Source organism: Erwinia sp. JH02, assembly GCF_013074405.1.
GTDB lineage: Bacteria > Pseudomonadota > Gammaproteobacteria > Enterobacterales > Enterobacteriaceae > Erwinia > Erwinia rhapontici.
This window is the reverse complement of record NZ_JABANZ010000001.1, coordinates 461,374-576,716: the sequence shown is the minus strand read 5'-3', so window position 1 is coordinate 576,716 and position 115,343 is coordinate 461,374. Positions and strand designations below refer to the sequence as shown.

At 54.2% G+C, this 115,343-nt stretch carries 103 protein-coding genes and 5 pseudogenes (2 of these 108 only partly in view); 68 read left to right on the top strand and 40 right to left on the bottom strand.

Annotated elements, in window-relative coordinates; genetic code table 11:
* The 9 genes from HHI26_RS02625 to HHI26_RS02585 form a co-directional block, all read left to right on the top strand.
* Positions 1 to 535: the 3' portion of an NAD(P)-dependent oxidoreductase gene (locus HHI26_RS02625; RefSeq protein WP_171148549.1), read on the top strand. The gene continues 341 nt to the left of window position 1, outside the view; only the last 535 of its 876 coding nucleotides appear in the window; the start codon falls outside the window, past its left edge; the stop codon is at positions 533 to 535.
* A 206-nt stretch (positions 536 to 741) separates the two neighbouring features.
* Positions 742 to 1,197, top strand: a complete 456-nt coding sequence (locus tag HHI26_RS02620; protein WP_133845000.1) for an Rrf2 family transcriptional regulator — start codon at positions 742 to 744, stop codon at positions 1,195 to 1,197.
* 240 nt (positions 1,198 to 1,437) lie between these two features.
* A complete protein-coding gene (locus HHI26_RS02615) occupies positions 1,438 to 1,782 on the top strand; it encodes a helix-turn-helix domain-containing protein (protein ID WP_133844997.1) in 345 nt (114 codons plus the stop codon).
* 339 nt (positions 1,783 to 2,121) lie between these two features.
* The gene (locus HHI26_RS02610; RefSeq protein ID WP_171148548.1) at positions 2,122 to 3,153 is read left to right on the top strand and encodes an isopenicillin N synthase family oxygenase; all 1,032 of its coding nucleotides are present in this window, start codon (positions 2,122 to 2,124) and stop codon (positions 3,151 to 3,153) included.
* Positions 3,154 to 3,167: 14 nt separating this feature from the next.
* The gene (locus tag HHI26_RS02605) at positions 3,168 to 3,974 is read left to right on the top strand and encodes a MetQ/NlpA family ABC transporter substrate-binding protein (protein WP_133844993.1); all 807 of its coding nucleotides are present in this window, start codon (positions 3,168 to 3,170) and stop codon (positions 3,972 to 3,974) included.
* Between the two features lies 1 nt (position 3,975).
* Positions 3,976 to 4,767, top strand: coding sequence for a methionine ABC transporter ATP-binding protein (locus tag HHI26_RS02600; RefSeq protein WP_133844991.1), 792 nt, complete (start codon positions 3,976 to 3,978; stop codon positions 4,765 to 4,767).
* A gap of 23 nt (positions 4,768 to 4,790) precedes the next feature.
* Positions 4,791 to 5,423, top strand: coding sequence for a methionine ABC transporter permease (locus HHI26_RS02595; protein WP_159337299.1), 633 nt, complete (start codon positions 4,791 to 4,793; stop codon positions 5,421 to 5,423).
* 74 nt (positions 5,424 to 5,497) lie between these two features.
* Entirely contained in the window at positions 5,498 to 6,517 is a 1,020-nt protein-coding gene (locus HHI26_RS02590) for an AI-2E family transporter (RefSeq protein ID WP_171148547.1), read from the top strand.
* A gap of 57 nt (positions 6,518 to 6,574) precedes the next feature.
* Positions 6,575 to 7,531, top strand: a complete 957-nt coding sequence (locus tag HHI26_RS02585) for an AEC family transporter (protein ID WP_171148546.1) — start codon at positions 6,575 to 6,577, stop codon at positions 7,529 to 7,531.
* A gap of 50 nt (positions 7,532 to 7,581) precedes the next feature.
* Here HHI26_RS02585 and HHI26_RS25665 read toward each other — a convergent pair whose 3' ends face one another.
* Complete coding sequence (locus HHI26_RS25665; protein ID WP_346775673.1) at positions 7,582 to 7,911, bottom strand: hypothetical protein; 330 nt, start codon at positions 7,909 to 7,911, stop codon at positions 7,582 to 7,584.
* Positions 7,912 to 7,984: 73 nt separating this feature from the next.
* Between HHI26_RS25665 and HHI26_RS25430 the strand changes: the two are divergent.
* Both HHI26_RS25430 and HHI26_RS25425 read left to right on the top strand, forming a co-directional pair.
* Positions 7,985 to 8,092: pseudogene (locus HHI26_RS25430) on the top strand (replication protein P); the annotation flags it as partial.
* Between the two features lie 57 nt (positions 8,093 to 8,149).
* Positions 8,150 to 8,410 (top strand): annotated as a pseudogene (locus HHI26_RS25425) (antiterminator); the annotation flags it as partial.
* Positions 8,411 to 8,631: 221 nt separating this feature from the next.
* Here the strand turns inward: HHI26_RS25425 and HHI26_RS02575 are convergent.
* Entirely contained in the window at positions 8,632 to 9,186 is a 555-nt protein-coding gene (locus HHI26_RS02575) for a DUF6037 family protein (RefSeq protein WP_133844960.1), read from the bottom strand.
* Between the two features lie 291 nt (positions 9,187 to 9,477).
* Here HHI26_RS02575 and HHI26_RS02570 point away from each other — a divergent pair, with 291 nt between their 5' ends.
* The 5 genes from HHI26_RS02570 to HHI26_RS02550 all read left to right on the top strand — a co-directional run bounded on the left by HHI26_RS02570 (position 9,478) and on the right by HHI26_RS02550 (position 11,955).
* Positions 9,478 to 9,819: a hypothetical protein gene (locus tag HHI26_RS02570; protein ID WP_133844958.1), complete on the top strand. Its 342-nt coding sequence runs from the start codon at positions 9,478 to 9,480 to the stop codon at positions 9,817 to 9,819.
* Between the two features lie 3 nt (positions 9,820 to 9,822).
* Positions 9,823 to 10,362, top strand: coding sequence for a lysozyme (locus HHI26_RS02565; protein ID WP_133844956.1), 540 nt, complete (start codon positions 9,823 to 9,825; stop codon positions 10,360 to 10,362).
* 163 nt (positions 10,363 to 10,525) lie between these two features.
* Positions 10,526 to 10,984 (top strand): lysis protein, encoded by a 459-nt coding sequence (locus tag HHI26_RS02560; RefSeq protein ID WP_133844954.1) that lies wholly within the window; start codon positions 10,526 to 10,528, stop codon positions 10,982 to 10,984.
* A gap of 75 nt (positions 10,985 to 11,059) precedes the next feature.
* Positions 11,060 to 11,284: a hypothetical protein gene (locus tag HHI26_RS02555; RefSeq protein ID WP_133844952.1), complete on the top strand. Its 225-nt coding sequence runs from the start codon at positions 11,060 to 11,062 to the stop codon at positions 11,282 to 11,284.
* Between the two features lie 248 nt (positions 11,285 to 11,532).
* Entirely contained in the window at positions 11,533 to 11,955 is a 423-nt protein-coding gene (locus tag HHI26_RS02550) for a hypothetical protein (RefSeq protein ID WP_133844950.1), read from the top strand.
* Positions 11,956 to 12,178: 223 nt separating this feature from the next.
* On the opposite strand, the gene HHI26_RS02545 is transcribed toward HHI26_RS02550, so the two are convergent.
* Entirely contained in the window at positions 12,179 to 12,835 is a 657-nt protein-coding gene (locus tag HHI26_RS02545; RefSeq protein ID WP_133846493.1) for a hypothetical protein, read from the bottom strand.
* Positions 12,836 to 12,845: 10 nt separating this feature from the next.
* Between HHI26_RS02545 and HHI26_RS02540 the strand changes: the two are divergent.
* From HHI26_RS02540 to HHI26_RS02525, 5 genes and pseudogenes are all read left to right on the top strand, one after another.
* Positions 12,846 to 13,010: pseudogene (locus HHI26_RS02540) on the top strand (terminase small subunit); the annotation flags it as partial.
* Positions 13,011 to 13,135: 125 nt separating this feature from the next.
* Positions 13,136 to 14,125, top strand: coding sequence for a terminase small subunit (locus tag HHI26_RS02535; RefSeq protein WP_171148545.1), 990 nt, complete (start codon positions 13,136 to 13,138; stop codon positions 14,123 to 14,125).
* A 145-nt stretch (positions 14,126 to 14,270) separates the two neighbouring features.
* Positions 14,271 to 14,342 (top strand): annotated as a pseudogene (locus tag HHI26_RS25420) (lysis protein); the annotation flags it as partial.
* A pseudogene (locus tag HHI26_RS25600) lies at positions 14,328 to 14,469 on the top strand (hypothetical protein); the annotation flags it as partial. The pseudogenes HHI26_RS25420 and HHI26_RS25600, both read left to right, overlap by 15 nt.
* A gap of 494 nt (positions 14,470 to 14,963) precedes the next feature.
* Complete coding sequence (locus HHI26_RS02525) at positions 14,964 to 15,503, top strand: hypothetical protein (RefSeq protein ID WP_171148544.1); 540 nt, start codon at positions 14,964 to 14,966, stop codon at positions 15,501 to 15,503.
* A gap of 388 nt (positions 15,504 to 15,891) precedes the next feature.
* Here the strand turns inward: HHI26_RS02525 and HHI26_RS02520 are convergent, their stop codons facing one another.
* The gene (locus HHI26_RS02520; RefSeq protein ID WP_133846495.1) at positions 15,892 to 16,194 is read right to left on the bottom strand and encodes a hypothetical protein; all 303 of its coding nucleotides are present in this window, start codon (positions 16,192 to 16,194) and stop codon (positions 15,892 to 15,894) included.
* A 669-nt stretch (positions 16,195 to 16,863) separates the two neighbouring features.
* Between HHI26_RS02520 and HHI26_RS02515 the strand changes: the two genes are divergently transcribed.
* On the top strand, positions 16,864 to 17,325 hold the full coding sequence (locus tag HHI26_RS02515; protein ID WP_171148543.1) for a fimbrial protein: 462 nt from the start codon (positions 16,864 to 16,866) through the stop codon (positions 17,323 to 17,325).
* Positions 17,326 to 18,198: 873 nt separating this feature from the next.
* Here the strand turns inward: HHI26_RS02515 and HHI26_RS02510 are convergent.
* Complete coding sequence (locus tag HHI26_RS02510; RefSeq protein WP_171148542.1) at positions 18,199 to 18,357, bottom strand: hypothetical protein; 159 nt, start codon at positions 18,355 to 18,357, stop codon at positions 18,199 to 18,201.
* Positions 18,358 to 18,565: 208 nt separating this feature from the next.
* On the opposite strand from HHI26_RS02510, the gene HHI26_RS02505 reads away from it, so the two are divergent.
* From HHI26_RS02505 to HHI26_RS02495, 3 genes are all read left to right on the top strand, one after another.
* The gene (locus HHI26_RS02505) at positions 18,566 to 19,483 is read left to right on the top strand and encodes a sugar ABC transporter substrate-binding protein (protein ID WP_133846497.1); all 918 of its coding nucleotides are present in this window, start codon (positions 18,566 to 18,568) and stop codon (positions 19,481 to 19,483) included.
* 83 nt (positions 19,484 to 19,566) lie between these two features.
* Complete coding sequence (locus HHI26_RS02500; protein WP_171148541.1) at positions 19,567 to 20,037, top strand: ribonuclease domain-containing protein; 471 nt, start codon at positions 19,567 to 19,569, stop codon at positions 20,035 to 20,037.
* Between the two features lies 1 nt (position 20,038).
* A complete protein-coding gene (locus HHI26_RS02495; protein ID WP_133846499.1) occupies positions 20,039 to 20,323 on the top strand; it encodes a barstar family protein in 285 nt (94 codons plus the stop codon).
* On the opposite strand, the gene HHI26_RS02490 is transcribed toward HHI26_RS02495, so the two are convergent.
* From HHI26_RS02490 to HHI26_RS02480, 3 genes are read right to left on the bottom strand one after another with little or no spacing between them, the layout of a single operon-like run.
* Complete coding sequence (locus HHI26_RS02490; RefSeq protein WP_133846500.1) at positions 20,320 to 22,710, bottom strand: virulence factor SrfC family protein; 2,391 nt, start codon at positions 22,708 to 22,710, stop codon at positions 20,320 to 20,322. The genes HHI26_RS02495 and HHI26_RS02490 overlap by 4 nt on opposite strands.
* Positions 22,707 to 25,691: a virulence factor SrfB gene (locus HHI26_RS02485; protein ID WP_159338175.1), complete on the bottom strand. Its 2,985-nt coding sequence runs from the start codon at positions 25,689 to 25,691 to the stop codon at positions 22,707 to 22,709. Before HHI26_RS02485 ends, HHI26_RS02490 begins: the two co-directional genes overlap by 4 nt.
* The gene (locus HHI26_RS02480) at positions 25,691 to 27,142 is read right to left on the bottom strand and encodes an SrfA family protein (RefSeq protein ID WP_171148540.1); all 1,452 of its coding nucleotides are present in this window, start codon (positions 27,140 to 27,142) and stop codon (positions 25,691 to 25,693) included. The genes HHI26_RS02485 and HHI26_RS02480 overlap by 1 nt, the downstream gene beginning before the upstream one ends.
* Positions 27,143 to 27,623: 481 nt before the next feature.
* Here HHI26_RS02480 and HHI26_RS02475 point away from each other — a divergent pair, with 481 nt between their 5' ends.
* Positions 27,624 to 28,022, top strand: a complete 399-nt coding sequence (locus HHI26_RS02475; protein WP_159338173.1) for a hypothetical protein — start codon at positions 27,624 to 27,626, stop codon at positions 28,020 to 28,022.
* Between the two features lie 31 nt (positions 28,023 to 28,053).
* On the opposite strand, the gene HHI26_RS02470 is transcribed toward HHI26_RS02475, so the two are convergent.
* The gene (locus HHI26_RS02470; protein ID WP_171148539.1) at positions 28,054 to 28,680 is read right to left on the bottom strand and encodes a Vat family streptogramin A O-acetyltransferase; all 627 of its coding nucleotides are present in this window, start codon (positions 28,678 to 28,680) and stop codon (positions 28,054 to 28,056) included.
* A 183-nt stretch (positions 28,681 to 28,863) separates the two neighbouring features.
* On the opposite strand from HHI26_RS02470, the gene HHI26_RS02465 reads away from it, so the two are divergent.
* Both HHI26_RS02465 and HHI26_RS02460 read left to right on the top strand, forming a co-directional pair.
* Positions 28,864 to 29,298, top strand: a complete 435-nt coding sequence (locus tag HHI26_RS02465) for a hypothetical protein (RefSeq protein ID WP_133846506.1) — start codon at positions 28,864 to 28,866, stop codon at positions 29,296 to 29,298.
* Between the two features lie 135 nt (positions 29,299 to 29,433).
* Entirely contained in the window at positions 29,434 to 29,823 is a 390-nt protein-coding gene (locus HHI26_RS02460; protein WP_133846507.1) for a hypothetical protein, read from the top strand.
* 148 nt (positions 29,824 to 29,971) lie between these two features.
* Here the strand turns inward: HHI26_RS02460 and mqo are convergent, their stop codons facing one another.
* Both mqo and HHI26_RS02450 read right to left on the bottom strand, forming a co-directional pair.
* A complete protein-coding gene (mqo, locus tag HHI26_RS02455; protein ID WP_133846508.1) occupies positions 29,972 to 31,627 on the bottom strand; it encodes a malate dehydrogenase (quinone) in 1,656 nt (551 codons plus the stop codon).
* A gap of 347 nt (positions 31,628 to 31,974) precedes the next feature.
* On the bottom strand, positions 31,975 to 32,835 hold the full coding sequence (locus tag HHI26_RS02450) for an aldo/keto reductase family oxidoreductase (RefSeq protein WP_159338171.1): 861 nt from the start codon (positions 32,833 to 32,835) through the stop codon (positions 31,975 to 31,977).
* A gap of 85 nt (positions 32,836 to 32,920) precedes the next feature.
* On the opposite strand from HHI26_RS02450, the gene HHI26_RS02445 reads away from it, so the two are divergent.
* From HHI26_RS02445 to HHI26_RS02405, 9 genes are all read left to right on the top strand, one after another.
* Positions 32,921 to 33,556 carry a TetR/AcrR family transcriptional regulator gene (locus HHI26_RS02445; RefSeq protein ID WP_171148538.1) on the top strand — a complete coding sequence of 212 codons (636 nt, stop codon included), beginning with the start codon at positions 32,921 to 32,923 and terminating at the stop codon, positions 33,554 to 33,556.
* 33 nt (positions 33,557 to 33,589) lie between these two features.
* The gene (locus tag HHI26_RS25660) at positions 33,590 to 33,706 is read left to right on the top strand and encodes a hypothetical protein (RefSeq protein WP_244290504.1); all 117 of its coding nucleotides are present in this window, start codon (positions 33,590 to 33,592) and stop codon (positions 33,704 to 33,706) included.
* A 501-nt stretch (positions 33,707 to 34,207) separates the two neighbouring features.
* A complete protein-coding gene (locus HHI26_RS02435) occupies positions 34,208 to 34,840 on the top strand; it encodes an RraA family protein (protein ID WP_133846513.1) in 633 nt (210 codons plus the stop codon).
* A gap of 60 nt (positions 34,841 to 34,900) precedes the next feature.
* On the top strand, positions 34,901 to 36,241 hold the full coding sequence (locus tag HHI26_RS02430; RefSeq protein ID WP_133846514.1) for an MFS transporter: 1,341 nt from the start codon (positions 34,901 to 34,903) through the stop codon (positions 36,239 to 36,241).
* A 38-nt stretch (positions 36,242 to 36,279) separates the two neighbouring features.
* On the top strand, positions 36,280 to 38,370 hold the full coding sequence (locus HHI26_RS02425; protein WP_133846515.1) for a hydantoinase/oxoprolinase family protein: 2,091 nt from the start codon (positions 36,280 to 36,282) through the stop codon (positions 38,368 to 38,370).
* Entirely contained in the window at positions 38,370 to 40,052 is a 1,683-nt protein-coding gene (locus HHI26_RS02420) for a hydantoinase B/oxoprolinase family protein (RefSeq protein ID WP_171148537.1), read from the top strand. The genes HHI26_RS02425 and HHI26_RS02420 overlap by 1 nt, the downstream gene beginning before the upstream one ends.
* A 2-nt stretch (positions 40,053 to 40,054) precedes the next feature.
* Positions 40,055 to 40,864, top strand: coding sequence for an SDR family oxidoreductase (locus HHI26_RS02415; RefSeq protein ID WP_133846517.1), 810 nt, complete (start codon positions 40,055 to 40,057; stop codon positions 40,862 to 40,864).
* A 17-nt stretch (positions 40,865 to 40,881) separates the two neighbouring features.
* Complete coding sequence (locus tag HHI26_RS02410) at positions 40,882 to 42,036, top strand: aminotransferase class I/II-fold pyridoxal phosphate-dependent enzyme (protein WP_238337107.1); 1,155 nt, start codon at positions 40,882 to 40,884, stop codon at positions 42,034 to 42,036.
* A 42-nt stretch (positions 42,037 to 42,078) separates the two neighbouring features.
* Positions 42,079 to 42,687 carry a TetR/AcrR family transcriptional regulator gene (locus tag HHI26_RS02405; RefSeq protein ID WP_238337106.1) on the top strand — a complete coding sequence of 203 codons (609 nt, stop codon included), beginning with the start codon at positions 42,079 to 42,081 and terminating at the stop codon, positions 42,685 to 42,687.
* A gap of 72 nt (positions 42,688 to 42,759) precedes the next feature.
* Here HHI26_RS02405 and HHI26_RS02400 read toward each other — a convergent pair whose 3' ends face one another.
* On the bottom strand, positions 42,760 to 43,317 hold the full coding sequence (locus tag HHI26_RS02400) for a hypothetical protein (RefSeq protein ID WP_171148536.1): 558 nt from the start codon (positions 43,315 to 43,317) through the stop codon (positions 42,760 to 42,762).
* 372 nt (positions 43,318 to 43,689) lie between these two features.
* Between HHI26_RS02400 and HHI26_RS02395 the strand changes: the two genes are divergently transcribed.
* From HHI26_RS02395 to HHI26_RS02375, 5 genes are all read left to right on the top strand, one after another.
* Entirely contained in the window at positions 43,690 to 44,274 is a 585-nt protein-coding gene (locus tag HHI26_RS02395) for a cytochrome b (RefSeq protein WP_171148535.1), read from the top strand.
* 10 nt (positions 44,275 to 44,284) lie between these two features.
* Positions 44,285 to 44,809 carry a tetratricopeptide repeat protein gene (locus HHI26_RS02390; RefSeq protein ID WP_133846521.1) on the top strand — a complete coding sequence of 175 codons (525 nt, stop codon included), beginning with the start codon at positions 44,285 to 44,287 and terminating at the stop codon, positions 44,807 to 44,809.
* A 12-nt stretch (positions 44,810 to 44,821) separates the two neighbouring features.
* A complete protein-coding gene (locus HHI26_RS02385; protein ID WP_171148534.1) occupies positions 44,822 to 45,349 on the top strand; it encodes a sigma-70 family RNA polymerase sigma factor in 528 nt (175 codons plus the stop codon).
* Positions 45,346 to 46,152: a hypothetical protein gene (locus HHI26_RS02380; RefSeq protein WP_133846523.1), complete on the top strand. Its 807-nt coding sequence runs from the start codon at positions 45,346 to 45,348 to the stop codon at positions 46,150 to 46,152. The genes HHI26_RS02385 and HHI26_RS02380 overlap by 4 nt, the downstream gene beginning before the upstream one ends.
* A 101-nt stretch (positions 46,153 to 46,253) precedes the next feature.
* Complete coding sequence (locus tag HHI26_RS02375) at positions 46,254 to 46,649, top strand: SgcJ/EcaC family oxidoreductase (protein ID WP_167863941.1); 396 nt, start codon at positions 46,254 to 46,256, stop codon at positions 46,647 to 46,649.
* A 10-nt stretch (positions 46,650 to 46,659) separates the two neighbouring features.
* Here HHI26_RS02375 and HHI26_RS02370 read toward each other — a convergent pair whose 3' ends face one another.
* Positions 46,660 to 48,435, bottom strand: coding sequence for a sigma-54-dependent Fis family transcriptional regulator (locus HHI26_RS02370; RefSeq protein ID WP_171148533.1), 1,776 nt, complete (start codon positions 48,433 to 48,435; stop codon positions 46,660 to 46,662).
* Positions 48,436 to 48,721: 286 nt separating this feature from the next.
* On the opposite strand from HHI26_RS02370, the gene HHI26_RS02365 reads away from it, so the two are divergent.
* The 4 genes from HHI26_RS02365 (at position 48,722) to HHI26_RS02350 (ending at position 53,103) form a co-directional block, all read left to right on the top strand.
* On the top strand, positions 48,722 to 50,242 hold the full coding sequence (locus HHI26_RS02365) for an aldehyde dehydrogenase family protein (RefSeq protein WP_133846526.1): 1,521 nt from the start codon (positions 48,722 to 48,724) through the stop codon (positions 50,240 to 50,242).
* 26 nt (positions 50,243 to 50,268) lie between these two features.
* The gene (adhP, locus tag HHI26_RS02360) at positions 50,269 to 51,294 is read left to right on the top strand and encodes an alcohol dehydrogenase AdhP (RefSeq protein WP_133846527.1); all 1,026 of its coding nucleotides are present in this window, start codon (positions 50,269 to 50,271) and stop codon (positions 51,292 to 51,294) included.
* A 134-nt stretch (positions 51,295 to 51,428) separates the two neighbouring features.
* On the top strand, positions 51,429 to 52,190 hold the full coding sequence (locus HHI26_RS02355; RefSeq protein WP_171148532.1) for a YdcF family protein: 762 nt from the start codon (positions 51,429 to 51,431) through the stop codon (positions 52,188 to 52,190).
* 1 nt (position 52,191) lies between these two features.
* A complete protein-coding gene (locus HHI26_RS02350; protein WP_171148531.1) occupies positions 52,192 to 53,103 on the top strand; it encodes a LysR family transcriptional regulator in 912 nt (303 codons plus the stop codon).
* Here HHI26_RS02350 and HHI26_RS02345 read toward each other — a convergent pair.
* Positions 53,085 to 61,589: a glucoamylase family protein gene (locus HHI26_RS02345; protein ID WP_241008218.1), complete on the bottom strand. Its 8,505-nt coding sequence runs from the start codon at positions 61,587 to 61,589 to the stop codon at positions 53,085 to 53,087. The two genes, HHI26_RS02350 and HHI26_RS02345, sit on opposite strands and share 19 nt — an antisense overlap.
* A 430-nt stretch (positions 61,590 to 62,019) precedes the next feature.
* Positions 62,020 to 62,268 carry a hypothetical protein gene (locus HHI26_RS02340; RefSeq protein WP_133846531.1) on the bottom strand — a complete coding sequence of 83 codons (249 nt, stop codon included), beginning with the start codon at positions 62,266 to 62,268 and terminating at the stop codon, positions 62,020 to 62,022.
* Positions 62,269 to 62,860: 592 nt separating this feature from the next.
* On the opposite strand from HHI26_RS02340, the gene HHI26_RS02335 reads away from it, so the two are divergent.
* From HHI26_RS02335 to HHI26_RS02325, 3 genes are all read left to right on the top strand, one after another.
* The gene (locus HHI26_RS02335) at positions 62,861 to 63,340 is read left to right on the top strand and encodes a ferritin-like domain-containing protein (RefSeq protein WP_159338158.1); all 480 of its coding nucleotides are present in this window, start codon (positions 62,861 to 62,863) and stop codon (positions 63,338 to 63,340) included.
* Positions 63,341 to 63,522: 182 nt separating this feature from the next.
* Positions 63,523 to 63,972, top strand: a complete 450-nt coding sequence (locus tag HHI26_RS02330) for a DUF4385 domain-containing protein (protein WP_133846533.1) — start codon at positions 63,523 to 63,525, stop codon at positions 63,970 to 63,972.
* A 168-nt stretch (positions 63,973 to 64,140) separates the two neighbouring features.
* Positions 64,141 to 64,551 carry a hypothetical protein gene (locus HHI26_RS02325; protein WP_171148529.1) on the top strand — a complete coding sequence of 137 codons (411 nt, stop codon included), beginning with the start codon at positions 64,141 to 64,143 and terminating at the stop codon, positions 64,549 to 64,551.
* 55 nt (positions 64,552 to 64,606) lie between these two features.
* Here HHI26_RS02325 and HHI26_RS02320 read toward each other — a convergent pair whose 3' ends face one another.
* Positions 64,607 to 66,133, bottom strand: coding sequence for an FAD-dependent oxidoreductase (locus HHI26_RS02320; protein ID WP_167863945.1), 1,527 nt, complete (start codon positions 66,131 to 66,133; stop codon positions 64,607 to 64,609).
* 48 nt (positions 66,134 to 66,181) lie between these two features.
* Here HHI26_RS02320 and HHI26_RS02315 point away from each other — a divergent pair, with 48 nt between their 5' ends.
* Positions 66,182 to 66,697, top strand: coding sequence for a MarR family winged helix-turn-helix transcriptional regulator (locus HHI26_RS02315; protein ID WP_197931276.1), 516 nt, complete (start codon positions 66,182 to 66,184; stop codon positions 66,695 to 66,697).
* Positions 66,698 to 66,745: 48 nt separating this feature from the next.
* Here HHI26_RS02315 and HHI26_RS02310 read toward each other — a convergent pair whose 3' ends face one another.
* Positions 66,746 to 67,165, bottom strand: a complete 420-nt coding sequence (locus HHI26_RS02310) for a GNAT family N-acetyltransferase (protein ID WP_167863947.1) — start codon at positions 67,163 to 67,165, stop codon at positions 66,746 to 66,748.
* Between the two features lie 132 nt (positions 67,166 to 67,297).
* On the opposite strand from HHI26_RS02310, the gene HHI26_RS02305 reads away from it, so the two are divergent.
* Positions 67,298 to 69,130, top strand: coding sequence for a methyl-accepting chemotaxis protein (locus HHI26_RS02305; RefSeq protein ID WP_171148528.1), 1,833 nt, complete (start codon positions 67,298 to 67,300; stop codon positions 69,128 to 69,130).
* Positions 69,131 to 69,191: 61 nt separating this feature from the next.
* On the opposite strand, the gene HHI26_RS02300 is transcribed toward HHI26_RS02305, so the two are convergent.
* Both HHI26_RS02300 and HHI26_RS02295 read right to left on the bottom strand, forming a co-directional pair.
* Entirely contained in the window at positions 69,192 to 70,400 is a 1,209-nt protein-coding gene (locus HHI26_RS02300; RefSeq protein ID WP_133846539.1) for a diguanylate phosphodiesterase, read from the bottom strand.
* A 217-nt stretch (positions 70,401 to 70,617) separates the two neighbouring features.
* On the bottom strand, positions 70,618 to 71,763 hold the full coding sequence (locus HHI26_RS02295) for a Gfo/Idh/MocA family oxidoreductase (RefSeq protein WP_171148527.1): 1,146 nt from the start codon (positions 71,761 to 71,763) through the stop codon (positions 70,618 to 70,620).
* 289 nt (positions 71,764 to 72,052) lie between these two features.
* On the opposite strand from HHI26_RS02295, the gene HHI26_RS02290 reads away from it, so the two are divergent.
* Both HHI26_RS02290 and HHI26_RS02285 read left to right on the top strand, forming a co-directional pair.
* Positions 72,053 to 72,931 (top strand): BadF/BadG/BcrA/BcrD ATPase family protein, encoded by an 879-nt coding sequence (locus HHI26_RS02290; protein WP_171148526.1) that lies wholly within the window; start codon positions 72,053 to 72,055, stop codon positions 72,929 to 72,931.
* Between the two features lie 7 nt (positions 72,932 to 72,938).
* Positions 72,939 to 74,066 (top strand): ROK family transcriptional regulator, encoded by a 1,128-nt coding sequence (locus HHI26_RS02285; RefSeq protein ID WP_171148525.1) that lies wholly within the window; start codon positions 72,939 to 72,941, stop codon positions 74,064 to 74,066.
* 693 nt (positions 74,067 to 74,759) lie between these two features.
* Here HHI26_RS02285 and ugpC read toward each other — a convergent pair.
* Together ugpC and HHI26_RS02275 are read right to left on the bottom strand one after the other, a co-directional pair.
* Positions 74,760 to 75,851, bottom strand: a complete 1,092-nt coding sequence (gene ugpC / locus HHI26_RS02280; protein WP_171148524.1) for a sn-glycerol-3-phosphate ABC transporter ATP-binding protein UgpC — start codon at positions 75,849 to 75,851, stop codon at positions 74,760 to 74,762.
* A 12-nt stretch (positions 75,852 to 75,863) separates the two neighbouring features.
* Positions 75,864 to 76,463 (bottom strand): GNAT family N-acetyltransferase, encoded by a 600-nt coding sequence (locus HHI26_RS02275; RefSeq protein WP_171148686.1) that lies wholly within the window; start codon positions 76,461 to 76,463, stop codon positions 75,864 to 75,866.
* A 530-nt stretch (positions 76,464 to 76,993) separates the two neighbouring features.
* Here HHI26_RS02275 and HHI26_RS02270 point away from each other — a divergent pair.
* Genes HHI26_RS02270 through HHI26_RS02260 form a run of 3 tightly spaced genes read left to right on the top strand, consistent with a single transcriptional unit; the run spans position 76,994 to position 80,080 of the window.
* Entirely contained in the window at positions 76,994 to 78,334 is a 1,341-nt protein-coding gene (locus HHI26_RS02270; RefSeq protein ID WP_171148523.1) for an extracellular solute-binding protein, read from the top strand.
* A gap of 58 nt (positions 78,335 to 78,392) precedes the next feature.
* Positions 78,393 to 79,262: a sugar ABC transporter permease gene (locus HHI26_RS02265; protein ID WP_171148522.1), complete on the top strand. Its 870-nt coding sequence runs from the start codon at positions 78,393 to 78,395 to the stop codon at positions 79,260 to 79,262.
* A gap of 2 nt (positions 79,263 to 79,264) precedes the next feature.
* Positions 79,265 to 80,080: a carbohydrate ABC transporter permease gene (locus HHI26_RS02260; RefSeq protein WP_171148521.1), complete on the top strand. Its 816-nt coding sequence runs from the start codon at positions 79,265 to 79,267 to the stop codon at positions 80,078 to 80,080.
* A 22-nt stretch (positions 80,081 to 80,102) separates the two neighbouring features.
* Here the strand turns inward: HHI26_RS02260 and HHI26_RS02255 are convergent, their stop codons facing one another.
* A complete protein-coding gene (locus tag HHI26_RS02255; RefSeq protein WP_159338149.1) occupies positions 80,103 to 80,252 on the bottom strand; it encodes a hypothetical protein in 150 nt (49 codons plus the stop codon).
* Positions 80,253 to 80,497: 245 nt separating this feature from the next.
* Between HHI26_RS02255 and HHI26_RS02250 the strand changes: the two genes are divergently transcribed.
* Positions 80,498 to 81,037, top strand: coding sequence for a cytochrome b/b6 domain-containing protein (locus HHI26_RS02250; protein ID WP_133846547.1), 540 nt, complete (start codon positions 80,498 to 80,500; stop codon positions 81,035 to 81,037).
* A 31-nt stretch (positions 81,038 to 81,068) separates the two neighbouring features.
* On the opposite strand, the gene HHI26_RS02245 is transcribed toward HHI26_RS02250, so the two are convergent.
* The 6 genes from HHI26_RS02245 to HHI26_RS02220 are packed head-to-tail and all read right to left on the bottom strand — an operon-like array spanning position 81,069 to position 87,026.
* Positions 81,069 to 81,740, bottom strand: coding sequence for a flavin reductase family protein (locus HHI26_RS02245; RefSeq protein WP_197931277.1), 672 nt, complete (start codon positions 81,738 to 81,740; stop codon positions 81,069 to 81,071).
* Between the two features lies 1 nt (position 81,741).
* On the bottom strand, positions 81,742 to 83,166 hold the full coding sequence (locus tag HHI26_RS02240) for a Xaa-Pro peptidase family protein (protein ID WP_159338148.1): 1,425 nt from the start codon (positions 83,164 to 83,166) through the stop codon (positions 81,742 to 81,744).
* A 23-nt stretch (positions 83,167 to 83,189) separates the two neighbouring features.
* Entirely contained in the window at positions 83,190 to 84,014 is an 825-nt protein-coding gene (locus HHI26_RS02235) for an ABC transporter permease (protein ID WP_133846549.1), read from the bottom strand.
* On the bottom strand, positions 84,007 to 84,834 hold the full coding sequence (locus HHI26_RS02230) for an ABC transporter permease (RefSeq protein ID WP_159338147.1): 828 nt from the start codon (positions 84,832 to 84,834) through the stop codon (positions 84,007 to 84,009). Before HHI26_RS02230 ends, HHI26_RS02235 begins: the two co-directional genes overlap by 8 nt.
* Positions 84,835 to 84,843: 9 nt before the next feature.
* Positions 84,844 to 85,896, bottom strand: a complete 1,053-nt coding sequence (locus HHI26_RS02225; RefSeq protein WP_171148520.1) for an extracellular solute-binding protein — start codon at positions 85,894 to 85,896, stop codon at positions 84,844 to 84,846.
* Positions 85,897 to 85,910: 14 nt separating this feature from the next.
* Positions 85,911 to 87,026 (bottom strand): ABC transporter ATP-binding protein, encoded by a 1,116-nt coding sequence (locus tag HHI26_RS02220; protein WP_197931278.1) that lies wholly within the window; start codon positions 87,024 to 87,026, stop codon positions 85,911 to 85,913.
* 543 nt (positions 87,027 to 87,569) lie between these two features.
* Between HHI26_RS02220 and HHI26_RS02215 the strand changes: the two genes are divergently transcribed.
* The 3 genes from HHI26_RS02215 to HHI26_RS02205 all read left to right on the top strand — a co-directional run bounded on the left by HHI26_RS02215 (position 87,570) and on the right by HHI26_RS02205 (position 89,990).
* A complete protein-coding gene (locus HHI26_RS02215; RefSeq protein ID WP_133846553.1) occupies positions 87,570 to 88,670 on the top strand; it encodes a sugar phosphate isomerase/epimerase family protein in 1,101 nt (366 codons plus the stop codon).
* 108 nt (positions 88,671 to 88,778) lie between these two features.
* On the top strand, positions 88,779 to 89,501 hold the full coding sequence (locus tag HHI26_RS02210; protein WP_171148519.1) for a GntR family transcriptional regulator: 723 nt from the start codon (positions 88,779 to 88,781) through the stop codon (positions 89,499 to 89,501).
* A 75-nt stretch (positions 89,502 to 89,576) separates the two neighbouring features.
* Complete coding sequence (locus HHI26_RS02205; RefSeq protein WP_171148518.1) at positions 89,577 to 89,990, top strand: GFA family protein; 414 nt, start codon at positions 89,577 to 89,579, stop codon at positions 89,988 to 89,990.
* A 52-nt stretch (positions 89,991 to 90,042) separates the two neighbouring features.
* Here HHI26_RS02205 and katG read toward each other — a convergent pair whose 3' ends face one another.
* The 4 genes from katG to HHI26_RS02185 form a co-directional block, all read right to left on the bottom strand.
* On the bottom strand, positions 90,043 to 92,220 hold the full coding sequence (gene katG / locus HHI26_RS02200) for a catalase/peroxidase HPI (RefSeq protein WP_171148517.1): 2,178 nt from the start codon (positions 92,218 to 92,220) through the stop codon (positions 90,043 to 90,045).
* A gap of 150 nt (positions 92,221 to 92,370) precedes the next feature.
* Positions 92,371 to 92,937, bottom strand: coding sequence for an acetate uptake transporter (gene satP, locus HHI26_RS02195; RefSeq protein ID WP_159338143.1), 567 nt, complete (start codon positions 92,935 to 92,937; stop codon positions 92,371 to 92,373).
* A 194-nt stretch (positions 92,938 to 93,131) separates the two neighbouring features.
* Complete coding sequence (locus tag HHI26_RS02190; protein ID WP_167863957.1) at positions 93,132 to 94,337, bottom strand: MFS transporter; 1,206 nt, start codon at positions 94,335 to 94,337, stop codon at positions 93,132 to 93,134.
* Positions 94,338 to 94,545: 208 nt separating this feature from the next.
* On the bottom strand, positions 94,546 to 95,661 hold the full coding sequence (locus HHI26_RS02185) for a metallophosphoesterase (RefSeq protein WP_133846559.1): 1,116 nt from the start codon (positions 95,659 to 95,661) through the stop codon (positions 94,546 to 94,548).
* A gap of 148 nt (positions 95,662 to 95,809) precedes the next feature.
* Here HHI26_RS02185 and HHI26_RS02180 point away from each other — a divergent pair, with 148 nt between their 5' ends.
* Both HHI26_RS02180 and HHI26_RS02175 read left to right on the top strand, forming a co-directional pair.
* Positions 95,810 to 96,343: a GrpB family protein gene (locus tag HHI26_RS02180; protein WP_159338140.1), complete on the top strand. Its 534-nt coding sequence runs from the start codon at positions 95,810 to 95,812 to the stop codon at positions 96,341 to 96,343.
* A gap of 615 nt (positions 96,344 to 96,958) precedes the next feature.
* Entirely contained in the window at positions 96,959 to 98,245 is a 1,287-nt protein-coding gene (locus HHI26_RS02175) for a PAS domain-containing methyl-accepting chemotaxis protein (RefSeq protein WP_171148516.1), read from the top strand.
* Positions 98,246 to 98,413: 168 nt separating this feature from the next.
* Here HHI26_RS02175 and HHI26_RS02170 read toward each other — a convergent pair whose 3' ends face one another.
* The 3 genes from HHI26_RS02170 to HHI26_RS02160 form a co-directional block, all read right to left on the bottom strand.
* Complete coding sequence (locus tag HHI26_RS02170) at positions 98,414 to 98,842, bottom strand: hypothetical protein (RefSeq protein ID WP_171148515.1); 429 nt, start codon at positions 98,840 to 98,842, stop codon at positions 98,414 to 98,416.
* Positions 98,843 to 98,907: 65 nt separating this feature from the next.
* Positions 98,908 to 100,302, bottom strand: a complete 1,395-nt coding sequence (locus tag HHI26_RS02165) for an aminopeptidase P family protein (RefSeq protein ID WP_171148514.1) — start codon at positions 100,300 to 100,302, stop codon at positions 98,908 to 98,910.
* Between the two features lie 23 nt (positions 100,303 to 100,325).
* Positions 100,326 to 101,261 carry a nucleoside recognition domain-containing protein gene (locus tag HHI26_RS02160; RefSeq protein ID WP_171148513.1) on the bottom strand — a complete coding sequence of 312 codons (936 nt, stop codon included), beginning with the start codon at positions 101,259 to 101,261 and terminating at the stop codon, positions 100,326 to 100,328.
* Between the two features lie 259 nt (positions 101,262 to 101,520).
* Between HHI26_RS02160 and HHI26_RS02155 the strand changes: the two genes are divergently transcribed.
* Positions 101,521 to 102,855, top strand: a complete 1,335-nt coding sequence (locus HHI26_RS02155; RefSeq protein WP_346775675.1) for a glycoside hydrolase family 10 protein — start codon at positions 101,521 to 101,523, stop codon at positions 102,853 to 102,855.
* Positions 102,856 to 103,093: 238 nt separating this feature from the next.
* A complete protein-coding gene (locus HHI26_RS02150; protein WP_133846566.1) occupies positions 103,094 to 103,453 on the top strand; it encodes a cupin domain-containing protein in 360 nt (119 codons plus the stop codon).
* Between the two features lie 70 nt (positions 103,454 to 103,523).
* Here the strand turns inward: HHI26_RS02150 and HHI26_RS02145 are convergent, their stop codons facing one another.
* Positions 103,524 to 103,988, bottom strand: a complete 465-nt coding sequence (locus HHI26_RS02145) for a GNAT family N-acetyltransferase (protein WP_133846567.1) — start codon at positions 103,986 to 103,988, stop codon at positions 103,524 to 103,526.
* 173 nt (positions 103,989 to 104,161) lie between these two features.
* Between HHI26_RS02145 and treZ the strand changes: the two genes are divergently transcribed.
* The 3 genes from treZ to glgX all read left to right on the top strand — a co-directional run bounded on the left by treZ (position 104,162) and on the right by glgX (position 110,619).
* Entirely contained in the window at positions 104,162 to 105,949 is a 1,788-nt protein-coding gene (gene treZ, locus HHI26_RS02140) for a malto-oligosyltrehalose trehalohydrolase (RefSeq protein WP_171148512.1), read from the top strand.
* Positions 105,946 to 108,480, top strand: coding sequence for a malto-oligosyltrehalose synthase (gene treY / locus HHI26_RS02135; protein ID WP_171148511.1), 2,535 nt, complete (start codon positions 105,946 to 105,948; stop codon positions 108,478 to 108,480). Before treZ ends, treY begins: the two co-directional genes overlap by 4 nt.
* Positions 108,481 to 108,543: 63 nt before the next feature.
* Positions 108,544 to 110,619, top strand: a complete 2,076-nt coding sequence (gene glgX / locus HHI26_RS02130; RefSeq protein ID WP_171148510.1) for a glycogen debranching protein GlgX — start codon at positions 108,544 to 108,546, stop codon at positions 110,617 to 110,619.
* Between the two features lie 35 nt (positions 110,620 to 110,654).
* Here the strand turns inward: glgX and HHI26_RS02125 are convergent, their stop codons facing one another.
* Entirely contained in the window at positions 110,655 to 110,864 is a 210-nt protein-coding gene (locus tag HHI26_RS02125; RefSeq protein ID WP_133846571.1) for a glycine zipper 2TM domain-containing protein, read from the bottom strand.
* Between the two features lie 426 nt (positions 110,865 to 111,290).
* Here HHI26_RS02125 and HHI26_RS02120 point away from each other — a divergent pair, with 426 nt between their 5' ends.
* Complete coding sequence (locus tag HHI26_RS02120; protein ID WP_171148509.1) at positions 111,291 to 113,186, top strand: beta-glucoside-specific PTS transporter subunit IIABC; 1,896 nt, start codon at positions 111,291 to 111,293, stop codon at positions 113,184 to 113,186.
* A gap of 353 nt (positions 113,187 to 113,539) precedes the next feature.
* Here the strand turns inward: HHI26_RS02120 and HHI26_RS02115 are convergent, their stop codons facing one another.
* The 3 genes from HHI26_RS02115 to HHI26_RS02105 all read right to left on the bottom strand — a co-directional run.
* Positions 113,540 to 113,938, bottom strand: a complete 399-nt coding sequence (locus HHI26_RS02115; protein WP_133846573.1) for a hypothetical protein — start codon at positions 113,936 to 113,938, stop codon at positions 113,540 to 113,542.
* Positions 113,929 to 114,543: a peptidoglycan recognition family protein gene (locus tag HHI26_RS02110; protein ID WP_133846574.1), complete on the bottom strand. Its 615-nt coding sequence runs from the start codon at positions 114,541 to 114,543 to the stop codon at positions 113,929 to 113,931. The genes HHI26_RS02115 and HHI26_RS02110 overlap by 10 nt, the downstream gene beginning before the upstream one ends.
* A 656-nt stretch (positions 114,544 to 115,199) precedes the next feature.
* Positions 115,200 to 115,343, bottom strand: the 3' portion of a protein-coding gene (locus tag HHI26_RS02105) for a hypothetical protein (protein ID WP_133846576.1). 252 nt of this gene lie beyond the right edge of the window; the window shows 144 of its 396 coding nt (coding positions 253–396); its start codon lies off the right edge, out of view; its stop codon occupies positions 115,200 to 115,202.

Here is a 115,343-nt window from a genome sequence, read left to right as displayed (position 1 = left end):
GGATGTGGTGCTGCTGGATGCCCCGGTATCCGGGACCAAAGCCCCCGCAGAGCAGGCACAGATACTGGTGCTGGCCAGCGGCGATCGTCAGCGTGCTGCCGCCATTGAACCGGTGTTTGCAGCGATTTCCAAAGGCGCAAAATGGCTGGGTGAAGCGGGTGCGGGATCAAAAATGAAACTGGTGGCGAACGCCTGGCTGGTTTCCGTGATGCAGGGCGTGGCGGAGAGTACTCAGCTGGCGCAGCAATTTGGCTTCACCCCGGATGATTTCTGGCAGGTACTGGAGGGCGGCCCGCTGGCGGCACCCTATGTGAAAGGCAAGCTGGCGATGATCGCCGCAGGGGAATACCCGGCACAGATGCAGCTCACCTGGGCGCTGAAGGACGCAAGGCTGGCGCTGGATGCGGCGGGCGACCGACCGATGCCTGGGCTGCAAACCATTGCCACCCAGTGGCAGGGTGCCGTCGATGCGGGTTATGGCGATAAAGATCTGTCTGTGGTCTATCGTTACCTGCATGAGCAGCATAAAAAGTAATCTGACAGGCGGGCAGGGCGCCGTGTATAAATCCCTGCAAATCATCATGATATGGTCAATAGCCCATAGTGCTTAGCCGGGTGCTTCATAAATGTGTCAAAGTTTGTTATATTATTAAACTCATATGTTTTATATTTGACTGATTTTTAATGCTTTTATTGCAGTGATTCGTTTCCAGATGAACAGAAAAAAGCAAGGATCACATAATGCTTGATATTCGCTTTCCCACCGCATTACAAATGGTGTTATGTATCGCCAAGGCGGATGGCGAGGGGCAACGTTGCACCAGTAAAATTCTCGCCGATGGTTTAGATGCCAACCCGAGTTTTGTGCGCAAAATGATGGTGCCACTGACGCGTGACGGCATTATTATCTCGACGCTTGGCCGCTGCGGGACGATCCGTCTTGGACGCCCGGCCGATCGCATCACGCTGTGCGAAATTTATACGTCAGTAATTGAAGATAAACCGTTGATGGCAGGGCGCCCGGACGTTCCGGCGCTGTGCGTGGTCAGCGCAAATGCCTGCTGGTATTTCAAAGAACTGGCAAGAGAAGCCGAGCAGGCGTCTCTCGATGTCCTGGCTAAACGCACGGTCGCTGATGCGCTGCGTGACATCATGCAGCGCGACTGCATCAATCCGGATCAGCGCTGCGCCTCCTGAGCATCGTCTCAAGCCCCTGTACTCACCGCGTACGGGGGACTTGTCTTTCTTAACTTATTTCTGAAAATCCACAATTGACGATCCCCGATCGCGTTAACGATCGCACTTAATGCAACAATAAAACTTGCATTAAAGGGATGGCTGCCTTACCGTAATTAAATGCATTCGTGATAGTTGCTCTTTAGCATTCACCACCAACATTCATTTATAAATAGTGACCAATAAATCAGGGGATTTCCGATGAGCCATGATGATTTTATTAACGATCTCGTCAAGTGGATCGATACACACATTGAAGGGAAAATGGATTTAGACACCGTTTCTGCCCGTGCCGGTTACTCAAAATGGCACCTGCAACGTATGTTTAAACAGCACACCGGCCATGCGCTGGGTGAATATATTCGTGAACGCCGCCTGAAAAAATCCGCTGAACGTCTCGCAAGGGGCGGTGAGCCGATTCTGGACGTGGCCATCAGTTTTGGTTTTGATTCTCAGCAGTCATTTAACCGCAGCTTCAAACGTCAGTTCGGTCAGTCACCGGGCGCATGGCGTCGTCAGGTTCAGATTGCAGCCCACGCAGCCTGATAGCAGCATCCCCCTGACAGGTGAGCGGACAACAGTTTGTCCGCTCACATGAGTCACTTTCGCGTAAGCTGCCCAGCCTTGTGCCCACTGCAAATACCGCCCAGTCCCGATTTCCCCCCCCCCCTCATTTCTGCCGCCACCTTCAGATGATCGTCGCTGACGAAAATAACAATCACGCATTCAGCATTGCAGATTGATGTTATCCATCTATGTATAAACCATTGCCAATATTGATATTTTACCGCCAGCTCAAAACACGGAATATTGTTCTTATAAGACAGCAATAAGGAGAAGGGCAGCGCCCTTCGCCGCGCGTCCTGAACCCGTTACGGAGCAACCATGACCCAGATCACCTCACTACCGATCCTCGACTTCTCGCAGCTGGATGGCAATGCCGAACAGCAGCAGGCGTTTTTACAAAAACTCAGCCGCTCCGCGCGCGATGTCGGTTTTTTCTACCTGATCAATCACGGCGTTGATGCAGCACTGTCGGCGAAGGTACAGCAGTTGTCTCGTCAGTTTTTCGCCCTGTCGGACGACGACAAGCAGCAGGTATCGATGATCCACTCCCCGCATTTTCGCGGCTATAACCGCGCGGGATCGGAACTGACGCGCAGCCAGCCAGACTGGCGTGAACAGTTTGATATCGGTGCTGAACGCCCGGCGCTGGCGCTGCAATCGGGTGAAGCAGGCTGGAAGCGCCTGCAGGGACCGAACCTGTGGCCGGAAGCCTTGCCGGAACTGAAGCCCACGCTGCTGCACTGGCAGCAGGAGATGACCGCCATGTCTCAGCGACTGCTGCGCGCTTTCGCTCAGGCACTTGAGCTGGCCCCGGATGCCTTCGACCCGCTATACGGCGAAAAACCTAACGAACATATCAAGTTGATCCGCTACCCCGGCCAGACGGCAGAAACCACCAGTCAGGGCGTGGGCGCACACAAAGATTCTGGCTTCCTCAGCTTCCTGTTGCAGGACCAGCAGCGCGGTTTACAGGTGGAAGTGGAGCCGGACCGTTGGGTGGATGCTCTGCCTTTGCAGGGGGCTTTTGTGGTCAATATCGGCGAACTGCTTGAGCTGGCCAGCAACGGCTATCTGCGCGCTACCGTCCACCGCGTGGAATCCCCGCCCAATGGGCAGGACCGTCTGTCGATTGCCTTTTTCCTTGGCGCACAGCTGGATGCCGTGGTGCCTGTTTTCACGCTGCCGGAAGAGATTGCCCGCCTGGCACAAGGCCCGGCGAGCGATCCGCTCAACCCGCTGCTGCGTGACGTCGGCTGGAACTATCTGAAAGGCCGGTTGCGCTCCCATCCGGATGTCGCAGCCCGCTGGTATCAGGAATTACAACAACAACAACCTCAACACACCGCTTAATGAAAGGAACTGCAATGATCAAACATGCTCCATTTTCTCTGGCAGGGATCGCGTTATCCATGACACTGGCTTTTTCAGCTCAGGCGGCGGAGGCGCTACGCATCGCGGCTGATGCCGTGCCGCACGCTGAAATTCTTAACTATGTGAAGAAAATTGACCCGTCACTCGATCTCAAAATTATTGAACTGACCAGCGGCGTCAACGCCAACGAACTGCTGGCGCATGGCGATGTCGATGCCAACTATTTCCAGCACGTGCCGTATCTGCGCGATCAGGAAAAAGCGCTGGGGCAGACCTTTACCGTGGCCGCCACGGTGCACATTGAGCCGCTCGGCATCTATTCACATAAAGTGAAAAACCTGAAAGACGTGCCGAACAAAGGGACAGTGGCGGTTCCGAACAACGTCACCAACCTGAGCCGTGCACTTTACCTGCTGCAAAGCGAGGGGCTGATCACCCTGAAACCGGGCTTCAACGATCCGGCAAAAAACCAGGCAACGCCGAAAGATATCGCGACTAACCCGAAAAACCTGAAAATTCTTGAAGTGGAGTCGCCACAGATCCCACGTTCGCTGGATGATGTCGATCTGGCGATCATCAACGGCAACTATGCGCTGGAAGCAGGGCTGAACCCGGCAAAAGACGCACTGGGCCTGGAAAGCGCCAAAAATAACCCATATGCCAATATCCTGGTCACCACACCCAAACTGGCTAATGATCCGCGCATCAAACAGCTGGCGAAAGATCTGGAGTCGAAGCAGGTCGCTGAGTTTATTCAGCAGACTTATAAAGGCTCTGTGATCCCGGTCGCAGGGAAATAATATGATTGATATCGAGAATGTCACCCGGCGCTACAGCCCAGACCAGCGCCCGGCGCTGGATAATGTCTCGCTGACCATCCCCGATGGTTCGATATTTGGCATTCTCGGCCGCAGCGGGGCGGGGAAAAGTACCCTGATCCGCTGTCTTAATCTGCTTGAACGCCCCGACGCCGGTCGGGTACTGGTCGATGGACAGGACATTACCCGCCTGAGCCAGGCCGCCTTGCGCCAGCAGCGGCAGCGCAGTGGGATGATTTTTCAGCATTTCAATCTGCTGCACTCGCGCAGCGTGGCGGGTAATGTGGCTGTACCGCTGGAAATTGCCGGGGTGAAAGCCTCACAGCGGCGGGTACGCGTGGCAGAGCTGCTGGATTTAGTCGGGTTGAGTGATAAAGCGAACGCCTTTCCTACTCAGCTTTCCGGTGGTCAGCAGCAGCGGGTCGGTATTGCGCGTGCGCTGGCTGCACAGCCGGGATATCTGCTCTGCGATGAAGCGACAAGCGCCCTCGACGTGGAGACCACGGCATCGGTGCTGGCGCTGTTACAGCAGATTAATCAGCAGTTTGGTCTGACCATCGTGATGATCACCCATCAGCTGGAGGTAGTGAAAGCGATTTGCGATCGTGCTGCGCTGCTGGAGGGCGGTAAGATCGTTGAGAGCGGGGCGCTGAGCACGCTCCTGCGTCAGCCGGACTCAGTACTGCGTAAAGCATTGCTGCACGATCCGCAGGCAGAACACCGTTTCCTGCAACGTCATGGCATCCACGGAGGTGACCTGTGCGCGGTAGCCTAGACCTGAATGAGCTGTGGGAACTGATGTCGGCGGCCACGCTGGAAACCCTGTATATGGTGGCGCTGGCCGGGCTGTTTACGTTTCTGATCGGCCTGCCGCTGGGTGTGCTGCTGAAGGTCGGGCGTCACGACGGTATTCTGCCGCTGCCGCGCCTGAATGCGCTGCTGGGTGCGGTGGTTAACGTCGGTCGTTCTCTGCCGTTTGTGGTGCTGCTGATTGCGCTGATCCCGCTGACGCGCATCATTGTCGGGACCACGCTGGGCAGCAGTGCGGCTGTCGTGCCGATCACCATTGGTGCCATCCCGTTTTTTGCCCGCATCGTCGAAAACGCGCTGGATGAGGTCAATAAAGGACGGATTGAAGCCATCGTGTCAATGGGCGGTAGCGGCTGGCATGTGGTCGGCAAAGTCCTGTTGCCGGAAGCGTTACCCGCACTGCTTGCAGGCATGACGCTGACGCTGGTGATGCTGATTGGTTTCTCTTCGATGGCAGGCGTGATTGGCGGCGGCGGGTTAGGGGACCTGGCTATCCGCTACGGTTACCAGCGTTTTAATCAGCCAGTGATGATTGGCACCGTGGTCGTTTTGATCCTGCTGGTGCAGGCCGTACAGATGGTGGGCGATCGCCTGGTGCGACAGCTGGCTCATCGCCGTTAATTCAGCAAAATCTGGCGCCCGCATAGTATACTGTCTGAATTCGCTTCATTTTTTTCCTTCAGACAGGATTGGTCATGGAAATACGGAACGTTAATCGGGCGCAATTATGCCAGGTCACCAGCTACGGCCTGATTTTTATTGCGCTGTTCGCCATCTTCCCGCTGCGTTTGTTGCCCTGTTTTCTTGCCGGCTTTATCGTTTATGAAACCATTCTGGCCCTGACGCCCTTAGTGGAACGTCTGGTGAAAGGGCCGATTGCCCGCTGGATCAGCATTATGTTTCTTAGCGTGGTGATTATTCTTTCGCTGGTCACCGGCATTACCAAGCTGATCGGCTTCCTCTTGCATGACTTCCAGAACCCTGCCGCTTTCCACGCCACAGCCACTAAGCTGCTGGAGGATGCCCAGCACACGCTGTCGCCCGTGATTACGCGCTATCTGCCTTCGGACATCGATGAACTGCAGAACCAGGTAGTGACATGGCTGCGTGAACATCTGGTGGTGGTGCAGACCTTTGGCCGCAGTGCGGCACATACCTTTGCCACCATGCTGATTGGCATGCTGCTGGGCGCGATCATCTCGCTGCGCACCAGCAGCGGCATCCGCCCTGAGGCGCCGCTGAAGCAGGCAATGCTGGACCGCTTAACCACCCTGGCGGCGGCGTTTCACAATGTGGTGTTTGCACAGATTAAAGTGTCGCTGGTCAATACCGTCCTGACCTGCGGTTTCCTGTTCGGCGTGTTGCCGATGTTTGGCCTGCATTTCCCATTTGCTAAAACCGTCGTGGTGCTGACCTTTATCGCCGGGCTGCTGCCGATTATCGGTAATCTGATTTCCAATACGGTGATTGTGCTGATCGGTCTTTCTATCTCGCTGGAAGCCGCGCTGATTGCCCTGATTTACCTCGTGCTGATCCACAAGCTGGAATACTTTATCAACGCGCGGATTTTTGGCAGCCGCATCAGCGCCAAAACCTGGGAGATCCTGTTAGCGATGCTGGTGTTTGAATCGGCCTTTGGCCTGGCTGGCGTGGTGGCCGCCCCGGTCTATTACGCCTACCTGAAAGCGGAGCTGCGTGCCAGCAGACTGATTTAGGGCTATTTTACTTGCGCTATGCTGGCCGGGAAACTTCCCGGCCCTGACGGATAATCCATGTCGTTATTGACCACGCTGCTTCATCAGATCTTTATTTCCATGCCGCTGTTTGTGCTGATCGCTCTGGGATGGCTGCTGGTGCGCTGGCGTCAGTGGCCGGAGAGTATCACCACCGCCATTAACCGGCTGGTGTTCCGCGTGGCGCTGCCTGCCATGCTGTTTCGCCTGATGTGCGACTTCAGTGATGGGCCGCCGGTGGATGCCCGCCTGCTGATTGCCTTTTTCGGCGGCTGCCTGCTGGTGTTTATCATTGGCCGGGTGGTGGCATCTAAGGTGTTTAAGCTGGATGGCGTAGCCGGATCGGTGTTTGCCCTCGGCGGGATTTTCTCCAATAACGTGCTGCTGGGCCTGCCCATCGCCCGCGTGATGCTGGGTGACGAGGCGATCCCCTCCGTTGCGCTGGTGCTGGTGTTTAACGGCTTAATTCTCTGGACGCTGGCCACCGTTTCGGTGGAGTGGTTCAGGCACGGGGCGCTCAACCTGAAGGGCTTCGGCAATACCGCGCTCAGCGTACTAAAAAATCCCCTGATTATCGGCATCCTTTCCGGCACCTTATTCAGCCTGACCGGGCTGCCGCTGCCTGTCTTGGTTGATCAGCCCGTGACCATGCTCGGTCAGATTGCCGTGCCGCTGGCGCTGGTGGCACTCGGCATGAGCCTGGCGGGTTACCGAATTAAAGAGGGGCTGGCCATCAGCTATGCGCTGAGCGCTATTAAGTTGATCGTGCAACCCCTGGTCGTGTGGGGCCTGGCCTGGATGATTGGGCTGCCGCCGATGGAAAGTAAAGTTGTGGTACTGCTGGCCTCCATGGCCGTGGGCGTGAACGTGTATTTAATGTCGCAGCAGTTTAACGCGCTGACGGGGCCTGCGGCGACGAGCATGCTGTTGACCACGCTTTTTTCGGCAATTACCACGCCAATTCTGATGCTTACGATGGATTGGGCGTATGGGTGAGTGAGGGGAAATGTGGGGGTTATAAAGCTCTTCTGCAAAACCCGGCAGTTTTATACTGCCACGACCGTCCATTCCTTACCCCGATCATCATTATATTTATCAGTCATTGACCTGCTTTTATGGCCCAAAAGAGTCTGTGTATCGATACCCTGATCCCGGTATAAGCGTTCTGATAATGAGCGCTGTTCATTGAAACTTGGCGGCGTTCCAGATGACCAGGAAAGCTCAGATTTATCACGAGCGCGTGAGAAGGTAATCGTTATCGAGTGCTTCTTGAGCTTTTCACCAGGTTTGCAATTTCCCTGAGAATGCCGTTGATGTAATATCCACGGGCTAAGGATTGAATCCCTGCAAATCGCGATCACCTCTCTCAAAGACATCCCGATAGCGTCGCAACGAAGCGAAAGCGGTACGCCACCACCGGCCGATCGTGGCGTGTATGCAGACGTTGCACGCCTGGTAGACACCCTGTTTTCGAACCTAAAGCAACTTTTCCCAGCATCCGTCAGCACTGATCTGCGCGATCCCAGGGATGAGGTCGCCGCTAAAAGACAGTGGATCACCGGCCTTTCGTGTTATGGAAAAAGAGTGAGCTTCAGTCAGGATTTGGCGTAATCGACAACTATGCGCATTGACCAGAGGGCATTTGGTATTTTACTCAGCTACTACTCTCACCCACGCAAGTTCGTGTGCGGGCGTAAGGGGGAGGGCTGGCGCAGGCCTTCAATGAGCACTTGCCGCAATGAAATTAACGATATTCTCAATGCAAGCCTGTTTCTGCTCTATCAGCCACTGCAAGATGCTTTTAAAAGTCGTAAACGTGTTAACAAAATAACGCATGTTGCATGGAACAGTGATGACAATGCCTTATCCATTTAGCCATAATAATGACATATGCTGCTACTTTAACGTTCAGCAATAAAAAAGCCCCGGGATTAACGCCTGGGGCTTTTTTGTTTGTCATTTTCGGGGCTGCTACTATTCTTAATCTTGTAGCAACTCAATGCGCCGCCCTTTCGATGGATTGATTCATAATCAGAGACGATAAACAGGCGCACCATATTCAAGGCTCCGCATATGCGGGGCCCAGGGCTTCGATACTAACTTTCTGCTCTACTAACTGCCGTCCAGCAGCTGCTTATATTCCTTTCTTGGCATGTATTAGCTATCTCTGCGCCGAAGGCAGTGCGTGTTTTTTCAATATTATCATTGGTCACATGACCTCCTTTTTCGCCGTTATTTCTCCAGTGACTAAAAAACAGCTTCTCGTTTCCATTATCAATAGCAGCTCGGATAGCTGTCTGTCTGGCCGGCTGTTTTGATGGGATAGTTTCTGGGATGCTGTTTGAAAAGCTAGTGAAGAAATCTGACGTTTTGAATCGGTTGGCAGGGTCAGGCGTGACTCCCAGGGCATCCAAAAGATCCTTGTAAGCTGATTCTGGACGGATGGCCGTGCCAATTTCAAATCCAGGTTGAACATTCACAATGAAAGCGCACTTGTGCCCAATTGCGCCGAACAAAAGTTGGAATGGCTTCCTATCTATCAGAAAAAGGATATCAAACACGGTCTTGTTATGTTGATATTGAAATCGAGAGCTAGTTATCTTTTTGGACATCATGTCCTTGTACAGCTCTTTAAGCTTAGATAAATACATTAGGGATCCTTATTTTTTAGGTTCATTAATGACCATAACTCTAAATTACTACGATTTAAAGTGCTGATACATAAGATGTAAATTAGCAATGATTCAAAACCATCTTTGATCTGTATCACGCGACCATAATCGATACGATCCCCAAGACACCTTTAACGATTGGCAAGCTTCTGGGAGTTGCTGTTCTTTAGGCATCAGAAGATTCAAAGGCTCACTTCGGTGGGCCTTTTTTAATTCCTTTCCCACCCACACACGGCACCACGGCAATGCCGGAGGTGGAGCATGTATCGAATGAATCAACGTGCAGACTTTGCAATGAATGGGGGCAGCATCGTGACGTTTATATCCAGCGTCCTGGGCCTGTCCACACTTGAGCTCGTATATGTTGTGACGGCGATAGCAGGCGCTCTCATTGCATTGCTCGGCTACCTGGATAAACGGGTTACAGAAAAACTAAAGCGGAAAGCAATTGAGGAAGAACGCAGTAACGAGAAAGAACGCCTGCGCCTCGACCGCATCCGCGCCCAGGCTGTGATTGATTACCTCAAAGGGAGTGGTGACACTCCATCAGTTAACCGATCGCCCGAAGTTATCAAAGGCATCAACCGTGTGCTCGACGAAGCGAAGGATTGACCAATGGCAAATCTGAAAACAAAGCTGAGTGCTGCTGTTTTGGTGCTGGTGGTCGGTGGTGCGTCAGCTCCGGTGATTTTGGATCAGCTTCTTGACGAGAAAGAGGGCAATCGCCTGGAGGCTTATAAAGACGGCTCCGGTATCTGGACAATCTGCCGCGGCGTGGTCCGAATTGATGGCAAGCCAGTTACTCCTGGCATGAAGCTGACTGCCGAAAAGTGCAGCGCAGTTAACGCCAATGAGAACCGCAAGGCACTCGCCTGGGTTGCTGCTAATGTGCGTGTTCCGCTGACTGAGCCGCAGAAGGCCGGGATTGCCTCGTTCTGCCCGTACAACATCGGCCCCGGCAAATGCTTCACATCGACGTTTTACAAAAAGCTCAATGCTGGTGACCGACCGGGTGCCTGCGCTGAGATTAAGCGCTGGGTGCATGACCGGGGGCGAGACTGCCGGCTGACGAAAGGCCAGGCGAACGGCTGCTACGGCCAAGTCGAGCGACGGGATCAGGAAGCTGAATTAACCTGCTGGGGGTTGGATAAATGAATTTCACCGACCCATTATTCTGGATTAACGCTCTCATGTGGTCTTGGTTCTTCATCTGGTTACCAATGAGCTGGCGCTCACACATCAGAGAAATGAAGCGTCTGTTGGTGGTGCGAAGGGGGTTCCGCTTCCAGAACCGCTATGAAGCAATCAGGAGCATGAAATGACCTTCGACTGGCGCACCATGGTTTGGGGTCTGCTTCTTGTCATTGCGATAGCTTCGGCGAAACTGGCGAGCTATTACCACGGACAGGCAATCGCCGCCGATGGTCGCACCACCACCGCAGAGACCCTAGCCAAACAGCGGCAGGAAACCATCACTGATATGCAGACACGCCAGCGCGATGTTGCCGCTCTCGATGCCAAATACACGAAGGAGTTAACCGATGCGAAAGCTGAAAATGATGCTTTGCAGCGCAAGCTTGATCGCGGTGGTAGGGTGCTCGTCGCTGGTAACTGTCCGAAGCAAACAACCGGCACCGCCAGCGTGGATAATGGAACCACCGTCGAACTCTCTGACATTGCTGGACGAAACGTTCTCGGTATCAGAGCCGGAATCAAAAACGACCAGTCAAAAATAGCAGCTCTACAGCAGTACATCACTGAGCAGTGCATCAAATAACACAGCGCCTTAATGTTTAAGCAAGACTGCCAGTGATGCATAATCCTAGCTCGATGCATATCAGGTGAGCGATCTATGGAAATAGACATTGGAAGTTTTACGCGCGTTGAGGAAAATACTGTCTATGCAGAAGTAACGATTTACACCGATCCGAATTCCGGTGGTGAAAACGTATCTCTGTATCTGAAGTTGCCTTATCAGGTGGATACAACGCTAGCTGAGCTGGAAAAGTTAGCCAGAAGCGAGGCCATCAAACAAATGCGAGCTGCTGCCGATTGGTTAGCCGAAAACTCTGCTTAGATGTCGAGGATTTCATCACAAGGCCCATTTGCGAGTGGGTCTGATGATGAATTCTCCGTCAAGGGATAACGGTTAGCCACGCTGTGAAGCGTTGCATATGCAACTTGCACCAATTCGATTAGATTAGTAGGATAAAGAAAACGCATCTTAAGAAAGGAAAAAACTGTATACCTGAGCACAGTTAGGGTGTTCACCTTAGGCTAATTTGCCGTTGCGAACGTTGTTCGCTTTTGAAGAAAGGTATAGAAATGCGTACAGAAGATGATCTGAAAGAAATCAAGGAAAGCTTACATAGGATCGCTTATGGCGGGCCGTCTACAGGAAACCTTTGGGCTATCATTGCACAAGTCGTGGTTTTTAACTTCGGGCTTGTTTTTATGATTTATGAACATTCAAAGGGATCTATTGGGTTATTGTTTGCGCTAGTTTATGGTATATCCGCTGCTTTAATAATTTTAAGTAGATGGAACTTAATACCTCTATTTATATGCTATGTATATGTGAGTTTATGCTGGTCCATTATTCCTTTCGGCTGTTTCATGGATGCAAAACATCCAATTCTTGCATGGGGTGGTGGTGCAGTAGTCTTTGCCTTTTCTATGTGGTTGCACATGTGTTATGTGACAGATGATATTTTTAAAGGAAAGATAAAACGCAGGAAAAAAAAGTAAAAGGCTCCTCAATTTTGCTCATTAAGGGCTCGCTTCGGCGGGCCTTTTTTATTGGGGTCTATATGACCGATACCTACCGCATCACAGTAACCACAAAGTCTGGTGAAACCCACGAAGGCCTGATGAACCGATCATAGCCTGAGATGGTTAATGGCTTCATCGGTTTAGCCAAAGAAGACGCCTCATGGGTATAGTGCTCAAGATGGGGTTCGTGCCGGAGTAGTTAATTACTCTTTAATGATAGGGTCGTGGAGTAAGTAATTTTAGGGTGAAGGTGATTTTTAGTTGGGGTAAAGGTCGCTGCCGTTGCGGCACTTGCCATCAACTTACCTTTTGACTCAAGGGTTCTCCTTACGAGACACCCAAAGAGCATAAGCAACTTAACTCTTGGTGGGGTCTGCATGTCACCGTACCTGTAGATTGCAATAGGTTGACCATTTTCATCCCATGTTTGCAAGTGATGGTCATCAAGACTGATATCCGTATGCGAAGTTATTCGTAAACATGATGCCTCAATAGCATCAAGCAAAGATGCGCTTATTTTGTCTTTGCCAATTTCGTGGGCCATGTCATTCCTTCCATCGTTTAGTGCCTTGAGTGCATCAAAGGTGGGGCCTGGCAATCCATGGTGCTTTGCACAATTAAGTTTTGAAAAATAAGACATTTTACATTTATCTTTATCTCTACTTTCACCACTAAAAAGATCTCCTTCATTTATTGCTGCGCTTATGTATCCCTGCAAAAATCGCTCTGAAATGAGATGAGTTCGCAATAATACGCCAACGTCATCATCACTTACCGAGGCAGCAATCATTGAGTCTGGCACCACTCCATTGTTAAATATCGAGTCGAAAAGCTCAAAGTTCATCATTTTATCCATAGGTAAATCCATGGCACTCACCGACAAACAAGAAATGTTCTGTCGCGAGTACCTCATTGATTTGAATGCCACGCAAGCGGCTATCAGAGCGGGGTACAGCGATAAGGCCGCAAACAGAACCGCATCTAAAAACCTGTCTAAACCTGACATTCAGAACAGAATCGCTGAACTAAAGTGAGTGATCAACATATAATTTACCCTAATGTTTTATATTGTTTTTTCTTCCAATTAATTAGCTTATTGCCATTAGGATGCATGGCGTGCCGGGCATCGTAATGGCTCTAAACAAAGAGATATCACATGGCAAAACCGGACTGGGGGGCCATTCAGAAAGAGTTCCTCGCCGATCACGCCTTATCAGGAATATCACCGAAGGAGTGGTGCGAGGCGCGGGGTTACAACTACTCCACGGCCCGCCGCTACATCAAGCACCCTTCTGCGCAAAGCACTGCGCAGGAGAAAGTGCGCAGTGCGCAGTCAAAGCGCAGCGCAAAACAACTAGTTGCTAATGACAACCTGAACGACCAGCAGCGTCGGTTCGTTGCCGAGTACCTCAAAGATAACAACGCAACACAGGCCGCTATCCGCGCCGGGTACAGCGTTGCGTCTGCCGGGCAACTTGGATATCAGTTGCTTCAAAAACCTTCAATAATCGACGCCATCACTGAGCAGCAGACTGCGCAGATGTCCCGCGTGCTGATTTCGGCGGATACCGTTCTTTCGCAGATGTGGCAACTGGCCACGTTCGACGCTAACGACCTGTCGCAATATCGAAGGGGCTGCTGTCGATACTGCTGGGGCTTCGGCCATAACTACCAGTGGCGCGATATGGTCGAGTTTGACGAGAAGCACCTTGAGGCGATTGAGCGAAAGCAACGTGAACCAGTTGAAGCAGGTGGCTACGGCTACGATGCAACGAAGCCCGCTAATCCCGAATGCCCTCGCTGCAATGGCGAGGGGCTGGGCCGTACGTATATTCAGGACACACGCGAACTGCCGCCGATTGCCCGCCTCGCTTACTCCGGTACGAAGGTAGGCAAAAACGGCATTGAGCTGGCCAGCATAAGCCGGGAACGGATGTTCGAAGCGGTGGCGAAGCGGCTCGGCCTGGCGAATACCGAATTCACGCAGAAATTGCAGCAGATCGAAATTGAAAAGCGTCAGCTTGAGATCGAGAAACTGCGCAAAGAGTTGGCAGAGGATGGCGATGACAGGCAGCCAACGCCAGTGCAGATAAATATAAACGTAGTAGACGCGAGGGCAGACGATGGGGATCAGCCCGACGCTTAATATCCCGCAGGCGCGATTTCTCGCGATGCCGCATAAGTTCAAGGCTTACGTGGCCGGTTTCGGCAGCGGCAAGACGTGGGTAGGAGCAGATGCACAAGCCAGCATTGATCAGCCTCAGTCTGATGTAGCTGCTGGTCGTAAGCTGTTGCAGCTCAACGCCACCTGCCCAGCGGTTAACGCCACCGGAGCCAACTGCTTGGGCGATGCTACCGCCCCCCGACTTAATGACGCAGCTGAACGGGATTATTTCACTCTCAGACAAAGGATCAGCACAGTATCGGGCAAGTGAATTATCTGCAGGAATACATCAGGTGACAATGCCTCAGATAAACATGCCACTTTAACAAAGACTCTCGAAATTGTACTCTGAAGCCATTTCTAATGGTTTTTGGAACAATTGCGCATGTCAGAGTTTATCAGTGACTACAAAGGGGCCTTTGATCGAAAGAGCACAATGAGTATCAAGCGGTGGATTTACTTCTTCCTAAAGAGTTCATTGCTGTTTCTGCTGTTGTTACTGGCATTAAGCTCAGTTCAGTATGCGTTCATAATATACACTCCATTGCTTGAATACGTGACTGTGTCTGGGATAAAGCAATCCAACGTGTATGGCATCATTCTGATGCTTACTGTCAGCTTTTTCCCTTCAGTTCTCAACCTAGTCAAAATTATCAGGCAGTAAGCATCACAAGGCCTATTTGCGGGTGGGCCTGATGATGAACCTTCAGGCAAGGGATAACGGTTAGACCATCAGTGAAATCCCGTTAAAATATGTAATCATTATCTTCAAAATTTAATTATGAAAAGGTATAATTTTTCCATCTGCTAAGGGGGGTTCATGATAAGCATTTGGTCAACATTATTGGTGGCATTACTTTCCTCAGGTTCTGCTTTGATAGGCGGACTTATGACCAATAGAGCCACGGAGAAAAGGCTTGAAATACAATCAAAGTTGGAATCTAAGAGAGAAGGCTATCGGAATAAATTAATTAAGGCCGAAGAGGTTTATGCATCCATTCTGAAGTTCAAACTTATGGTTTTTAAAATACATATGGACTGGGTTGCTGTTTCTAAAGGAAATTTAAGTCTGAATGAAATGAATAAAAGAGCGCTTGAGCATTCAGAAGAACATGATGCCATTATGCTCAATTCTATGCTGGGAATTTACTTCCCTGAGTTACAAAAAGAATTTAATGAAAGCAGAGAACTTCTAAAACCTGCTAACCAGTGCTTTTTCAAACTCAAGGATGTTACGTCTTTATCCAATGAAGAAAAATCAAACTTTGTGAATATAATCCTTGACGCAGGAAGTAAATTTGATAAATCGATTGATAATATTCTTTTAGAGTTGAGCAGAGATGTCAGTACTGATTTTTAGCTAAACCGCCTACGGGTGGTTTTTTATTGCCATTACAATGTCTGGCGTGCCGGGCATCTTAATGGCTATAAGCAAAGAGATATCACATGGTAAAACTGGACTGGGGGCCATTCAGAAAGAGTTCCTCACCGATCATGCCATATCAGGAATATCACCAAAGGAGCGGTGCGAGGCGCGACATACGATGGCTATCTACGGCCCCTATAACTTTTATCGAAGAGTCTACTACATGAGGTTAAGTCTCCCCATACGCATCAACATCATCACCGAATAACACAGAGAAGTATGTTATGATATTCTTGTAATTATTAAAACTGACACCCTGGATATACTATGAAAATATGTTGATGAGAAAAAATGTTAGTGCCTGCCAGGCAGCGGCATGCTGTTACTCGATCTCTTTTTCCTTTAAGTAAATGGCAAGCCAGGAAACGAATTCAAAAGGAGAAGGGCGTAAAAAAGAGACATCACCGATATCTCCCTGGGTGAGATTATTAAGATACAACCTGGCTGTTTCATTATCTGAGAACTCACGGATGAATTCAGAGGCTTCGTTCTGAAGATCTGATTTCAATCCGGTAACCAATTCAGTTGCAGCGTCAACGATCTCAGGATAGTTTTCTCCGTAGGCATCCGCATCGTTGCCTAAGAAGGTTGTCAGAAACACTTTTATCGTTTCATATTTTTCCATGATCATCACTTTATGGGGTAGGCAGTAAATATGTAATAGGGTTTTTTATTATAGATTTCTTTCAATAAAACAACCCAGAGCTTGTTAGCATCGACCAGCCATTCTCTTGGTTTTCTAGTTCTCAATGGAAACTTCCCAAAATGGAGAGGCTATTAAGCATTAAATTCTACTTGATAGACCTGCGGAGATGAAGAAGACAAATGACGGACACCTAAGTGGAAGGTGGGGAAGAATTTGTCGTAAATTATTGACGGCACTGACGCTGGTGATATAGTAACCGCATTCTGAACAGTTACAAGTATCGTGTTCTTTATACCATCGAGAATCACACTGCTCATGTGCATATTTTCTGTAGCACCAGGGAAGATTTTAACCGGCTGCTCTATCTGGTAATGATGTCCTGACCCTGGCCTTTCCTTTTACAGGTAATGCACATCTTCTTGCAGCTAGTCGCTTAAATCGTTCCTATGGTTCAGCATATCCCGAGCTCTGCCAGGCAGTATATCGGAGAATCTCTACCTTCACCAAGAAAGTGCCATTCATGGCACAACAACCCGTTATCTCACAATTACTCACCACGTGGTGATATAGTGGCAAGGCGTCATCAGCGCTAAGTGATAACCAGGTAAATACAATTATTTTTATTAACAGTGTATTAAAGGAGTTCTTATGTCTAACGGAATGGTTAATTTCAAAGCAAAAGTTATCAGTGGGTCAATGACCCTTCCACTCTTGCGTCGAGCTATTGAGTCGGCCGAACCGGGGCGACCAGATATTAATGTGGATATGGGGCAGGTGAGTGAAAGCCTTTTCACTATGGTGGATGAAACGGCCTCAGGCGTGATATTTGAAATACGGTTTAATAACCCGGATGCGCAAAAAGTGAGTATTACTTTCAACGGCGTTGCCTCCGACGTCATCGATGGGGTTATCGGTACAACCAATCCCACGGTGGGGGTTCAGTTGCAAGACGATGACGGCAATATTGTGCCAATAAACGAAGCACGCGACTATCCAGTCTACCCAGGCCCAAATGTGATCAGGTTCACATCCAGCCTGATTGCCACACACGTCCCTGTGATGGCAGGCCCTCTTGTCGCCAATGCCGTCTTCACCCTGGCGTACATGTGATAGTGAGTGAGCTAAAGGTCAGCCCCGGCATCGTCCGGGGCTGAGTTGTTACTGTGGAGGCGCAAACCCTTCTCTGATGTATTCCTGCAGTTCTGCCCCGAAGTACCAGGCAACCAAACCCATTCCAATCACGACGATCGTGATAATTTTCTTGTTCATGGCGACGACATCCTGTGTTGAGAGGGGCCTACCTGAGGTATCCCATAAAATATGACAGGCATAAACCTGTACAGGCTAAGTTCTTTCGGTTTGCCAGTGGCACACACCATCAACACGGAGCGATCGGAAAAAACGATCGACCTCTACGATAAATCGCATTGTCGTGGCGGTTTTAAAATCCACAGCGAACAACTGCTCTGCGGGGATGGGGCCAGTTTGAGGTAAGCCGGACGTCACGCGACAGGACGTCGCGTGCCGAGGCCCGCATGGATGCGGCCGTTGCCGTTCCGGCGTGCTCAAACTGGCCTCAGACCTGAAAGCAGACTGTCAGCCACAAATAACCGGGGATCCTTAAGGCCTTATCCTGCCATGTGTGGTGCAGATGCTGAAGTGTTAAACAGGCTTTCATGCTGTAATTTTATTTTATGCTGCTATACGTACAAATAACCTGCAATTAGAAGCATAAACATGCTGAATATTCAGTGCCGTGTCTCGCGTTCTCCGAGGGGAGTAATTTCGGATCTGGCATAATATGCTGTTCGGCCTGGTGTGAATCGGTCATGCAGAGTAACCCTCCCCGATCGTCAGGCATAAAAAACCCGGCTTTCGCCGGGCGGTATAATCTGCACCATTAACGGAACCAGCAATGATCCCGGGCTAAGAATAGCCTCAGGTCAAAAAAGCGCCAGTAAGAATGAGAAATATAATTTTTTCTTAACCCACCACTATGCCAACCACGAGATTGACCAGTCCTGCCAGCAGCATCGTAGCGCCAGGGATCAGATAGTTTTTATCTTGTTTACGCAAGAAAAGGGCGATAAAGAACAGGCCGATAGCCAGTAGTGGCAGGGCGGTGAGGATAAATGTCGACATGCTGACTCCTTAGCAAAACATCTTTCAGTCCAGTGAGAATAGAAAGCACTATAACCCAAACGCTGACACTGAACGCTAAAGCGTGACCGATGTTATGGTTTCGTTAAATTTTGATTGCTGACAAACCATTTATTTCATTATCCTATAAATACGGTTATTGCATTTCATTTAACCCGTGCGAACATCTTGCTGCCTCTGGAGAATAATAATGAAACATATGAAAAAACTGCTGCTGGTTGCGGCGTTAAGCTGCTCCACTTCTGCACTGGCTGAAACCATTGGTGTTTCAATGGCCTACTTCGACCAGAACTTCCTGACTATTATTCGCCAGGCCATCGATAAAGAAGCGAAGGCACGCGGGATCACCGTACAGTTTGAAGATGCGCGCGGCGACGTAGGGCGTCAGACCGATCAGGTTCAGAGTTTTATCAGTGCCGGTGTGGATGCGATTATCGTTGACCCGGTCAACTCGGCGGGCACCCCGGCGATGACCAAACTGGTCAGCCAGGCCAAAGTGCCGCTGGTGTATGTTAACCGCACGCCAGGTGATAAAACGCTGCCGCCGGGCGTGGTGTTTGTTGGTTCTGATGAGAAACAGTCAGGCACCTTGCAGATGGAAGAGCTGGCGCGTCTGGCTAACTATCAGGGTAAAGTGGGCGTGATGATCGGTAACCTCAGCGATGCAGGTGCGCTGCAACGTACCAAAGACGTTGAACAGGTGGTGGCCAAATACCCGAAAATGAAAGTGGTGCAGAAGCAGAGCGCCAACTACTCGCGCAGCGAAGGGATGGACCTGATGCTGAGCTGGATCACCAACGGTGAAGAGATCGATATTGTGGCCGCCAACAATGATGAAATGGCGATTGGTGCCATTATGGCACTGCAACAGTCCGGTAAAAAAGACAGCAAAGTGCTGGTGGGCGGGATTGATGCCACGCCGGACGGCCTGAAAGCGATGTCCTCCGGTAAAATGCAGGTCACCGTATTCCAGGACGCAGTAGGCCAGGGCAAAGCCTCAGTGGATGTGGCCCAGCGCATGATCAAAGGCGAAAAACTCGACTCCTATCACTGGATCCCGTTTGAGCTGGTCACCCCGGAAAACATGAAAAAGTACGAAGAGAAGTAATCTTTTTTGCCAGCGGCCCTGAGAACAAGGCCGCTGTGCATTTTTCCCCTCGCTCCGCATCGTCGTTTTGCTAAACTGCTCAAATGAATAAAAAACTCATTATTGCCGCTATCTTGGCGATCGTCGCCAGCTACGCCGGTCTGCGTCAACAGGGCGAGTCGCGTGCGCCTGCCACCCGTCATGAGCAACCCGTATCCCGCCAGCAGAACGGCAGCAACGACATCAGCGCGCTGACGCAGCAACAGCGCGTGGCGGACTATCTGCATCAGCACCAGCGGCTGCCGGACTATTACATCCGCAAAGGGGATGCGCGGCGTCAGGGCTGGGATCCGTCCAAAGGCAATCTGTGTGACGTGCTGCCTGGCCGGGCAATCGGGGGCGATCGCTTCAGTAATCGTGAAGGGGGCTTGCCGGAGAAAAACGGACGGCGCTGGTTCGAGGCTGACGTTAACTATCAGTGCGGGCGGCGCGGAACGGATCGCATGCTCTATTCCAGCGATGGCCTGATCTATGTGACCCGCGACCATTACCGTCACTTTGAGCAGGTGAACTGAGATGCAGATGGCGACGTTCGATTTACAGCAGGTGCGCGACAGCGACGATTTCTACCGTCAGTTTGCGCTGAAATTTGACCTGAGCTACTTCGGGAACAATCTCGATGCGCTGTGGGATATGTTAACGGCGGGGATTGAACTGCCGGTGCGCATCACCCTGCGACATCTCGATCGGCATCCGCAGCGGGCGGCGCTGGAGCGCATTCTGGCGGTGATGCAGGAGGCAGAGCAGGAAACCGGCGGGGCATTCAGTGTGCGTGTCAGCCGAATGCCCGCCGGAGATTAGCGGCGGATAACCTTCAAAATTTGCGCCAGTTTCTCGCGCTGTTCCAGACTGATTTCGCGCGAAGCGGCATAACCGGCATTCTGCACAATCATCTCATTTAACCCCACCAGCCAGTCGTAAATATAAAACGCTGCATGGTTGTTGGGCTTCAGTGCCAGGCGCGTCAGGCGCTGACCAGGCCCGAGGTTGACGGTCTGCGCTTCCGGTTTGGCAAAAATCTTCTGCCCCCGGTTGATGCGGCTTTCCGGGCGCTGCGCTTCCGGCAACTGCTGGAACCCGAGCCAGGCGACAAAATCACCCAGCACGCTGAGCGCCCTGGAGACCTGGCGGTCGGCAATCTGCTCTGGAGGCAGCCCTTGCGCATCGCTGTCGGCCAGCACGCGCATCAGGGAACCTTCTAATTCCTGGCGCACGCTGGCGGTGATCAGCTCTTCGGTCAGCATCTCCAGCGTGGGCTTACTCACGCCTAACAACTCGAGCAGTGGGCCGTTGTCCGGCAGCAGGCGCAGCTGATTCACCCAGTGGCGATACACGCTCTGCGCAAACTCCGCTTCCTGATCGACGGCGGGCACGCTGTGATAGCTGGTCTGTACCGCAGTGAGCGGTTCGTCGCTGAGCAGGTCGATGGTCATTCCGATGCCAAAAGGATCGTCTTCGTTGATACTGTACTCATCGGCAGCGGTGCGTTCGGTACGCAACTGACGTTGCAGGAAAAGATGGCGCAGCGTATCGCGTACCGGCACCAGGCGCTCCAGCAGTTCACCGTGCACCCCGGTACGGGTTTGCAGGGCTTTCAGCAGGGATTCCGCAATACGCAAACGCTCCGCCGGATCTTCCCCTTCGGCTGCCTGATACCAGCGACCAAGAAGATTTTCACTCAGTTCGCGCTGGATCTCGGCACGCTGTGTGGCAATACGCGCCAGTTTGCTGTCGGTGCGCACTTCATTGACCAGATAGCCCGCCATACGCTGCACGCCTTTCTCATCCATCGCCAGCATGGCGCCCCAGGCATCACCCGGGTTGCCAACAAAGCGCTGCACGGCGGCATCATGATTGTGGCCGTGAGTAATGCGCTGATCGAACGGGGTCATCGCCCAGATCAACCCCGGCTTACGACCGGTTCGCTGCGCGGTGGTCTCGCCCTGGGTCTGTTTTACCCAGAAGTCGAGCAGGCGGCCAATATGGCGGGTTTCATTACGGTGAGCCGAGGCGCTGCACACCAGCAGATGGGTCACATCCTGCTCAATGGCTGCACGCTGTAACAGGAACGGGCGACGAGCCTGTAAAAACTCCAGCGCCAGTTCGTGATGCTCGTCGTCAGGTAACACGGTTAATTCGATAAAGCCCGGAAAATCGAGCAGGTCGACTTCGGTAAACAGCTCTTCACGCGGCGCGCTATAGAGCGGCAGCAGCACTTCACGGCTGAGCAGCGTCAGTTCGGCCAGCGCCACGCTGACCGGGGCGAGTGCGCGACCGTTATGGCGCGGCACCACCTGCAACGTCAGGTCGGCTGTGGCATTAAACTGGCTGACACCGGAGCTGTTTAACAGACTGTAAGAGGGTTCATCCAGCACGCTTAACGGTGCCAGCACCTGCGGCACGCAGGAGAGGTGATGCAGCACGTGGGCCAGCTGGCGATACAGCGCCGTCAGCTGACGATCTTCGCCCCACAACAGGGAGAACAGTCTGGCGCGGTCGTCAACACCCAGCTGCGGTGCGAGTTCAACGGCCTGCGGCCAGAAATGGCTGTCCAGCGCGCTGCTGCGCGCCAGGCTGATGGTCAGTGCATCCCACAACGCCACCATCTGATGGCGGTTAATGCCTGCAACCGGTTCCGGCTGGCGATACATCGCCACGTTTTGCACGCGTTCGCCCAGCTGGGATTCATCCAGTGGCGTGACAGTGTCACTGCCACGTTGCGCGTATTGCAGTGCCAGCACCGCCACCAAATCACATTCGGTCAACAGGGAGAGCTGTACCGGCCAGTTGCTGTCGCTGCTCTGCTGCTGGCCGCTGAAGCGCTGCACCAGATTCGCGGTATGCTGCTGTGGATTGAGCTGGCTGGCGTAATCCACCACGCTGTTACCCAGTGCACATTCCAGGCGGCCTTTCTCGCTGGATGCCAGTGCACCAATCAAATAGGACTTGCCCGCCTGGGCCAGGCCAAACAGCCCGATGGCACAGTTCAGCGGAGTATTCCGCGCCAGTACGCTGGCATGGTTATGCTGACGCAGCAGTTTGATCGCCAGACGATCCGCTTCCATATTCAGGCGAGGCGCCTGCGAACGGTTCACATCCAGCCAGGCCAGCGCCTGCTCAATGCCCTGGGTCAGGGCATCACGTTTTTTATTCGCCTGGGCGGTCAGGATTTTATTCAGAGATTTCATTTCTTGTAGACGCTCCCGCTGTCAATCCAGTAATGCGCCATACCTGAAGCGCTGCTGGCCAGCGTATTCAGACGCAGGCGCAGATGCTCCAGCGGCACCTGGCTGCCATCATCCAGAGTGGCATCGGCAATATCAAACCGTTCCGGGCCAAATTCACCAAACGGACGGCTGACCGCCAGCTTGATACGTAACACTTTATCGCCCGCAACGCTGCGCGCCAGCTGAGAATCCACAATGGTCAATGTATAGAGCGGCGAAGCAGGCCAGCGGTCGTTATCCAACTGACGGAAGCCAAGCGTGATGGCCCCGCGCACCTGGAAGCGGCTGCGGACATCCAGCGTGAAGTTGTGCTGATCCAGATCGATATCACTGTACCAGACGTTTTCGGCCGTCAGTGCGCCGGTGCCGTCGAGCATGCCAAGATAGCGGATTGTTGAGTACGGCTGGAAATCACCGGCTTTAAACCAGAAGTTAGCCAGTCGCAGGTCAAGTGACAGCAGGCATAGCATCGCACCCACCGCCGCCGTTGATTTCGGGTTCTCGATTTTTCCCTGCTTGTTGAACGGATACCAGTCATTGGTGTGGTAACCATCCAGCGACAGAATGCGGCTGACCGGCAGCGGTTGCAGATGGCGGAACAGCGCCTGAACACCGGGGAAGCGCGAAGGGCGCCCGGTCAGCAACAGCACGTCACAATCATAAACCGCCACCACTTCGGACATAGAACGCAGGCTGTGCGTGATATTCATACGTGGGGAGAGGAACTCCGCATGCAGTTTGCTGAGGCGCACAATCAGCGGCACCGAGAGAATATCAAAGCCTTTGGCTTCGCCCGGCAGCTCGCGCTGGATCTCGCGGTTAATATAGTCGAGTAATTTTTCCGTCGGTGCCTGTGCCAGCAGTTCACCAAAGCGGGCATCAATTTCAGCCGTCAGATCGAGCGGGTCGAAAGTCTCATAGGCTTCGAGGATCGCCTGGCCCAGCGGAATAAACAGTTGTAATGTCACCTGCTGACGCAGCGTGGAGTGCCCGTCAAGACGGCCTTCATGCCCGAACAGACGCGTCATCACTGCTTCCGGATTGACCATGCCTGCCTGCTTAAATGCCCCCTGCAAAGCGGGCAGCACGTACAGTTGGATCACATCCAGCAGAATATCGTCACCCGCCAGCTTAAAGCCTTCACGGAACAGCAGGCGCGGCATGATTTTTACGTTATTGCCCACGCCGTCGTCCAGGCGGTACTGGGTAATCGCCAGGTCGGTGGTGCCGCCGCCAATATCAATCGAGGCGATGCGCAGGGTTTTGCCCGCCGGTTCATCGGCGGCGCGCGCGCGGTCCGGGCGCGCCATGCTGGCGAAGAAGGCTTCGGCACGGCCGCCAAAGTTCACCTGGGTTTCGTTATACAGGTACACCATCTGCCCACAGGTGGCTTCATCCCATTCCATCTGCACATCCGGCACCGGCACGCTGCTTTTGGCTTTGTCGGCGGCGCTGGTGAAATCATCATCCATCGGGTGCCAGCCCATCGCTTTCCACACCAGTGCAATGGCTTCCAGCATCCGGCGGCGGAAGATCTCACGTTCCGGCTTTGGCATCGCCGAAGGCAGGGTGAGGATAATATTGCGCAGCTGGCGCGGGGCGCTGCTGTGCAGCATCTTCTGGCGTTGCAGCGGGCTGTTCATCTGCAACAGCGCCTGCGCCAGCAGTTCAGAAAGCATCAGGCTCATCACCGAACTGCGGCTGTAGTGCGGCGCGAACACCGGCAGGCGTTCCTCCAGCGGAATGCTGTAGAGCGGCTGGCCCTCGTCATTGATCAGATAGGTCAGCGGCAGTGCCGTCGCCAGCGGTTCCTGCAACACATTGCCCGGCGTGCGGCTGAAGCGCCAGCCCGGCGTATAGCTCTCTTCATCCCACAGATAACGACGCGGGCTGGAGAGACCGGTGGCGCCTTCAGTGCCAAGGCGCTGTAACGCCAGCTGCCCGGCTTCACGGCCGACGCGGGTAATGGAAGGCCAGATAAAGGCATCATCACGGCCACTTTCCAATGAGAAGTTCTGCTTACCAAAACTGGCCTGGGCGAACTCCACCCGGCTTTCAAACAGCTCGTTATACAGCTGATGCGGCTCGCTGAGGTTACGCATCTGCAATTCGTAGGTGTGCTTCAGCCCCTGATGATCGTCAACATGATCTTCCACCATGATGCCGCAGGTGTGTGAGTTGCCGACGTCGAGGATCAAATCAACGGCAATGGCGGGTTCCTGAAGGGTGGCCGCGCTGATTTTCAGCTCCGGCACGGAGAGTTGCTGACCGAGCAGATGCAGAATATTCAGATAGTGTGCCTGGTACTCGAACTCACGCAGTGATGCTTTGATGTTCACCTGCGGGCGCTGTTCCAGCGTGGCGGCTGCCTGAGTAAAGGCCTCGCGCAGCCAGCCGTCAATCCAGGTGTGATCGAGAAACTCACCCAGTTCATCGCTGCGATGGGCCAGCGCAAAACTGACGCCGTTCTTCACATCGTTAACGTTCAGCGCCAGCGATTCATCCTCTCCATCGGCCCAGACTTTGGTATCGAACGCCAGCACCACGCGGTGAGTATTACCATTGGCGTCCGGCGTATCCAGTGCCACGATGCGCACGCGTGCCCAGTTATCCGGCCCACCAATAAAGGTGCGAGGAGGATTAAAACGGAAGAACGGCAACGGCAACCACTGGCCGTTAAGCAGCGTCAGCGACTGTGCCAGCGGGAAACTGAATTCGGGTTTCACCACTTCCGGTGGCGTGCCCGCTGCCTGTGGCAGCAGGTATTTCCCGGCCTGCGCGTGATAATTCAGGCGCAGCAGCGGGCCATTCGCGGTCTGACGGACAAATTTTCCCGGCCAGTCAGCGTTCAGATCCGGGTTTAACGCAAAGTCGAGGAACTGAATGCCGCTGTTCTGAACCAGCGTCATATTCGGTTTGAAGTCAGCAATTGTCGCCAGCATTATGATTTACTCTCACGCTTCATGGTCATTGGCAGCACGGTGTCGTCGTTATAGCGGCCACTGCATTCGGCAGCACCAGTCAGACCCTGTTTACACACCAGTTCCGGCATCTGATAGCGGGAACCGTCGGTGCAGCGTGCTTTGGTGCGGCTGTTAATCACCAGGTTACCGGAAGACATCAGCCCGGCAAACACATCCACCTTACAGGTGACGCCGCTTCCCTGGGTAATACGGGCGGACCCTTTGCCGTTTTTCAACTGATATTTCAGCATCGGTGGGGTGCCGGTCGGCAGGTTTTTCTGCACCAGCACGCGCCAGTTGCCGTTGAGGAATTTCGTTGAACCAATCTTAACCGCATCCTGCGGCATCACCAGGTCATCTTTGCCTGCCGGACGCGCATCCGCGACCGCTTCAGGGGCCGGAGCAGGCTCTGTCGCTGCTACCGCCGGGGTAGCTGGAACAGGTGCAATCACTGCTGCGGCCAGCGGCAGTGTGGTGGTTTTCACCGGAACCACTGCCGCGGCGGTCGCGACAGGCTGAGGTTCAGGCTGTGGTGCGGGTTCAGCGGCCGTTTGTTTGGCGATGGGCGCATCATGCGGTTCTTCTGCCGGTTTGTCGCTGCGGTTTTTCAGCTGCACGCCAAAGGTGATCAGCAGAGCAACGGCGGGCAATACCCAGCTGTAACGCAGCCAGATTTTAGCTTTCGGTTTCGTGGTTGCAGCGGCAGGTGCCACCGGAGCAGACTCTGGCTCGGATTCCTCAACCGCTTCTGGCTCATCGATAATTTCCAGTGCTGGCATCGGCGGAACCACCACCGGAGGCGGCACCGGAACGGGCGCGGCCACAGCAGGCTCGGGCGCGATCAGCGGGGCAATCACCGGGGACACGGTCGCGGCAATCGAGGTCGGCGTGACCAGCGGTGCAGCAGCAGGGGCCAGGCGCGACAGACCGAGGGACGGCACATCATCTTCTTCAATGCGCAGACAGTCGAAGACATCCTGACGTGATTTTTTATCCAGGCTGACAAAGCCCCAGAAGGTAATCACCGGTTTGCCACCGACAAGGTAAACGTAGTTTTGATCGGGGAATTGCAGGGCTTTGTTGAGCAGGGCGCCAAACAGTTTCTGGCTGGGTTTATCCGACTGCTGCGCACGTTCGCCGATGTCGGCGATGGTGGTCTGACAGGCCAGCAGTTGATTCAGTGCTGCGGTGCGCGCGGCGTTGCTGGCAGCGGCCCAGGAGGTGACTTTTCCCTCCACCGGGGAGTACCAGTCAAGGCGGTCTCCGGCATCGTTCGGCTGCGGGATAGCCAGGCAGTCGGCAACCTGCGATTGTTTTCTCAGGCGCAGGGTTTCGCGCAGTTGCAAAGCCGACAGATAAACGGGCTGCCCGTTCTCACCGAGGGCGAGGATGGCGTCGAGATTACCGCTGCGTAAGAAGATTTTTGCCACGCAAAGAGACCTTATAGTCAGAGTTCGGAAGTAAAAAGCGTGTGTAATCAGACTATTTTAGTTGTACGTGACTTAAATCAAATGCGCAAATAAGCAATAAAACAGGTGAGTACTTAGGGCATAACCCGGTGATCTGGTGAAGATTTCGCCAGTGCTGGTGACCATCGTCATCTGTCGACTGCTGACTGCATGTTCAGTTCTGATATACAGGTTATATTAGTTTCATTAATGACTTCTAATATTGAATCGCATAATATCGCATTTTTGGGATCTCGCCCGCGATGGAGTCGTAAACTTGTTAATCGTAGGGCGTACTGCTGGCCCTAAAAATAAAGAGGTTTATGAGGCTGTTACAGATAAACAAAATGAGTCTCTTAAATGGCTTGTTTCTGAGATTGCTTCTAAATTACATGTTCCATGACTGAGGTTTACAGGCATCCTGATATAGGAAGGAAAAAAAAAAGGAAGCGAGTACAGCAAAATGGAAATAGCAAAATACTTACTTTATGCATTTACACTACTTTCCTTATCTGCTGAGGCAGCAAGAGAAGTAGCACATGTAGAAATTATCAAGAGTGGTTACTTCGATGAAATCGATAAGGAAGATCCTTACAACTACGCCGAGGGATGTAAATTATTTAAACCCACCAAAGAGAAACTTATCAACTACTTCTCTAAAGCTGAAGAAAATGGATACGGATGGATGCACGAGTATTACACGCCTTGCATCGCCTCTGGCACGGTAACGTTTAAGGACGGCTCTTATGGGGATTGGGTAATGCACGATAGTGGTTATGGATGGGTAACCTTTAAAGATAAGAAGAATGATGGAAAGGAAGTGTCTTTTCTTCATGTCAATAATGGATGGGGGTTGGAATAGAAATACCCCCCTCTGTTACCCGGTCCATCCGTTATTGCCGTAAACGCGCAACATCACCGCCACTGATCGCCGCCAGATTCTGCGTGATCTTCTCTGGCGACCAGTCCCACCAGGCGATTTTCTCCAGCTCGGCAATCACTTCATCGCTGAAACGCTGACGGATCACCTTCGCCGGGTTTCCTCCTACAATGCTGTAAGCAGGAACATCAGACACCACCACTGAACGTGATGAGATAATCGCGCCGTTACCGATGGTGACGCCGGGCATAATCAGGCAGTCATAACCCATCCACACGTCATTACCCACGCGGGTGTCGCCTTTATAGGGCAGGTCACCAGGCTCGGGCGCAGCACTTTCCCAGCCGTTGCAGAAGATAAAGAAAGGGAAGGTAGAGAGGCCGGAGGTCTTATGATTGGCGCCATTCATGATAAATTTCACCCCGCGCGCCAGGGCGCAAAATTTACCAATAATCAGCTTATCGCCGATGAACGGGTAGTGATAAAGCACGTTACGCTCAAAGTTCTCTGCACCTTCCGGGTCGTCGTAATAGGTGTAATCACCAATCAGGATATTGGGATTGCTCACGCTATTTTTGATAAAACAGACCTGCGGAAAGCCAGGCAAGGGGTGAAGAGTGGCGGGATCGGGTCCGTGCATAGATGCTCCTGAAATGAAATCCTGTGGGGCAGTATAGACCGCAGGCCCGGATCGGGTTCAAATCGGGCGCAGCAGATGTAAACTTCTCGTAAATTAAGAACAACCCTAATCAGAGACGGGTGTTTTTAGCCTGGTGCAGGAGTATTATAGCCGTCTGAAATTACGCTGAGGATAGACCGCTTCATGTTTTCTCGTTCCACGCTCGCCGCGCTCACGGCCACCTTAATGCTGGCAGGTTGCAGCCACAAAACAACGCAGGCCCCGGCAACGGTAGATGTATCTGCCGCCGAAGCGACACCTGCGGTTTCCGCGTTTGCTGCCGGCCCGACGCAGCTTAACGTGACCCACGTTATCTCCCGTGCTGACGATGGCTCCTCCGTCATCCTGACCATCGACGGCGTTGAAGCCGGTACGCTGACGCGCGGAGAAAACAAAGAACTGTTTGTTCCTGAAGGCAAGCATAAGGTCGGTGGCTATGTTCAGACACTGTTCGGCCTGGGCCGTGTGACCATTCAGTCGGTGGAAGTCACCACCAAAACGGATCAGGCAACGCATGTGTCCTATTCCGTCACCAAAAACAAACCCGCGTTTACCCTGACAGAAAAAGCCGCAGGCTGATGCTGTTCTTACCCTGTTCCACGCAAGGAACAGGGTAATCGCCCCCATTCTCAGACGATCCCTAACCCTGTACTGCCGATCTCTCCGCACTGAGCCGCTATAATGGTCAGTTCATTTTCCGATGGAGAGTCTTCCATGTTATATCGCCTTACCCTAACCACCCTCACTGCCGCACTGCTATTGACGGGTTGCGCGCGCCAATCCGTAGAGGTTCCTGACGATCAGTATGCCCGCGGCCCCACGCAGATTAACGTGTCGCATATTGTGACTCAGACTGATGATGGTTCTGCGGTCGTCGTCACCGTGGATGGACGAGATGCGGGGGTTCTGGACAATGGCGAAGGGACACTGTTGCATGTGCCGGAAGGCAAACATAAAGTCGGTGGCTACGTGCCGACGTTGCTGGGCCGCGTGACGATCCCTTCGGTGGATGTCACCACATCACACAATGAAGTGACGACGGTGGCCTATTCGGTCGCACGGGATAAAGCGGCGTTTAGTGAAGTCGCCCGCTTACCTGGATAAAAAGCCAGGATAAAAAGCCTGGATATAAAGCTAGGATAAAAAACCTGGATAATAAAAAGGCAGGGATAGTAAAAAAGAGAGGGGCGGGAAAGCAGGGAGAGCAGTACAGAAAGAAGATTGCCCCTGGAACAGGCCAGGGGCAGGGCGATTACAGCGCCATATCGTGTTGCGGGCTTTCGGCACGCTTCTCAGGCTGAGAAGGAGCGTCAGACGGCTTAGTATTGTTCATATCAATCACCGGTGGTTTCACCAGCTGCAGGGTCGCTGCGGTATCATCCCACACCTGCTGAGTCAGCGCGGTGTTGCCATTCAACTGCTGGCCATAGCTTGGAACGATAGTGCGGATCTTGCTCTGCCACTCGGGTGAGTTGAACTGCTCAGGGAACAGCTTTTTCATCACGTTCAGAGTGATAGGTGCTGCGGTGGAAGCACCCGGAGAAGCACCCAACAGGGCCGCCAGGGTTTTCTGCTGATCGGTCACAATTTCAGTACCGAGTTTCAGCACGCCGCCTTTATCTTCATCTTTCTTGATGATCTGCACGCGCTGACCGGCCTGAATCAGTTTCCAGTCTTCTTTACGCGCATTCGGGTAGTACTCTTTCAGCGCTTCAAAGCGGTCGTTGTCATCCAGCATCACCTGACCAATCAGGTATTTCACCAGGTCGAAGTTATCCATACCCACGTGCGTCATTGGCATAAAGTTGCTGGTGGTGGTGGTGCTTAACAGATCAAACAGCGAGCCATTTTTCAGGAACTTGGTAGAGAAGGTCGCGAACGGCCCAAACAGTACCACGCGCTTACCGTCAAGGTAGCGGGCATCCAGATGCGGTACAGACATCGGTGGTGCGCCTACTGACGCCTGGCCGTAGACTTTTTCAGTATGCTGTTTGGTAATCTCAGGGTTTTCGCTCACGAGGAACGAACCACCCACCGGGAAGCCTGCATAGTTATCCGCTTCCGGGATGCCGGTTTTCTGCAGCAGCTTCAACGCACCGCCGCCTGCACCGATAAAGACGTATTTCGCATCAACGCTGTGCTCTTCACCGCTTTTCACATCGGTGATGGTCACGTGCCAGGAGTTATCGGCATTACGTTTAAAATCGGTGGCTTCCGCTGAGGTTTCCAGCGTGAAGTTTTTATCTTTCTTCAGGCTGCCGATCAGCTGACGGGTGATTTCACCGTAGTTAACGTCAGTTCCGACCGGGGTCCAGGTGGCAGCGATTTTCTGATTAGGATCGCGGCCTTCAATGGTCAGGGGTGCCCACTGTTTAATTTGATTTGGATCGGTAGAGAATTTCATTCCCTGGAACAGCGTGGTCTGCTGTAACGCTTCATAGCGTTTGGTCAGGTAATTGACGTTGGTGTCACCCCAGACGAAACTCATATGTGGCGTGGAATTAATAAAGGAGTGCGGGTTATTTAAAATGCCGCGTTTCACCTGTGCGGTCCAGAACTGGCGGGAAATCATAAACTGTTCGTTAATTTCCAGCGCCTTGGACACATCAATGGAACCGTCTGGACGCTCTGGCGTATAGTTCAGCTCCATATTTGCCGAGTGACCCGTACCGGCATTGTTCCAGCCGTTAGAGGATTCAAGGGCCACGCCGTCCAGCTTCTCTACCATCAGCTGTTTCCAGCCTGGCTGAAGTTCCTGTAACCAGGTGCCAAGGGAGGCGCTCATGATACCGCCACCGATCAGCAGTACGTCGGTTTTCTGCGTGGCAGGGGTTTCAGCCCAGGTACTGGTGCAAACCAGTAAAGCTGACAGAGAAAGCAGGGGAATCGTTTTTTTGGAGTTAGACATTTTAAATAACGCATCAATATAGGTTAACAAATTGAGGTGATATTTTAGCGCAATTTAACGAAAAGTTAATAACTATTTATTATGTTTAAATCAAATCACGAAATTAATTTAATTACTTAACGTTTATTTTAATTACTCGTCAGGTTTATTTAGTTTTAAAACACAAAATAGAGGGTTATTAATTGGCTGAAAAAGCATGAGAAAAAGAATAATCAAGCTGGCGATTACCGCCAGCGCAATAAGGGCAAAAAATGAGGGGGAAGTCGACGGCAGCGAAGGTTCATTTGCCGTTTTTTCCCCTCATTTTCCCCATTGATGTGTTGTTCCGGGCGGTACAGCATGAAATGTTAACCGATGCGATTTAATGCATCCAGCACGTCGTGCGGCAATTCGAGCTGTGCGCTCGCCAGATTTTGCTCCAGGTGAGCGAGTGATGAGGTGCCGGGGATCAGCAGGATATTGGGTGAGCGTTGCAGCAGCCACGCCAGCGCCACCTGAAGCGGGGTGGCCTCACAGGCAACGGCCGCCTCGCTCAGTGCGGCGCTCTGCAAAGGAGAGAACCCGCCGAGCGGGAAGAAGGGCACGAAAGCGATGCCGTCTTGTGCCAGCTGGTCAATCAATGCGTCATCCTGACGATGGGCGAGGTTATACATATTCTGCACGCACACGATCGGCGTGATACTGCGCCCCTGGGCGATCTGGGCTGCTGTGACATTACTCAACCCGATATGGCGAATCAGTCCCTGTTCTTTCAGTTCGAGCAAAGCCGTCAGCGAGGCTTCAATATCGCCTTCGGCAGGCTGGAACATATCAAACATCAGCCGCAGGTTAACCACATCCAGCACCTCTCGCTTCAGATTGCGCAGATTATCATGCACCGCGCTTTGCAGTTCCGCAGGGGACATCGCCGGGTTCCAGGAACCGTCACTGCCGCGCACAGCACCCACTTTGGTGACAAGGGTCAGGTCATCCGCATAGGGATGCAGCGCTTCGGCGATCAGCTGGTTGGTGATGTGTGGGCCGTAAAAATCACTGGTATCGATATGATTAATCCCGCTTTCCACCACCGCCCGCAGCACGGCGATGGCGGCCTGGCGATCCCGCGGCGGCCCGAAAACATGGGGACCAGCCAGCTGCATCGCACCATAACCCATGCGGGTGACTACGCGGTCGCCAAGTACACAGGTTCCGGCATTTTTTATCGTCATTGTCAGGCTCCAGATCGAGGTTGTAGAAAAAACCGTAAGGTGTTCCAATAAAATACGAATAATTATTCAGGTTGTGAATTCGCATATGATGAACGACAACGCTAAGGGACTTGAAGCGCGCAAACAGCCGCGGCAGGCGCGATCGCAGGCCACCGTTGAGGTGATCCTCGAGGCGACTATTCAGGTTTTGCTGGCGGAAGGGCTGCCCCGGTTGACCACGATCCGCGTTGCCGAGCGGGCTGGCGTGTCGGTGGGGACGCTGTACCAGTATTTTCCCCAGAAGCAGGCGCTGCTGTTTGCGCTGTTACAACGCCATCTGGAGAGGCTGGTAAGCATAATGGAAGGTGCCGCGTTATCCGTACAGGGTCAGCCACTGGCAGTGATGGTGAAACATATTGTCAGCGTGTTTATGCAGGTGAAAACCGAGAACCTGCACGAGTCGGCGGCTCTGTATGCTGTCGCCAGCGAACTGGATACGCGCAGCTATGTGCGCAGCGTGGAAGCGCGCAATCGCCTGGCGCTGGAAACGATGCTCGACAGTGCCAGCGACAGGCGGTTTGCCGATACGCCGGGGGTGACGTTTGTGTTTATGGGCGCACTGTTCGGGCCGATACGGCTGCTGCTGGAAGGCGACCCTGAGCAGCAGGATATGGAGCGTCTTGCAGGCCAGCTCGAACTGTTATGCCTGAGCTATCTGGAGCACGTTTCGTTGCCACGCTGAGCGTGGCGCAGTTCCGGGCCTGTTGATACCGATATGATACTGGCGGCCTCTGATGAGGTGCATAATGGATTAACCGCCGCTATCCCGCCAGGCAGAATGGGTAAGCCGAAAGAGGTGGCAAACGCCGTGCTGTTTCTCGCCAGCGATTGAGAGCAGCTATATTGCCGGTGCCGAGACCTGCGTGGATGGCGGTTTGACACAGGTTTAACATGTAGCACCATTACTGTGCATGCAGTCCAACACAGAGAGGAAAGAAAAGGCCGAAATGTCGGGCTTCTTATTATTTTGAATTTATTATTTCCATCTCCCTGCACCATTATTGTGATAATCATCATATTAATCCCTCGCTAAGCACTATTTTTGTGCGTCACTTCAAAAGTCAGCATAAGAAAGTCATATATTCGCGTTGCTACGCATTTTTTTAATAAAACCCAACCTTTTTTCACAACGTGTCGTGCCGCACACCTTCCATTTTAGTTATTAAAAAACAGTATGTTATAAGTTTAACCCTGGGCGTGATTTCTGGTTAGTCTGTTTTTACCATAATTTCAAATATGAATATTCTGTTAAAAAAATGATTGTCATCGTATTTTTTAAAGTGATAAAAGATTCTCACTTGATACGGGTTTTTCATTTTAAAGGTTACCGATTATGTCGCTTGAAACTGCCGATGTGCGTATTTCTTCGTCCTGGGAACGCCCGGACAGAAAATGGCTTTCTGCCTTTGCCGCATTCCCTGTCGCCAATATTGGCGATGCGATGGAAAGACTGAGTATGTGTGATGCGGGCATCGTGCCTGTCAGCAGCAATACCGACTTCGTCGGCTTTGCTTTTCCTGTGCTGGTCACTGCCGGGGATAACGCCGCCGTCATTCTCTCTCTGGATCACATCCAGCCGGGTGACGTGATGATGATTAACGGACTGGGCCACACTGACCGTGCGCTGGTCGGGGAACAGCTTACCCAGCGCTTCCAGCATGCCGGGGCCGTTGCTCAGGTGATTGATGGTGCCGTCCGCGACCGCAAGGTGATTGAGTCAACGGGATTACCCACCTTCTGCCGTGGCACAACACCTGCCGGCCCGTATAAAAATGGCCCTGGCGTAATTGGTGAACCCGTAGCCATCGGCGGCGTGGTGTGCAGCGCTGGGGACATTGTGGTGGGTGATGCCGACGGCATTATCGTTATCCCTTTCTGGCGCGCCGAAGCGGTGCTGGTTGCCGTGCAGGAAGTGGCGCGCCGTGAAGCGGCCATGACGGCGGAAGTCACACAGAATTATCGGTAAATAAACGTCCCCGTTCAGGGGTAACAACCGGGTAAATACACAGACTGCCAGGGCAAAACAATGACGAAATCACATGCAATGACAATGGATTACGCTTTGCCAAAGGATGGGGAAACAAAAAACAATGTCGTGCGCCGCGCATCGCTTGCCGGTGGCGTTGGCTCCTTTGTGGAATGGTATGACTACGGCATCTATGGCCTGCTGGTCAGCTCGCTGGTGCTGGTTTTCTCCGCCAGTGATATGAACACTACGGATGCCGGACTGATGCTGACCTATGTCGGCTTTACGGTGAGTTTTATTGTTCGTCCCTTCGGTGGCGTGATCTGTGGCTATCTGGGCGACAGAATAGGGCGTCAGAAACTGCTGGCGATCCTGTTACTGATGATTTCCCTCGCGACAGCCGCCATTGGTTTACTGCCTGACTATAACAGCATCGGTTGGGCCGCTCCGGCGTTACTGATCCTGCTGCGTATTGTGCAGGGGTTCTCCGCCGGGGGAGAAGTCTCGGGTGCCGGTTCCTTTGTGGCGGAATATGCGGAAGACCATCGGCGTGCCGTGGTGATGTCACCGCTGGTGATGGGATCGTTTATTGCCTTGCTGTTTGGCAGCCTGCTGATCAGCGGACTGATCAATGTGTTTGGCATTGATGCGGTGAATAACGGACTGTGGCGCGTGCCGTTCCTGCTGGCTATCCCGATGGCCTTGATCGGTGTCTATATTCGTACCCGCATTGAAGATACACCTCACTTTCAGATGGTGAAGGCCAGCAAACGGGTGGTACGTAACCCGATCCGCGAGGTGCTGTCTTCTAAGCGCCATCTGAAAGCGATTGGGCTGGCGATCACGCTTCCGGCGGTGAACGGTCCCGGTTACTACATCCTGTTCGTCTATATGCCGACCTATCTCAACAAGGTGATGCATTTCACCCAGATCCAAAGCCTGATGGTCACCGCCTGCGGTCTGCTTACCATCGTTGGTGCCATTCCGTTAATGGCGTGGCTCTCTGACCGCCTCGGCCGTCGACCGCTGTTGATTGCTTCCGCCATTGCGATGGCTGTGCTGGCCTGGCCCTGTTTCTGGCTGTTGACGCTGGGGATGCTGCCGCTGGCCTGTATGGCGTCGATGTTGCTGGCGTTCGCCTTTGCCGGGCATGCCGGGGTGATTCAGGCCACGCTGGCTGAAATGTTCCCGACCAATGTGCGCTACAGCGCGTACAGCATCGGCTTCAACCTCTCCACCGTGATTTTTGGCGGGTCGGCACCGTTACTGATGACCTGGTTAATCGGCATGACCGGCATCGCCAGCATTCCGAGTTATATGGTGATCTTCACCGCCGCACTGACCCTGATCAGCGCACTCTATTTGAAAGAAACAGCAGGCCAGCCGCTCAGAGCTGAGTAAGCAGCACTAAGCCAACTCTCTGGATTTCGAGGTTAATAATGAAAAACGCATCCCCCTGGCGGATAGGGTTTGATATTGGTGGCACCTTCACCGATCTGGTGCTTCTGAATGATGTGACGGGTGATGCCCTGCGCCATAAAACCCTGACGACGCCGGAAGACCCTTCCGAAGGCGCTTACACCGGGCTGACTCAACTGGTGGAGATGGCGGGGTTACAGGCCGCTGATATACACGCCATCACCCACGGCACTACTCTGGCAATTAATGCGCTGCTGGAGCGCCGTGGCGCGAAAACCGCCCTGGTGGTGACGCGCGGCTTCCGCGATGTGCTGGTGCTGGGGCGGGAATACCGTTATGACATTTATGATCTCAATGGTGCACCGGCTCAGCCTCTGCTGCCGCGCTCTCAGGCGTATGAAATTACCGAGCGCGTTACGGCGCGGGGCGACGTCATCCTGCCGCTGAACGAAGCTGAAGTGGTGAGACTCGCGGGCGAACTGCGTGCGCAGCAGTACGAAGCAGTCGCGGTGCTCTGTATGCATGCCTATGCCTGGCCCGACCATGAAAACCGCATTGAGGCGATCCTCAGCCGTGAACTGCCGGGCGTCTCTATTTCGGTGTCACACAAAGTGTCCCGTGAAATCCGTGAATACGACCGTGGCGTTCTGACAGCAATGAATGCCTTTGTCCAGCCCAAAGCACGCCGCTATATGGCGCGGCTGGAAAACAAGCTGCGCGAAGGGGGCTTTATCTGCGACTGGCTGGTGATGGGATCGAATGGCGGTCTGATGGCGCCCCAGGTGGCAGCTGATTATCCGACGCGCATCATTGAGTCCGGCCCGGCCGGAGGCATTGTCGCCACGGCGGCGTTTGCCCGCAAGAATCAGGAAAACAGAGTGCTGGCCTTCGATATGGGTGGCACCACTGCCAAGGCCTGCGTGGTACGGCAGGGCGAACCCTCGATTACCACCGATTATGAAGTAGGCCGTGCCGACCGTTTGCTGAAAGGCAGCGGCTTGCCCGTCAAACTACCCGTGGTAGACATGATTGAGATCGGTGCCGGGGGCGGCAGCATTGCGCGTGTGGATTCACTCGGTTTGCTGGAGATCGGCCCGGAAAGCGCCAGTGCCTGGCCTGGCCCGGCCTGTTATGCACGCGGCGGCGAGCAGCCCACGGTGACGGATGCCAACCTGGTGCTGGGGCTGCTCGATCCTGATGCGTTTCTCGGGGGACGGATGCCTTTGAATGTTGAGGCGGCACGTCAGGCGATTCAGCGCATCGCCGATCCTCTGGGCCTGACGATTGAAGATGCGGCCTGGGGCATTCATGAAGTGGCGAACAGCAAAATGTCCGAAGCACTGCGCACGCACTGCGTGGAGAAGAACGTCAGCCCGTCACAGATGACGATGCTGGCCTTTGGCGGTGCCGGACCCAGCCATGCCTGGTCGCTGGCGAAGCAGCTGGATGTGAAACGGGTCTTTTTCCCCAACGGTGCAGGGGTTTATTCCGCCTTTGGCCTGCTGACCGCACCGCCGAGTGCCGACTTCGTTCGCAGTGACCGCTGTCGTCTGTTACCGGGCATGGATGTTGCCCGTATTCATGCAGTGTTTGCGGAAGGCTTCGATGAAGCCATGACCACGCTGGCCGCCGCCATCGCCGATCCGGCGAGTGCGCCCCTCCAGCGGAAAATGGCCGGGGTGCGTTATGTCGGCCAGGGATCTGAACTGACGGTAACGCTGCCCGATCGCTTCCTGCAACAGGGCGATGTCCAGGCGCTGATTGATGCGTTTGAAGCCGCACATCTGGCGCGTTTTGGCCGCACGCTGCCGGGACAGGGCGTCGAAGTGGTCAACTGGCGCGGTCATGTGCAGACCACGCCGCCAAAACTGAATACCAGCGATCGCGTCACCCATCCTGAACCGGATGCACGAGAAAAAAGCCTGCGGGTTTACCTTGGACGCAAACAGGGCTTCAGCGTTTGTCGCGTGATCCCCCGCAGCCTGCTGATCGCCGGAGTGAACATTGATGGGCCTGCGCTGCTGCAGGAAAAAGAGTGCGCCATTTATGTCGGGCCAGGGGCGTCTGCGCAGTTGGATGAACAAGGTAATATTTTGATGGAGCTGAACTGATGACGATAGCGACCCCCGATAACCTGCGTTTTCTCGATGATCCGATTAGCCTGAGGATCACCTGGGATCGTCTGGTCAGTATCTCTGAAGAGGCGGCGGCAACGCTGGTGAACATGGCGTTTTCCAGCATTATTCGTGAAGTCGGCGACTACTCCTGTCTGCTGATGGATGCCAGCGGCAGCTCTCTGGCACAACCGAAAACCAGCGTCCCGGTGTTTATCGGCACGCTGCCCGCAACAGTTCGCCATCTGCTGGCGAAATTCCCGGCGGAGACGTTAAAACCGGGTGACAGTCTGATCACCAACGATCCATGGCTGGGCACCGGGCACCTGAATGATGTCACTGTGGTAACCCCGGTGTTTCGTGGCGGCAGGCTGGTGGCCTTTACCGGCGCGGCCGCGCATATGTCCGATATTGGCGGCTCACTGAATATGGGGTCGTCGCGTGATATGTACGAAGAAGGATTCCTGATCCCACCGAGCAAACTGATGATCGAAGGTCAGGTCAACCAGCAGTTGCTGGACCTGTTCCTCGCCAATGTGCGCTCACCCGACCAGGTGGAAGGCGACCTGCACGCGATGCTGGCAGCGAACCAGATTGGGGCCAACGGGCTGCTTGGTCTGATGGACGACCTCCAGTTGGAGTCCGTCACCCCGCTGGCAGAGAAGATTCATGCCCTGACCGAAAATGCGATGCGCAAAGCGATTGAGGCGGTCCCCGACGGGCGCTATGAAGCCGCGGTCGACATCGGTGATTTCGAGGGTGATATTCACCTGAATGTGGCAGTGATCGTGGCGGGTAGCAATATCACCATTGATTATGCCGGCTCGTCGGCAGAATCGCTGTTCGGCAGCAACTGCCCGATGTCCTTTACTTACGCCTATAGCGTCTATCCTCTGAAATGTCTGCTTGAACCGCATCTGCCCAACAACGAGGGCTGCTTTAAGTCCATCACCGTTACCGCGCCGGAAGGCTCGATTGCCAATGCGCGTCCACCCTGTGCCGTTGAGATGCGCAACCGCGTCGGGCATATGGCACACGCGGCCATCTTTACGGCGCTCTCCGGGATTATGCCTGAGCGGGTGATGGGGCACTCCGGCAGCGCGCCGGTGACCTGTGACGTGTTCGCCGGGCAGTTTGACGATGGTCGTCGCTTTGTTGAAAGCCTGTGCATCAATGGCGGCACCGGAGCGCGTCCCTCCGCCGACGGCATTGTCACCGGGTTCCCGGGCAACATGTCGTCCACGCCCGTTGAACTGATGGAGTCCACCACGCCGCTGCTGTTTATGCAAAAAGCCATTGTGCCGGATTCCGGCGGCGCCGGGCGCTATCGCGGCGGTGTGGCGCAGCGCATGGTGATCCGCAATACCAGCCAACATACGCTGACGCACAGCATGTTCTATTCGCGCCAGAAACACGCCGCAGAAGGGGTGCTGGGCGCCGCGGCAGGCGCATGCAATTACGTGGCGATTAACGGCGAATCGCTGGCAAAACCGGTGGGGCGGCATGACGTGTTACCGGGGGATGAAATTACTATTCAGATGCCCGGCGGCGGCGGAAAAATGCCGGTTCACCAGCGCGATAAACAGGCCATCCTGTGGGACTTGCAGGAAGGCTACATTACCCGGGCGGGCGCGATACGTGATTACGGCGTCAACCCTGATGAACTGAAGAGGGACTGAGCATGGATAATTTAGCAGGAAAAGTGGTGATCGTGACCGGTGCGGGCAGCGGTATCGGTGCAGCAACCGCCGCCGGATTTGCCCGGCGCGGTGCCCGCGTGGTGCTGGTCGGGCGCAGGCAGGCGGTGCTGGAGGAGGTGGCCGCCACGCTGCGCCAGCACGGCGGAGAGGTCTGGGTGCGGGCGACAGATATCACCAAAAAGAGCGAGGTCGAGGCCCTGGTTGCCTGGGCGCAGGCTGAAGTGGGGGTAGTTGAAATCCTGGTGAATAACGCCGGGAGCGCCAGCAAAACGCTGAATGCCCGCTGGATAGATGAAGCCGAGTGGAACGAGGTGCAGGACGTCAATATGAAAGCCGTTTTCCTGCTGACGCAGGCGCTGCTGCCCGGAATGCTGGCGCGTAACAACGGCACCATTATCACCGTTTCTTCGCTGGCTGCGCTGCGGCCTAATCTGCTGGGGGGCGCGGCATACGGCGCGGCAAAAGCGGCAGTGCGTAACTTTATGACCTATCTGCACAACACCTTCCGCAATGACGGCATTCGCGCCACCTGTATTCTCCCCGGTGAAGTGAACACGCCGATTATGGATAACCGCGCTAATCCACCGTCACAGAGCGTGCGTGACCATATGGTGCAGCCGGAAGACGTGGCAGAAGCCATCCTGCTGTGTGCTGCTCTGCCTGCACGCACGGTAATTGAAGAACTGATTGTTGCACCGACGTTGCTGCGTGATGTGTCCGGCGATATTGAGCTGAGCCGCTGGAAAAATGCGCCCGCAGACTGCCTGGCAGAACGTGAACAGTCCCGTTAACTTTGACGAATAGGTGAATGATGTCTTCTAAATTATTTACAGCGGCTGAAGCCGTGCTGCGTATCGAACGGACCTCTCTGCGTGTGCAGCAGCCTGCATCCAACAGCGATATGATTTCGCTGGCGATGGGGGAACCGGATTTTGACACTCCGCCACGCATTATCCAGGCCGCCGTTGAGGCGTTGCAAACGGGTTATACCCATTATGCGCCGCTGCTTGGCGATAAAGCACTATGCCAGGCGCTGGCTGACGACGTGTCCGCGCAGAGCGGCAACCCGGTGAAAGCGGGCGAAATCCTGGTCACGCACGGCGGCACCGCCGGGCTGGCCGCGGCGATTCTCTCGATTGTGAATCCGGGGGATCGTGTGGTGATCCCGGACCCCACCTATTCGCTCTATGCCGACCTGGTGAATATGGCCGGAGGGATTTGCGTTCCGATGCCGTGCCGTGCCGATCTGCACTGGGATCTGGACCGTCTGGATAAGGCGCTGGAAGGGGCGAAGCTGTTTGTGTTCTGTAACCCTGGCAATCCGACTGGCATTGTTCACAGCGCCGAAGAGATTGCAGCGCTGGGCCGCCTGGTGAATCGCCATAATACGTTAGTGATTGCGGATGAAGCTTACAGCGATCTGGTCTTCACCAATCGTCCTTTCACCTCGGTATTACAGGTGCCTGCCTTTGCCGGGCGCACGTTATTCTGTCAGACTTTCTCTAAAAGCTATGCCATGACGGGATGGCGCGTCGGCTATCTTTCCGGCCCCGCAGAGATGATTTCCGCCGCCGCACGCGTGCACAATACGGTGAATGGTTCCGTAAACAGTGCGGTACAGCGGGCCGCGCTGGTGGCGCTGACCGAGTGTAAGGATGACGTAAAACGAATGTATAATGTCTACCGTGAACGCCGCGTGCTGATGATGGAAGGCCTGGCGACCATCCCTGAACTGACCCTGAATGAACCGGAAGGCGCTTTTTACTGTTTCCCTTCTTATTCGTTGCCGATCCCGGCGATTGATATGGTGGCGCTGCTGCGTGAACAGGGAATTGCCGTGCGGCCCGGCAGCGAGTTTGGCGCGGCGGGAGAAGGGCATCTGCGCCTTTCTTATGCGGCAGGCAGCGACGCCATTAGCGAAGGGATTCGTCGCCTTCGACGCGGCCTTGCAGGACTGAATTAACCCATGTACCGGGATGTAAAAGCCACAATGACAGGAAAACCGATGCGCAGTGATACCGAAAGAAACCGCAAAAACCTGATCCAGGCTGCGGCAAGGCTGTTCGAGCGATCTGAAACGCCGATCAGTATGACGGAGATTGCGACGGAAGCGGGCGTTTCTGTCGCCACGGCTTATCGCCAGTTCACATCGGTTGAAGAAGTGCTGAACACCTATCGCCAGGAAGTGGGGCAACTGCTGCTGGATTACAGTCAGAACCAGCAGTGCGCTGGTTTGCTGAAGCTGGAGAAGGTGAGCCGCTACTGGATCAAGCTGGTGCGCGAGCGCGGCGCGGCGATGGTGCCGATGCGTAACCGCCGTGGTTATCTGGAACGTTTATGGGAAGGGGCGGAATACCTGCTGGTTCAGGCGGATGCCCTGCGTCCGCCGCTGCGTGAAGCGATGGCGGAGATGGAACTGCCTGATATCGGCGATAAAGCGGTATTCCTGTGGAATATCCTGTTTGACCCGCGTGAAATCTTCGACCTGTTAAACACCGTGGGCCTGACGGAAAAGCAGGTTGGGACACAGCTGATGTCCGTGCTGGTCGGCGGGTTGCGGGGTTTTGCCTGCGCCAATGAGTTCACCGCCGAAGTGGCTAAAACGAAATCCTGAGAAGGGTAAGCCTGTTGTTAAAACAGGCTTCGTATTCTGACAGGCGTTGCTGCTGCACGATTTAACATCGTGCTATTTTACATTTGGATAGAGTTTTTCCAATAACGCGCTTTTTCCATTATTAAACGCATCAAGGTCTTCTTTATTCGGCGTATTCTTTATATAAGCTTCTTTTTCCTTCTCAAAACTTCCATCCTCAGTGAGAAATAAAGCCATCAAATAATCACTATCATAGACCTTTAGCGATCGTTTTAATGAAATGAAATGGCTGTAACACGCTGAATCATAGTTTCCCATCCTGTCTTTTAACATGCACTCATTTAAAATCAATGAAGGGTAGTTGTTTTGTTGATTAAAGACGTGAAGCAGGGTGGCAGCCTGACTATATTCACCTTTTGACGATAACACGCTCGAATATATCCTGATCACGTTCACATTTTTTGGATTTTGTTCCGAAAGTAAACGCAAGCCTTCTAATGCCGATTTCTTATCAGCTTCATCATCAGTAATTGCATATTCCTTTACCAGTTCTGATGCTTTTTGCGTAGGTGTGTCGATATATGAATCAACAGCGTTGCTATAATAACTTATTGATAATAAGAGAACTACGCTTAGTGTTTTTATTGCCATGTAACTTCACTCCCTGTGAACTTTGTTAATTTAACAATAACATGAAGAGCAGAACGGATCGCTACTCAGCGTGGCTGATAGTTTAGCTTCAAATCTGGTGTGTGCTGTGAGTCCTAAAACCCCGACGCATTGCTCTCTTTCGTAGGGGCCGATCATTTTTTCCGATCGGCCCCTGCTGAGGGTTTGCTAAACGGTCCAGGTCCAGGCGACTGGCTGACCGGAAAAGAAGGTCAGCCACTCCGTGCCCCCGTTATTTTTCTGCATTACTGGCCCCAGAAACCGCACTGAAATAAAAATTTGTTTTTTTTCGAATAGAAACCCGCCCTGAGACGTTAACCGATCATCTTCCCCTGTGACAGGAAACCGATCGCCATGTCTCACACCTCTCTCCCGCTGCGTCAGCGCTATGACACCTTTGCCCTGACGCTGCACTGGATCACTGCCGCCAGCGTCATTTTCCTTTTTGCTTCTGCCCATATCTGGGAACTGCTGGCACGTGGCACGCCGCTGCGTAAAGGGTTGCAGTCCGTGCATATCTCCTGCGGCATTTTGTTGGCACTGGTGATGATTGTGCGGCCGTTATGGCGTCTCTACAGCCAGCGACAGGCGCGTTTTGCCATGCCGCCCGTGGCCGGAGCGCGACCGACGCGCATCCTGGCACATGCCATGCACGGGGCGCTGTATCTGCTGCTGTTTGCACAAATCTCTCTGGGGTTTCTGTTCCGCTGGGCACAGCAGGAGCCGTTCAGCTTTTTTGGCCTGTTTGATATTCCGGCCTGGATCGCGGTCGATCCGTCACTGCGTCATCAGATCGGCGGCTGGCACGATAACGTGGCCTGGGCGCTGATTATCCTTGCCTGCGCTCACGCGCTGGCTGCTCTGTTCCACCACTATGTTCTGCGCGATAACGTGCTGCGCCGTATGCTGCCCGCACGTCGTCCTTCATCATCCCAATAAGGCTAACATCATGAAAAAATTAACGATAATCCTGCCTGCACTGTTACTGACGTTGTATGCGCCCCTGGCTCTGTCCATGGGCGACAGCAGCAGTGAAAGCAAAACCCCGGATTGCCCGAAAGGCCAGGTGTATGACAGCGGCAGCAAGCAGTGTGTACCCGAGAAAACCAGCCGTCTCAGCGATGATGATAAAACCCGTTATGCTTATCATCTGGCGAAAAAAGGGGAGTATCAGTCAGCACTTAACCTGCTGGATACCCTGAAAAATCCGGATACCCGTGAAGCCTGGAACTATCGCGGCTACGCCACACGCAAATTAGGGCGCACCGATGAAGGGATCGGCTATTATCAACGCTCGGTAGCGCTGGATCCGCGCTATGCCAAAGTGCGTGAATACCTGGGTGAAGCCTGGATGATCAAAGGACGTCCCGATCTGGCCCGTGAGCAGCTCGCTACCATCAAGACCTTGTGCGGTGTGAACTGTGAAGAGTATCGGGATTTGCAGGCAGCGATTAACGGTCACCCTGAATCCTGATGATGAATCCGTGTGGAGGGTAGAAAAATCACCCGTAGTGAAGTCCGAAACCATCTGGCTGCCCATCTTGAACGCTTATGGCGTTACGGGATGGTGCTGTCACGTAATCGTGATGTGGCCGAAGAACTGGTACAAACCACCTGTGTACGGGCGCTGGAACGCAGCGCCCAGTTTACGCCAGGAACACGCATCGACCGCTGGCTGTTCACATTGCTGCACTCGGTGTGGGTCAACGATCTGCGCGCCCGGCGCGTGCGGCTTGGCCAGGGATTTGTCGACAGTGAGGATTTGCACGCAGCAGATACCTGGTCACACGAAGAGGACCGTATGCAGTATCAGCAAGTGATGCAGCGCGTGGAAAGGCTGCCGGAGGCTCAGCGTAATGCGGTGTTTCTGGTGTATGTAGAAGGGTTTACCTATCAGGAAGCTGCTGACACGCTGTGCGTGCCGATCGGCACCATCATGAGCCGTCTGGCAGCGGCAAGAGCCACGTTGTCCCGTGCGACAACTTCAGCGCCTGCACAGGAGAAACGCCGGTGAACAGAGAACGTTTTTGTCCCCCTTACAGCGATGAGGCGATAGTCGCGTGGCTGGACGCAGAAATGGATGCGGAAGAGGCTCAGGCCTTTGAGCAACAGTTAAAGCGCGATCAACCGCTGGCGGCCCGCACCGCCGAACTGATGAAAAGCAACCAGCCGTTTGCCGAGGCTTTCGACCCCCTGCTGGAGGCCGCCCCCAGCGCACGCCTGCACGCAAACCTGGAGCGTCTGCTGGCGCAAACCCCGGCAACGCCGCCCGTGGTAAGCACTCAGGTCAGCCGCCGTGCGCTGATTGCTGCGTCACTGAGTTTCCTGGTGATCGGTTCCGGCTTCGGTTACTTCGTGCGCCCGGATAATCGCTCGCGCCGCGATAGCGAGAAAATCCGCGATCTGGAATCGCAGTATATGTCGCTCTACAGTCCGGAAACGTTGGTGGATGTGGACAGCACCGCAGCGGTGATCGACCGCTCACTGGCCAGAACGGCACAGACGATGGGCCTGCACCTGAACGCGCAACAGCTCATGCTGCAGGACGCTGAGTTAAAAAGCGTGCGCCTGCTGCGCTATGACGATACCCGCATTGTGCAGATTGCCTGGGAGCACAGTGCGTATGGCCCGATGGCGCTGTGTGTTTCCCGCGAGGATCATAACAGTGCCACCCCGGTGCTGGGCGAACAGCGCCACGGCATGAATCTGGCCTGGTGGCACGCGGGAGGTTACCAGTACGTGTTGATTGGGCGAAGCCCGGCACCGTGGCTACAGCAGAGCGCCGGGTTGCTGCGTCAGGGACTGATGCCGACGTGATGACCACAGGCTTTGCCGACAGGGCGAAAATATCCTTGTTTGCACTCTGATGTTTATGACAGGGTGAACACCGGACATGTCACCCTTTCAGGAGCCACCGCATGAGTTCACATCCTCTTCGCCAGATCATCGAAGCCTGCGACCGCGCGATCACCGCCCGTGATTTTGACCAGTTGATGACGTGGTATGCGCCCGATGCCGCACTGGTGATTAAGCCGGGCATGATTGCCCGCGGCCACGATGAGATCCGCCGGGCGTTTATCGCCATCTCTGACCATTTTCAGGGGCAGCTGCGGGTTGAGCAGGGAACGATGCAGGTAATTGAAGGGGCGGGCGATGCGCTGGTGCTGATGGAAACGGTGCTGCATTACCCGGATGGCGCGGGCGAGACCCTAACCGTCACCCGGCGCGCCACCTATGTATTCAGGCAGGAGCCTGATGGCCGCTGGCTCTGCACCGTTGATAACTCCTACGGTACCGACCTGCTGGATGCCTGATATCGGCCCATTATTTGCGCGCAGCACGGCGATACAGCGTGCTGCGTGCCACGCCCAGCGCTTCTGCCGTTTTGCTCACATTACCGTTGAAGCGTTGCAGAGTGGCGGCGATCAGTTGTTCATCATGCTGTTGCAGTGCAGGCAGCGGTTCACTCACCGCGAGCTGATACTCGGCAGGGAGGCTGTCGCAATCCAGCACGTCGTTATCATCGGCGAGCGCCAGCAGCACTTTCAGTACGCTGCGTAACTGGCGCACGTTACCCGGCCACGGATGTTGCGCCAGGGTATCCCGCAGCAGCGGCGTCATCTCAATACCACGCTGCTCACCGCCCAGTTCCTGCCAGAGCTGGCGAATAAAAGCAGGCAGTTCTGCCCAGTCGCGCAACGGTGGCAGCGTCAGAGAGAACTCCTGCAAGCGATAAAGCAGATCCTCACGGAACGCACCCTCAGCCACTAACTGTGGCAGATTACGGTGGGTCGCGCAGATCACCGCAAAACTCACCGGCCAGCTGCGGCTGGAGCCGAGCGGGGCCACTTCTTTCTCCTGCAACACGCGCAGCAGACGGGTTTGCAGCGCCAGCGGCATATCGCCAATTTCATCAAGGAACAGCACGCCGCCGTCAGCTTCACGAATTTTCCCGATATAGCCATTCTTACTGGCCCCGGTAAAGGCACCGGGCTGATAGCCAAACAGCTCTGATTCGATCAGTGACTCCGGGATGGCCGCGCAGTTGATCGCCACAAACTTCCCCTGATGCCAGCGGCTCTGCTGATGCAGCGCCCGGCTGACATATTCTTTACCACTGCCGGTTTCTCCATGCAGGCACAGCGACACCCCCGCATTGATCAGCCGCACCATCTTCTCGCCGCCATCACGCAGCGAGAACGGCAGAGTAGAGGAGGTGATGGCGGTCGAGGCAAAGTGTGTGCGGGCCGGGGCACGCAGTCGGAAAAAATAGTGCTGCTGGTTGCGGGTGGTGAGCGGCTGTGGCACCTGATTTGCCTGCTGTTCGAGCTGTGGGAACAGCTGCTGGAAGGTCAGGCAACCCAACTGTTCCGCTCCCAGTTCCAGTTCACGCATCGCCACGCGGTTGGCGGCCATCAGAATATTGTCAGAGAACACCAGCAGCAACTCTTCCACACGGTCAATGCCCTGAACCTGGCGGTGCAGACTCATCATCCACTGATCGGGGTGCAGGCTCTGCTTGATCCACAGATATTCAATGTGCTTCGCGGCGTCTTTGATCCAGGCCAGGGTATGCGGATGCGCAAAGTGTGCCGGGCCGGAGATATCCAGCACCCCGGCAATCTGTCCGCCAGGGCTTTGCAGCGGGATCGCCGCGCAGTACAGCCCCTGGTTGCTGGTGAGAAAATGCTGCTGGCCGTCGATTTCACAACAGTCATCAATCGCCAGAGCGGTGCCGATGGCATTGGTGCCGCGCCCGCACTCACTCCAGAGATTGCCCGGTGCCAGCGCAAAGCGTTCCGCTTTTTGCAGCGCCTGCATATCACCAAAGGTGTTCAGCACCAGCCCGCTGGCATCCGACAGGATCACCACGGCCTGTTTCTCGGCAATTTTCTCGGCTAATGCCCGGATGGCAGGCTGGGCAAACTGTTGCAGCGTGGCGTGGTGGGCGAGAGCATCGGCCAGTTCTGCCTGGCGAATGCGGGGAAAGTCGTCGGACAGGCGATCCAGACCGTAAAGCTGGCTGCGAAACCAGGAGTCACTCAGCACTGGATTTGGCGCAAACGGTGGCGTACTGACGGCTGACGAATTTCCCTGCATTGATAACCTCATGCCCTGGTGACAGTGTTGCAATATTGTAGCCATATGGTTTTTTCGGTGTTGCGATTTGCAACACAGATGCGAAAAGTTTCCGTTATGGCTTGCGATAGCAGCGGTCACTCGCTTCGTATTACTCTGATAATCATCATTATTTTTACAATTCCACTAAGGTAAAAAATTGGCACGGGGTGTGCAATGGGAAAGAGGCAATCGTAACAACGTCCGGGACAGGATCGCGCTGCGGTTGTTTATCTCTCAAAGACCTACCCTACAAGAGGATTTTGCGATGCGTTATTCCCATCCTGGTACACCCGGTGCTTTAGTGTCTTTCAAAGCGGCCTATGGCAACTTTATTGATGGCAAATTCGTCGAACCGCAAAGCGGTCAGTATTTTATGAACACCTCTCCGGTGAACGGCAGCGACATTGCGCAGTTCCCGCGTTCTGATGCCCGTGATATCGAGGCGGCGTTAGATGCCGCCCACCGTGCGGCCGACGCCTGGGGAAAAACCAGCGTGCAGTATCGTTCTAATCTGCTGTTACAGCTGGCCGATCGTATAGAAGCCAATCTGGAATACCTTGCCGTGGCAGAAAGCTGGGATAACGGTAAACCAATCCGCGAAACGCTGAATGCCGACCTGCCGCTGGCGGTTGACCATTTTCGTTACTTTGCCGGGTGCCTGCGTGCCCAGGAAGGGAGCGCCAACGAAATCGATGAAAAAACCGTGGCCTACCATTTCCATGAACCGCTGGGCGTGGTCGGGCAGATTATCCCGTGGAACTTCCCGCTGCTGATGGCCGCCTGGAAACTGGCCCCGGCGCTGGCAGCCGGAAACTGTGTGGTGCTGAAACCCGCAGAGCAAACCCCACTGGGTATCACGCTGTTGCTGGAACTGGCAGGCGACCTCTTCCCGGCTGGCGTGCTCAACGTGGTGCAGGGCTTTGGCCGTGAAGCGGGCGAAGCCCTGGCAACCAGCAAGCGCATTGCCAAAATCGCCTTTACCGGCTCCACACCGGTTGGCCGTCATATCATGGCCTGCGCGGCAGAAAACATTATTCCCTGCACCGTCGAGCTGGGCGGCAAGTCACCGAATATCTACTTCGCCGATGTGATGAACGGCGAGCCAGAGTTTATCGACAAGGCGGTAGAGGGGCTGGTTCTGGGCTTCTTCAACCAGGGGGAGGTCTGCACCTGTCCGTCACGCGCACTGATCCACGAATCAATCTATGCGCCGTTTATGGAAAAAGTGATGGCGAAAGTGGCGACCATCCGTCGTGGCGATCCGCTGGACACCGACACCATGATTGGCGCACAGGCATCACGTCAGCAGTTCGACAAAATCCTCTCGTATATTGATATCGCGCGCCTGGAAGGCGGAAAAATCCTGACCGGGGGTGAACGTGCCAGCATCAGCAAAGAGCTGGATAACGGCTACTACATTCAGCCAACGCTTATCCAGGGCGACAACCAGATGCGCTGCTTCCAGGAAGAGATCTTTGGCCCGGTGATCGGGGTCACCACCTTTAAAGATGAAGCCGAAGCGCTGTCCATCGCCAATGAAACCCAGTTCGGGTTGGGCGCAGGTATCTGGACGCGTGACACCAATCTGGCGTATCGCATGGGCCGCAGCATCAAGGCCGGACGCGTATGGACTAACTGCTATCACATCTACCCGGCACATGCGGCCTTTGGGGGATACAAACAGTCCGGCGTGGGCCGTGAAACGCACAAGATGGCGTTGAATGCCTATCAGCAAACCAAAAATCTGCTGGTCAGTTATGACACAGCACCGTTAGGGCTGTTTTAAGCCTGTTTTCTTTCGAGGATTGAATAATGAAAACGATGAAAGCCGCAGTAGTGAAAGCCTTTGGCGAACCGCTGGTGATTGAGCAGGTGCCGATCCCTGAAGTCGGACCGGGCCAACTGCTGGTGAAAGTGGTGGCTACCGGTGTCTGTCATACTGACTTGCATGCTGCCGAAGGTGACTGGCCGGTGAAACCTCAGCCGCCATTTATTCCGGGCCATGAAGGCGCAGGTTATGTCGTCGCGGTAGGTGAAGGCGTAAAGCATATAAAGGAAGGGGATCGCGTGGGCGTCCCCTGGCTGTACTCTGCCTGTGGCCACTGCGAACACTGTCTGGACAGCTGGGAAACCCTGTGCCATTCGCAGCAAAACGCCGGTTATTCGGTTAACGGTAGCTTTGCCGAATACTGTCTGGCCGACGCTAACTACGTTGGCATCCTGCCGGATAACGTTGATTACAATGAAATCGCGCCAATCCTCTGTGCTGGTGTTACCGTGTACAAAGGTCTGAAAATGACCGAAGCCAAAGCGGGTGACTGGGTGGTCATTTCCGGTATTGGTGGGTTGGGCCATATGGCGGTGCAGTACGCCGTAGCGATGGGCTTTAACGTGGCCGCCGTGGATGTCGACGACGAAAAACTGGCCTTCGCCAAACGTCTCGGCGCCACTGTCACAGCAAACGCCCGTAACGTTGACCCGGCAAAAGTGTTTAAAGACACGTTCGGCGGCGCACATGCGGTGCTGGTGACGGCAGTATCACCCAAAGCCTTTGAACAGGCGATTGGTACGATGCGTCGCGGCGGCACCATGGTACTGAACGGTCTGCCACCGGGTAAATTTGACCTGTCGATCTTCGATATGGTGCTGGACGGCATTACCGTGCGCGGTTCGATCGTGGGGACGCGTAAAGACCTGCAGGAAGCGCTCGACTTTGCGGGTCGCCACAAGGTAGCGGCGAATATTTCGGTTGAGCCGCTGGCCAATATCAATGATATCTTTGCCCGCATGCATGCCGGGAAAATTGAAGGCCGCATCGTGGTCGATCTGGCCCTGTAATGTCTGTCTGACGACGGCAACACCGGATTAATCCGGGTTTCACAGCAGGCATAGCTTCAGCGCTATGCCTGTTCGCAAAATGTAAAGTATCAGTGATATCATCTGCCAGGTGTTCACTTATTAAAAGCCCGCATATGATCCTGACCCCGCAGAACATTGACTCTCTTAATACCATTTCACACTGGCTTGCCGTTAATGATGTCAACGGCGAACAGGAGTTGCACGCTGATGTGGCTATTCTGGCTGGCCATGCCGTGCTGCCGGGGCTGATCGGGGCCTTTACCCGGCTGGCTGACACCTCAATTCCTTTGTTGCTGAGCGGCGGCACGGGTCACTCCACTGAACTGCTGAAAACCGCATTGAACACAGTGCAGGTCAACAGCGATGCATCGAGCGAAGCACAGTTGCTGGCCGACGCAGCCGTGCAACTCTCCGGCATCAAGGCAGATCGGCTGATCATTGAAGATCAATCACGTCACTGCGGGGAGAATGCTGCCTTCAGCCGTCGAAATCTGCTGGCGCGAGAGATGCCGGCACAGCGTATCATTCTGATTCAGGACCCGCTGATGCAGCGCAGAACCACCGAAACCTTCCATCATGAGTGGCAGCGCCAGGGGCAACAGGTCGATTTCATCAGCTGGCCGGTGTTCGTGCCGCAGCTGGTGTTACAGGACGACCAGCCGGTCATCACCGGGGCGGCATCGCAACAGGGATTGTGGGCACTGGACCGCTATGTTTCGATGGTGCTGGGAGAAGTGCGGCGGCTGCGTGATGACAAAGAGGGCTATGGTCCCCTGGGCCTCGGGTTTATCGGCCATGTGGATGTGCCTCACGCAGTGGAACATGCCTGGCAGCGGCTGATGGCCGAACCTGAACTGGCGGCGCTGGTGCGCTGAAATGACGACGGAACCCGATCTCAACTTACTGATTGCACTGGATGTGCTGCTGAATGAGGCCAGCGTGGCGGCAGCGGCGCGCCGTCTGGGCTTAAGCGCCTCGGCCATGAGCCGCACGCTCAGCCGCCTGCGCAGCGTTACGGGCGATCCGTTGCTGGTGCGTGCCGGGCGCAACATGGTGCTGACGCCCTGGGCCGAAGCGATCCGCGAACGCAGTCAGAACGCGGTCTTAGAAGCCCGTGCGGTGCTGCGTCCTGCGGTGGCCGAACAGCATCCCGCCAGTCTGGACTGCACGTTTACGCTGCGCGCCAATGACGGATTTGTTGAAGCTTTTGGCCCGGCATTGATTGCGACAGCAGCGCTATCCGCGCCGTTGGTCCGTCTGGTTTTTGCCCCCAAACCGGAGAAAAGCGTCAAGCCGCTGCGCGAAGGACGCGTGGATCTGGAGATTGGTGTGCTGGGCGAGATGGGCCCGGAGATTCGTGTGCAGGCGCTGTTCCGCGATCGTTTCGTCGGTGTGGTGCGTCAGGGCCATCCGCTGTCGCAGTTACCTGATGTCAGCGTCAGTGACTATGTTGCCTGGGGACATGTGGTGGCCTCACGCAGCGGAAGGGCGGAAGGGCCGGTGGACCAGGCGCTGGCAGAGCAGGGCGTGCAACGCCGGGTCAGCGCCGTGGTGCCTGCTTTTCCGGCGGCGCTGTCCGTGGCGCGCGCCTCCGATCTGGTGGCGCTGGTGCCGGCATCCTTCCTGCTTAATCAGCCAGCCGGGCTGTTGTACCGTTTTGAACTGCCGGTCAAAACCGGTGCCATCACCGTGTCACAGATGTGGCACCCGCGCTCGGAAGTGGACCCGGCGCACCGCTGGCTGCGGCAACTCCTGTTGACAGTATGCCGTCAGCGGGTGCCGGATTGATCTTCCCCTCCCAGGTGGATCGTCACATGATGGTGCTGCCCCTCATCCCGTAGGGGAATGCAATCCTCCGTCAGATCCGCGCCATCCAGCGTGATGTGATAATCCCCCTCACTGCGCACCACCTGAATATGATATTCGCTGCTGCCATGCTGATACGTCAGGCTGACGGAAGGCCAGTGTGCAGGCAGTAATGGCCTGACTGCCAGCGCATCCGCATGGCGGGTAATCCCCAGTAGAGACTCCACCAGCAGGCGGTAAGCCCAGCCCGCCGATCCGGTGTACCAGCTCCATCCACCGCGTCCGGTGTGTGGTGCGACACTGTAGACATCCGCCGTCATCACCCAGGGTTCAACTTTATAGCGTGCCACCGCATCGGCATCCAGGCTGTGATTGATTGGATTGATCAACGACCACAGTTGCCAGGCTCTTTCACTGTTGCCCATTTGGGCAAAGGCCATCACCGCCCAGATAGCACCATGCGTATACTGCCCGCCGTTTTCACGCACGCCCGGGACGTAGCCCTGAATATAGCCGGGATTCGGCCCATCGCCATTAAACGGCGGCGTTAACAGTTTGATCATCCCTGCGTTGTCATCAACCAACCGTGCATCCAGTGATTGCATGGCTTTTGCGCACTGTTCCGGCGTTCCGGCACCGGAGAGGACAGCCCAGCTCTGCGCGATAGCATCAATCTGGCAGGCCTGCGACAGATGGGAACCCAGCGGTTCGCCGTTATCAAAATAACCGCGTCGATACCATTCACCGTCCCAGCCGGCGCTGTTAAGGTTATCGCGAAGCTGGTCTGCCTCTTTGCGGCATTGCAGGGCAATATCCGTTTGCTGCCGCTGTTCTGCCAGCGCGCCAAAACGCCGTAAAATATCGTAGAGGAAGAAGCCAAGCCAGACGCTTTCCCCTTTTCCTTCACTCCCCACCCGGTTCATCCCGTCATTCCAGTCACCCGTCCCCATCAGCGGCAGGCCGTGTTGCCCAAAACGCAGGCCGTGGAGCAGGGCTTTCAGACCATGCAGCCAGACGGTATCTTCGTGAGCACTGATGGTGGGCTGCTCGTAAACGGACTCTTCACCGGGCTGCGGATGTTTGCCTTCCAGCCAGGGGACGGACTCCTCCAGCAGCGTTATATCGCCGGTCGTGGTGATGTAATGACAAATCGCCAGCGGCAACCAGAGGTAATCATCCGAACAGTGAGTACGCACGCCATTCCCGAGAGGAGGATGCCACCAGTGCTGGACATCGCCCTCAATAAACTGCCGGGAGGCACAAAGAACAATCTGTTCACGCAGGCGCTCAGGTGCGGTGTGACTCAGGGCAAGCGTATCCTGCAACTGGTCACGGAAACCGAAGGCGCCGCCCGACTGGTAGTAACCGCTGCGCGCCATAATGCGACAGGCCAGCGTCTGGTACAGCAACCAGCCGTTCACCAGCAGGTTGACCGTTGGATCGGGCGTGGTTACCACCACTTTATCCAGAATCCGGTGCCAGTACTGATGAACCTGCGCCAGCTCATGGCGAGCAGCATCCTCATCCAGATATTGCGCGATAAGCGCTTCCGCCTCCTGCTGATTTTGCCCCACGCCCAGTACAAAGATGAACGTGCGCTGGTCGCCATCAATAAGCGTGGTGGCTGACTGCACCGCCGCACAGGGATCAAGCCCTGCGCCCGTGGTATCCGGCAGTCGCTGCTGTTGCATCGCCGCTGGGGAACGGCGTGAACCGTGACGGCCGAGGAAGGCCCGCCTGTCACCTGTCAGTGAACAGTGTGCCCCGGTCACCGCGAAGAATGCCGTTCTTTCAGAGCCGTTGCTGTTGTAGTAGTTACTGGCCAGCACACCGCAGCCGGTGCGAACAGTGGAAGGGTGCGTGATGATATGCATGGCTGACTTGCTGCGCGATTCACCCAGCGTCCATTCAACATAACCCGTGACAGAGATTTTCCGAATGCGGCCTGAGTTGTTGGTAAGGGTTAAAATGGCCAGCTTCACCGGCGCATGCTCAGCGACCAGCACGGTCAGCTCGCTATCCAGCCCGGTTTCGCGGTGGCTGAAGACGCTGTAGCCAAACCCGTGACGGCTCAGATAAGGGCCGCGCCCCTGTACGGGTAGAGTGGTGGGTGACCAGACGGCACCGGTTTCTTCATCACGCAGATAGAAGGCTTCCCCTGAACGGTCACTGACGGGATCGTTCTCCCAGGGCGTGAGACGGTATTCGTGCGCATTTTCATACCAGGTATAGGCTTGTCCGGCCTCCGAAATCACGGTGCCGAACTGCGCATTGGCCATTACGTTCGACCAGGGTGCAGGCGTGGATCCATGTTCATCCAGCAGGATTTGATATTCGCGCCCGTCGGGAGAAAAGCCCCCCCGGCCGTTGAAACAAAGCAGCGCAGCGGTATCCGGCTGCCAGTCAAGGTGCTGGTTCACCGGGAGTACGGCTGGCGTGACCAGGGCAAGCGACGAGGAGACGGCACCCTGAACACGCAAATTGAGTTGTTCTTCCAGTCCACCCGCGCGATCGTCAATCACAACCCGTGCCACACTCAGCAGCAGCGTGCGATCCTCTGCGGAGAGATGCTGACCATTCCGTAAGAAAATCCCTCCCGACTTATCCGTCATTCCTGGCGCAGACTTGGCGGCGATCAGGTCCATAATCTGGTTGTGCAGGGTCTGCTGATAGCCTCCCGGGCCATCATTGAGGATCACCAGGTCGACCGCCAGACCTTTCAGACGCCAGTAATGATGGGCCTGCATCAGCGTATTGATCAGCGGAATACTGTCCGAATGCGTAATATTCAGGATCACAATCGGCAGATCGCCGGAGATACTCCAGCCCCACAGACCGCTCTGCCCACGACGATTACGGGCAATAATCTGCGCCTCTGCACGCAGTTCAGGGCCAGGGAACAGCACGGCGCTGGCAAGGCGATTGAACAATGACGCATCGTCTTCATTGGCATTAATCTGTCGCAGCACAATCTGGCTATGTGACCATGCCAGTTCAAAGACGCGATCGGCAATCGGGGAGTCGCGGTATTTCTCCAGCAATGCCTGGCTCTGTTCTCGACTGCCCGTGACGCCGTAAACGATATCGAGGGTGACCGGTACGCCGGGGAGTAACACCAGCGGCTGGCGCAGGGCGATCACCGGGTCGAGTACAGCACCGACGTTATTGCTCAGCGGCCCGCTCCGGGTGGGAGCCAGGGCGTTAGCGGTATCATTCCCGCGCCCAAGAAAAGCGGCACGATCGGTTTCAAATGAGGCCGTTTTCTCCGTTCTGCCATGCACCACCATCATATGAAACAGCCACGGACTCTGTTCCTCCGGCGTGCGTGCCCGGCGGTGACAGAGAATCGCTTCCTGGGCAGAGACCCACTCGGTCTGAACAAACAGGTTGCTGAAGGCGGGGTGGGACAGATCGCTGTCGGCGGAAGCCAGCACCACTTCGGCGTAGCTGGTGAGTTCCACCGTCCGTGGCTGACGTCCCCTGTTGACCAGCGTGATACGACGCAGCTCGATGTCATCTTCGGGGGAAACGACAATCTGCGTTTTAATATGCAGCGTTCCCTGCCTGCGCGTGAACTCTGCGCCGGCATCGGTGAAGGAGGCTTTGTAATCATCGGGTGTTGAGCCGGAAGGCTGCCAGGTGTTGCTCCACACTTCGCCGCTTTTCACATCGCTGATGTAGCAGCAGGAACCCCAGTTATCACAGGTGGTATCGCTGCGCCAGCGGGTGAGGGCCAGATCGTTCCAGCGGCTGTAGCCGCCACCTGCCTGTGTCACCATCAGATGATAACGCGCGTTCGACAACAGCTGAACTTCAGGCGCGGCGCTGTCCACATCCGTGAATTCCCGCGGATCATAGTGAACCGGTAACAGCGTTCCTTCCGGCGCATCGAAGTGCCTGCGCGGACTGTAGAGCTCGATGTTATTCGGCACCCGCTCTTGCAACAGCAGACGTGCTGACTGAAAAGCCGGGACAGCCATAAACCGGTCTGTCATCGGGGCATTGTGTAACAGGTGAGATAATGCCTGAAACGACATGCCCTGGTGATGGGCCATCCAGGAGCGAACAACGGCAAACCGCTGGCCGCTGGCCTGGCGGGAAGGGGTGTAATCCAGCGCTTCATAAAAGCCATATTCGCCACGCGCACCGTTTTTTTCCAGTACGACAAGATTGTCACAGGCTTTGTGAGGCGCAACCAGCAGTGCCAGGAAAGTGGCATAAGGGGCCACCACCATATCGCCCGCCAGGCCGCGTTTTAGTCCAAGACCGGGGACACCAAAGGCGTGGTACTGATAATTTTGTAGGGGGTCAAACGCGTAATACCCTGACTCTGAAATGCCCCAGGGCACGCCACGCTGTTTTCCCCACTCAATCTGCCGATGCACCGCAGAAAGGCTCATCTGTTTCAGCAGGCTGCCCGGATAGGTGGGCATCACCAGATTGGGCATTAAGTACTCGAACATCGAGCCACTCCAGGACATCAGCGCCGTATCGCGATCGATGCGGGTAAACAGGCGTCCCAGGGCAAACCAGCTCTTGAGTGGTAGCTGATTGGTGGCAATGGTCAGGTAGGTGGTCAGACGGATCTCGGAGGGGAAGAGATCGTAATGACTGGTGTCCAGCCTGTTATTGTCACAGTCATAGCCGACGCTGAGCTGACTGGTCACCTCATTGTAGAGGAAGGTGAAATCCATGTGGGCATGTGCCGCCAGCCGCTGTTCCAGTTCGGCAATAATGTCGATCTGCATGCGAGCCGCTGCCAGCGTTTCTACTGTGGGTGTACCTGCTCCTGCTGGCGTTGCGGTTGACAGCCACGTCAGCGAAGGCAGCGTGGCCTCCTGCCAGCCTGCAGTGACCCAACCCAGCAGTGAGGACCAGGCATGGCAGAATAATGTCAGCTGGCGCTGAAGATGACCAATCCAGTGACTGATGGGGCCGTTGTCTTCGGAGAGGGTGGGATGCAGGCGCAGGCTCAATGCCTGCATTTTTCTGAGCTCGCCGAGTAACTGTGCCGCAGGCAGTTCATGCGCGTTGCGACAGTGCTTATGCAGCTGGCGCAGAGTGGTCGGGGCATGTTGTCCCCAGCGGTTTTCCAGCAGCGTGATGGTGTCATCCAGGCCTACCAGCATCCGATCAATATCGATGACGGGCTGGGTACGTAACTGCGATAAACCGGCACTCAGCGTCAGCAGATGCCCGGCCATATTTCCACTGTCCACGCTGGAGACATAGCGTGGATTCAGGGGCTTCAGCGTACGGGTGTCGTACCAGTTGTAGAGGTGCCCACGGTAATGCTCCATTTTATCCAGCGTGTCCAGGGTGAGCGATACACGCCTCAGTACTTCACCGGCGGGGATATAGCCGAAGTCACAGGCCGTCAGGTTTGCCATCAGCGACAAACCAATATTCGTGGGTGACGTGCGATGAGCAACGGTGGGCTGCGGAAACTCCTGATAATTATCCGGTGGCAGCCAGTTTTCTTCGGCCTGGGTGAAGTGGTCGAAGAATGCCCAAATTTCACGACTGTTGTGGCGTAAAAAACGTTTCTGTCCGGCATTCAGCGCTGCCGCGACAGGCGCAGGGGAACGGCTGAGCCAGCTCAGGATCAAGGGGGTCAGGCACCACAGCACGCCGATGGGAAGGGCAAAAACAAGCAGTAGCGGGGCATAACGGGCGGTTAACGCTGGCAGCAACACACCGCAAACCACGTTGAATGCCATGGCACGGTAAAACCGCAGCGGGGAGGTTTTGTTTCCCTCGTGACAGGGGTCAACACTGGCCCACTGATTGAGGTGACGGTGTGAAACACCCAAACGCCACAGCGTTTTCACAATCGCCAGCAACGAGAAGGCGGCCTCATGCGGCAGGGTGGCAAAGTTAAGAATAAGGTGTGTCAGGCGGCGCAGCGTTCCCGACGCGACAGCCGTCAGGCGCTGCCAGACAGGCCGATTGCTAAACAACAGATCCTGAACGATGGCCAGAGCAGCAGGCAACAGCAGGACCAGTGCCAGCATGACGAGCCAGTAGTGTGGGTTGGGGACCAGCAGCAGAGCGGAAAATATCAGCAGCAGCAGCGACGGCGCAACCAGGCTCCGGCGAAGATTATCGAATAATTTCCAGCGTGATAAGGTACTTAACGGGTTTTTCTCACGTGAACCATCCGCTTTTTTCACCCGGAACGTCAGCCAGTTGAGCAACTGCCAGTCGCCACGAATCCAGCGGGTGCGGCGTGCAACATCAGAGAGATAATTGGCCGGATACTTTTCATAAAGCAGCACTTCGCTCAGTAACCCGGAGCGGGCATAACAGCCTTCCAGCAGATCGTGGCTCAGTACCAGATTATCGGGACAGGTGTTCTGCATGGACTGCGTAAAGATATCGACATCATAGATGCCTTTGCCAACGAAGGCGCCTTCACCAAACAAATCTTGATAGATATCAGACGACATCATCGAATAAGGATTGTTACCCGGTACGCTGCTACAGATAGCGGCATAGCGCCCCTGTCCTGACAGGGGGATTTCTTCAGCCAGACCTGGCTGCAAAATCCCGTAACCTTTAATCACTCTGCCTGTCGCGGCATCATAAACCGGATGATTCAGCGGGTGCGCCATGGTGGCCACCAGTTTGTGCGCCGTGTCACGGGGCAATACCGTATCGCTATCCAGTGTGATCACGTACCTGACGCGGGCAGGGAACGGTTTCTCATCCCCGACGCGGTGGGAAAATTGCGAGCCTGGCTGGCGCAACCAGCTGTTCAACGCCGCCAGTTTTCCCCGTTTGCGTTCATAGCCCATCCACACACCTTGCTGCGGGTTCCATTCGGGTGAGCGGTGCAGCAAAAGGAACAGCGGGCGATCCGCCGCATAGCGACGGTTCAGGGCGTCGACCTGTGAAAGCGCCCATGCCAGCAGCGCATCATTTTCAGGAGAGTGTTCTGTCTCCGCGTCACTGAAATCGGTCAGCAGCGCAAAATAGAGATGGGCACTGTTATTCCCCAGATAACAGACCTCCAGGCTATTCAGCAATGCATCGGTTGCCTGACGGCTGGTCAGCAGGCAGGGAATGGCAATCAGTGTACTGAATTCTGCCGGTACGCCGCTGGAAAAATCCATCCGCGGCAATGGCTCCGGTGTGCGAAACCGCGTTGTCGCCTCACTGAGCAGATGCAGAACCACCTGACCGATCGCCATCGACAGTGGAACCGCCAGCAGCAACAGCGGCCAGCGCAGCCCCTGTTCCGCAGTCGCATGCAACACCTCTGCAGTACAAGCAACGGTCAACAGACTCAGGCTGCCGAGCCAGGCGAGCAGGGGTTCCTGATTGAATCGATGACGCAGATGCGTTAGCCAGTTGGTGTTGGCGGCCAGGCGTTTTTCCAGCACATGACGGTCTTCGCCGATCAGATACTGGCCGATATGATGCTGCGGCAGGATGGCACTGGCCGCCTGTGACAATGCCAGCACGTGGCGGGTCACGTCCAGTTCACTGAAGCGGCTGGTGCGGGCCAGTTTCTCGATCACGTGCCGGTAATGGTCTCGGGTATCAAAGTGCATCAACGGGTAGATCCCGGCAGGATCCTGAAGCAGCATCTGCTCGACCAGGCTTTGAGCTTCACAAAAATCGGCCCAGTTGGTTTCACTTAACAGCCGCAATCCGGCAATGCTGTTACTGACAGAGAGCTGGCTGGCCGCGAGTTGCTGATTAAAACGGTGGATCAGCAGATCGGTGGTGATGCCGGTTTTCACCAGTCGCTGTTCCATCCAGGTCAGGGGCAGGGCAAGCAGGTTGCCACGCCCCTGTAATCTGCGGACCAGTTCGGCAACAAACGCGCTGCTGAGTGGCGGGCGGGATCGCGCCATATCAGCGATGACCATCACCAGGTCGGCCGGGGTCGTTTCAGCACAGGTGATAATCTGGCTGACCCACTCATCGGCGAGGTTACGCTCCTTTTGCGCCTGAGCCACTTCGCTGCTCACGCGGCGCAGATTTTCGATAAGCGCAAGACGTAACATGCCGGGCAAGGCCCAGAGTTCTCCCAGCGTGAGTGGCGTTACCTGCTGATAGGCGTTGATATAGCCCGACAGACTGCTGACATCCCAGCGCCCGTCACCGTGAGCAATGGCTTCGGAAGCAATATCATAAATACGCGGGCAGGCATGAGGGGAGGCCAGTACTGGAAGGCCTTTGCCGAAGTTTTTTGGCAAATGATGACGCACCATGCGGATCTGTTCTTCAATCAGATAATAGTTGTCCAGCAACCATTCGCCCGCTGGGGCAATACTGATTTTATCGACTTTATTGAGCAGATAGCAGTTTTGGGCAATGACTGATTCATTGTCGTCCAGACGTTTCAGCAGATACCAGGGGATTTTATCAGGTGATAATCGATGCGAACGCGCCAGTTTCTGACCGAAATGCGCCATCTGAGCGGCTGAAAATAATTCTGCTTTAATCACACTATCCATCGCCCGGGCAGGTGCCCCCGTCCAGGCTGTTTTTATTGTGGCGATTTTTGCGCGTAACATCGTCATAAATGGAGATTTAATGCTTAATTTCATATTATTGCTCGTCAGGCGGGGAAACGCACAGGAGCAGTTGTGAAATCATTTCAGAAACGATCTCTCTGAATGGTGTAAACAATCAAAATTCAGCAGCTGCGAGAAGGGTGGTCGATGAAATAGGTGAAGTCGCGTTTACTGATGATTAACAATAAACAGTGATTTACAGGCAGGGCAAAGTAATGTCTGGTTTTGACGAATTTTGCTGGCTGCATGAGATGAACGGTGTCCACACAACGGGCACGTTACCGTCGATGTCGTTGCCGTGTTAATACGCTTCATAACATCACTAAGAAATGACATGGTACAGGCCTCACAAAACGAGAAATTAATTTCATTATGGCGATTTAGTTGTTTTTTTAAATTCTTTTATCCAGTTAGTGTAGAGATCTATCATTGCCACAATGTCTGTTCCTGGCGAAACATCACGGATAAATAATTTTGCTTTATTTTCATTGACATCAAAGGCATACAATGAAGTTTTGGCATTAAAGGTTCCATGATCGCCATCCTGAACAATGTTGGCATGATCGAATTTGATCAACGGCCACTTTTCCAGACGCGAGAAGAGATGATTTTTATCCATAACTCTCCGAATTAAAAGGAAAATAGACTTACCACAAAGAAAACAACACTAAAAATAAACACCCCTGCCTCGGCCTGATATGATGATTTTTAATGATTAAGTTTAGCCTTTGAAGGGTATTTATAAATCAACCTTCTTTTAACACTCTATACCCAAGGGGGGGGCAATGTCGTGTTAAATCCTTAAAATATCGAATTACACCTCAATCTCTGTTTTAATGGCGCCAGGCGGTTGTTAAGCGCCTTTCTACTGCATCATTCAGGACATACCACTGCAATTTGGCTTTTTTCCTAATTTTCACAACTCCAAATCCATAATAAAACCTGGAAAATAAAATTTCATCCTATCGTGGCAATATTCTATTTCAGCTCATTCCTTTTTTACTTTTTTCATCAGAATTTTCATTTAAAATTTATCTGTCGCAATGGTCATGAAAACAGCCAGTTGCTAAAGCCCCGCGCTTCGCCTGAATGCAATAATAACGTCATTTATTTACCGCCCCTCTTTTTTTATCGTTCTTTTATTGTGAAGTACGCCAGGCTTGTTAGGTCAGCACTCTAATTATCCCTGCTACTTATCGGAAGAAAATATTATGACAATTAAAACGCTTGAAGATCTTTTTATTCATGAATTATCTGATGTTTATAGTGCAGAAAAACAGATATCCCGTGCATTGCCAAAAATGGCGCGGGCAGCAACAGACGAGCAGTTGGTCGCCGCTTTTAAGCTGCACCTGGAGGAAACGCGCGGACAAATTGAGCGCATCGATCAGCTGGTGGAGATAACGGATGGCGTAAAAATCAAGCGCATGAAGTGCCACGCTCTGGAAGGTTTGGTGGAAGAAGCGCAGGAGATTATCGACTCCGTTGAGGCAGGCCCGGTACGTGATGCGGGCTTAATCGGGGCCGCGCAGAAAGTGGAGCATTACGAGATAGCGACTTACGGCACGCTGTCGGCGCTGGCCACCAAACTCGGCTATAAAGAGGCGGCTCAACTGCTGAATGAAACCTTGCAGGAAGAAAAAGACACGGACGATAAGCTGACAGCCATTGCACAACAGCAATCGGAGTGAGTTATGTTCAGACCGGTGCAGAACGACAACACACTATGACTGCCGGATAGTAAAGCACGCGGGCTCCTTCGGGGGCCTTTTTGCCGTTCAACGACCCCGTCGCCGTTCAGTATGCCAAGCTTAAAGAGTGGCCTGATGGCCAGATAGCATCAACATGAAATGAAATGAAAGGACGTGCGTGAATGAAGGCATTTGACTACCAGCAGGATTTTAAACAGATCGACTTTCGCCAGCATCCTGAGCAATACCAGGTCGGACGCGGTGAGCAGGGGGTATTGATGGTTGAACCTTACAAAAGTGAGATTCTGCCGCACTGGCGGTTCAAGACCGTAGCCCTGGCTGAAACATCGTCCGAAAAGATCATGTCACTGTTTGAACACTACCGCACTCACGATGATTTTGTCGGTATGGACATGGCCCGGAAGTTTATACAGATGGGCTACACGCGCGCCCGGCGTTATGCCAATCATAAAGGCGGGAAGAAATACGATGCCGATGGCAAGCTGCTGCCTTATGAAGTTAATGAGGAGAAAGCGGCTGCCGCCGCTGTATTTAAAACCTGCTGGGATAAGATCCGCGCCGATAAAGACTATCTTGCGCGTAAGAAAAAACATCAGCAGGCGTTTGGCTAGCAGGGCAGAAGACATTCTCGTATTCCAGGAAAAACCACTAGAGACGTAATCTCATATAATTGTTAAGGTTTAAGTCTCTTTGGCTTCTACATTCAATGTACCCATGACAGAGATTTACAGGCATCCAGAAATTGCCAGGAAAAACACAACAGAAGCGAGCACAGCAAAATGGAATTAATGAAATGCTTAATAGCTTCAATTTTGTTGATTCTCCCTTTATCACTGCAGGCGGGCGTGGAAGTAACGCACCTGGAGATAGTGGAAAGCGGTCATTCGGTGGACGACACTAAAGACGATCCCAATAACTATCGGATGATTTGTAAAGGCTGGAACCCGACCAAAGATCAATTGATCGATTTTTTTGCTAAAGCGCAGGTATCGGATCAAGGATATAGATGGTTACACGACTATTACTCTCCTTGTATCGCGACGGGAACGGTCCTTTTTAAGGATGGATCTTCTGGGGAGTGGGGTATTTACGATACTGGATATGGGTCTGTAGATTTCAAGGACGGAGCAAATAACATCGTAAAACAAAAGTATTTTCTTAATTTAAACAATCAGTGGTTGAAGGAATGATCCGCGCCGATAAAGATTATCTGGCGCGGAAGAAAAAACATCAGCAGGCGTTTGGCTAGCGCGCTGTGTTCCGTTGTAACCCGAGTGAAGCCGATAATCCTACGCGGGTGAGGTATTCTTCCAGCGCGGAAAGCTGCTCCGTGACGATAATCGCGCCGATATAACCATCCGGGCGCACCAGCAGCCAGTCACCAGCAGCCGGAGCGTAGGCATCGAGGAAGTGGTTTCCGTCATCAATCAGATCGCCACTCATGCCAATAATATGTTGGTTCAGGCCTGGCCGTGGCTGAACGATATGGCGAGCGGCCTGATAACCGATTAGCGTCCAGTGTGCTCCCTGATAAAGTTCAAATGCGCGGACCCGCTGGCCGTCAGCACGGAGAAGCGGCGCATCCGGCGCCCGATCCCCCGCATGGACACCACCCGTGCGTGCGGGCATCTCCAGCGCCAGATCAGGATCGCAATACCCCAGATCGAGCTGATGCACCTCCCGCCCGCGCCGCAGGTCACCCTGTTGTGCCGCGCTCAGTAGTTGGGTAGACAGATCCAGCATGGCAGCGGCAACGGGACGGCGCTCCTGCTCATAACTGTCCAGCAGGGACGCAGATGCTCCCCCGATGACGGCGTGCAGTTTCCATCCCAGGTTATAGGCATCCTGCACGCTGGTGTTGAGACCCTGACCGCCAGTTGGCGGATGAATATGAGCCGCATCGCCGATCAGGAAAACCCGGCCCACCTGGTAGCGTGCGGCGAGCCGCGCATTCATGCTGTATGCGGATGCCCATGACACCGCATGAAGATGAATATCTTTGCGCCCGGTGCGCGCAGTGATCAGGGATTGCAGCCCTTCAGCGGAAAGGTCAACCTCGCCCTCCAGCGGGAGAGGCCCCTGGATTTGAAACAGATCTGTCGCGGCCAGCGGACAGAAAGCAATTTGTCGCTCCCTGTCGCCGTCACCGAAGCGGTGCCAGACATCACGCTCAAGCCCCGTCATCAAGACATCGGCAACCAGGGCACGCACGCCAAGGGTCTTGCCAGGGAAACTGATGTTCAGCGCATGGCGGACATCACTTTTACCGCCATCCGCCCCCGTCAGCCATTGCACCCGCAGCGTCTCTTCACCGGCCGGGCCCTGGATACGCGCGGTTACCCCCTCTGGATCCTGTTCAAACCCAAGCAGCTCACAACCGAATTCAACCTGATGCCCCAGCTCTGCCAGCCGTTCCCGCATCACCTGTTCCGTTAAGTATTGCGGTAGCATCAGCGGATGTGGCCAGGGTTCCGCAGGGGATGGCGTACGTTGTTCGACAATATGTGCTTCCGTCTGACTGCCATCAGGATGATAGCGTCGTTCAGGCGGATAGAGACTGGCCAGCCGGTTAATGCCCTCGATAATACCCAGATCCTCGAAAATCTCGAGGGTACGTGGCTGGATGCCCTTGCCACGGGACCCGTGGAAGGGGATGGTTTTCTTTTCAATCAGACGAAAGTCGACGCCCCTGCGTGCAAGGTCGATTGCCAGCGTCAGGCCAGCAGCGCCGGCACCACAAATCAGCACCTCTGTTGCATGTTGCTCTTTCATACGCCACCTCATTATGTGTAATATGCACATATTTAGAGGAAGGGATAATTGATGTCAACAAAAAGCATGCAAAATACACATATTAACGATCAGCTTCGCGAACTCCATGGTGCATTACTTGAAATCGTCGGGGTGATGAATCGCCCTCAGCGCGATGAGGCGCTGGTTCGGGCGGCAGGTATTTCACTCGATCGCGCGCTGTTTCCGTTGCTGGTTCTGATAGAGCGCTTAGGTCCGACAGGTATTGTCGAACTCGCGGATCGGGTAGGGCGCGACTACACCACCGTGAGCCGACAGGTGGCGAAAATGGAAAGTCTGGGGCTGGTCAACCGTCAGCACAGTGCCGCCGATCGCCGCATCCGCGAAGCGGTGATCACGGAAAGTGGCAAAGCCATGACCCATCGCCTTGATGAGGCACGTAAAAAAATCGGGCAGGCTATTTTTGATCAATGGGATGAGCAGGATATCAGCGATCTGGTGAGGCTGATGCGCCGCTTTGCCGACGATATTAAAGACGACCGTCATTTTGAGCACATCTCCCCACCCGGGCAGAAACCGGTTTAAGCCACGGGACGGGTCGACGGGTTACCCATAGCCCTCGACGCGTTCCCGCTACGTAAGGCGTTTAGTCAGATAATGACGCTGCTTTCCCGGGTCGGGAAAATCGGGCAATGTCATTTGCAGTACAAATCCCTGCTTTTCATAAAAGGGCAGTGCCTGAAAGCTGAAGGTATCAACGAGAACATGCTGTGCACCTTTTGATTTCGCTTCTTCTTCGGCTATCTGAATCAGTTGAGCGCCAACGCCCGCGCCTCTGATATTTTCGCTGACCCATAAATAGTCAATCGACAGCCAGATCCCCACCAGAGACGCCATCACTCCCCCGATGATAATGCCCTGTTGATCGCGGCAAAAAACGCCGACAGGTCCCCAGCCGCTTTTATCAATAAACTGGCGGTTATATCCTCTCAGCCCTTCTAGCAGCGCTTCTCTGTCTGCCTCAGGGATATCGCCAACCCGGGTAAATTCCATTCATCAGTCCCTCTGAAATTGTGACCATTACGTGATAATTAAGTAACTAAATAAACTGTTTATTTAACAAATCCTGCCGATAACTGAGCGATTTTCTTAAACAATTGTTGTTCAACAACGGAAGGTTATCCAATGAAAAAGTTGTTTGTTTACTTTGAAAATATGAGCGTTGGGAAAAAATTGATGACAGGTTTCGGCATTGTGCTGATCCTCAGCATCGCTGTCGCACTCTGTGGCATTAAGAATCTTAATGATATCGCTGTCCGGGCAGAAAAAGTTCGTATGCTGAAACTCGTCACCGATCAGTTTGCGCTGGCGAAGGATACGCGTATGCAATTTATTAAAACCCATGACGAGCAGTTTATCATCGCTAATGATAAACACTTGCAGCAAATCGAAACCGAGATCGGCCTGCTGAAACAGCTGCCCTGGCACCCTGAGCAGTTGACCTTGCTCAACAGCCTGACCGGACTGATCGCGGAGTATCGTGATAAACGAGCCCAAACGGTGCTTGAAACCCAAAAACGCGTTCAGATAGCCGCAGCACTTTCTATCAGTAACGAGAAAAATGCGATCGCGCAGATTTCTTCAGGCTTTGCAGGCCGGGCTGATGCGGCAGCGCTGGAAGCAGCACTGTCTGAGGTGAACAAGCATCTTGATGGCGTCTCAACCCGCTTAACGCTGCTGGAATTGCAAAATACGGAAGCCGCGCAGAATGCGTTAACCGGTTTCCTGGCAGAGTCCGTGCAGTTAATACAAAATCTGGTGCCGCAAATGACACCTGACAACAGCGAACGTTTACAGAACATCGCCAGTGTACTGAATCAGAAAAAAGAGAGCGTGGCGGGCTATCGCACCTCATTCCTGGCAGAACAGGAGGCGACAGGCACGTTGGCGAAGGCGGGTTCCAGCCTCACGACCATTAGCGGTCAGCTGTTTGAAGACGAGATCGGTGCCACGCAAACCGATATCGACGACGCCATCTTCTGGATGACGATCATTCTGCTGGCGGCGGTGATCATGGGCGTAGCCACCACCCTGATTATCACCCGTCAAATCACCACGCCGTTATCCGCCATTCTGGCCTTTACTCAGCGTATTTCTGGTGGGGACCTCAGTACCAGCCTGACCACCTCGCGCCGCGATGAGATGGGCACACTGACTAATGCCATCGGCGGTATGAATGAAGATCTGCGCCGCATCATCGGTGATATTCGCAACGGTGTTGCACAGGTGAACATGGCTTCTGCCGAGATTGCCGATGGCAATAATGATTTGTCTTCGAGGACGGAAGAGCAGGCTGCCGCACTGGAGCAGACCGCTGCCAGCATGGAGCAGTTAACCGCCACGGTTAAGCATAACGTTGAGAATATCCATCATTCCACCAGCCTTGCCCAGACCACGGCGGAAATGGCCAATAAAGGCGGGGTAATTGTCAGCCAGGTGACGGAAACCATGCGGGCGATTACGGCCAGTTCGACAAAAATCAGTGATATCACGTCAGTCATTAACAGTATTGCGTTCCAGACCAACATTCTGGCACTGAATGCCGCAGTTGAAGCTGCGCGTGCCGGGGAGCAGGGGCGCGGTTTTGCTGTGGTGGCCAGTGAAGTCAGAAATCTGGCGCAGCGCAGCGCCGAGGCAGCGAAAGAAATTGGCGGGCTGATTGAGGCATCGGTCAGGCAGATCGATATGGGGGCCGGGCTGGTGGAGCAGGCAGGTGGCACCATGCGTGACATTGTCACTTCTGCGGAGAGCGTAACCGGCATTCTACAAGAGATTGCTCAGGCTTCCGACGAACAGAACCGGGGTATTTCGCAGGTGGGCGTAGCGATTAACGAGATGGATAATGTGACACAACAGAATGCGGCGCTGGTTGAGCAGTCGTCATCAGCGGCAAATTCCCTGCGCGATCAGGCGGAGGGTCTGCTGCATTCCGTTTCACGCTTTACCACCGCGGCATAAGGCGGTAACACTCTTAACCTAACCCCAGCACGGCAGAGAGCAGCGCCGGGGTTAGGCCGCATCAAACTTTATGCGGCCAGGCCACGGCAGGTATTCCATTAAGCAGCGGCCGGGCAAAAAGGTAACCCTGGAAATGGCGGATACCTGCGGCTTCCAGCCAACGCCACTCGGCAGCGGTTTCCACGCCTTCTGCCACCACGGTGATCTCCAGTGAGGCGCAGCAGTTCACGATAGCCTGAACAATTGCCTGCTTAGGGCCATTGGTATGAATCGCTTCGATCAGACAGCGGTCGATTTTCAGCTTTTCTGGCTGAAGGCGGGCCAGCAGTGATAACCCGGCAAATCCCGCACCAAAATCGTCAATCGCCAGGCTGATCCCGGCATGACGTAGCTGATGGATGGCTTTTTCAAACTCATCGAAACGGGAAATAAACTCATCTTCGGTCACTTCAACTACCACCTGTTCCGGCACCAGACCATTACGGGCGATTTGTTCCAGCAATATATTCACCGCATCAGGCAGCATCACCAGCGACATTGGTCGCAGGTTCACCGCGATTTGCGCGCTGCCAATATCCATTTGCCTGGCCAGCGCAAAGGCGACATCTTTGGCATGGAGATCGGCTTCGTAGAGTTTATCGGCCGGAATGGTGGCGAAATAATCCGCGGGGGAGCCGCCGGAAGCACTGCGGATCAGGGCTTCCAGATAGCTTATTTTCCCTGTGGCCGGTTCAACAACAGGCTGTAGTGCAAACTGGCAGGCTGCCTGTTCAGATGCCACCGGCACGACCTGGACTGACGGTGCCCGGCATTGAAAATCCCACTGCGCGCTGTCATCAGGCTGGGCCAGATCGTTTTTACGCGGGCCTTTAACAAAGGTTCGGATGAATTTAAACACCCGATCACCGTAAGTGAGCAGGTATCTGGCGGTGCCCTGGTTCAGGACCTGCTCAATGATTGCCTCAGCGCTGGCATTGCGCATATCAATCACCGCCATGCCCAGCTTGCCGAAACGGCGATCCGGCGCATAATCACGCATCAGTTGCACAATCTGGGTGTGCCGGGAGTCAGCACAGACGCGGTGGAACACCTGATCAATCGACTCAGAAGGACCTTCCAGTATCTGAAAGAAATAGTCGCCGTCGAAAAGTAAAATTCCGGTGACATTGACCGTTTCATTAAAACGTTGCGCTTTAGCCGCAAGGCGTTCCAGAAAATGCGGACTGACGCTTTTGCACAGGCGACTACGATAAATAAGCGTCGTTAACATACATTCCGGACCTGATAGAGAGGTGAGCCATTTTGTCTTAGAGAACGAATCTATCGCAGACTCCGCCTCTGCCGCAAGCAAGCGTTAATGCAGATGGACGTAAAAAAACCGGCCCGAAAGCCGGTTGAGGGAGCGTGCCAGTCTATCAAGTGATAACAGCCTGTCCGGCAAGGGGGGTAACACACCGGATCAGGAGAGGTGCAAACTCACCTCCAGATTACCCCTGGTGGGCATCGAATTTTTTCCAGGTTTCCGTTAAATCAATGACCTGACGTGTTTTTCTCGCTTCATCAATCTTAATCGCGGTCAAACCGGCTTCCAGTGCATCTACCACGGAGACTTTCAGCGGCGTTCCCTGAGTGATGTGTTTGACGATCTCTTCCGCCATCAGTGCATCGGCACCGTAATGACCGTCGTACGCATTGCCACCGTAAGAGGTATCCACTTCTTTTTCGCCCGTACGCGCGTTGTGAACGCGGAAGTAGTTACGCACAAAGTCCCCTTCGGCCATACCGTCGGTGCCCATCACGCAGAAACGGCGGAACTCGTCAGGCACATTCAGATTGGCATGGAAGGACAGGGTGGCACCGTTGGCGTATTCAATGATCGCTGTCTGGTAGTCAACAATATCTGCGTCGCTGTCAAAGACAGCATCCGTGCTGGACCAGCCGCTCGGTTTCTCGTGATAAATCTCGGATGCTGCGGTGATCGCGCCCTGCGGGGCATGTTGGGGAGTGAACGACTTACGGCCGCCAAAGCTGGCCACCCGCACCGGGCGTTCAGCCATCAACCCCTGATAGAGGTCGATATCATGGCAGCATTTTTCCAGAATGTAGGGACCGGCATACTTCTCCAGACGGCGCCAGTCACGCTGGAAGAATGCACCGTGGTAAGGCTTGATGTGTTCGGTGGCTTCCATCGAGGTGATTTCGCCCAAACGGCCCTGATCGCGGGCGGCCAGCAGATCGTGGTAGAGCGGGGAGTAACGCAGTACCAGACCGACCAGAATACGGTCCTTGCCGTACTGGCGCACCAGCTTCGCCATCTCCATCGTCTGTTCTTCGTTAATCACCACCGGCTTTTCAGTGAACACGCGGTAACCCGCCGCCAGCGCCTGGCGAATATGTTCCAGATGCATAAAGTTAGGGGAACCCACCAGAATCAGATCGAGTTCACCCGCTTGCAATAACGCCTCGATGGAATCAAAGGCCGTACCGGGTGCAATACCGAAGCTGGCCAGATTAGGCAGCCCCGCCGGGGCGGGATCGAAATAGCCGGCGATTTCAAACGATGGGTCGGCTTTGCTGAACTCGTGAACCACATGGGACAGGCGAAAACCAAGACCGATAATGCCTACTTTCATGTTAAAACCCCTGACGGAAATGCATGAGCGTGAGGTGAAGGCCAGTTAACCGTATGCAGACAGGTTCGCTGGAGATTATCTGACCACCAACTTATTACGGCAAGAAAACTAATGTCAACACGCGCACTGAGACATTTCACCAGGTTATTGGTTAATGTATTGTTATAAAACATTTTTAATGAAGGTGATTTTCGTCATATTTATTTGTTATTGCGATTTAAGTTTTTTTCACCTATCGTTCGGTCAATAATGAAACAACGATTCACAGCGATTAACGTGGGAGCAGCCCGTGTATTCTGACTATCTCCTTGGTATTGACGGCGGTGGCACCCATTGCCGTGCAAGGCTGACCGATAAACAGGGCGTTCTACTGGCCGAAGTGACGGGGGGAGCGGCCAATGTCTGGTCAGACTTCGCACAGGCCATCGACAGCGTTGAGCAGTTGATCGCCCGGGCGATGGCCACGGCGGGCCTTCCGCCTGATGCATTGAAGAAAACCGCGCTGGTGGCGGGTCTGGCAGGGGCCAATGTCGCTTCCGTTGCTGCGCAGCTGGCAGACTGGCAGCCCGCCTGTGCCTCTTTGCAGGTGCTGAGTGATGTTGAGATCGCCTGTGCAGGCGCTCACGCAGGCAGCGCGGGTGCGGTGTTGATTGTCGGCACCGGCAGTCAGGGTGCCGCCTGGGACGGTGAACGCTTTACGCTGCTGGGCGGTTGGGGGTTTGCACTTTCCGATCAGGGTTCGGGAGCCGAACTGGGCCGTCGGGCGTTGCGGCAAGCGCTGCTGGCTCATGAAGATCTCATTGTCAAAACCGACTTTACCCAGACCGTGATGGCGCGTTTTCAGCACAGCGCGGAAACCATGCTGTTGTGGACACGTACGGCAACGCCGGGCGACTGGGCACGTGTGGTGCCTGAGGTGTTTAGCGCTGCCGCCGCGCAAGACCCTCATGCGGTAAAATTAATCCGGCAGACTGCCGAGGATATTGCGATGATAGTCCGCCGCCTGCGCCTGCTGAGCAGCGGTCATATTGCACTGATGGGCGGGCTTGCTGCGCCGATCGAACGCTGGCTGGATGATGATATCCGGGCGCTGCTGGTACCGCCGCAACAGGATGCACTGGCAGGCGCATTGCTGCTGGCCTACTATCACGCTTCATTTGCTGAATAAGGGAACGATGACAGCGCCAAATGTAACCGCGCGCATTCTGCGCCTGATTGTTGAAAATGCCCCGATCAGCCAGTCCGACCTGAAAGTACGCACCGGGCTGAGCATGTCGACGGTCTCACAGGCCACTAACCGGCTACTGGCTCAGGAAATTATTCAGGAGCTGGGGCTGCGGCGGGTGTCGATGGGACGGCCGAAAACGCTGCTGGGACTGAATCCTGAACGCGCCAGCGTGGTCGGTATTCAGCTTAATGCTGAACGCAATCTGATCGTGATGACGGATCTCAACGGGAACTTACTCGGTGAACAGCAGATCCCGTCGGGATCTATGACGCCACGCCAGCTCAGTGATGCGCTGGCGAAATTTTTACGTGGCGTGGAGGGAAAGCGCGTCAGTGCCATCGGGCTGGCGCTGTCCGGGCTGGTCGACGCGGAGCAGGGCATCTGTATCCGCTCTAATGTGCTGGACTGGGATAACGTGCCGATTGCGCAGCTGCTGTCCGAGCGTTTCTCGTTGCCGGTGTTTATTGAGAATGATGCGAATGCGATGGCGATGGCTGCCATGGTGTTTGGTCAACTGGGCAATGTGCACTCTGCGGTGATTGCCACCTACGGTAAAGGGATTGGTGCCGGCATTTTGCTGGATCGCCAGCTTTATCGTGGCCGACATGGTAAAGCGGGGGAGATTGGTCACGCACTGCTGGGTGATGGCTCGATGCGCCTGTTGGAGGATGTCGCTTCTTCCCGCGCTATTCTTCAGCGCCTGGCTTCAGGTCAGGCAAGCAAATCAATGACGCTGAAGTCGCTGGACGCGGCACCCACGCCGGATGCGCTTGAGGCACTGGAGGAGGCGGGGCGCCATTTAGGCATTTCGCTGGCGAATTTGTCCATTGCCTATGATCCTGACGTGGTGTATCTGGCGATGGAGCCGCAGATGGCCTCACGCATCCTGCTCGACCATATTACCCTCAACTTCCAGGCTTACCGCCTGAAGCTGACGCCGCAAACCACGCCCCTGCAATTTTTGACTGAATCCAGCCGTATGTGGGCGCTGGGGGCGGCCGGTTTTGCGATCAATAAGCTGTTGGATTTGCTGGCGGCGCAGGCGAATGATGAGGCAGAGAATCCCGTTAGTTAGTTAGTGCTGACGTTGTCAGGGGCAAGGTCTTATGGTCCAGGTCAAAGGCGTTTCGCTTTCCCGCTGCGCGGGCGAAGCGACAAGGGGCGGCCAGTCGCCGCCGCCCCTTGACCCCGGGCTTGCGGCAGGCGCTGCGCCCGCTTTCAGCGGGTGCCTTCGCAAGCGTTACTCACCGACGGACCGCTCGTGACGGCACCTCCCTGTGCCGACACGAGCTTTCACCGCCGTCCTGGCGGTTCATCCTGGTTCACATCGCTTCCTCAGCGCAGCTTAATTGCCGCCTCAACATCAAAACAAAAATCTAAGAAATTAAAACACCAACAAAAACCAAAATGACCAAAAGACCAGAAAGGCCTTTTGTCTTTGTCTATATCTTTGATTTATATTTTTATTTTGACCTTTTGAGCGGCAATTAAGCCTCGCCGAAGGAGGGGGGATTTCCAGGACGAGCCAACAGGACGTTGGCGAGCGGGCGTGCCGGGACAGGGATGTCCCGTCACAGCCAGTCCGGCAGGAAAGCCAACCGACTGAGGGAACCCACGAAGTGGGCGATGCGCCTGTCGCAAGCCCGGGTCCCCAGGGCGGCGGCGACTGGCCGCCCTGGGTCGCTCAGCCCGCGACAGCGGGAAAGCGAAACGCCTTTGACCTGGCCGTTGACCTGGCCTTTCGGGTCGCCCCCTACGTCAGGCCACTTCAGCGCACTCGCTGCCCCTGCTCATCGAACACCAGACAATGCGTTGGCGGGATCACCCATTCCACCCGTGTACCGATCTCCCGCTGATGCACTTCGCGCTCCTCCACCACCAGCATCTGCTCATCCCCGGTATTCAGATAGAGATAGTTAGTGTGCCCCAGCAGCTCACAGTAGGTCAGCTCCGCACTGAACTGCGAGGGGCTGGCGCTGTCTTTCACCGGCTGGAAGTGCTCAGGGCGAATACCCAGACGCATTTTCTGCCCTTCGTGGCAGGGGGTATCCAGCGCCAGCGTCAGATTATCAATGCCCAGCGACGGCAGACGCAGTTGCACCTGGCCTTCGCGGGTCGCAACCACCTGGGCATCAATGAAGTTCATTTTTGGCGAACCGATAAACCCGGCGACGAACAGATTGTCCGGGTTGTGATAGAGATCCAGCGGCGTACCCACCTGTTCAATGCGCCCCTGACGCAGCACCACAATGCGATCTGCCAGCGTCATCGCTTCCAGCTGATCGTGGGTCACGTAAATCATCGTATTCCCGAGGGAGGCATGCAGGCGGGCAATCTCAATACGCATTTGAAGGCGCAGCTCCGCATCCAGATTCGACAGAGGTTCATCGAACAGGAAAATACGCGGTTGGCGAATAATGGCACGCCCGATGGCCACACGCTGACGCTGGCCGCCTGAAAGGGCACGTGGATGCCGATCCAGCAGTTCGGTCAGATGCAGTTTTGCCGCGGTTTCGGCAATGGCGCTGGCGATCTCGGCTTTAGGCCGTTTGGCCACCTCAAGTGGATAGGCCAGATTGCCACGCACTGTCATATTCGGGTACAGCGCATAGGACTGAAAGACCATCGCCACACCGCGTTCGGTCGCGTGACGCTGGGTCATATCCTCTTCATCAATCAGCAACTGACCACCGCTGATCTCCTCCAGCCCGGCAATCATTCTCAGCAACGTGGACTTACCGCAGCCAGAGGGGCCGACAAACACCACAAACTCACCGCTGTTAATCGTCAGGTCGATACCTTTGATGACACTGATGTGATCGTAAGACTTTTGAACGTTCTGCAATCGCAAACTGGTCATGAACTGCCTCACTCAAAGTAACTGGCCCATATAAATGGCATTGCTGCGCAGCAGAGGCTGGAAGCCCAGGCGCTGATAGAACGCGCACACCTGTTCATTTTGCAGGCTGACGCCAAGATGCACACCACCGACACCCGCTGCGCGCAGGGCATTCAGCTGATGTTCAATCAGTTTGCGTCCCCAGCCCCCCTTTTGTTGTGCAGGTAACAGATTGATATGGAGATGGGCAGGATAGAGCGTGACCAGTTCCCCGGCGGCAGCATCAGGATGGCGAATACTGTTTAGCACGTTGGCATCCAGCGCAGCCTCAGGCTGACGCTGGCGATATTTTTCCTGTAATTCAGGCCACCATACGTTGTTCAGCGTGGCTTCAAAGGCGCGCGTATCAGGGGCGGCAACCACATAGCCCATCACCTCACCGTCCACATCCAGCACGAACGCGAAGTCGGGCGCAAAGCGCGCATAGGGAACAGCAAAACGTTGCCCGGGGTACTCCGGGTCGGAATAGAGCGCACTGGCATCAACCCCCGCATTCGCCGTTTGCAGGCAAATTTGGTAGAGCGCCGGATAGTCGTCCGGGGTGGCTGCACGGATCACAGGGTCATTATTCATCATCAATTCTCGTTGGTCAGCAGATGAGCAATTTCAACGTTAATGAATGCCGACTTAGTTTTCAAGATGAAATAATTGCGTGACATCACAAAGCAGACGTAATAGTGCATCATTCTGCTCACCGATAACCACGGTCATCCGCCGGGTACGCCTTTAGCGCTGCGGCCTGCGCCTTTCCTGGTGTAGTTGAACCCGCAACGCGACCGGAAAATATATGATTTTCGTATGGTAAAACAGGAGGTTAGTTTTCCCCAATTTTTATCAGCTTAAGATGCTGGCAACAGGGAGATAAGCGGAGTGAATCACAGGCTATCGACCGCGTCTGCGCGATGGCATGCTGAATCGGTGCACAATATGTTGCTTTTATGCACGCGCTCACAGTGCTGTAAATCGCTACAGGCGGTGTTTGACTTTATTTTCCTATTAAAGTAAGTATGAAGGGGTGCATAAATAATCGTAGCTTCAATCTGCGGGATTGGCAGATGTCGACATGAAAGGATGCCCATTCAGTGATGGAGAAACCGAGCACTATGTCTAGTTCATCCGTTCGTTCGTCCCAGTTTCGTACTTCAGTGCGCCTGCTCTCACGTTTGATAGCGGCCGGCGCGCTGGTCGGGTGTATGGCGCAAAGCGCCCATGCCGTCACGCTTAATGAATGGGATATCTATAACTATCCTCAGCAGACCGCCGCAGTAGATGAAGGGATAAAAGAGTTCTCACAGAAAAACCCGTCAATTGTGATCAACCGATCCGTTCACTCGTTTGAAGATACCCGCATCCCGCTCAAGCTGGCGCTCACCGCTGGCGATGGTCCGCAGATTGCCCAGGTCAATCAGGGCGGCGGCGATATGGGGTCATTGGTGAAAGACAAGCTGCTGGTGCCGCTGGACGGTTATGCCAGCACCTATGGCTGGACCAAACGCTTCCCGGATTCCATCCTGAAACGTAACCGCTGGTCCGACACGCAGGACTTCGGCAGCGGTAAGCTGTATGGCGTGGCGAGCCTGGGGGAGATGGTCGGGCTGTATTACAACAAAGCGCTACTGGATAAAGCCGGCATTGCCGTGCCGAAAACGCTTCCCGAACTGGAAAGCGCAATGGCAAAACTGAAAGAGCAGGGCGTGGCCCCGATGATGCTGGGCCTGCTTGATGGCAATATGGGTCAGCAGATGCTGAGTACACTCTGGCAGGCGCAGATCGACAGTAAGGATCGTAAAAAGCTGGATGACCTTATCTATGATGTTGGCGGCACCTTTAAAGATGACAAGCTGAGCCGGGCGGCAACGATGATGAAGGACTGGAACGAGAAAGGATACTTCTTCCCGGGCTTCCAGGGCATCGGTAACGATGATGCCGCAACACTGTTCCAGAACGGGCAGTCGGCCTTCCTGATCAGCGGGACCTGGTATCTCGGCCAGTTTAAAGATAATAAAGATCTCCACTTTGCCGCGATGCCTGCAGGCGAGGGCGTACAGCATGCGCTGATGGTCGGGGGCACCGATTTAGCGTTCTCCGTGACCAGCACGGCGAAGGATAAAGCGCAGCAGGATGCCTCGGCGAAATTTATCGACTATATGGTGTCAGATGCCATGGCCGACCGCTGGTTAAAAGCCGGTTTCCTGCCGGCCAGCTCCAGTAAGAATGCCCAGGTTCCTGCGGATAACGTGCTGCTGAAAGAAGCCTGGCAGGTGTGGTTAACCCTGAATGAGAATGACGGCCTGGGCCATTATGTGGACTGGGCGACGCCGACCATGAACGCGGAGCTGAATCAGAATGTTCAGCTGCTGCTGGGAGGGCGTCAGACGGTCGATAAGATGGTGACCAATTTCGATAATAACTATCAACGCTACCTCAAAAGCATGAAACATTAAGCCGCATTGCCCGGCAATCCTGCCGGGCAGTCAGACGTTCTGGCCTGTGAGTCCGTTTATGTTGAATCTAAGCCCCTGGCGTAATTTTCTTTATCTTCTTCCTGCGGTGCTGGTGTATGGCGTCTTTTTGCTGCTGCCACTGTTGGCCTCGCTGGGTATCAGCTTTACCGAATGGGACGGTACCTCGTCCCCGGTATTTGCCGGTATCAGTAACTATATGCGGATGTTCAGCGATCCGGTGTTCTGGATTGCGCTGGGGAACAACGCCCTGCTGATGCTGTTTTATACGCTGCTGCCTATCGGCATTGGGCTGCTGCTGTGCAGTTTCCTGAATGATATGCGCAGCAATACAGAACGCAGTCTGCTGCGCATCCTGTTCTTCCTGCCGTACATTATGCCGATGGCGGTACTGGGCGTTGTATGGCGCTGGCTGTATAACCCGGCCTTTGGCCCCATCGATCAGCTGTTGCGCGCCATCGGCCTGCCACATCTGGCGCTCTCCTGGCTGGGCGATTTTACCTGGGCGCTGCCCGCCGTTGGTATGGTCGCGACCTGGTATTTCTTCGGCTTTTGTCTGGTGCTGTTTATGGCGGGCCTGCAACGTATGGATCCGTCACTGTTGGAAGCGGCCGATCTTGATGGCTCGTCAAGACGACAAAAGTTTATGCGCATCACGCTGCCGGGGTTAAGACCTGAGGTGCGTATCGCACTGCTGCTGACGGTGATCGCCAGCCTGAAAACGTTCGACATGGTGTATGTGATGACGCAGGGCGGCCCCGGCACCTCGACCATGGTCACCAATATCTTTATGTATAAGCAGGGCTTCGACCTGCACTATTTCGGCTATGCCTCTTCGGTTGCGGTCTTCAGTATGGTGATCGTCTTGCTGATTAACTGGCTGATTCATCTGGCGTTAAAGGAGCGTTAATCATGCACAAAACGCCGGTAAGTTCCCGTGCGCTGATCTGGGTGGTGGCGCTGCTCACCGTGCTGCCGTTTATGCTGGCGCTGCTGACTTCATTTAAAACGCAGATGGAGCTGTTTCAGGGTGTGTTTACGCTGCCTGGCTCTTTCAATGTGAAAAATTACATCACGGCCTGGCAGCAGGGGCATTTTAATGTCTATTTCCTGAACTCTGTGCTGGTGGTGATCCCGGTGGTGGTGTGCAGTATTTTTCTCGGCATTCTGGCGGGGTTTGGGTTCGCCTGGTTGAAGATCCCCGGTAAGAAAATGATTGCCGCGATGTTTGCCCTCGGCATGGTGCTACCGAGCGAGGCGTTTATCATTCCGCTTTACCATGAGTTGCGCTGGATGGGGCTGACCAATACCTATCTGGCGTTGATCATTCCGCAGATCGCGCTGTCGCTGCCGTTTACCACGCTGATGATTGCCAGTGCGTTTCAGCAGGTGCCGAAAGAGCTGGTGGAAGCGGCGGTGATGGACGGCGCATCACGGGTGAAAATTCTCTGGGGGTTGCTGGTGCCCGCCATCGGGCAGACGCTATCAACGCTGGCGCTGCTGCTGTTTATCTGGACGTGGAATGAGTTTTTGATGCCGCTGATTCTGGTGAATAAAGATGAGCTGCGCACGCTACCCATCGGCATGATGTTATTCCAGAACCGCAACACCATTGATATTCCGGTGCTGATGGCCGGCGCGATGATCGTTATCCTGCCGTTGATGGCGGTGTTTTTAATCTTCCAGCGCAAGTTTATCAGCGGCGTGACCGAGGGCGCGGTGAAATAGGGGGCTGATATCCCCCATCCTGTTAACGACCTTTTTCTTTTCTGACTAATGCCGGGTAACTGTATTCCGCCGCGTTCCCGGTGCGGATGTCTAAGACCGTGTAACGGGCATCCGGGAAACGGCCTGCTTTGCCGGTTACCAGCAGGGCGCGGCCGCGCTGATCGTTAAACATCTTTCCCGCAGGGAACCTGGGGGCGTCCGGGTTTTTACAGGGGCAGTCAGAGCGGCATGTCATGATGGTGCCTCGCGATGGCAGAGGGATAACAGGAATAGGTCCGGGTGATATTGTGCCACAGCGGCGGCCAAAACGTCGTGGTGGAACGAGGTTTTTTGGCGCCTATCGGTAAATTTTGCCTGTGGTTAAAACGTGTTAGCCGGATATACTGCGCGCAAACTTATTCAATGACTCTGCGGGTAATGCAAAAAAAATACACTTTCCCTTTGATTGCGCTGCACTGGCTGACGGTGTTTCTGCTGCTTCTGGCTTATGGTTCCATTTTGATCAGCGACTATGCACAGCCGGGAACCTGGCACGGTTATGCTATTGCAGTGACCCACGTGACCGCCGGGGCAACAGTGCTGATTACCATGATCATGCGTTTGATGATCCGTCTGCGCAAACGATCGCCCGCGATTATTCCCGCGCCGAAACGCTGGCATACCGCGCTGAGCCATTTAACCCATACCTGCATTTACGCACTGTTTATTTCCCTGCCCGCGCTGGCACTGACCTCCCATTACTTCTGGGGCGGGGAGTGGAGCCTGTACGGACTGCCGATGCCCGTGGCCGCCGTGCCCGATACTGAACTGTCGGAAACGTTGATCCACTGGCACGCCGTACTGGCGCCCCTCGGCTACTGGCTGATTGGTTTACATGCGCTGGCGGCACTGGTGCATCACTATATTTTTCGTGATAACACCCTGATCAGGATGATGCCATCACGGCAAAAAGGCTGACCGGGTGGCCCGGCCGCCAGAAGACCTGAGCTTATTCCACGGCAGGTTTCACCGCGACATCCCGCTGCGCCCACTCCTCGCTGCTCAGGGTTTTGATATCGAACTGGTCGCGCGTGCGGGTATAGGTGTGCCCGCCCATGCGGCCAACGGCATCCATCAACTGCTGGTCGATGTGCAGGTTTTCCAGGTTAACCGCATCGCTGCGGACATAAACGCCCAACACTTCACCGAGGATAATCTCGCGCGCCGGGCCCACCTGTAAAGTGGTATGGCGACGGCACTCCAGCGCGGCCGGGGCGGCCAGAATCCGCGGACTGCGCACCATTTTACCGGGTGTAGTTTCCAGCCCGGCTAACGCTAGTTCGTCCACCTCAGGACCGAATTTAATCGCGCAGATCTCCATCTGTTCAACCAGTGCATCATCCACGATATGCACTGTAAATTCCCCGGTTTCACGGATATTACGCGCCGTATCTTTAAAACGCATATCCGCATAGTTTTCCACGCCGATGGCGACAATCGCCGGGTCATGCGTCAGTACGTTAAAGAAGCTGAACGGCCCGGCATTGGGCATACCGTCCTTGCTCAGGGTGGTGACCAGCGCGATGGGACGCGGGATTACCGTCCCGATGAGCAGCTTATAGCGATCGCGTTCGCCCAGCTGGGCAAAGTCAAACCAGGTATGTCCCGGCATATTTTTCATTTCAGACTCCGGCAGTTATGCGGTGAGTGTCCAGCGGGGTATGGCGGCTGAGGTTTTCAAACCCCTCTTTCGTGACAACGTAACAATCACCGATATTGCAGCCCGCTGACAGCGGCTCCAGCCACTGTGTGTGCATCACGAAAATCATGCCTTCTTCCAGACGATCGTAGTTATGAGAGGAGATGTTGAAACTGTTCTGACCGCCCGCCATGCCGACCGAATGGCCCAGGTTTGGGTTATGCGGCCCGTGCGTTGCCGGGTAGACGTGCATCAGCCTGCGACCCTGGGCTTCATAATCGGCATCAGGCACATACTGCTGTGGGATCAGACGCGCTGTTCCGTCGGGCATCGGTGACCAGTTATAGGGCATGGTGCGCGCCTCCGGGGAGGTCAGCAGCCCGGCATCAATCATCGGTGCAAACGCCGCGTTGTTAATATCACGCATCAGCGCCCCCGGTTTAATCAGTTTTTCGGCCTGCTTCACGCCAGCGGTACAGGCGGCCAGCACCCGCTCCTGACGTTCAGTTATCTCACCCACCGCAATCATCCGCGCGGTCTGAGCGGTATAGCCGCGCCAGGTCACGTTGGAAATGTACAGATTGATCAGATCGCCCGGCCGCACAACGTGACCATAAGGTTTGCCGCAGTGGGTGCCGAACTCGTTAATGCCAATCTGATAGCCATCACCCGTTTCGCCGCCGAACGCCAGCTGCGCACAGCTGAAGGCCGCATAGATTTCATAATCGGTGACGCCCGGTTTCGTCACGTGATACGCCGCCTGGGTGCCAATGCTGATGAGCTGTGCGGCAGCGCGGAACATCTCAACTTCACGCGGCGAGCGGACCTTCTGCAAACGCTCAAGGATGGCACTATCCTCAACATATTTCGCAGCGGGTGTCAGCGATGCCAGCGCTGCCCAGAAGGTTAACGAGGTCCGATCACCGATTTTGCCCATCTGCGCTTTTGACAGCCCGAAACGGGCCAGCACCTCAGCACATTTTTCTGCCGTTTTGACCACCGAATCGCCGGGGCGGTCAGCGTATTCGCGACCAATCGGGCCAATCTGCCAGATTTCATCAACCAGCAGCGGCTCACCACCGGGGGGAAGCAATACCGACTGCGTGAAAAAGGAGAGCAGTACCAGCGGTTTGTCACTGTCGGTCGGGACGATCAGCACACCTTCACGCATCCAGTCACAGAGATAGCGTAGCCAGGGGTTAGAGGCATGGAACCAGCCAACGCTCCCGGCATGGACGATAATCGCATCATGTCCCGCCTCCACCGCCTGACGACGCACTTTACGCAAACGTTCTTCGAACTCTTCTAACGGTAACGGCAGCGGCGCTGAAAATTCAAAATCCGGCTGGAAATCGGCCAGCAGCGCGCCAATGCGATAGCCAGCGGCCTGAGTCGCACGAGTATTCATAGTCTTTCCTTGTCGTCAAAAAATCAGGGTTGCTGTGGTCGCGGTGCCAGCACGCGCCGGGCGACCAGCAGACCAAGCAGGGTGATCGCGATTAAAATCCCGGAGATGGCCGCAACACGAACGTCGAGCGACTCCTCGATCAGTGCGAACATACGCAGCGGCAAGACGGTGGTGCGGGCATCGGCAAGGAACAGCGAAACCGAGACATTATCCAGAGACTGAATAAACACCAGAAACGCCCCTGCCATAATGCCCGGCATCAGCAGCGGTAAGGTGACGCGGCGCAGCGTCATAAACCAGCTGGCCCCCATCGTGGCCGAGGCTTCCGCCAGCGAAGGGTTCATCCCCTGCGCCACCACCGACACGGCGCGATACATCAGGGGGCCAAACACCACCACATGGCCAAGAATGGTCAGCCACAATGACGGCGGGAAGCCGATAAAATTGGCAACAATCAGCGCAGCCAGCCCGTAGACCAGACTTGGCAGCACCAGCGGTGCCAGCAGCAACGGCTCAATGGTGCTGACATTTCTGCGCTTCATCCGCGTCATACCGATGGTGGCAGGCACGGCGAAGATCAGCGCACCCAGTACGGCCAGGGCGGCGATTTTTAACGAGTTTCCGGCGGCAACGTGCTCCGTGGCTGACCGGACCGGATCTAACAAGGCCTCGTACCAGCGCAGAGAAAAACCCTGCGGCGGGTATTTCAGGGTCTGCCCGGAGGTGAATGACATCATCAGTGCAATCACTATCGGGGCCACCAGATAGATCACGCAAAGCGAGCCAAATCCGTAGACAAAGAGCTTATACAGCAGGCCGGGAACAGGGTTTTCGCGTCGATTAAGCATGACCGTTCAGTCTCCGGTGGCGTGAAATCATCGTGAGTGCGACCAGCAGGCACCCGGTGGACACCAGGAGCACCACAGCAATAGCGGAAGCCAGCGGCCAGTCGAACAGCGTACCCACTTCGCGGTAAATCAGCTGAGGGACATACACATTACGCGCGCCGCCAATCACCGCCTGGGTAACAAATGAACTGCTGGTGCTGGCAAACACCAGTATCCAGCCTGCCAGCAGGCCGGGCAGCATCAACGGCAGCAGCACGGTGACCAAAATTCGCCATGCGCCCGCCCCGGACACCTGAGCCGCTTCGGTCAGTTGATAAGGTGTGCGTGAGAGAATGGCGATCAGCGGCAGAATGATCAGCGGGAGATCAATCTGGCACATCGCCATCACCAGTCCGGTTTCGGTGAACATCAGGCTGGTCGGCATTCCCGTTATCCCCATGGCCATCAGCGCCTCGCTGATCGGCCCCTGGCGGCCAAGGATGACAATCCAGGCAAAGGTGCGTACCACGTTACTGGTCAGCATCGGAATCAGCGTCAGGAAGATCAGCACCTGACGTAAGTGACGCCCGCTGTGCCAGTAAAGCAGGGCAATCGGCACGCCCAGCAGTGTCGTTCCTATGACCGTTTCAATCCCCAGCCTGGCGGTGTTCATCAGCACACGGAAGTTAAAGCTATCACCAAAGAAACGCGCGTAATGGCTTAACGTGACACCGTCACCGGACGTGAAGCTGAAACCAACCAGAACCGCCAGCGGTGTGGCAAAAAAAACCAGTGAAAGCAATAACATGGGGACAACATAAGGAAAGCCGCTCTGTTTCATCACATCACCTTAACCGGCAACCAGGGAATCAAACTGGCGTATCCAGTTATCACGGTTTTTGTTAATCGCAGCCCAGTCCGGGTAGACCAACGATTTCAGCTGCTCACGCGTGACATAGGCAGCTATTGCCGGTGTCAGGGCGACGTTTTTATTGGTCGGGAACATCTCGACGGGGGGTTGCATCAGTGCGGTTTGTGCCGCCTGAGAGATGGCGGCATCCATATAGGCATAGGCCGCATCGAGATTTTTACTGCCTTTGGTGAGATGAATATTCACCGGGGCGGCCGGTGAGCCACTCTCCGGGTGTACGAACTCCGCGTTTAACCCCAGGCTTTTCAGTCGCGCCACATTCCCGGTACTGCACATAAACACGGCAATTTCACCCTGCTGGAACAGCGTCATCTGATGGTTGGTACTGTCAACGATGCTGGTGAGCTGCTCCGGGTGTTCCTTAAACAGTTTAAAGACCGCGGCCATGTCATCCGGGCCTGTCCCGTAAATTTTTGCCAGCTCGGTATACGCCATTACGGCGGTGTTCGAGGCAAATCCGGTCCAGGACACCAGGCCTTTGTATGCCGGATTCTCGAACAGGTCGCGGTAGCCTTTGGGGCGCGGCACCAGGTCGGGATTGTAGGCAATGCCGTTGACCTCAACGGTGACCGTCGGTCCATATTCGCCCTGGAATGCCGGATCAAGCAGGTTCCAGTTTTTCAGGCGTGACGGATCAATTTTCTGGATCAGATCCTTTTCAATAGCGACTGTCATCTGTCCAGGCGACATCAACAGCGTGTCGTAAGGCGGGTTTCCGGGGCTGGCCAGCACTTTTGCCAGCTGGTCCTGGGCCATCGCAGGGGACACCGTCAGGTCATAACCCTCTTTTTTCAATATCGGCGTCAGGATAGTGCGATACGCATCTTCCCAGTTCCCCGGGAACGTCGCGGCGACGGCGGTTCCACTGCCTGCGGCGGCAAGCGCACGCAGTGAAAACGGCAGCATGGCGGAAGCGGCGACACCCGCCATTAACTGACCGAACCGACGACGACTGATTTCTACATTTTTCATAGTGTTCACCTGGGTTATTGATTCATGGGAAGCGGTTCAGCCGGGAAGGCATGACAGCGGGCAGTGTCAATCTCAGCAAAAAGTTGGGATCCGGGTTGGGGGATAAACGTTGATGGTCCTCGTACCTCTGACGCTTTCAGACGAGTGCCGTCTTCCAGTGCCAGGTCATGCAGCAGCGTTGGCCCGAGCGGCACCGATACTGTCATGCGTACGGGCTGGGTGTTTTCCCCAGGCTGCAAACAAAGCCGCACCTCTTCAGGACGGAAAGTCAGCGTCACTTTTGAACCGGTAGTGAAGTTCAGACGGCGCGGCAGGCGCACGGTGCTCTGGTCGGGCAGGCCGATCAATGTGGTGTCGTTATCGAAACGCAGCACGGTCCCTTGCAGCTGATTGGTCTGACCGATAAACGTATTCACGAACAGCGTTTTCGGCTGGTCATAGACCGCCATTGGCGTATCGATCTGTTCGACGTTCCCTTTGTTCATCAGGACCAGACGGCTGGCGAGACTCTGCGCTTCTTCCTGGTCGTGAGTGACAATCAGCGTGGTAATGCCCAGGGTTTTTTGCAGGTGCAGCAACTCAACCTGCAGATCGAAACGCAGCGCCCGATCCAGTGCGCCAAAAGGCTCATCAAGCAGCAGCAGTGAAGGGCGGCCAGCAATGGCGCGGGCCACGGCAACACGCTGCTGCTGGCCACCGGATAGCTCACGCGGCAGGCGATGACCAAACTCGTTCAGTCTCACGAGGGAGAGCATCTCCGCCACGCGTTGCTTACGTTCCGCGCGGGATATCTGCTGACAGGCCAGCGGATAAGCAATGTTCTCTGCCACGGTGAGATGGGGGAACAACGCATAGTTCTGGAATACCATGCCGATGCCGCGAGCCCTGGCTGACACGTTGGCGAGCTCCTGGTCCCCCAGAACAATTTTGCCTGTCTTTGGCTGGATCAGTCCGGCGATGGCTCGCAGCACGGTGGATTTACCGCATCCGCTTGGCCCGAGCAGCGCCACAATTTCACCCGGTTCAATGGTAAATGACACATCACTCACCGCGTTGTTGCCACCGTAACTGTGGGTCAGTCCCTGCACGCTCAGGCGCTTACGTTCAAGGGTATGTTGCTTATCTTGCATAGGGCTTCCCTGGTGATGAGTCGCTGTCATAAGACGAATGGGTTGATGACAAGGAAACTGCAAGCCGTATGCCAGATTGTTGGGGGAAGGGGAGGGAAACTCCATAATGGATTGAAATAAAACAATTATTAATTTAAATCAAAGTTTCGCAACTCTGTGCGAATTAAATTACATCTTATAATTCGAAAGAAAATTCCTTACGTGAAATGACGATTGTGGTGCAGAAAGGGCATTATTTTGGTGCAAATAATCACCAGGATCGCGCAGAAACAGACGATAAAATCCCCTTTTTTCGCAAAATGATCGCCCATAAAGATGACGGAAAGCCCGTTCTGTCAGGTTTCTGACGTACTGACAGTGCAATTACGATGATGTGATATGAATATTTATGCGAAAGTTTGTTATACAAAATAAAATAAAAAATATAGAGATTAATTATCAATGAGATACGTCAAATATCATGACGAAAAAGGGTCGATGGCATAAGGCTTGCAACCTCCTGAGCTATCAGTCAGTGATTTGTTAACCTTAAAGGAATCGTCAATGAAGTTAGGCATCGATGGGTTGAAACTACCCGAAGTTAAAAAACGTGGCCCGCTGGCCAGCCTGGATCATGTTAAGTCACTGGGGCTTCAGGGCATCTTCTTCAGCACGGTGCTGGATATGAGCCCCGATCTGGACAGCGGTTTACTGCGGGATATCCGCGCAAAAGCCGATGAACTGGGTCTGTATCTGGAAAGCGGCCTCGGAAAAATCAACCCTTATTGCAGCGCAGAAGCACCAGAACTGCGGGCCATCGGCAATGGCGATATTATTGCAGGGCTGACCCGCATGATTGAAGCCAGCGCAGCGATTGGCTGCCGGGAAATGTGGGTTTCACCGGGTAATTTTAAACCTGCCTATCCTGGCCGTCTGGCGGCCGACCGTTTCCGTACCGATGTCACATGGGAAGAGCAGCTGGCAGGCATGGCAAATGTCATGCGTAAGCTGGCCCCGGTTGCCCGCGCTCACGGCGTGCATATGAATATCGAGACTCACGATGAGATCACCTCTTTCGAAATACTGCGGATGATTGAGGCCGTAGGGGAAGAGTGCGCGGGGGTGGTGCTGGATACTGCCAATATGCTGCAACGCGGCGAAGACCCGGTGCTGGCCACTCAACGCCTGGCACCCTGGGTGCGTCAGACCCATATTAAAGATGCGTACATTGGACGCGCCCCGGGGGGACTGGATTTTCAGCCGCGCCCATGTGGCAGCGGCGTGGTGGATTTTGCTGCTATTCTGTCGATTCTGGCACAGGTCAACCCACAGCTGAATCTGTCGCTGGAAATCGCCCAATCGACCGACGATAATCGACGCCGTCCTCATCCGCGTCAGTGTATACAGATCGACGATCCGCTGTGGCGTGCCGGGCATCCCGACCTGACGGCCAGCGAACTTGAGGCGTATTTTGCCACCATTGATGCCTGTGCTCAGCGCGTTGCCGCTGGCGAGGTTGAAGACTGGGAAAGTTATGAACGTAGCCGCTACGGTTACCCAAGCTACGAGCATCAGTCTTACGGGTTTAATGAAGCGATTCGTTTTATTCAGCAATCGGCAGCACATATCCGGGCCACCTGTCGCGCTCAGGGCATCGTGTTATAACCCGGTTACGTATCAATATCATTATCACGATATAGAAGGCAGTCACCGTTGTGTTGCGGTAACGTACTCAGCATGCGGTAAGGGTTCAGACAGAGGATGAACAAGCTAATGAAAAAAACGCGTGCCAGAGCGACACCGGCCGCTAGCGCCGACAATCATGATGACGTATCCGAGCGAATTCGCGTCACGCTGGCGGCGGCAATTGGTGAAGGGGCGCTAAAGCCCGGCAGTAAAATTCTTGAAGAAGCTATCGCCGAACATTTCGGCGTGAGCCGGACGGTGGTGCGGGGCGCGCTGGGCGTGCTGGAAAGCGATCATCTGCTGGAGCGCAAAAGAAATCGCGGCACTTTTGTTGCCGAACCGAGCGTTGAGCAGGCCAGGCACTTGTTTGAAGCCCGGCGTCAGTTGGAGGGTATCTTGCTGGCGTTCGTGGTGGATCGGGCCACCCCAGAGCAGCTGGATAGCCTTGAAAAGCTGGCAGATGAAGAAGAACAGATCCATCATCATGGCGACGAGAAATCGAAAACAGTGTTGTCCGGCAAGTTCCATATCGTTCTGGCAGAGCTGGCCGGTAATCCCGTGCTGACCGAGATGCTGACGAAGATTGTTGCGCGGCTCTCGCTGGTGATGTCGCTGTATGAAGAGGACCGCAAGGATGATTGCGGTGCTGACCATCACCGTCAGATTGTCGCGGCGCTTAAAGCGAAAGATTTAGCTAAGGCCCGGGCGTTGATGGACCACCATCTTGCCGATATTGAGGGGCGGGTCCGGCTGACGGAAGGCCATGGTGATCGGCATTCCTTTATGTCGATGCTGGAAAACTTTTCCTGAGCCAATATCACAGTAATGTCACCGTGCGTGTTGATACTGGTTGCTGGCTCTCCAACGGATAACGGGGTTCTGACGATGACGGAGAACATTTCTGCTCAGTGCCACTGCGGTGCGGTGGCCTTTAACGTGACGCTTATTGATGGCCTGAATAGCGCGCGGCGCTGCAACTGCACTTTTTGCCGGATGCGGGGCGCCGTGGTGGTGTTTGCTTCAGCAATCGATGTGATAAAGGGCAAAGAAGCGCTGACGGAGTATCGGTTTAACAGCCGGGAAGTGGCGCACTATTTCTGTTCTGTCTGCGGCATCTATACCTTCCATCAGAGCCGCTCGAATCCTCATCAGTACGGGGTCAATGCGGCCTGCCTCGAAGGCGTATCGCCGTTTGATTTTACCGCTTTGAATGTCACAGATGGAGTAAATCATCCGAAGGATGGCGGTGCAGGCGGGGTGGCGGGAGTGTTATCGTACGTCCCCCGTGAGAGGAAATAACGCAGGCGTCGAGAAAAAGGGTAAGCGGCATGGATCCGCTTACCCACAGGGGTTACTGAACGTCGAAACGATCCAGATTCATGACTTTCGTCCAGGCAGCGACGAAATCGAGCACAAACTGATGCTGGTAACTGTCACTGGCATACACTTCTGCCAGTGAACGCAGTATCGCGTTGGAACCAAACACCAGATCTGCACGTGTTGCGGTGTATTTCAGCTGACCAGTGTTACGATCGTGCCCTTCATAGTGTTCTTTAGCGTCATCACTGGCGCGCCAGACGGTGCCCATATCTAACAGATTGACAAAGAAATCATTGCTGAGCACACCCACACGGTCGGTAAACACACCGTGCTGCGTGTTATCGACGTTCGCCCCGATCACACGCAGCCCACCGATTAACACCGTCAATTCAGGTGCGGTCAGCGTAAGTTGCTGCGCTTTGTCGATCAGCATATTTTCTGTCGATGCACTGCTTCTGCCACTTTTGTAGTTACGGAAACCGTCAGCAACCGGTTCAAGTACCGCAAAGGAAGCCACATCCGTTTGCTCAATGCGCGCATCCACCCGGCCAGGTAAGAAGGGCACATCAATCAGGACGCCCGCAGCTGCGGCCGCTTTTTCAACGCCCACGGTACCTGCCAGAACAATCGTGTCGGCGAGAGAGAGCTTCCCTGACTGCTGTTGAATCGCCTCAAGCTGAGGTAGCACACGACTGGCGATACGGTTAACTTCCCAGTGACGTTGCGGCTCAAGGGCCAGACGCGCACCGTTGGCACCACCGCGTTTATCGCCACCGCGGAAGGTGGAAGCAGAGGCCCACGCCACTGATACCAGCTCACTCACCGAAAGAGAGGAGTCCGCAATCCGCTTTTTCACCGCGGCAATATCCGCAGGCACCGGGTGATGCACCGCAGCAGGCAACGGATCCTGCCAGATAAAATCTTCCGCCGGGATTTCAGGCCCCAGATAGATACTTTTCGGCCCCAGATCGCGGTGGGTCAGTTTGAACCAGGCGCGGGCGAAGGCGTCATTGAACGCATTGTGATCGTTCAGGAAACGACGTGAGATTTTCTCAAACTCAGGGTCAAAACGTAACGTCAGGTCGGTTACCAGCATCGTCGGTTTACGTTTTTTCGTTGCATCAAACGGATCGGGGATCAGGTCTTCCGCATCTTTAGCTTCAAACTGGATCGCGCCCGCCGGGCTGCGGGTCTGCACCCACTCATATTTGAACAGGTTCTCGAAAAAGTAATGGCTCCAGTGCATTGGCGTCTGGCTCCAGATCACTTCCAGACCTGAGGTGATGCTGTCCGCGCCGATGCCCGAACCGTGAGTACTGACCCAGCCAAGTCCCTGCTGCTCAAGCGATGCCGCTTCAGGTTCAGCGCCAACGTGGGTCGCTTCGCCCGCGCCGTGGGTTTTGCCCAGCGTATGGCCACCGGCAATCAGGGCAACGATCTCTTCGTCATCCATCGCCATATTGCCGAAGGTTGCCCTGATGGCCGCCGCTGCCGAGGCCGGGTCGCCGCTGGCGTTCGGGCCTTCAGGGTTAACGTAAATCAGCCCCATTTCAGTGGCAGACAGAGGATTGCTGGCGAGACTTTCCGGGTGACGGTGCGTCAGCCATTCTTTTTCATCGCCCCAGTTCACGTCCAGATCGGGTTCCCAGACATCCTGGCGGCCCGCCGCAAAGCCAATCGTCTGGAAACCGGAGTTTTCCAGTGCCACATTCCCCGCCAGAATAATCAGGTCAGCCCAGGAGATCTGTTGACCGTATTTTTGCTTCACCGGCCACAGCAGACGTCGTGCTTTATCCAGACTGACGTTATCCGGCCAGGAGTTGAGCGGGGCGAAACGCTGCTGACCGCGCCCGGCACCGCCACGACCATCCACCATGCGGTAGGTGCCAGCACTGTGCCAGGCCATACGAATAAACAGCCCGGCATAATTACCCCAGTCAGCGGGCCACCACGGCTGAGAATCGGTCAGTAATGCTTTGAGATCGGCTTTAAGGGCAGGGTAATCAAGCTTCTTGAATTCTTCACGATAGTTAAAATCAACGCCGAGGGGATTGGAACGGTTGGAATGCTGGCTCAGAAGATCGACTCTTAGCTGTTTTGGCCACCAGTCATTGCTACTGGTGCCACTGCCTGCAATGGGTTTGGCGGCTCCCGCGTGGAAAGGACACTGCGCGGCTGAAGCATTTGGGTTTTCCGACGATTGGCTCATTTCTCTATCCACCTTTTTATTGTGTGGTTTTAAAATAGTGCATTCTGAGCTTGCGGTACATCTGGATAACCCTATTAATGTGATAGAGAATAAGTACGTGGCTAACAAAGGGGCTGAGTGGCCACGTTGCCGATGGCCACTTAAAGTAAGTTAGTGTTTTTCACCCACAGGCAGGATGCTGCGACCGAATTGCTCATTCAGCACTTCAGCCATCGCCAGATAAAACGCGCTGCCTCCGCAGACAACACCAATCCAGCCAGCAACGTGAATGATCGCCGGGTTATCCACCAGATGGCCAATCGCCAGCAGGGCGAACAGCACGGTCAGGCTGAAGAACACACATTGAAGTGCGCGGTTGCCTGCCAGGGTGCCGAAGAACATGAATAACGTAAACACGCCCCACAGACCCAGATACGCCCCGAGGAAATGCCCGTTTACTGCCTCTGTCAGACCCATTTTCGGCATCAGTAAAATCGCGACCAGCGTCAGCCAGAAGCAACCGTAAGAGGTAAATGCGGTTAAACCGAAGGTGTTGCCTTTTTTATATTCCAGCAGACCCGCGAATATTTGCGCGATGCCGCCATAAAAGATGCCCATTGCCAGGATAATAACATCCATTGGGAAAAACCCTATATTATGCAGGTTCAGCAAAATGGTGGTCATGCCAAACCCCATCAGGCCTAGCGGAGCCGGATTAGCTAACTTAACGGTGCCCATAAATCCCCAGAAATATTGATTAAGATGTTGAAAGGGTTCAACCCTCGCCAGCACTCCCTGGCAGGGCGCGAGATCATAATCAGAGCACATCAAAGCTTCTTTGATCTAAAGAGGGTGAAACTCACTATTTATATTCTTATATGCTGCTGGGTATCTCAGCCAGTGAAATAGGTGCGTATAAAATAGATTGAGACTCAGGCCATCGTTCTTTTCATCGCCAACCGATGCCCATGGCGGAAGAACAGCAACCCGGCCGCGGAGAAACCGATCAGGGCAATAAACATGACCGGTGGAGGGGTATAGCTGAGTAAGAATCCACACAGTACGGGGTTAACGGCACCGCCGATATTGCTCAGGTTCTGTACACCGTAGTAACTGCCTTTCATATTATCGGGCGCGATGAAATCGATGAACATATATTCCACGGGGATTACAATCAGCTCGCCGAAACTGAAAATCACCATCGCTATCATCCAGAGCAGTATCGAAGGCCCCGCGAGCATAAAGCCGGCCAGACCGAGGATAAAGAATAACGTGCCGAAAAATAACCATCTCAGCAGGTTGTCCTGTTTCATGCGGCTGCTCATCACGTACTGAAAGGCAATAACAATCACCGCGTTGGTGATCATAATGGCGCCAATCACTTTATAGGCGTAAGCGGCATCCGCGATAATAATCAGGTACTGCGACAGATATCCGGTGAACTGACCAAAAACAATCGCACCGAAGGTGCTGCCCAGCGTGAAATAGATCAGGCAGCGATCACGCATCAAGATGGATAAAGTCTGGCGTAAGTCGGGTTTTTCCAGTGGTTTCAGCTCAACATCGTTACGCGCAGGGCTGTTGGGGATATTGCGTAATCCCACCATCAGCGCAATAACCGTGACCAGCGCCAGAGTGCCCGAAATCATAAACGGTAGCGTTGGATCAAACCCCGCCAGCCAGACACCTAATGAAGAGCCAACGGCCCAGCCCACATTGATCAGCGTGTAGTTCATCGAGAATGCTTTGACACGTTTCTCGACGGGAAGCCACGCGGCAATGCAGGCTTTGATGGTGATGCTCAGTAGCGCATAGGATGCGTTGAGCAGGGCGATTACCACGACCACACTGCCGACCTCTGGCAGTAGCGGCAGCAAGAAAAAACTGAGGGCGAACAGACTGATAGAGAAACCAATCAACAAGCGGTGGCTGAATTTATCGACCAGGTAGCCACCGTAGAGACTGCTGAAAATACCGATAGCAAGGCTTGCCCCCATAATGATGCCGACACTTTTGGGCAGCAGATGATAGTGCTCGGTGAGGTAAATAGTCAGAAAGGGCAGCGTGACCCCACGGCCAATTGTCAGCACCAGTGAGCCAGCAAGCAGGGCAAGAATAATTGGCGGCATTCCTTTCATTTATTACATTCATCCATCAATTTATTAACAACCAGACCCGTTACTCTACTCTGTTATCAGGCATTTTTTGTATCGTAAAACCATAATGTTTCAAGGTGTTAACTGGAGAAAAAACTATAGAAATATCTTATTCCAGTGGGGAATACTGCGCTGACGCCAGGCGTTCCCGCTCTCCCTTTTTCAGGGCATGATGAGCGGGGTGCCGGTATTACTTCTTACGCGTCAAGGTGATACGGGTCAGTTCCGATGGGCGACCGACCCTCACCGCCATACCGGGCCAAAGGCCGGTACCGTTATTCACGTACAGCTGCATGCCATCCACATCATAACGGCCTGAAACAAAACCATTATTGGGTTTGGCAAACAGCCGATCGAATCCCCAGATTAAGCCGCCGTGCGTATGGCCTGAAAGCTGGATATCGACGCCCTGTGTGGCATTTTCACGCGCATTTTTGGGCTGATGATCGAGTAACACAATCGGTGCGTTTTCCGGTGCGCCTGCTAATGCTTGGGTGAGATCAGGACCATCAGCACCTCGTGCGGTGGCTGACGCATCGGTCAGGCCGGCGATCACCAGTTTTGCCTCTCCGCGGGCGATCACCTTGTGGCGGTTGAGCAGGGGATCTAACCCTAAGGAAGCCAGATGCTCCGTCCACGCCTGTTGTTCGAAGAAGTATTCGTGGTTGCCGGTGATGGCCAGTACGCCATCCGGGGCATGCAAACCGCGCAGCGGTTCGACATCGTTACGGCGGTTTTCCAGGGTGCCATCAATAACATCACCGGTGATGACGATCAGGTCCACATTCAGCGACATTGCCTGTTTCACCATGGACGCCGTCCAGCTGGCATTGAAAAGCCGGGTGATGTGCAAATCGGTGAGCTGGAGCAGTTGATAACCTTCAAATGCCTGCGGCAAATTGGCGACCTCAAGAGTGACATCTTTCAGCGCGGGAACGCGGGTGGCCTGTTGAACGCCATACGTAGCCAGACCCATGGCAAACAGTGCAGCCAGGTAACGAATGCCAGGCGCAATCTCCAGCGGATGCCTGACAATCAGTGAAATCAGTGCGACCACATCAATCACCAACTGCGTGAGCGCGAGGAACAGCACCGCACTGAACGCCCAGTTGAAGAGAATAATCACCATGCGCGGCATTTCAGGCGCAAAAATGCTGCCAGAGGTGAACCGGCTAACCAGCAGATACTGAGAAGCCAGCAGCACCAGCAGCGATAACAGGATTTTTAGAGCAATGGGCATGGAAAGCGGGATAAGAAAACGGGCGATAACATACCAACTCGGTATGCTGAAGATAAGGTGAAACATGTCAATATTCCCTTAAAAAGTGGTGCACGATAATGCAAAGATGAAATGAAAAGCATCTGTCACTGAACAATCTGAAAAGTTGTAGCATAGATCCCGTATTAATCTAAGTGCTAAGGTCATTACACAGAGCAAAAGGAGGAGGGTACTCATGCGGACCGTGACTGTGACCGCTTACGACAAGCGGTGGCCCGATCTATTCGAGGCAGAAAGCGCGCTATTACTGGCCACCCTGGGCAATATTATTTTCCGCATTCACCACATTGGCAGCACGTCTGTACCCGAGCTGGCAGCAAAACCCGTCATAGACATATTGTTAGAGGTGAATGGGCTGACAGAACTGGATAACGCCAATGCTGCAATGAAGCTCAATGGCTACACAGCCCGTGGTGAAAATGGCATCCCAAATCGTCGATATTTCACTAAAGGTGGCGATCAACGCAGTCATCAGGTTCATGCTTTTGCTGTAGGCGACAGCCAAATCATAAAGCATCTGGCGTTCCGGGATTATCTGATCAACAACAAGGACGCAGCAGAAGAGTATGCCGAAATAAAACGTGCTGCGGTGCTGGCAAGTGGCAACGATGTTCATCGTTACAGTGCTTTCAAGACGGCGTTTATTGAACACCATCTTCGGTTGGCACTTACTGGCGCTGAGTGTTCAGCCAGTCACACCAAGCCTTAGCTGTGAGTTTCATCAGTGGAGAGAGAGCTTCAGACGCCATAAGTGAACAGCAGAGGATGAACCGCGGATAAACATCAGATTCAACGTACCGCTACGTTGGTGCGCATAATGTATATTATGTTAAATTGAATATCAGGAGGCACTCCCGCTGGTTGCAACCGGCTCGCCTTCTTTTCCTGACTGAATCTACATCTACTCATCTCTCTGAGCCAACGGTATGCCAATGTGGCGCTACGTGAAAAGTTGGGGATAACTCCCCTTCTCTTTTCGTAGAATTCGCGTAGCGACGCCAACTCTGCAATGCCGTGCAATTATTTTCATTTTTCCCTGAACCTTTCCACGCATTTGCCGATACCCGTTAAGGACACCAGTTACGTGCCCGTCACCATACTTGTTAGAACACCAGGAATGCACAGACTATCATCCCGGCAAGCACCCCTTGGGTGTAAAGAGATATCATCTTTCGTGACTGACTGATGACCAAGTGTCCCGCCTGGAAAAAACATTCAGCCCACTATGGGCTTGCCGAGAAGAATTCAGTTGCGATGGCTATGCCACAAACCGGCCTGCGCGTATCTGGTTCATCGAGATGTTGATAACTTCCTGAGGTGTTCTATGTTTGGTATGAAAAAATCGCGTTTTTCACTGCCCTCGTCCAAAAGTAACGGCATCACCCGGGACATCAATGCAATAAAACAGCATGTGGCATGGATTGAGTTTTCGCCTGATGGAGAGATTCTCAACGCCAATCAACAATTTCTCGATGTCACTGGTTACTCACTGAGTGAGATTCAGGGAAAACATCACCGGATTTTTTGCAAACCGGATTACTGCCGTTCAGCAAGCTACAGTGCCTTTTGGCAGACTCTCGCAACAGGCGAATCGGTAACGGGTATCTTTGAACGTTTCAGCAAACAGCATCAGCGCTTTTATCTCAGCGCCACCTATTTCCCTGTTACCGATGATAACGGCATTGTTTATAAAGTGATTAAGGTCGCCTCCGATATCACCGCCCGCCATCATGAGTTAGAGCAAAAAGAAGCAGTGATCACTGCGCTGGACCTATCCATGGCGGTGATCGAATTCACGCCTGACGGTCAGATTCTTACGGCTAATAGCAACTTTCTTACCCATATGGGCTTTAACTTGTCTGATATTGTGGGCCAGCATCATCGCATCTTTTGCTATGAAAGTTTTTATCGTGAAAACCCCGATTTCTGGAAAAAAATTGGCAAAGGTCAGCACTTTGTTGGGCGCTTTGAACGTAAAACGGCCAGCGGTGAGCGCATTTGGTTAGAAGCCAGTTACAATCCCGTCTATGACGCTGATGGCCATGTTTGTAAGGTGATTAAGATCGCATCTGATATCACAACCCGTGTCGAAGCCGCAAAACGGGTGGCCGATATCGCCGTTACCACCTCAGAAGAAACCTCGCAAATCACGCATAATGCCAATGAGGTGCTGGAAGAAACGGTGCGTAACTCCGGGCTGGTTGCTGTTCAGGTAAATGCCGCAACCGAGATTGGCGCAAAGCTCAATGCTTCGGCCAAAAGTATTACTGAAGTCGTTGATACAATTAACGTTATTGCCGCACAAACCAATATTCTGGCACTGAATGCCGCCATTGAGTCAGCGCGGGCTGGCGAAGCCGGACGCGGATTTAGTGTCGTCGCTGCGGAAGTCCGCCGACTGGCTGCATCGACCGCCAGCGCCACGCAAAAAATAACGTCCGTCGTAGAAGTGAATGCTGATTTGATCCAGCAGATGTATCAACAGTTGGATGCGGTAAAACAATTCGTGGTCACCGAACAGGATAAAATCAGCGACCTCTCGCGGAGCCTGAAGGAAATTAATCGCGGCGTGCACCAGTTTGTCAGCGTCATCCATCGGCTGGATGTGTAATACACCCTGTTCAGTCGACGGGTTTAGATGGCGGAGAAAGAGCAATGATGAGCGAATACGGCAACAAGCTTATCTGGCCAGCAGCCCTGTGCTGCTGGCTTTGCACCACGTCCGGACCCGGCTGACATCAATGAAGAAGTGCCCCATCTCCCATGTTAAAATAGTATATTAATCGCATCTCTTAAGTTTAATCAGACCATTTTTCGTATGATCTTGCACAAAATCTGGACCATCAACCCAAACATATTTTTTCTTACTTTTATCAAAGAAACCGTACCATCTGAACAATCCTGAACTGCCCTTAATGGTCATTTCAGCCACCGATTTCGTTGTGCTGAAACTATCCCACGCAAGGTTCATTCCACCTGTACCAAGATCAAGCGGCTTATCAAAATACACAGCAACCTGATTAGCGGAGATCTCTTTTGAATGGATTGAAATGATAATTTGATTGTCATTCACAATCAACGGACTGGGGATTTTACTTAGCTGAATTGAAAAACCCTCGTCATCACAGGTCGTTCCCCATGTGCCGAGATGAGACTGTGCATAAGACGTAAATGACAGAAAAAATAAACCAGCAATTAAAATTTTCATTAATACTCTTCAAAATATTTCAATAAAATGACGATGTTCTATGCGAAACAATAAATCCGGAGCAGTTAGCGCTCAACAAACAGTGACTGATTCTTTGCCAGATAGAAAGGCCTCAGATAAGCCACGGTGTTGGACAATGGCAGGATTTCCGCACTCAGGTTGATGCCAATTTCCTCACGCAGATAACGCCGTCTCGTCTCAATACGGTTCCATAATGCCGGATAGTGTTTGCTGATCTCTGCCTGAAGCGTGATATCCGCAAGCACCACGCACTCTTCCGCGCTAACGCCTGTGTAACCCGCGACCGAAGGGATGATATCAATCTGCATGATCATGCCGCTTTTCAGCGGTTCATCCGACCCCTGATAGACAGGGGAAGACATCCACTCTTCATCTGAAACGAGGTGACCCGGATTCAGGTGCCAGCCATAGCGTTCTTTCGGTAATACACGTTCCACCAACTGGTAAAGCTCGTCGCCGGTCATGCCACAGTGAATATTTTCCAGCCAGGCGACAACCGCAGCGAAATACGGTTTAGCCATACGCTGCAACCACTCTTCCTGCCCGGCAGGCAATTCACTCTCATCGGCAATGACAAAACCGGTTCTGCTGGACAATCCGCCTTTAAAGCCAGTGGTCAATGATAACGGGTCGCCCTTCTGCACTTTCTTATAGCTGGGGTAAATATTGGCTTTATCGAAGCGGCTACCGGTGGCGGCAATGGATACCACCGTGTTGTCCTGGCCTTCAGCGGCCAGCAGCGCGCCCAGATCAACTTCACGGACGCCAACCTCAATCGCATTGATGGCATCAAGAATACAGTTTGATGCGAGGTTAGCGCCGTATTCATAGTGAGCAATTTCGTTCGCATTACAGGTCGCACGCGCCCCCGACTTGCCGCTAATAAAAAGGTGAGCGGCATTCTCCAGCTCTGCACTGGCTTGTAGCGTGCGTCTGACCGCCTCAACAATAAAATACGGCAGATCAAAGAACGTTTTGCCGTTCCCGGCCGCCGGAGTGAACATCTTCCAGCCCACCAGCCCTACCTTACTTTTATTGTTAAGCCCGGCGTCGGTGAAGATACTTTCCAGCGGCGCTTCGTTATCCATTGGCTGATTTGGCAGAGAGAAGTACGGGCTGTGTGCCAGCGTGACCGGCACGCGTGAAAAGCGCGCAAGCTTCAGGTTTTCATTGCCCAGCACCAGCGTACATTTGCCACTGGTTTCCAGAATCAGCAGGCCTTCTTCAAAACGCGGAATAAATCCCGTCAGATAGGCGAAGTTAGCGCCATGCTCTTTGTCTGCGTAAATCACAAGAGCATCGAAGCCTTCGTTCTTCATCCCATCCAGGATTTTTGCTTTTCGCGCCAGAATCGTGTCATCTGTCAGGAGAACAGGCTCAACCTGGGTAAATTTCACCGGGGCGACGGTCGCTCCTAACGTAATTTTTTTGGAAACCATAATGTACTCCCTCAGGTTACGTATTAATGGTTAAGCAGCAGATGGATCACAGTGCGCAGCAGGATACCCAGCAAAACACCGGGAATAACGTAACGAAACAGCCTGACAAAGCGACTGGCAATACCCAGAAAAATACCGATGCCAGGCAGATCAAAGGTCTGAATCATTAAGCCAGCAGAGGCGTTAATCTGCTGAGGTGTTATCAGCCCTTTCTGTATCAACTCCGTCATCACGCCGTAATATGCGGTGCCCCCTGCCAGCATTTTGGTCAGTGCCGGCATAACAAAGATCTCCGGGATATTGAACATGCCGAGCAGCGGGGCAAGCAGTGCGGTCAGCCCTTCAATAGCCCCTGCCGCTTTCAGTATGCCCACCACCGTCAGCGACAGGAGAAGCATGGGAACGGATCCCAACGCCAGGCGAATTGCGTCTGAACCGGCACCGTTAATGACGGCGATCAGCCCCTGAGGCGCATTACCCTCCAGTCTCTCTTTTTCCGCCAGCGGCAGGGAATCCGTCGACAGCCTGCGCCCGCTAAGGTGATAGGTGAACGCCGCCGCAGCCAGCCCCCCGACGATTGAAATGATCACGGCTTCGCCCCAGTGCAGGCCAAAAGGGATAAGGGGATAAAACACGTTCCCCTGGCCCATGGCAAAAAGCATCGCCAGGGCTGCCGCGAGGTGACGGTCGGAAGTGCCGCGTTTCTCCATAATCGCCATCGCCGCCAGCGGTGCGGCGAAACTAACAAAGTTCAGCTGGATCAGCGCAAAAATAGCCAGTCCGGTGATGCCAAATGGCCTGAATATCGGCGTCATCACACGCACAATCGCGTCAAGCACGCCCTTCTGTTCCAGATATCTCATGATAATCAGCATGACTACCATCACCGGGATCAGGGTGTAAAGTGCAACATCAACAGAGGTTCGCCCTGCCGACATAATAATGCCAATGATATCCATTAACGGGTTCCACAAGGGGAGAAAGAGGCGTGATCCACCTACTCAACATTCGCAATTCGGGCATGATCAGAGCAGATATAAGCATGCTAAAATGATTGAACAGATTAATCTATTTTTGCAGATTGTTGAACAGGTTAGCCAGTGCGATATACGCTTCCACGCCCCCTAATCCATTGACTTTACGGCCTGAAATAAGAGAATCTTCTTATCACTCGCCCATCAGAAAGAACCGGAGCATACCATCACCCGTTCTCGCCGTATTCCCGCCGTCATCGCCCTTAAAAGGTCGGCCGCACTGGCTATCGCCGCGCTGTTGCTGTTCAGTTGTTCTTCCGAACCGCCGAAATCGCTGGTCACCCCGCTCCCTCCGGTGGCAAAACAGCCGCTGCCAACCCGGCCTGAGCTGGCGAAGGAACCGATGCGTGGCGTCTGGCTGGCGACCGTTTCGCGCCTGGACTGGCCGCCGATCGCTTCGGTCAATGTCAGCAGTGCGGCGCTGCGTATCAGCCTGCAGCAAAAAGCGCTGACCGATAAGCTGGATAAACTGAAAAGTCTCGGCATCAATACCGTATTCTTCCAGGTAAAACCCGATGGTACGGCGCTATGGTCGTCAAAAATCCTGCCGTGGTCAGATATGCTGACCGGGAACATTGGCGAGGATCCGGGCTACGATCCGTTGCAGTTTATGCTCGACGAAGCGCATAAACGCGGCATGAAGGTGCATGCCTGGTTAAACCCTTATCGCGTATCGGTGAATACCCAATCCTCTACCGTTACCGAACTGAACCGCACGCTGTCGCAGCAACCTGCCAGCGTCTATGTACTGCATCGCGACTGGATCCGCACCTCGGGGGATCGTTTTGTGCTTGACCCCGGCATCCCGGAAGTGCGCGACTGGATCACCAGCATCGTCGCTGAAGTGGTGGCGCACTATCCTGTCGATGGCGTGCAGTTCGATGATTATTTCTATACGGAATCGACGGGATCTGCCCTCAATGACAGCCAGACGTTCCGGCAATACGGTCAGGGATTTAGCAGTAAGGCAGACTGGCGGCGGCACAACACGCAGCAGCTGATCGAGCAGGTGTCGCGTACCATCAAACAGTTAAAACCGGATGTCGAATTCGGCGTCAGCCCGGCTGGCGTGTGGCGCAATCTGTCACACGATCCGGCAGGCTCCGATACACGTGGCGCGGCAGCCTATGATGAGTCCTTCGCCGATACCCGCCGCTGGGTGCAACAAGGCCTGCTGGACTATATTGCCCCGCAGGTGTACTGGCCTTTCGCACGCCAGGCGGCACGCTACGATGTGCTGGCAAAATGGTGGGCGGAGGTGGTGAAACCCACCAGCACGCGCCTGTATATCGGCATCGCGCTGTATAAAGTCGGGGAACCGTCGAAGAATGAGCCAGACTGGACGGTGCAAGGCGGCGTGCCGGAGCTGAAAAAACAGCTCGATTTGAATGAGTCACTGCCAAATATTGATGGCACGATCCTGTTCAGAGAAAACTACCTCAACCAGCCGCAGACCCAGGAAGCGGTGAATTACCTGAAAAGCCGCTGGGGTAACGCCGCAGCCAAAGCAGCCAAATAAGCTAACAGGATCAGCAGGGTAGCGCCCTGCCGATCCTGCTTTATCCCGATTGTCTCCCCGCAAAAGTTTCTACCAATCTCAGCCCGCTTTACACGCAAATCTGTTATTTGACGGCCGATAAATTCCGTAATCTGTTCAGTAAACCCCTTAATCTGGATAACGAACCGGGATAACACCCTTATGTGTTTTTTTAATCCTTGATAGCCGCCGTAATACCGTCACCTGAGGAATCATATTGATGAAAGTGCAGAAAATAGAACAGCCCGCCGCCATCGAATCGCTGGAGTCATGGGGAACCGTTGAAGGCCTGCCGGGCACCTCTGCCATCAAGCTCTCCGGCCTGCAAAAAGTGATTCCGGGGAAGGAAGATATTGATACCGGGATTTTTCAGTGTGGCGCGGGCAGCTATCGTCGCTCGGTTAAACAGGCTGAAATTATGCATTTCCTCGGTGGCTCCGGGTCATTTACACCCGACGGTGAAGAGACGTTAACCTTCAAAGCGGGTGATTCCTTCTTTTTCGAAGCCAACACCGAAGGCACCTGGGTGGTGGAAACCGAGATGCGTAAGCTGTATGTGATTTTTGATGCGGAAGTCTGAGTAATTCAGCCCTACCTGATCCCCTGTTTTGTCCTGCGGGGATCGGGTGTTAAACCCATAACCCCCCTTTTTACATCAATATCTTACGCAATCGATAATTGATAAAACTCTGGCCACGCACCGACACCTGCTGGGCTTCAACCAACTGGAAGCCGTGTCGGATAAAGAAGGGTTTCGCGGTAATGCTCGCCTCGGTATAGATAACTGGGATGTCCATCTTCACTACCGCCAGCTCCAGCCACTTTAGCAGCGCGGTTGCCACACCGCAGCGCTGATGCCGGGGATCGGTAAATAACATATCCAGATGTCCGTCATACTCCACGTTGCCAAACCCGGCGAGCTCCCCATTGCGGATCGCTAACCAGCACTGACTCTCTTTGAATCGTTTCTCCCAGGCCGTCCTGTCTACCTGCACCCAGGCGTCAATCTGTTCCGGGTTGTAATCCTGTGAGGCTATCTGACGCACCGCGCCCTGAAACAGCGTAATAGCAGCATCAAGATCGCTGGCCTGGAATGCTCTGATAGTGATGCTCATCGGTTCTCCATCTTGCCTGGGGTTATCACTTGTCCCTACATCTTAGTCTATGATTGTTATGGCCTGACAGCTATCCCGATCCCGATAACACCTTTTCCGACTAACGCTCAGAGTAGCGGAGCGCCGTTGTGTTGCCAGCGATCCCCGAGCGCTGGATAAAACGAGGACAGTGAATGGAAACCCGAGCATATTTAAAACATTGGGGCGCCGAGTATGTGGCCACCGATACCGTTCGTTTTCGCCTCTGGGCCACGGGCCAGAACAAGGTCAAACTCCGGCTTTCTGGCAAAGAAACGGACATGCAGCCCACGGGAAACGGCTGGTTTGAGCAGCTGGTCAGCGGCGTATTACCCGGTGCGGAGTATCAGTTTGTACTTGCCGATGGCATGACGGTGCCGGACCCCGCTTCCCGCGCGCAGCGTGATGATGTCGATGGCCCTTCGCTGGTGATCGACCCCACCGCTTACGTCTGGCAGAACACCCAGTGGTCAGGACGGCGCTGGGAAGAAACCGTGGTCTATGAGCTGCATATCGGCACCTTTACGCCGCAGGGCACATTCCAGGCGGCGGCAGAAAAACTCCCTTACCTGGCGGAGCTGGGCATCACGATGATCGAAGTGCTGCCGGTGGCGCAGTTTGGTGGCCGTCGTGGCTGGGGTTATGACGGCGTTCTGCTGTATGCGCCCCACGCCGCCTACGGCACACCGGATGATTTTAAAGCCTTTATCGATGCGGCGCACGGTTACGGCATCTCGGTGGTGCTGGATATTGTGCTGAATCATTTTGGTCCGCAGGGGAATTATCTGCCGCTGCTGTCCCCCGACTTCTTCCACCCGGAGCGGATGACACCCTGGGGAGCGGGTATCGCCCATGATGTCGAGGCCGTGCGTCAGTATATTGCAGAAGCACCGCTTTACTGGTTGCGGGAGTTTAACCTCGATGGCCTGCGTTTCGATGCCATCGACCAGATTGAAGACACCACCGACCCCCATATCCTGATTGAGATTGCCCAACGCATCCGCGCTGAACTGCCTGAGCGGCCGATCCATCTGACGACCGAAGACTGCCGTAACGTGATTTTCCTGCACCCGCGCGACGCTGACGGCAACGCCCCGCTGTTTAACGGTGAATGGAATGATGACTTCCATAATGCGATCCATGTGTTCGCCACCGGGGAAACCCATGCCTATTACCAGGACTTTGCCGACCACCCAGAAAAAGGCGTGGCGCGGGCGCTGACGGAGGGCTTTGTCTATCAGGGTGAGGTTGCCGTTCAGTCTGGCGAAGCGCGCGGCGTCGACAGTCGCGGTCAGCCCCCTGCGGCGTTTGTTGATTTTATCCAGAATCATGATCAGGTGGGCAACCGCGCGCAAGGCGACAGGCTGATCACCCTGACCGGGGCCGACCGTAACAAAGTGCTGCTGGCCACACTGCTGCTCTCACCGCATATCCCGCTGCTGCTGATGGGCGAAGAGTATGGCGAGACCAACCCGTTCCTGTTCTTTACTGATTTTCATGGCGATCTGGCGCGGGCCGTACGCGAAGGGCGAGCCAGAGAGTTCGAAGGCCACGCGGGGCATGAAGGGGAAGTCGTCCCCGATCCGAACGCGGAAACCACCTTCACCCGTTCTAAGCTCGACTGGCATAAGCCTGACAGCGCAGAGGGCAAAGCCTGGCTGGCGCTGACCCGACAGCTGCTGGCACTGCGTCAAAACGTTATCGTGCCGCTGCTGGGGACTGCGGGCGGTCATGCAGGCCAGGTGCTGAAGACCGCACCGGGGTTTGTGGCCGTCAGCTGGACCTTCCCCCGGGGCCAGTTATCCATTGCTCTGAACATCGGTGACTCAACGCAGCCACTGCCCGCGCTGCCCGGCAAAACGATTTTCGCCTGGCCGGCTGATACGCAGGATCTGCCACAGCACGCCATCGTGGTTCGTCTTCTGCCAGGAGAGGAAAAATGACCATTCCAACCGCCACATGGCGTATTCAGTTTCGTAACGGCATGACGTTTGATCGTGCTGCCAGCCTTGTGCCCTACCTGAAACAGCTGGGCATCAGCCATCTCTATGCTTCGCCGATTTTTACCGCGACCACCGGGTCGACTCACGGCTATGACGTCACGGATGCCAATGAGATCGACCCGTCGATTGGCGGCCGCGCGGGGTTTGACCGTCTGGTCAGCGCGCTGAAAAATGCCGGGCTGGGACTGATCCTCGACATCGTGCCGAACCATATGGCGGCCTCGCTGGAAAATGCCTGGTGGCGCGATGTGGTTGAACACGGTGAGGCAAGCCGCTACGCGCGACATTTTGATATCGACTGGTCCCGCCGTTTGACGCTGCCGTTCCTGGGCGATGCCTTTGAGACGGCGCTGGATAACAATGAGATCACGGTGCAAGCCGATCCCGACAGCGGTAAACCCGCGCTGGCGTATTACGACACCTTCTACCCGCTGAAACCGGAAACCTGGCAGGAATGTGAAGCCGATGTGCTGGCACTCACCGATCGGTCGGAGATGGCGGCACTCCACCAGCGTCAGCCTTGGCGGTTGATGTGCTGGCGTGATGCGGCCAATGAACTCTCCTACCGCCGTTTTTTTGAAATCACCGGACTGGTGGGAATGCGGGTTGAGGATCGCGGCGTATTTGATGATACCCACCGTCTGATCCTCGAACTGGTGCATTCCGGTGCCGTTGACGGGCTGCGGGTTGATCATGTTGACGGGCTGGCCAACCCACAGGCGTATCTGACGCGCCTGCGTCAGCAGGCAGGTTCGGACTGCTATATCACGGTAGAGAAAATCCTTGGTAAAGATGAACAGCTGCCGAGCGACTGGCCAGTTTCCGGCACCACCGGCTATGAGTTTATGGCAGCGCTCTCCGATGCGCTGGTCGATGGCAGTCAAATCAGCGCCCTGCGCAAAATCTACAATGATGTGCTGGATAAGCCAGTGAATATGGCCGCCGAACTGCGAGAAGCCAAGCGGCTGATGGTGGATAAGAACTTTGCCGGTGAGTTCAGCACACTGCTGAGCCTCGCCGGTGATATTGCCGCAGAGGAAAGTGCACTGTTGCCGGAAAGTAACCTGCGCCAGGCGCTGCGTGAACTGCTGATTGCCTTCCCGGTGTACCGCACCTATGGCACGGAAAACGGATTGCCTGCGGCCGATAGCGAATTATTGCAACAGGTGGCAAACCACGTCAAAAACCGTACCGATGCCCCTGACCCGGCGGCCCTTAACCTGATCCTGCGTATTCTCACCGGCGATATCCCGGCACACACGCGTCAGCAGGCCACCACGTTCCGCATCCGTTTCCAGCAACTGACTGGCCCGCTGATGGCGAAATCGGTCGAAGATACCCTGTTCTTCCGCCAGCACATGTCGCTGGCGCTGAATGAGGTTGGCGCGGAACCGCTGCCGCGTGCCTTCTCGCTTGACCGCTTTCACGCAGAGATGAAAGTGCGCCTTGAGCGACAGCCGGATGCCCTTTCCGGCACCACCACGCATGATACCAAACGCGGCGAAGATGCCCGGGCGCGGCTTTATACACTCTCCGAGGCCCCGGCGCACTGGGCTGCGTGCGTGGCGCGCTGGTGCGAGATGAACCGCAGCTGCGTGGTGACGCTTGACGATGGCCGGGCGCCAAAACCCTCTGTCGAGTGGATGCTCTACCAGGCGCTGGCCGGTGTCTGGCCTGCGACGCTTCAGCCCCGGGATCACGCCGGGCTGGCGGCGCTGGAAGAGCGTTTTCTCGCCTATGTGCAAAAAGCACTGCGCGAAGCGAAGCAGCGTACCAACTGGACTGCCGTAAACGATGACTACGAGAATGCGGTGCTCGACTATGCGCGTCACCTGCTCTCGCCGGCTAATACCGACTTTTTGCATGATTTCACCGCTTCGCTGCAACCGTTTATCCAGGCCGGGCTGGTGAACAGTCTTACCCAGACGGTGGTGAAACTGACTGCGCCAGGCGTTCCGGATATTTACCAGGGCAGTGAAACGCTCGATTTCAGTCTGATCGATCCGGATAACCGCCGGGAGCCGGACTTTCCCGCACTGCAACAGATGCTGACGGCACACAAAACGCCGCTGGATAGCGATCCGGCGCACTGGCTGAGCGGCCAGCTCAACCAGCATGTGATCGCCAGCCTGCTACAGCTGCGTCAGGCCCGTCCGGCACTGTTTCGTCATGGCGATTATCTGCCGCTGAGTGCACAAGGCCCGGGCGAAGACCATCTGATCCTCTTCGCCCGGCTGGACAGTACCCATGCGCTGATGGTGATTGCCCCGCGTCTGGCGCTGAAGCTGCCGGATAACGCCGGAGAATCTGATCAGACGGCGCCTTCTGCCTCGACCACCATCGCGCTGACGGCACCGCTTTCCCACCGTCGCTACCGTAATATCCTCAGCGGAGAAGTGATGTTTGTGACCGATCAGATCACGCTGGCTGTCACAGACACGGGTTTGCCGCTGATACTCAGCAGTGAATAGCATCCAGAAAAGTGAATAACAGACGCTACCGCTTACCATTTGCCAAGGGATGAAAAGAACGCTATGTCGAACGCAACACCTTATGTCATCGAAGCCGGGTTAAGCCACCAGCTGGGGGCCAATTTTGATGGTGAAGGGGTGAATTTCGCCCTCTTCTCCGCGCACGCTGAGCGCGTTGAGCTGTGCCTGTATGACCCCAGCGGACAGCAGGAGATCGCCAGACTGGAACTGCCGGAATACACCCATGAAGTGTGGCATGGCTATGTGCGGGGGCTCCAACCGGGTGCACTCTACGGCTACCGCGTTTATGGTCCCTATGAACCGGAAAACGGACATCGTTTTAATCCGCATAAGCTGCTGATCGACCCGTATGCCCGTGAACTGTCAGGGGATATTGAGTGGAATGAGGCGCACTTTGCTTACGATTTGTATGATGATGAGAAGGACCTGACCTTTGATACCCGGGACAGCGGCCCGTATACCCCCAAATGCCGGGTTATCGATCCGGATGAATTCCTCTGGCATGATGAAAATCGCCCGGTGGTCCCCTGGTCAACCACCGTGATCTACGAAGCGCATGTCAAAGGCTTTACCCAGTTGAACAGTGCGGTACCTGAAGCGCTGCGCGGCACCTATGAAGGCATGGGCCATCCGGCCGTTGTGGACTACATCAAAAGCCTTGGCGTGACGTCAGTTGAATTGCTGCCAGTCCACTGGTTCCCGGACGATCAGCACCTGCTGGACAAAGGGCTGAAGAACTTCTGGGGCTATAATTCGCTCGCGTTCTTCTCTCCGGCTTCGCGCTACTTTGGCCCTAACGGCATTCAGGGTTTCCGCGATATGGTGCGCGCCTTCCACGATGCCGGGATCGAGGTGATCCTCGACGTGGTGTATAACCACACGGCAGAAGGTAACGAACTCGGCCCGACGCTGTCCTTTAAAGGCATTGATAACTTCTCTTACTACCGCACCTTACCGGAACAGCACCGTTATTACATCAACGACACCGGCACCGGCAATACGGTCAACACCTCACATCCCCGGGTATTACAGATGGTAATGGATTCCCTGCGTTACTGGGCGGAATCGATGCATATCGATGGTTTTCGCTTCGATCTGGGCACTATTTTGGGCCGTGAACCGGGTGGCTTCGATCCCCGCGGCGGTTTCTTCGATGCCATTATGCAGGACCCGGTATTGTCCCGTCTGAAGCTGATTGGCGAGCCCTGGGATATTGGCCCGGGCGGCTATCAGGTTGGCGCTTTTCCACCCGGCTGGGCGGAATGGAACGATAAATACCGGGACACGGTGCGGGAATACTGGAAGGGAGACAATGTCTCAACCGAGTTCGCGGCTCGTCTGCTGGGCTCAGGCGACCTCTACGATCAGCGCGGGCGTCGTCCCTGGGAGAGCGTTAACTTCATCACCGCCCACGACGGTTTTACGCTGAATGACCTGGTGTCGTACAACAACAAACATAACGACGCCAACGGCGAGGACAACAACGATGGTCATAATGACAATCGCTCCTGGCATTACGGTGTCGAAGGACCAACGGAAGATGAAGGGATCAACGCGATACGTGAACGTCAGAAGCGTAACTTTCTCGCCACCCTGCTGTTCTCCCACGGGACACCGATGCTGCTGGCGGGTGATGAATTTGGTCGCAGTCAGCGCGGCAACAATAACGGCTACTGCCAGGACAACGACATCTCCTGGATTAACTGGGACGATGTACCGGAAAGCGGCGAAATGCTGCGTGAATTTACCCGCCAGCTGATCGCCCTGCGCACCGCTCAGCCTTTACTGCGGCGTGAAAGCTGGCGCGATAATATGGATATCAAGTGGTTTAATGCAGGCGGTGGTTTTCAGCAGCCGGAACAGTGGGATGAAGGTTCAACGCTCGGCGTCTATATTGGCCGGGCAGACCTGACGGAGGAGGAGGGCATCTGGCATGACGTGCTGATGTTGTTTAACCCATTTGAGGGCAATGTGCCCTTCCTGATCCCGCAGTTTGGCGAAGGTGGCTGGGTACTGGAACTCTGCACATCGGACAGAGCCACACCCGGCCAGGTGATTACCAAAGAGAAAAATGTCGAGCTGGAAGGTCGCAGCATTGCCCTGTATCGCAGGCCTTAATCGTACGCTTTCTTATCGGGTTAGCGCAGGTCAGCTTAACGGCTGACCTGATGCCCAATTACACCACCGATGGCTGCACCGCCCAGGGTTCCCCAGGTGCTGCCTCCGGTCAGGACCGCACCACCCACCGCCCCCACACCCGCACCAATAGCGGTGTTTCTGCCGCGATGAGACATGCCACAGGCCGTTACTGAAAGAGTCACCAGCAAAACAATGGCGATAGTACCGCTGCGTTTTAACAACATAAAAACCTCATTACCATTACGCATAATGGAAGGCAAAAAGTTAACGTTTTATTGTTCTTTTCCATCCCCTGGAAGAACCGCTGCTCCAATGCTGCGAATATAGGCCTTGTTGTTGACCTCGGGCAGGTAAAAATTCTTATAAAATGGCACTATTTTTTGCCGCCCCTGACACCCCGCCAGCCACTGCTACAAGCGACCTGTACGCGATTTAACCTCTGGATTCGTGATGATGCATAAGCCCCCCTTCAGCGTTTTCGCCGTGGTTTAGCTCTCACATCCACTGCCCTGTAGCCCGAAATGAAACCCTGTGAAACAGCTCACGCTCTGATATGAAACCGGTTGCAGAAATCGGTTTCACTGATAGCATCAAATCAGTTTCACCCTCTGTTACATAACCAGCTACCCATAATAAAAAGGTCTGACAATATGGCAGTTATCAGGGATTACAATAAGTTAGCAACTGATATTCTTCACGAGGTTGGCGGTGAAAATAATATCAATACCTTCTCGCGCTGTGCGACACGTTTGCGTCTGGTACTAAATGAAACGCCGGACGGCGCTAAGGCGAAAGTCCAGAGCCTGCCGGGCGTCATCGCCGTGGTTGAGAGCGGTGGACAGTTTCAGGTGGTGATCGGCACCCACGTGGCCGATGTGTTCAATGCCCTCTCGTCACTGATTGGCGAGCAGCACGCCGGCGGCACCGCTAAACAGAAAACGCGTGTGCTGGATGCCGTCATCGGTACCATGTCGGCGGTGTTCGCGCCCATCGTTTATATTCTTGCTGCCGCCGGTATTCTTCAGGGGATCTTAATTGTCGTCGGCCTGATTGATGCGGATATTAAAACCTCCGGCACCTTTGCCATCTTCAACTTTATGTCGTGGACACCGTTTGCCTTCCTGCCGGTGTTTATCGCGATTACCGCGGCCAGACACTTCAAATGTAATCCGTTTATCGCCGTGCTCTGCTGTTGCGCCCTGATTAACCCGGAATGGACATCCATGGCAGGCCGGATTGCCGGGGGCGAAACCATCAGTTTCCTGTTTATCCCGCTGGCCAAAACCGTGTATACCTCATCGGTATTACCGCCGCTGTTCCTTGTCTGGGCGCTCTCCTGGCTTGAAAAACGCGTTGAGAAAATCCTGCCGGAGGTGATCAGCGCCCTGTTCACACCGCTGATCTGCTTCGTGGTGATTGTGCCCCTGACGCTGATTGTGATTGGCCCGATCACCACCTGGGCGGCGATGGGCATTGCCAGTGGTTATAACGCCCTGTTTGCTTTTGCCCCTGCCGTTGCGGCTGCCGTTATTGGCGGTGTCTGGCAGATTATTGTGATCTTCGGCGTTCACTGGGGCATTACGCCGGTGATAATGGCGAACTTCGATACACAGGGTTATGACTCCTTCCAGGCCTACCAGACGATTGCGGTGATCGGTCAGATGGCCGCCGTGTTCGGTGTGTTCCTGAAAACGCGTAACCGGGCGCTGAAAGCGACCTCCTTATCAGCCGGTGTCACTGCGATTTTCGGTATCACCGAACCGGCTATCTACGGTGTGACGCTGCGTTTCAAAAAACCGTTTATCTGCGGCTGTATTGGTGGCGCCATTGGTGCCGTCGTGGCCAGTATGTTTGGCTCACTCTACTACGCGTATGCCGCCTTGCCGGGTCTGTTTACCCTCGTCAATGCCATCAGCCCCGATGCCCCGATGTCGTTTATTGGTGAACTGGCGGGCAGCGCCACGGCCATTATCCTGACGATTGTCATGGTTCAGTTTGTCGGCTTTGAAGATCCGATTGATGAAGAAATCCTGAGTGAAAAAAGTCAGCAGGCTCCTGCTGCGACTGCAACTACCGCTACTGCGGCTCCGGCACAGAGCCTGGCGCTGTTCAGCCCGCTGTCGGGTACGGCCATCGCGCTGGAAAGTGTTAACGATGAAACGTTTGCCGGAAAAATGCTGGGTGACGGCATTGCCATCAGCCCGAGTGAAGGCCAGGTGGTGGCACCATGTGATGCCGTGGTGGCCACGTTGATTGATTCTCATCATGCTATCGGGCTTCTCTGTGATAACGGTGCCGAGCTACTGATCCACGTGGGCCTGAACACCGTTAACCTGCAGGGCAAGCACTTCCACCCGCTGGTGAAAGAAGGTGACAGGGTCACGGCCGGGACGCCGCTGCTGACATTTGATAAGGCCGAAATCGAAGCGGCGGGTTACGACCTCACTACCCCGGTGCTGGTGGTTAACAGCGACGACTATCAGCTGGATAAACATCAGTCCCAGGGCGTTATTAAGCCACTGACACCGTTGATGACCCTCTCCTGATGACATAAAAACCCCGGCGTGCCGCGCAATGGCACGCCGGGGTTTCAACCTCTTCTTCCACCGCTGATTGCCAACACCCCGGGTATTCTGCTAAGGCTGATTACTTTTAGTACCGGGTAGTAATGTTTTTATGTCTGCGATATCTCCAGTCTTTAGTCGCTGGCTATTTAGTGTAAGGTCCGGGGCCAGTTTGACCACGCCGGATCGGCAAAACACGCATCCCTGCGGGCCTCGGCACGCGACGTCCTGTCGCGTGACGTCCGGCTTACCTCAAACTGGCCCCATCCCCTCAGAAAATGTACTTGCGGTGGGTTCTTATATCCCGAGATATTGAGACAGGATGTTTACAATTTTCATTCGTCCTCCCATGCGTTATCCAGATAAAGAAACGACTTTCTCTTCCCAAAATTATTTTTATCTTGAAAAGTGACGCCACCAAGACCACTGGAGTGCAACCCCCAGGTCCCATAGGACCCATCTTTGAAAGTCACAGTACCTGATGCTACACAAGGAGAATAATGTTCATGAAGCCACTCGCCGATATAATCAGCTTCTTCAGCCTTAGCAAAGTAATTAATTAACTGCTCTTTAGTGGGGTTGAAAAGTTTACACCACTTAGCATACCCATCTTTATCTTCAGCAAGTCCATCATAATGGCCGCTCTCAATAACCTCTACATGCTCCACCTGCCTCGCATGAACAGCCAATGAAGAAGATAATAAAATAAAGATCAATGTTATTTTTATTCCCATTTTGCTGTACTCGCTTCGGTTGTGTTTTTTCTTCCAATATCGGGGTGTCGGTGAACCTCAGTCATGGGCACTTGAAATTGACGAGTCAACTCTGACACCAGCCATTTAAGTGATTGGTTTTGCTCATCGGTAACCGCCTCAAAAACCTCCTTATTATCAGGGCCAATAGCAAGGCCAACCATTTCAATGCCAATGCTGTCAGTATTGTTTGGGAATCGCGCAGGGAAACTTTTCTCTCTTTCTATATTGGATATTTCCTGCGAAATTCCATCTTTCCAATAAGCTTTAGTATGCAATGCGAGCAGACGTGTTTCTGTTGGTTGGCATACTTTCTGTAGAACACATTTGGACTGCACCAGACCAACATGCCAGGTCATTTTGAATAATGAAGCCGTTTGATAAACCTTGCCATCCTTGTCGATCAAAAAATGCGCTCCGTTAGCCGATTTGTTGCCATAACTGTTAAAGGTACTTTGCGCTGTCGGACTGGCAGTTTGATGCACCACAATACCATTAACGCTATCGAGGCTTCCCCGCTCAATCGTTTTAAATATTTTCCGCTCAATGCGATCATCATAAATATAACCATCTTCATCTATATACATTTTACACTCCTTTATAAATGCACTAAATAATCGCGCTAGCTTTAATGTCATAACCCATCGCTACCACACCCAGTTTATTTCCTTCTGCACTCTGTGGATCGGCAAAATCCGCCTCCCTGCGGGCCTCGACTTCCGGCATTCATGCCGCGTGACGTCCGGTTTACCTCAAGCTGGGCCGCTCCGCGCATAACTTGTGCTTGCGGAGGGTTCTTAAATAGCGAGGCATCGAGACAGGATACTTACGATTTTCATTCTTCTTCCCATGAATTGTCGATGTAGTAGAAATACTTTCTTTTCCCCTCGGTGAAATCAACCCACCTAAGCCCGCTGGAATGTATTATCCACTCACCAGAAGAACTATCTTTAAACGTGATCGTACCGGATGCCACACAAGGTGAATAATATTCGTTCATCCACTCACCACTAGCATCTGATTCTTCGGCTTTAGTGAAGTAATGGATAAGCTGCTCCTTGGTTGGGTTAAATGTCTTACATCCTTCCTTTTCGTACTCATATCTGCCTCGCTATCGTAAGCACCTGTCTTAACGATGTTAATCTGGCTTACTTCTCTTGCCTGAGTAAATACAGGAACAAGTAATAAAAATAAAAAAATGACTTTTATTATTCCCATTTGGCTGTGCTCATATCCAGTAGCATTAGTCTTCCCATGCATTATCAAGATAAAGAAACGATTTTTCTTTTCCGTAATTTTCTTTATCTTTAAAAGTAACGCCACCAAGACCACTGGAGTGCAACCCCCATGTCCCATATGATCCATCTTTGAAAGTTACGGTGCCAGA

Coding starts and splice junctions, on each gene's coding strand:
- HHI26_RS02620 (WP_133845000.1), top strand. CDS start 742: ATGCTTGATATTCGCTTTCCCACCGCATTACAAATGGTGTTATGTATC.
- HHI26_RS02615 (WP_133844997.1), top strand. CDS start 1,438: ATGAGCCATGATGATTTTATTAACGATCTCGTCAAGTGGATCGATACA.
- HHI26_RS02610 (WP_171148548.1), top strand. CDS start 2,122: ATGACCCAGATCACCTCACTACCGATCCTCGACTTCTCGCAGCTGGAT.
- HHI26_RS02605 (WP_133844993.1), top strand. CDS start 3,168: ATGATCAAACATGCTCCATTTTCTCTGGCAGGGATCGCGTTATCCATG.
- HHI26_RS02600 (WP_133844991.1), top strand. CDS start 3,976: ATGATTGATATCGAGAATGTCACCCGGCGCTACAGCCCAGACCAGCGC.
- HHI26_RS02595 (WP_159337299.1), top strand. CDS start 4,791: ATGTCGGCGGCCACGCTGGAAACCCTGTATATGGTGGCGCTGGCCGGG.
- HHI26_RS02590 (WP_171148547.1), top strand. CDS start 5,498: ATGGAAATACGGAACGTTAATCGGGCGCAATTATGCCAGGTCACCAGC.
- HHI26_RS02585 (WP_171148546.1), top strand. CDS start 6,575: ATGTCGTTATTGACCACGCTGCTTCATCAGATCTTTATTTCCATGCCG.
- HHI26_RS25665 (WP_346775673.1), bottom strand. CDS start 7,911: ATGTCTTTGAGAGAGGTGATCGCGATTTGCAGGGATTCAATCCTTAGC.
- HHI26_RS02575 (WP_133844960.1), bottom strand. CDS start 9,186: ATGTATTTATCTAAGCTTAAAGAGCTGTACAAGGACATGATGTCCAAA.
- HHI26_RS02570 (WP_133844958.1), top strand. CDS start 9,478: ATGAATCAACGTGCAGACTTTGCAATGAATGGGGGCAGCATCGTGACG.
- HHI26_RS02565 (WP_133844956.1), top strand. CDS start 9,823: ATGGCAAATCTGAAAACAAAGCTGAGTGCTGCTGTTTTGGTGCTGGTG.
- HHI26_RS02560 (WP_133844954.1), top strand. CDS start 10,526: ATGACCTTCGACTGGCGCACCATGGTTTGGGGTCTGCTTCTTGTCATT.
- HHI26_RS02555 (WP_133844952.1), top strand. CDS start 11,060: ATGGAAATAGACATTGGAAGTTTTACGCGCGTTGAGGAAAATACTGTC.
- HHI26_RS02550 (WP_133844950.1), top strand. CDS start 11,533: ATGCGTACAGAAGATGATCTGAAAGAAATCAAGGAAAGCTTACATAGG.
- HHI26_RS02545 (WP_133846493.1), bottom strand. CDS start 12,835: ATGGATAAAATGATGAACTTTGAGCTTTTCGACTCGATATTTAACAAT.
- HHI26_RS02535 (WP_171148545.1), top strand. CDS start 13,136: ATGGCAAAACCGGACTGGGGGGCCATTCAGAAAGAGTTCCTCGCCGAT.
- HHI26_RS02525 (WP_171148544.1), top strand. CDS start 14,964: ATGATAAGCATTTGGTCAACATTATTGGTGGCATTACTTTCCTCAGGT.
- HHI26_RS02520 (WP_133846495.1), bottom strand. CDS start 16,194: ATGGAAAAATATGAAACGATAAAAGTGTTTCTGACAACCTTCTTAGGC.
- HHI26_RS02515 (WP_171148543.1), top strand. CDS start 16,864: ATGTCTAACGGAATGGTTAATTTCAAAGCAAAAGTTATCAGTGGGTCA.
- HHI26_RS02510 (WP_171148542.1), bottom strand. CDS start 18,357: ATGTCGACATTTATCCTCACCGCCCTGCCACTACTGGCTATCGGCCTG.
- HHI26_RS02505 (WP_133846497.1), top strand. CDS start 18,566: ATGAAACATATGAAAAAACTGCTGCTGGTTGCGGCGTTAAGCTGCTCC.
- HHI26_RS02500 (WP_171148541.1), top strand. CDS start 19,567: ATGAATAAAAAACTCATTATTGCCGCTATCTTGGCGATCGTCGCCAGC.
- HHI26_RS02495 (WP_133846499.1), top strand. CDS start 20,039: ATGCAGATGGCGACGTTCGATTTACAGCAGGTGCGCGACAGCGACGAT.
- HHI26_RS02490 (WP_133846500.1), bottom strand. CDS start 22,710: ATGAAATCTCTGAATAAAATCCTGACCGCCCAGGCGAATAAAAAACGT.
- HHI26_RS02485 (WP_159338175.1), bottom strand. CDS start 25,691: ATGCTGGCGACAATTGCTGACTTCAAACCGAATATGACGCTGGTTCAG.
- HHI26_RS02475 (WP_159338173.1), top strand. CDS start 27,624: ATGGAAATAGCAAAATACTTACTTTATGCATTTACACTACTTTCCTTA.
- HHI26_RS02470 (WP_171148539.1), bottom strand. CDS start 28,680: ATGCACGGACCCGATCCCGCCACTCTTCACCCCTTGCCTGGCTTTCCG.
- HHI26_RS02465 (WP_133846506.1), top strand. CDS start 28,864: ATGTTTTCTCGTTCCACGCTCGCCGCGCTCACGGCCACCTTAATGCTG.
- HHI26_RS02460 (WP_133846507.1), top strand. CDS start 29,434: ATGTTATATCGCCTTACCCTAACCACCCTCACTGCCGCACTGCTATTG.
- mqo (WP_133846508.1), bottom strand. CDS start 31,627: ATGTCTAACTCCAAAAAAACGATTCCCCTGCTTTCTCTGTCAGCTTTA.
- HHI26_RS02450 (WP_159338171.1), bottom strand. CDS start 32,835: ATGACGATAAAAAATGCCGGAACCTGTGTACTTGGCGACCGCGTAGTC.
- HHI26_RS02445 (WP_171148538.1), top strand. CDS start 32,921: ATGATGAACGACAACGCTAAGGGACTTGAAGCGCGCAAACAGCCGCGG.
- HHI26_RS25660 (WP_244290504.1), top strand. CDS start 33,590: ATGATACTGGCGGCCTCTGATGAGGTGCATAATGGATTAACCGCCGCT.
- HHI26_RS02435 (WP_133846513.1), top strand. CDS start 34,208: ATGTCGCTTGAAACTGCCGATGTGCGTATTTCTTCGTCCTGGGAACGC.
- HHI26_RS02430 (WP_133846514.1), top strand. CDS start 34,901: ATGACGAAATCACATGCAATGACAATGGATTACGCTTTGCCAAAGGAT.
- HHI26_RS02425 (WP_133846515.1), top strand. CDS start 36,280: ATGAAAAACGCATCCCCCTGGCGGATAGGGTTTGATATTGGTGGCACC.
- HHI26_RS02420 (WP_171148537.1), top strand. CDS start 38,370: ATGACGATAGCGACCCCCGATAACCTGCGTTTTCTCGATGATCCGATT.
- HHI26_RS02415 (WP_133846517.1), top strand. CDS start 40,055: ATGGATAATTTAGCAGGAAAAGTGGTGATCGTGACCGGTGCGGGCAGC.
- HHI26_RS02410 (WP_238337107.1), top strand. CDS start 40,882: ATGATGTCTTCTAAATTATTTACAGCGGCTGAAGCCGTGCTGCGTATC.
- HHI26_RS02405 (WP_238337106.1), top strand. CDS start 42,079: ATGCGCAGTGATACCGAAAGAAACCGCAAAAACCTGATCCAGGCTGCG.
- HHI26_RS02400 (WP_171148536.1), bottom strand. CDS start 43,317: ATGGCAATAAAAACACTAAGCGTAGTTCTCTTATTATCAATAAGTTAT.
- HHI26_RS02395 (WP_171148535.1), top strand. CDS start 43,690: ATGTCTCACACCTCTCTCCCGCTGCGTCAGCGCTATGACACCTTTGCC.
- HHI26_RS02390 (WP_133846521.1), top strand. CDS start 44,285: ATGAAAAAATTAACGATAATCCTGCCTGCACTGTTACTGACGTTGTAT.
- HHI26_RS02375 (WP_167863941.1), top strand. CDS start 46,254: ATGAGTTCACATCCTCTTCGCCAGATCATCGAAGCCTGCGACCGCGCG.
- HHI26_RS02370 (WP_171148533.1), bottom strand. CDS start 48,435: ATGCAGGGAAATTCGTCAGCCGTCAGTACGCCACCGTTTGCGCCAAAT.
- HHI26_RS02365 (WP_133846526.1), top strand. CDS start 48,722: ATGCGTTATTCCCATCCTGGTACACCCGGTGCTTTAGTGTCTTTCAAA.
- adhP (WP_133846527.1), top strand. CDS start 50,269: ATGAAAACGATGAAAGCCGCAGTAGTGAAAGCCTTTGGCGAACCGCTG.
- HHI26_RS02355 (WP_171148532.1), top strand. CDS start 51,429: ATGATCCTGACCCCGCAGAACATTGACTCTCTTAATACCATTTCACAC.
- HHI26_RS02350 (WP_171148531.1), top strand. CDS start 52,192: ATGACGACGGAACCCGATCTCAACTTACTGATTGCACTGGATGTGCTG.
- HHI26_RS02345 (WP_241008218.1), bottom strand. CDS start 61,589: ATGGATAGTGTGATTAAAGCAGAATTATTTTCAGCCGCTCAGATGGCG.
- HHI26_RS02340 (WP_133846531.1), bottom strand. CDS start 62,268: ATGGATAAAAATCATCTCTTCTCGCGTCTGGAAAAGTGGCCGTTGATC.
- HHI26_RS02335 (WP_159338158.1), top strand. CDS start 62,861: ATGACAATTAAAACGCTTGAAGATCTTTTTATTCATGAATTATCTGAT.
- HHI26_RS02330 (WP_133846533.1), top strand. CDS start 63,523: ATGAAGGCATTTGACTACCAGCAGGATTTTAAACAGATCGACTTTCGC.
- HHI26_RS02325 (WP_171148529.1), top strand. CDS start 64,141: ATGGAATTAATGAAATGCTTAATAGCTTCAATTTTGTTGATTCTCCCT.
- HHI26_RS02320 (WP_167863945.1), bottom strand. CDS start 66,133: ATGAAAGAGCAACATGCAACAGAGGTGCTGATTTGTGGTGCCGGCGCT.
- HHI26_RS02310 (WP_167863947.1), bottom strand. CDS start 67,165: ATGGAATTTACCCGGGTTGGCGATATCCCTGAGGCAGACAGAGAAGCG.
- HHI26_RS02305 (WP_171148528.1), top strand. CDS start 67,298: ATGAAAAAGTTGTTTGTTTACTTTGAAAATATGAGCGTTGGGAAAAAA.
- HHI26_RS02300 (WP_133846539.1), bottom strand. CDS start 70,400: ATGTTAACGACGCTTATTTATCGTAGTCGCCTGTGCAAAAGCGTCAGT.
- HHI26_RS02295 (WP_171148527.1), bottom strand. CDS start 71,763: ATGAAAGTAGGCATTATCGGTCTTGGTTTTCGCCTGTCCCATGTGGTT.
- HHI26_RS02285 (WP_171148525.1), top strand. CDS start 72,939: ATGACAGCGCCAAATGTAACCGCGCGCATTCTGCGCCTGATTGTTGAA.
- ugpC (WP_171148524.1), bottom strand. CDS start 75,851: ATGACCAGTTTGCGATTGCAGAACGTTCAAAAGTCTTACGATCACATC.
- HHI26_RS02275 (WP_171148686.1), bottom strand. CDS start 76,463: ATGAATAATGACCCTGTGATCCGTGCAGCCACCCCGGACGACTATCCG.
- HHI26_RS02270 (WP_171148523.1), top strand. CDS start 76,994: ATGTCTAGTTCATCCGTTCGTTCGTCCCAGTTTCGTACTTCAGTGCGC.
- HHI26_RS02265 (WP_171148522.1), top strand. CDS start 78,393: ATGTTGAATCTAAGCCCCTGGCGTAATTTTCTTTATCTTCTTCCTGCG.
- HHI26_RS02260 (WP_171148521.1), top strand. CDS start 79,265: ATGCACAAAACGCCGGTAAGTTCCCGTGCGCTGATCTGGGTGGTGGCG.
- HHI26_RS02255 (WP_159338149.1), bottom strand. CDS start 80,252: ATGTTTAACGATCAGCGCGGCCGCGCCCTGCTGGTAACCGGCAAAGCA.
- HHI26_RS02250 (WP_133846547.1), top strand. CDS start 80,498: ATGCAAAAAAAATACACTTTCCCTTTGATTGCGCTGCACTGGCTGACG.
- HHI26_RS02245 (WP_197931277.1), bottom strand. CDS start 81,740: ATGAAAAATATGCCGGGACATACCTGGTTTGACTTTGCCCAGCTGGGC.
- HHI26_RS02240 (WP_159338148.1), bottom strand. CDS start 83,166: ATGAATACTCGTGCGACTCAGGCCGCTGGCTATCGCATTGGCGCGCTG.
- HHI26_RS02235 (WP_133846549.1), bottom strand. CDS start 84,014: ATGCTTAATCGACGCGAAAACCCTGTTCCCGGCCTGCTGTATAAGCTC.
- HHI26_RS02230 (WP_159338147.1), bottom strand. CDS start 84,834: ATGAAACAGAGCGGCTTTCCTTATGTTGTCCCCATGTTATTGCTTTCA.
- HHI26_RS02225 (WP_171148520.1), bottom strand. CDS start 85,896: ATGAAAAATGTAGAAATCAGTCGTCGTCGGTTCGGTCAGTTAATGGCG.
- HHI26_RS02220 (WP_197931278.1), bottom strand. CDS start 87,026: ATGCAAGATAAGCAACATACCCTTGAACGTAAGCGCCTGAGCGTGCAG.
- HHI26_RS02215 (WP_133846553.1), top strand. CDS start 87,570: ATGAAGTTAGGCATCGATGGGTTGAAACTACCCGAAGTTAAAAAACGT.
- HHI26_RS02210 (WP_171148519.1), top strand. CDS start 88,779: ATGAAAAAAACGCGTGCCAGAGCGACACCGGCCGCTAGCGCCGACAAT.
- HHI26_RS02205 (WP_171148518.1), top strand. CDS start 89,577: ATGACGGAGAACATTTCTGCTCAGTGCCACTGCGGTGCGGTGGCCTTT.
- katG (WP_171148517.1), bottom strand. CDS start 92,220: ATGAGCCAATCGTCGGAAAACCCAAATGCTTCAGCCGCGCAGTGTCCT.
- satP (WP_159338143.1), bottom strand. CDS start 92,937: ATGGGCACCGTTAAGTTAGCTAATCCGGCTCCGCTAGGCCTGATGGGG.
- HHI26_RS02190 (WP_167863957.1), bottom strand. CDS start 94,337: ATGAAAGGAATGCCGCCAATTATTCTTGCCCTGCTTGCTGGCTCACTG.
- HHI26_RS02185 (WP_133846559.1), bottom strand. CDS start 95,661: ATGTTTCACCTTATCTTCAGCATACCGAGTTGGTATGTTATCGCCCGT.
- HHI26_RS02180 (WP_159338140.1), top strand. CDS start 95,810: ATGCGGACCGTGACTGTGACCGCTTACGACAAGCGGTGGCCCGATCTA.
- HHI26_RS02175 (WP_171148516.1), top strand. CDS start 96,959: ATGTTTGGTATGAAAAAATCGCGTTTTTCACTGCCCTCGTCCAAAAGT.
- HHI26_RS02170 (WP_171148515.1), bottom strand. CDS start 98,842: ATGAAAATTTTAATTGCTGGTTTATTTTTTCTGTCATTTACGTCTTAT.
- HHI26_RS02165 (WP_171148514.1), bottom strand. CDS start 100,302: ATGGTTTCCAAAAAAATTACGTTAGGAGCGACCGTCGCCCCGGTGAAA.
- HHI26_RS02160 (WP_171148513.1), bottom strand. CDS start 101,261: ATGGATATCATTGGCATTATTATGTCGGCAGGGCGAACCTCTGTTGAT.
- HHI26_RS02150 (WP_133846566.1), top strand. CDS start 103,094: ATGAAAGTGCAGAAAATAGAACAGCCCGCCGCCATCGAATCGCTGGAG.
- HHI26_RS02145 (WP_133846567.1), bottom strand. CDS start 103,988: ATGAGCATCACTATCAGAGCATTCCAGGCCAGCGATCTTGATGCTGCT.
- treZ (WP_171148512.1), top strand. CDS start 104,162: ATGGAAACCCGAGCATATTTAAAACATTGGGGCGCCGAGTATGTGGCC.
- treY (WP_171148511.1), top strand. CDS start 105,946: ATGACCATTCCAACCGCCACATGGCGTATTCAGTTTCGTAACGGCATG.
- glgX (WP_171148510.1), top strand. CDS start 108,544: ATGTCGAACGCAACACCTTATGTCATCGAAGCCGGGTTAAGCCACCAG.
- HHI26_RS02125 (WP_133846571.1), bottom strand. CDS start 110,864: ATGTTGTTAAAACGCAGCGGTACTATCGCCATTGTTTTGCTGGTGACT.
- HHI26_RS02120 (WP_171148509.1), top strand. CDS start 111,291: ATGGCAGTTATCAGGGATTACAATAAGTTAGCAACTGATATTCTTCAC.
- HHI26_RS02115 (WP_133846573.1), bottom strand. CDS start 113,938: ATGGGAATAAAAATAACATTGATCTTTATTTTATTATCTTCTTCATTG.
- HHI26_RS02110 (WP_133846574.1), bottom strand. CDS start 114,543: ATGTATATAGATGAAGATGGTTATATTTATGATGATCGCATTGAGCGG.